A 115,343-nucleotide genomic window follows, 5' to 3' on the forward strand; every position below is an offset into this window, starting at 1 on the left:
GATCTCAAGAGCGGTCTGGGTCGGGCCGGGTTTCTTCAGCATACCCGAATGAATCAAAAACCCCCGGCTCGCGCCAGGGGTTTGTCAGCGGTCTGAGGCGCCGGATTCGTTCCGGCGCCTTTTTTCGACGTTCCATGCGGTGAAGTCTGGCCGGGGGCCGGTGCGAAGCGTAGCATCCGCGCGGCGGCACGGGGCCGCAGCGCCGCATTTTTGTTTCCGCGCTGCGGCATTTGGTGCAGCCCGACCTAAAGGGTGCTTTGGAATCGTTGCGAACTGGCAACGATTGAGATACCTGATCGATCGATTTCCGGAGGAGCCCCATGGCCGACAGTCCGTCGCGTATCGAGCGCCCGCTCTCTCCCCATTTGTCGATCTACCGCCCGCTCTTCACGATGATGATGTCGATCGTGCATCGCATCACGGGAATGGCGCTGTATTTCGGCACCGTGCTCCTGGTCTGGTGGCTGCTCGCCGCCGCGACCTCGCCCGGCGCCTATGACCTGTTCGCGGCGGTCGCCGGCTCCTGGATCGGAAGGCTGGTGCTGCTGGGCTATACCTGGGCGCTGCTGCACCATGCGCTCGGCGGCGTGCGGCACTTCATCTGGGATTTCATCCATGGATTCGGCGCGAAGGAGCGCGTGCTGCTGGCGAAGGCGACGCTCGCCGGCTCGCTCGTGCTCACCGTCGTGGTCTGGATCATCGGCCTCGCGCTGAAGGGCTGAGGAGAGACATCATGAGCAGCCCGAAGACAAACGCGACCAAGGCCCACACGCCGATGCGCACGCCGCTCGGCCGCGTCCGCGGCCTCGGCGCAGCTCGGTCGGGGACCGAGCACTTTTTTCTTCAGCGGGTGACCGGCCTCGGCAACCTCATCCTCGCGGTCTGCTTCATCGTGATCGTCATCTCGCTCGCCGGATCGAGCTACGAGGTGGCGCGCGCGACATTGGGCAATCCTTTCGTCGCTGTGGTGATCCTGTTGATGCTGCTCTCCGTAACCCTGCACATGCGGATCGGCATGCAGGTGATCATCGAGGACTATGTCCATGGTGAGGGGGCGAAGGTGCTCTGCATCGTCGCGAACACCTTCTTCACGGTCGCAGTCGGACTCGCCGGCGCCTTTGCCGTGCTCAAGATCAGCCTGGGAGGCTGAGATGGCCGAAACCAACGGAACCAACGGCTCAGCCGCGCCCGGCTTCAACGGAGCGGCCTATCCGATCACCGACCACACCTATGACGTGCTCGTGGTCGGGGCCGGCGGCGCGGGTCTGCGCGCGGTCGTCGGCTGCTCGGAAGCGGGGTTGCGCACCGCCTGCATCACCAAGGTGTTTCCGACCCGCTCCCACACGGTGGCCGCCCAAGGGGGCGTCGCCGCCTCGCTCGCGAACATGGGCGAGGATAAGTGGGAATGGCACATGTACGACACCGTGAAGGGGTCGGACTGGCTGGGCGATCAGGACGCGATCGAATATCTCGTGCGCAACGCGCCGGCGGCGGTTTACGAACTGGAACATTGGGGCGTGCCCTTCTCGCGCACCGAGGACGGCAAGATCTATCAGCGCCCGTTCGGCGGCATGACCACGCATTTCGGCAAGGGGACGGCCCAGCGCACCTGCGCGGCGGCCGACCGCACCGGCCATGCCATGCTCCACACGCTCTATGGCGCGGCCCTGAAGCACAAGGCCGAATTCTTCATCGAGTTCTTCGCCATCGATCTGATCATGGACGAGGACGGACGGTGCCGGGGCGTGGTCGCCCTGAAGCTCGACGACGGCACCATCCACCGCTTCCGCTCGCACCTCACGATCCTGGCGACCGGCGGCTACGGGCGTGCCTATTTCTCGGCGACGTCCGCCCATACCTGCACCGGCGACGGCAATGCCATGGTGCTGCGCGCCGGCCTGCCGCTCCAGGACATGGAGTTCGTGCAGTTCCACCCGACCGGCATTTACGGGTCGGGCTGCCTGATCACCGAGGGCTCGCGCGGCGAAGGCGGCTATCTCACCAATTCCGAGGGCGAGCGCTTCATGGAGCGCTATGCCCCCTCTGCGAAGGATCTCGCCTCGCGCGACGTCGTCTCCCGCTCCATGACCATGGAGATCCGCGAGGGCCGGGGCGTCGGCAAGAGCAAGGATCACATCTTCCTGCATCTCGACCATCTCGACCCGGCGATCCTGCACGAACGGCTGCCCGGCATCTCGGAAAGCGCCCGCATCTTCGCAGGCGTCGACGTGACGCGCGAGCCGATCCCGGTGATCCCGACCGTGCATTACAATATGGGCGGCATCCCCACGAACTATCACGGCGAGGTGCTGACCAAGGCGCACGGCGATCCCGACAAGGTGGTGCCGGGCCTGATGGCGATCGGCGAGGCCGCCTGCGTGTCGGTGCACGGGGCGAACCGCCTCGGTTCAAATTCGCTGATCGACCTGGTCGTGTTCGGCCGCGCCGCGGCGCTGCGCGCCGCCGAGGTGGTGCATCCGGGTGAGAAGCACCGCGAACTGCCCGCCGACAGCGCGGACAAGTCGCTGTCCCGTCTCGACCATTTCCGCCATGCGACGGGATCCACCCCGACCGCCGAACTGCGCGGCCGCATGCAACGGGTGATGCAGAACAATTGCGCTGTTTTCCGGACCGGGGAAGTTCTGGAAGAAGGCCGCAAGCTGATCCACGACGTGTTCAACGGCACCACGGACGTCCATGTGTCCGACCGGTCCTTGGTCTGGAATTCGGACCTCGTCGAGACGCTGGAATACGACAACCTCATCTCGCAGGCGGTCGTGACCATGGAGAGCGCGGCGAACCGGAAGGAAAGCCGGGGCGCGCATGCGCGCGAGGATTATCCCGACCGCGACGACCACAATTGGATGAAGCACACGCTCGCCTGGATCGACTCCGGGACCGGGATGGTGCGGCTCGACGACCGGCCGGTGCACACCTACACGCTCTCGAACGACATCCAATATATCGAGCCGAAGAAGCGGGTGTATTGAGCACGCCGGCAGGGCGATTTGCGGTTGGGCCGGAGGGCGCGTGGCGAAGAAGACGGGTGGCAAGAAGAAGGTCGGGGTGCTGATCCTCGATCGGCTGCGGCATCTGGAGGACAAGGTGGATGCCTTGTCCGACTTGGTGGGCTCCCTCGAAGAGCGGATCGTCACCATGTCCACCGAAAAGACGCGGCGCGACGATCGCGCCGTGCGCATGGACGAGAGACGGCTCCGGTCGGAGCGGCGTTTCGATCTGAACGAAGACTGAGTTTCTGCGGCCGGCATGTCCGGCGATGAGGACGGACCATGGTTGAACTGGCGCTTCCGAAGAACTCCCAGATCACCGGCGGCAAGATTTGGCCGAAGCCCCAGGGCGCGACCAAGCTGACCGAGTTCCGGATCTATCGCTGGAACCCGGACGACGGGAAGAACCCCTCCATCGACACCTATTTCGTGAACCGCGAGGATTGCGGTCCGATGGTTCTGGACGGGCTGATCTACATCAAGAACAAGATCGATCCGACGCTCACCTTCCGCCGCTCCTGCCGCGAGGGGGTCTGCGGCTCCTGCGCGATGAATATCGGCGGCACCAACACGCTCGCCTGCACCCGCGGCATGGACGAAGTGCTGGTGAAGGGCATCGTGAACGTCTATCCGCTGCCGCACATGCAGGTGGTGAAGGACCTCGTGCCCGACCTCACCCGCTTCTACGCCCAGCACGCCTCCATCGAGCCCTGGCTGCAGACCGACACGGCGTCGCCCGAAAAGGAGTGGCGCCAGTCCAAGGAAGACCGCGAGCGGCTGGATGGGCTGTACGAGTGCATTCTGTGCGCCTGCTGCTCGACATCCTGCCCGAGCTATTGGTGGAACGGCGACCGTTATCTCGGCCCGGCCGCCTTGCTCCAGGCGCATCGCTGGCTTTCCGACAGCCGCGACGAGCGCACCGGCGCGCGGCTCGACAATCTCGAAGATCCCTTCCGGCTCTATCGCTGCCACACCATCATGAATTGCGCGCAAGCCTGCCCGAAGGGGCTGAACCCGGCCAAGGCGATCGCCGAAATCAAGAAGATGATGGTCGAGCGCCAGATCTGAAGACGGGGGCCCTCCAGCCCCCGCGCAAAGGCCCTCCGAAGTTTCCAGAGCGGCGCCCCTGTGGGCGCCGTTTTCATTTGGCGCCGGGCATCTCACCGGCGGGCCGTCCCGAACACGCGCTCACGGTTCAGTCGGCGCGAGCAGCGGGTCGGTTGCATATCGCCGCATCCGGCCGCTTCTTCCGCTGGATGCCGGCCGGGTGCGGTGCGCGCGCTCCCGGGATCGGTGGTCGAAAAAAGAAGGCCGGGTCCGGTCCCGCCTGCCACATCGTCCGATACGGCAGGTCGGTCCGAACCCGGCCTTCGGGACCGGGATCAAAGACGGGGCCGAAGCCCCGCCGATCAGTCTTCCTCGGAATCCTTGGCGCGCTGCTTGAGCGCGGCGCCTAGGATGTCACCCAGCGAGGCGCCGGAATCCTGCGACCCGTATTGGGCCACGGCTTCCTTCTCCTCGGCGATCTCGAGCGCCTTGACCGACACCTGCACCTTGCGCGCCTTGCGGTCGAACAAAGTGATGCGGGCATCCAGCTTCTCGCCGACCGAGAAACGCTCGGGGCGCTGGTCGTTGCGCTCGCGGGCCAGTTCCGACCGCTTGATGAAAGCGGACAGATCGGTGCCGGTGAGCTTCACCTCGATGCCGCCGTCCTTCACGTCGGTGACTTCGCAGGTGACGATCGCGCCCTTCTTCACATCGCCCGCATCGGCGAAGGGATCGCCGGCAAGCTGCTTGATGCCGAGCGAGATGCGCTCCTTCTCGACGTCCACGTCGAGAACGATCGCCTTGATGACGTCGCCCTTGCGGAACTCGTCGATCACCTGCTCGCCGGGACGGTTCCAGTCGAGGTCGGAGAGATGGACCATGCCGTCCACGTCGCCGTCGAGGCCGAGGAACAGGCCGAACTCGGTCTTGTTCTTGACCTCGCCTTCGACCACCGCGCCGGGGGCATACTTCTCGGCGAAGGCTTCCCACGGATTCTGCAGTGTCTGCTTGAGACCGAGCGAGATGCGGCGCTTGGCGGGATCCACCTCGAGCACCTGCACCTCGACCTCCTGGGAGGTGGAGACGATCTTGCCGGGATGGACGTTCTTCTTGGTCCACGACATTTCGGAGACGTGGATGAGGCCTTCGATGCCCGGCTCCAGTTCCACGAACGCGCCGTAGTCGGTGATGTTGGTGACGCGACCCTTGAAGCGGGCCTCCACCGGATACTTGGCCTCGATGCCTTCCCAGGGATCGCCCAGGAGCTGCTTCATGCCGAGCGAGATGCGGTGGGTCTCGTGATTGATCTTGATGATCTTCACCTTCACCGTCTGGCCGATATTCAGCACTTCGGTGGGGTGATTCACGCGGCGCCAAGCGATGTCGGTGACGTGCAGCAGGCCGTCAATGCCGCCGAGGTCCACGAACGCGCCGTAATCGGTGATGTTCTTCACCACGCCCTCGATGGCCTGACCCTCTTCGAGGTTCTGGACCAGCTCGTGGCGCTGTTCGGCGCGGGTCTCTTCCAGGACGGTGCGGCGCGACACGACGATATTGCCGCGGCGGCGATCCATCTTGAGGATCTGGAAAGGCTGCTGGTTGTGCATCAGCGGGCCGACGTCGCGGATCGGGCGGATGTCCACCTGCGAGCGCGGCAGGAAGGCCACGGCGCCGTCGAGATCGACGGTGAAGCCGCCCTTCACCTGATTGAAGATGACGCCCGTCACCTTCTCATTGGCGGTGAAGGCCTTTTCGAGCTTGACCCAGCTTTCCTCGCGGCGCGCCTTGTCGCGCGAGAGGACGGCTTCGCCCATCGCGTTCTCGACGCGCTCGAGATAGACCTCGACTTCGTCGCCGATCTGGATGGCGCTCTCCCGGCCGGGGCCGGCAAATTCGCGGAGCGCCACGCGCCCTTCGGTCTTCAGACCGATGTCGATGATCGCCAGATCCTTCTCGATGGCGACCACAATTCCCTTGACGACGGCGCCTTCCTGGACGTCGGCGCGGCCGAAGCTCTCGTCGAGCAACGAGGCAAAATCTTCACGCGTTGTTTCTGCGAGGGACATCTAGTCTCCGAACTGTCGGCGCCGGCTTCTGGTTGATAGGGCCCGTCTCGTGCGGATGGTCCGGATGACACCCGGACCGCCGCCGGTACGAACCGGCGGGTCGGCGCAAGGCCGCGCGAAACGAAGCGATGTGGGCTGTCGGATCGGTGCCGACGAAAACCTCGGGCGGGCTGCCTCCGCAACATCGAGACCGCGTATCCCGCAATCCCGGCCCGCCGGGACGGTTTCCGCCTTGAAAGGCGCTGTCTCGGACGCCGCTCACATAGGCCAGAAACGGCCGGGCCGCAAGGGGCCGCGCGCCTGAGCCTTGCCGCGCTAGCGCGCGGCTGAGACGAGGATACCCTTTCCCTGTCCGCGGTGCGCTTGGCGGCCGGGCTCCGGCACCGCGCAAGGCCCGGGCGAGGAGAGCCGAAGCGGATCACGGGGCTCAAACGAAAACGGCGCGGAAGGCCGCGCCGTTCTCAGGCTTCCCTAATGTGGGAGGTGGCGGACGGTCACGCCCGCATTGCCACCCGACCTCACGCCGCAGCGGAGGCGCTGCTGCTGGTCGGGACTTCGGAGATGGTCTTCAGGATCTGCGACGCGATCTTGTAGGGGTCGCCCTGGGAGTTCGGGCGGCGATCTTCCAGATAGCCCTTGTAGTCGTTCTTGACGAAGCTGTGCGGCACGCGAATCGACGCGCCGCGGTCGGCCACGCCATAGCTGAACGTGTCGATCGAAGCGGTCTCGTGCTTGCCGGTCAGGCGCATGTGGTTGTCGGGGCCATAGACGGCGATGTGATCGGCGCGGTTCTTTTCGAAGGCGGCCATCAGGGCCTCGAAATAGTCCTTGCCGCCGACTTCACGCATGAACTTGGTCGAGAAGTTCGCGTGCATGCCGGATCCGTTCCAGTCCGTGTCGCCGAGCGGCTTGCAGTGGAACTCGATGTCGATGCCGTATTTTTCGGTGAGACGCAGCATCAGATAGCGCGCCATCCAGATTTCGTCGGCGGCCTTCTTGGATCCCTTGCCGAAAATCTGGAATTCCCACTGGCCCTTCGCGACTTCCGCGTTGATGCCTTCGTGGTTGATACCGGCAGCGAGGCAGAGGTCGAGATGGTCCTCGACGATCTGGCGGGCGACGTCGCCGACATTGCGGTAGCCGACGCCGGTATAATAGGGCCCCTGGGGCGCGGGATAGCCGGCCTCCGGGAAGCCGAGCGGGCGACCGTTCTTGTAGAAGAAGTATTCCTGCTCGAAACCGAACCAGGTGTCGGCATCGTCGAGGATGGTCGCGCGGCTATTGGTCGGGTGTGGAGTGACGCCGTCCGGCATCATGACTTCGCACATGACCAAGGCCCCGTTGGTCCGGGCCGGATCGGGATAGACAGCGACGGGCTTCAGGACGCAATCGGAGCTGCGGCCTTCCGCCTGCATGGTGGACGAGCCGTCGAAACCCCACAGCGGCAGCTGCTCGAGCGTCGGGAACGCGTCGTAATCCTTGATCTGGGTCTTGCCGCGCAGGTTGGGCGTCGGCGTGTAGCCGTCGAGCCAAATGTACTCGAGTTTGTACTTTGTCATTGCGCTCTCTCATAAGCTGATGACGCGAAGCGCCAGGAGATCCTGATGCGTGCCGACAGCCAAAGGCGTCCTCGGTCGCGAACGACCGGGGATTTTTAAGCACGGACCGTGCCAAGCGCCGCCCCTGTGTGCAGCCGGGGCGGTATGTCGCGGCGGCGACGATTTGCAGCCGCAGATTGTGGGGCTGTGCGCGCCCTCATGCGCGACGAGCGTGGTTCCTCCGGCCCGCGCCTGCTCGGAAAACGACTTGTTTTTCAATGGCCTCGTTGCGGCCTTTAGAAGTGTCGCAGGCGCCGCTCCGGCGGATGGGCGCTTCGGGGATCTGATCGCGCCTTCGGCGGACGAGCGGAAGACGGGCCCGCGCAAGCCTCATCGTGTCTCATAACCGCCAAGCGTTGGGTGATCGCAATGGAACAAAAAAGCGCCACTGGATATTTCTTCAGCAGGCTCTGTTGCAGCGCGATAAATAGGAAGAAAACAATATTCGCGGATATAAAGAATGCATGGAGATGCATCAAAATATAGTTAGCCTAAATTTTAATCAGAAGCCTTTTTTTGTTTCAGACGCGTGTGTAAATAATGTGTAGCGTCTGCTATAAGGACTGTCACATCGGCGCGCTCAGGCGCGTCCAAACGAAGAGACCTGAAATGACAACGAGCATTCAGACCGGGTCTGCGAAGATCTACAAGTTTCCCGCAGGCGGGCGCCAAGGCGCTGCGCGTCAGCAGGAGGCCGAGAAGGCAGACCGCCTCGCCGCCGCACACGTCCCGGTGACGTTCGGCAGTTGGTACCATGAAGCGGCGATCCAGGAATCGGATCAGGGTCGCAAGCAGTGAGGCGTACGCTCGGCCGAGACGCCGCGCGCGCTTAGGAGACCGCCCCGGCCTTGGTTGCAACGCAGCCGGCAGGATGGCGGTCTCCGTATGCGCTCGTGCCGGTTCACGGCGCCGCGCACGCACCAGAGCGTGCGAAAAGCGGCCCTCGCGCTCCAAAACGCTGCCGCTGCGGGCGCCAAAACGCCCCTATTGCTTAGGTGCGAGCCAGGACAGCAGGGGCGAGAGGGGCGGCGTCTCGAGCGCGGCGACCACCACCATCTGAGTAACCTCCCCGCGTTTGAAGGCGCTCAGGAACCGCGGATAGTCGCGGAACGAGACGCAGCCGTTCGAATCGCCCCGCGGTCCGAGCATGTAGGAATGCGCGAGGATGCCGTCCCGCCCATACATGCGGCTGCGATCGGTCGGGAGCATGCGCACCGCCTCCACCCCATGAAACAGGGCTTCGCGCATCACCAGCTTGTAGGTGTTCGGCGGGGTCGGGCCGCGCATGCGCTTGGCGACGGCGCGCGGATCGTCGAAGCTGGCGCCATAGCCGGAATGTGCCTCCAGGCGTTCGCCGCTCGGCATGTAGACGGTCTTTCCGGTGATGTCGTAGAGGGCATAGCGATCGCCGGGGCCCGGTAAAGCCACCTGACTGCGCGGAAGACGCGGTGCGGCTTCGAGCGGCCGATCGGCAGGCGGCAGGCTCGCCATGCGCCGTCCGGCCCGGAGCAGCGGATTGCGTGTCGGGAGAGGCGGCGCCACGGCCTCCTCCATGATCTCGGCGCTCTCCTCCGGATCGTCGATGGCCGCAGCGACGCGCGGGGCCGGGCGCGGGCCCGGGGCCTCGACGGAAACGCTCTCCCCGCCGTCTGGGGCGGCGGCAGCCGCGCGACGCGAGAAGGGGGCGAACATCCAGCCCTCCACCGCGACGAGAGCGCCAGACGGCCGAAAATGGCCCATTTCGTCCAAGTCGAGGCCGGCTGCGCGCGGCCGCGGCGCGGCTTGCCCGGCGCCAGCTTCCGCGTCGCCCTTGGGCCGCGGCGGCGGCGTGGCTTCGGTTTCCGCAGTGGCATGACCCGGCGCTGGGAGCGCGGCGGCTTCCCTCTCGCGCGGCGCGTTCAGCACGACCAGTGCGACGGCCATGACGCCGAGGCCGAGAGCGGCGCCCAGAATGCGCAGCCGCATGGCGGGCGGACGGGGAGACACCGGGATGGCGCCGAAGGCGCGGGACGTGATCGTGTCCGTCATGGTCCCCACTACGCGAGACAATCGGGGCTGGCCGCCGCGCTGGGCGGTGGCGGTGCGCATCTCAGGCGGAGGCACGAGAGCCGTCCGCATGTGCGTGACTGTCCGAAGGCTATGCGCGCTTGGTAACCATTTTCTTAGCGCGGGGTCGTGGGCCGAAGGGTCGGCCGGCAAGCGGGGCTATTCCGCGACGATCTTCACCTTCTCGCCGTACTTCAGTTTGGATTCGCGATCGAGGCCATTGAGGATCAGAAAACGTTCCAGCGGCCGGTCCGGCACCTGCATCCGGGCGGCGAACTTCTCCACCGTGTCGCCGATTCCGACGGAGACCACGCGCAGCCGCAGCGGTCGCACCGTTTCGGCTTCATCATTTGCCACCCGACGGAAGGTCTCCGCCGCGGCGCGGAATTTCTTGTCGAGGTCCGGGGTGAGGTCGCGGGCGGCGAAGATCAGGCGGTAGACGTCGGAGCCGAAGCGGATGGCGAACATGCGGAACGACCATTGTTCGCCCCGCGCCACCGCGGTCGCGGCCATGAAGCCGTTGACCGAAAGGCTCTCGACCGAATTCACCTCGACCCCTTCGATCCAGCCCGAGGCGAGATATTGGCCGAGCGATTGGTCGGCCCCCACGCGGACCGCGTCGAGCCGCAGTGCCTCGGCGCCCGAGGCGGTCGCGCCCAGCACCGCCTGCGAGGTGTTCTCCAAGGTGAACCCCTCGGGCGCGACGAAGGTGAAGCCAAGCTTGGGGTGGAAGAATTTCCGCCCCCGCACGAAGCCTTCCTTGGGATCGTCGCCATAGACCATGCCGTCGATGGCGGTGAGGTAGGCGGTCCGGTCCCGTTCGCCCCCGGTCGTGCCGGCTCCCGAGGCGACGGAATATTGCCGGGCATTGGCGATGGCGATGGAGATGCGCTCGGGGGTCGCCGGATGGCTCGACAGGAAGTCCATGTCGGGCGAGGTCGAGGCGGTCGAGCCGGCACCGACGCCGCTGGCCTTGAGCGCAGCCTGGCGTCCCATGTCGGTCAGGAAGCGGGACGCCCCATAGGGGTCGAAGCCGGCGCGGGCGGCGATGCCCACGCCGATCGCATCGGCTTCGAGTTCCTGGCCGCGCGAGAAGCTCGCGAGCGACATGCGCGATTTCTGCATCGCGAGCGCGCCCAGATTCGGATCGTTCACCACATTGGAGATGACTCGGCTCACCAATACCGCCTGCCGCACCTGATCCTCTCGGATCGAGGCGTGGCGGGCGATCACGTGCGCCATTTCGTGTGACAGGACCGAAGACAATTCGGACGTGTCGTTTGCCAGCGAGAGGAGGCCCCGCGTGACGTAAAGCGAGCCGTCGGGCAGAGCGAAGGCGTTGATCGCCGGGGAATTCAGCACCGTCACGCGATACTTCAGATCGGGCCGCTCGGAGGCCGCGACCAAGCGCTCCACCACTTGCTGGATCAGGGCCTTGAGTTCGGGATCGTCATAGGCCCCGCCATAGCTCGCCACCAGCCGCTCATGCTCGCGTCTTTGCGCCGGCGTCATCAGATCGGCGGGCGCGGCACGCATGGCGGCCGGCTCGATTTCGGCCGTCGTCCGATCGCCGCCCTCCAAGCTGGCACAGGCGGAGAGGATCAGCAGGCAGGCGAGTGCGGACGCCACGCGGCGCCCCCCCCCTTTCCGCCCGATGCGTTCCGCCTCCCTCACCGCGACCTCTCCCCTCGGCCGGCACCGATCCGTTCCACCGCGCGCGCGCTCACGGCGAGAACCGGACGGTCCCCGCCTTCCACAAATCCGCGAATGCGGATGAGAGTGCCTGTCAAAATGGCGGTATCGAGGCCTTCGATCGCGTTTGCGGGGAGCGCTGCGGAAACGCCGCGTCCCGCCATTCCGGCCAGGTTCAAATACAGCGTCTGTCCGGCCTTCCGAACGCTGCGCACCCGGCCCTCGATCACCCGGAACAGGCCTTGGCTCTGCACTGCGTCGCCCGTGCGGGTGAGCAGGCCATCTGTGACCGACCAGAGCCCCCGCTTTTCGCTGCGGGCGCGCGCCTCGGCGGTGAGGAGCGCGGCGGCGCAGGTCGGGCGGCGGTCGGGATCGGCATAAGCGGCGCCCGCTGCGACCAGAGCAAGGCCGAGGTCGGTGCCTTCAGCCGAGGTCCGCTCTCCGGATATCGCCGCGGGACGCGTCGGCGGGGTCCGGGCCCGTGGCGACGCGCCGGCGGGCGCCTGGTTCGGCGCATCGGCCACGGGGCCGTCGATGTCGGGCACCGGCGGCCGGAGCAGAGCGGGTCCCGCGAGCCGGCCATGGCGATCCGGGACTCCCTCCACCGGATAAATGATCGTGCGTCGCGCGAAAACGGCCTGCGCCGCCGTCTCGGCCGCCTCCGCGAGACCTTCGACCGGCGTCAGACGGGTTGGAATTGCCGCGCCCTGCGGAATCAGGCGCACCCCGTCGGGAAGGTGCACGGCGCCCCGCTCCAGGCGGGCGAGATGGCCCGAAACGGTCCGGTGCTCCGCCGCCTCGATCGCTCGCGGTCCGCCCGCCACCGCCGTCGGGCAGGCATGCGCCATCGGAGCCGAAAGGCCCGCCCCAGCGAGGACAAGGAGACCGCACGCGGATTGCCGCATTCAAGGCCCGGTTCAGAAAGCGATGCGCCAGTCTACCTTTGCCGCGCTCCGCTTCCAAGGCGCCGCGCCATCACCCTTCGTTGCCATGCCTTTCGTCCATGGCGTCGGCCCTTTCGCGCCCGCGCGCCATGGGCTAGAACGGCCCCCGGGTCCCGGTAGCTCAGCAGGATAGAGCACAGGTTTCCTAAACCTGGGGTCAGGGGTTCGAATCCCTTCCGGGACACCACCGCCGTCTTCGTCAAATGATCTTTGGCATACCTGACTTGAGTCTCTCACCGGCTCAGGTGGGCTCGGCTGTCAACCCGACCCAGCGGTCACGCACGCTGGCACCAGGGCTCGATCTCGACCCCCAGCGGCAGGATCATGCGCACGACACCATTGTACCAGGCGGTGGCCATCACGATGTCCATCGCCTCTCGCACGTCGAAATGTGCTCGCAGTTCGTTCCAGACCGTGTCCGGCACACGCGGATCCAAAGTGGCGGCGCGCGCATAGCGCACCACGGCGCGCTCCGCGGCGTCGAATTCGGCGGACGTCTCGAAGTCTTCGAGCTGTTCGAGTTGGGCGCGGCGCGCGCCGGCCTTGAGCGCCGAGTTCCAGTGATGAGCGACCTCATAGTCCGTCCCGCTGGCCAGGCCGACGGTGACGATGGCGAGTTCGCGCAGATACGGCGCGATCTTGGCTCCGTGCTTCATCTCTCCGGTGAATGCCAGAAGCACGTCGAGCAGGTTCGGGATGTTGGCGAGCGCGAGGAAAATGTGGGGCGGGGGGTCGCCACGGTCGCTCAGCATGCGGTCATAGGCAGCGCGATGAGCTTCGGGGAACTCGTCACGGGTCGGGTAAGGGACACGGGCCATCACAAGTCCTCGGGGGCAAGAGCACGTCCGGCCAATCGCGTTGCGGTCGAACGGGAAAGGTGGGCGACCGGCTCGGCCGATCGAACCGGGTCAAGCAGATCTCGCGCGCACCCGCCGGGTGCGCGCTCCAGGCACATCGAGACGCGGCGGGTCAGCCGGCCATCTGGAGGAAGTCCTCCAAGGAGACCGGGGAGCCGCCGGGCGCCGGATGCGTCACCTCGACGTCCGGGAAGGGCGAGCGGTTTGAGAACCAGGAGCGGCGCGGCGGCAGCCCCCAGGCTTCTGTGGCGCGGGGCACCTGCGTCACGTCCCACACATGGGGCGCATCGTCACCGTCCATATAGACGATCGGGGGAAGGAGAAGTTCGACGCGATGGCCGTCCGGATCCAGCAGATAGACATAATAGGAATGGCCGACGGAATGCTTTCCCGGCCCGTATTCCACACAGTCGCCCCAGCCGAGTTCGCCGAGCGTGTCGCAAGCGCGGAGCATCGACTGCACGTCGGGGATGACATAGCCGCAATGATGATAGGCCGGCCCGTCCCGCTCTAGGAAGACAAGGTCATAGGGCGTGTCCTTCATCTGGAGAAAGACGCCCACGGGATGGTCGCCGGCCATCAGATAGTCCGCGATCCGGCAGCCGAGGCCCGTGTAGAAGTCCGCGAGCTTGCGAATGTCCGGCGCCGTGATCTGGTAATGATCGAAGCGCCGGGCGGCGCCGCCCTTATGTTCCTGCACCTGCATGTCGCGCCGGGGCCGGTGTTCCATGCTGGCGACGATTTCGAGAGGCACCCCCATCACATCGCGGGTATGCAGGGTGCGGCCCTGAAAGGGCAGGTCCACGACCTCGCAGGCCAATTGCAGCTTCTCGAAGGTGTGGCGGGCGCGGTCCAGATCCTCCTCGTCGAACACGCGAAGACCGATCCGTTCGCACATCGGCCGCCCAACGGTCCTTTTGATGACGAGGCTGTGGTGCGCGCGCTCCTCGAGGCCGCGGAGATAGAGGGTGTCGGCGTCCTCGTCGCTCACCACGAGGCCGAGCACCTCGGTGTAGAATTCGCGGGATTTTGGCAGATCGCGCGAGGTGAGAACCGCATGGCTCGCCCGCCGGAAGCGGAAGGGCGATTTGAAATTCGTCTGCGGCACAGACATGGCGTTTCCTCCTCAAGGCTATACTTGTGTTTTTGTTTGCTCTGTTTGCTTCAGGGTCTTGAAGCCCTTCACATCAGCTCGGCGCGCACGCGCGCGGCGCCCTCGGCGAGAGCCTTCAATTTGCCATAGGCGGTTTCGCGCGGCAGATATTTCATCCCGCAATCGGGCGCCGGGATGAGGCGGTCCGGCGTGATGAAGCGAAGCGCGGCGCGAATACGCTCGGCGACGATTTCCGGGCTCTCGACGCCGGGATCGCCAAGATCGAGCACGCCGACGATCATGGTCTTGGGCGCAAGCTCGCGGAGCACCCCGAGATCGATCTTCGGCTGCGCGGCCTCGATGGAGATCTGATCGGCGACCGTATCGGCAAGCTGGGGCAGGAATGTATAGCCGCTCGGCTTGCCCTTCACGATATGGGCATAGCCGAAGCAAAGATGCAGTGCCGTCGTGGCCTCGATCCCTTCCAGGGCGCGGTTGAGCACGGGCACGGCATAGCGTTCCGCGGCTTCGACGTCGTGGCGCAGCCAGGGCTCGTCGAGCTGGATCACGTCGGCGCCGGCCGCCGCCAGGTCGCGCGCCTCGGCATTCACCGCGGCGGCGAAATCCATCAGCATTTCTTCCTGGTCGGTATAATATGCGTTGTGTGCCTGCTTCGACATGGTGAAGGGGCCGGGCAGAGTGATCTTGATCTTGCGGTCGGTGTTCGCCCGGAGAAATTCGAGATCGCGCACCTCTACCGGACCGGTCCGCCGGATTTTGCCGACGATGCGCGGCAGATAGCTCACCAGACCGTCCTTCTGGCGCAGCTCGAAGGGCGCATCAATGTCGATGCCCTCCAGCACCGTTGCGAAGCGGTTGGAATAGCTTTCGCGCCGGATCTCGCCATCGGAGATGATGTCGATGCCCGCCTGCTCCATGTCGCGGATGGCGAGGATGGTGGCGTCGTCCTGCGCCTGTTCGAGGAATGGCTCCGGCACACGCCAGACGTCGCGCATGCGGACGCGCGGCACGGTATGCGACTTCAGCATGTCGCGATCCACCAGCCAGTCCGGCTGGGGATAAGAGCCGACGACGGTGGTGTTCAGGATCTGTGCCATGGCGAACCTGCTGGTGAAACCGGGATGGCCCCGGCCGGCGCGGCCGGGGCCGAGGATCAAAGCTTCGGAGTCTTGCCCTCATAGGCGATCACGCCCGTCTCGGGCACGTAGCCTTCGCCCTTGAAGACGAAGAGCTGCATCGCCTCGATGGGGAAGGGGTCGGCCGTGCCGTTGGAGGTGAGTTTGATGCCGGGCAGCAGCAGACTGAGCTCGATGCCGGCCATATGACGCGCGGTATCGAGGAAGGCTTCGCGCGTGGGCTCCTTCATGTTCTGGAGCACCATCACCACACCCTCCGCGATCGTGTACCCCATCTGGCCGAGCGTATCGCCTTTGTTGAAGCGCGGCTTGAATCGCTCGTAGTCGGCGAGATAGCTCTTCACGCCAGCATCGTTGGCGTAGGCGTCGCTCTCGATCGGCTTCATGAACTGTCCGGTGATGACGCCTTGCAGATTCTCCACGCCCGCCGGACGAAGCGCGATCGGCGAGGAGGCGGCATAGGTGATCATGGTCAGCGGCTTCCATCCGCTCTCGGCGGCGAAGCGCACCGCCTGCGCGGCGGGCTTGGGCACCGTGGCGATGAGCAGCGTATCGGCGCCGCTCGCTTTCAGATTGGTGAGCTGGGTGTCGACGGTGGGATCGCTGTAATTGTGCGGCTGAGCATCGACGAGGGTGATGTTGCTGCCGTTGATCGCCGCCTTGAAGCCCGCCACGAAGTTCTGGCCGAAGTCCGTGTTGAGATAGAGGATCGCGACCTTGGCGTTCGGCTTCTTCTGCTTCAGATATTCCGCGTAGATCGCCGATTCGGTGGTGAAGGACGGCACCAGCGAGGTGCTCATCGGATTTTGCGTCTCCATGCCGAATTCGTAGACGCCGGAATAGACGAACAGGCTCGGCACCTTTCGCTGCGTGATGTAGGAGCGGATAGCCTGATTCTGAAGCGTCCCGACCACGCCGACGAGGGCGAAGATCTGGTTCTGCTCCACCATTCGACGCGTATTGGTGAGCGCGCGCGGCGGCTCATTGGCGTCATCGGTGACGATGAACTCGATGGTGCGGGTCTTGCCGTCCCCCATCTTTACGCCGCCCGCTGCATTCACAGCCTTGAACTTCAGGTCCATCCCATCGCCCAGCATGCCGACGGCGGGCGTGTTGCCGGTGATCGGGGCGATGGTCCCGAGCTTGATGCTCGTATCCGTGACCCCCGGCGATTGCGCGAGGGCCGGCTGCGCGGCGAGCATTGCGGCCGCGACGAGGGCGGCGCGCGGCAGGCGGAAGCGTGAAACGTGCGGCATTCTATTCTCCTCCCTATTCTTTTTCTGCGAGGACCATGGTTCTCGTTTCCGGCTTTGGGTGCGGCTTGGTCTGCGAAGCCATGGACAAGCTGGCGGCGCCGGCGCGCGACAGCGTCTTACCGATCAGGCCCGCAACGCCTTCGCGGGCGACCAGCATCATCACGACCAGCGTTCCGCCATAGATCAATCCGGCCATTGCGAGACTGATGTGAGACGACCATTCGGGCAGGAAAACCACGATGACGGCGCCGATGAAGGCGCCGGTCATGCTGGTGATGCCGCCGATAATGGCGCCGGCCAGGAATTCGAACGATTTGAAGAGCTGGAAGGAGTCCGGGCTGACGAAGGCGTTCACCAAAGCGAACAGACCGCCTGCGAATCCGCCGAAGGCGGCGCTCGTCGCGAAGGTGGCGATCCGGGTGCGGGCGACATGGACCCCGAAGGATTCGGCGATGACCGGATTGTCGCGGACAGCGCGCAGCATGCGCCCGGTCTCGCCATGGATGAGCTGCGACATGACCAGGACGCAGAGACCGGCCCCGGCGAGGCAGAGGAAATAGACGAAGCTGTCCTGGTCGAGCGGCAGCCAGGCCGGCGGCTCGGGCTTGTCGATGGAGATGCCCGAGGTGCCCTTCGTGATCTTGTCGAACCGCATCACCAGAGGCGGCACGAGTGCGGCCAGGACAAGAGTCAGGATGGCGAGCTGAAGGCCTTGCAGCCGCAAGGCGGGAATGCCGACGAGAGCGCCGAGAATGGCATTCCCCGCCACAGCCGCGGCAAGCGCGAGCCAGACGGGCACGGCGTAATCCACCATCAGGATCGCGACCACATACCCGCCGATCGCGAAAAAGACCCCCTGTGCGAGCGAGACTTGTCCGTTGAACCCCATGAGCAGGTTCAGACCGAGGATCGCGATGGCATAGGTAAGCGCGATGGACGCCTGGAAAACCATGAAGCCCGGCAGCACAGCGGGCACGCATGCGAGCGCGGCGAAGGCCGCGAGGCCGAGAAGCGCGGGGCGGAGGGTCGGGCGACGCATAATGGCCTTCACACGCGTGTCGTGCCGGAGCGGCCGAACAGGCCCTGCGGTCGGACGAAGAGGATCAAGGTGATGAGGAGGAAGGGAATGGCGAGCCGAAGCTCTGCACCGATGGCCTTCACGAGTGTGGTCCCGAGCGTCTCCGCGACGCCGACCACGAGGCCGCCGACGATGGCCCCCGCGGGGCTGTCCCATCCGCCCAGGGTGGCGGCGGCGAGCGCATAGATGATCACGGACAGCATCATCGTCGGGCTCAGGAAGAGCGAGGGCGCGGCCAGCACCGCCGCGATGAAGCCGAACACCGCCGCGAGCCCCCAGCCGAGCGTGAGCATGGTCTCGACTTCGATGCCGACATAAGGGCTCTTCTCCCGTTCGGCCGCGGCCGCCCGCATGGCGAGCCCGATGCGGGTGAAACGGAACATTGCGGCGAGCAGGCCGGCGAGGAGTGCGAGCGTGACGAGCATGCCGGCCGTGTTCGCACTGATGCGCACGTCGGCGATCGTCCAGATCGTGTTGGAGAACAGGCGCGGGAATTGCAGGTTGTCCGAGCCCCACAGCCAGAGGCTCATCGCCTGAAAGCCAATGAACAGGCCGATGCAGGAGACTACGATGGCCTCGGGTGGGGCCGAGAGGATGGGCCGGATCGCAAGCCGGAACACCGCAGCGCCCAGGATAAAGGACAGCACCGCCGCGATCGCGAGGGCGACATAAAGCGGCAAACCCCAAACTGTCATCTGCCAGGCGAGATAGACGCAGAAGGTTGCCATCTCGCCTTGGGCGAAGTTCACGATCCGGGTGGCACGGTGGATCATCACCAACGCGACCGCGAGCGCCGCATAGATCGTGCCGGAAGCGAGCCCTTCGACGAGTTGCTGAAGGATCAGGGTCATGCCTCGATCCCCAGATAGGCGCGCTGGATCTCGGAATTCCGGCTGAGCGTTGCGGCGCTGCCCTCGATCGCGATCTCGCCATGCTCCAGCACATAAGCGCGCGCGGCGATTTCCAGGGTGAGATGTGCGTTCTGCTCCACGATCAGGATCCCCGTGCCGCGATCGGCTGCCAGATCCCGCAGCAGAACGAACAAATCGGCCGTCACCGCCGGGGCGAGGCCGAGCGATGGCTCGTCGCACATCAGCACCTTCGGCCGGGTCATCATCGCCCGTGCGATCGCCAGCATCTGCTGCTCGCCGCCGCTGAGGCTGCCGGCAAGTTGCGCCCGCCGCTCCTTGAGCCGCGGGAAGACGCCGAACCAATAGGCGGTGTCGTCCTGGATGCGTTGGGCCGAGGTTACGCTGTAGGCGCCGAGACGGAGATTTTCTTCGACCGAGAAGTCGACGAATGTGCCGCGCCCCTGCGGGACGTGGGCGAGCCCGAGCGCCACGCGCCGCGCCGCGCTCACCCCGCTGATGTCCTGTCCGTCGAGATGTAGTTTCCCGCTGTGGCGCAGCACGCCCGATGCCGCCCGCAAGGTCGTCGTCTTCCCCGCGCCGTTCGCGCCGAGCAAAGCGACGATCTCGCCAGTTCCGACCGTCAGGCGGATGTCGCGGACGATCGGCTGCCCGCCATAGCCCGCGGAGAGACCATGAATCTCGAGCGCGTTCATGCCGACCCGCCGAGATAGGCCGCGATGACCCGGGGATCACTCTGGATCTGCGCCGGCGTGCCCTCGGCGAGCTTGGAGCCGAGATGCAGCACGACGATGCGGCTGCACAAGCGCATGACGAGGCGCATATTGTGCTCGACGAGCAGGACTGTGAGCGCGAAACGCTCCTTGGCGCGCTGAAGCATGTCCCCAAAGGCCATCACTTCGCGTTGGGTCAGACCTGCGGCGGGTTCGTCGAGCAAGAGCAGGCGCGGGCGTGCGGCCAAGGCGCGGGCGACTTCCAGGCGTTTCAGCGTTCCATAGGGCAAATCGCTGGCTTTGTGTCCGGCGAGCTCCCCGAGTTCGAGTTCGGCGAGGATCTCGCGGCACCAGTCCGCCGCCCGCCGCTCTTCCGCGCGGGCGCCCGCCGGGTTGTAGAGCGGGGTGAAATAGCCGCCCGTCCGGGTGTGGTGCATGCCAAGCAGCATGTTGTCGAGCACGCTCATCTGCCCGTAAATTCCGAGATTCTGGAAGGTGCGTGCGATGCCGAGGCTGATCACCTCCCGCCTGCGCACCCGTGTGATGTCCCGCCCCAGGAAACGGATCTCGCCCTGCGACACGTTGTAGAGGCGGGTGATGCAATTGAAGAGGGTCGTCTTGCCGGCGCCGTTCGGACCGACGAGGCCACACAATTCACCGCCCGCAACCGCACAGCTGACTTGGTCGAGGGCGCGCACGCCGCCGAAGGCGACGCCGACATCGACGATTTCCAGAACCGGCTGGGAAGGATCCGGTGACCGCATCACGCGCTCGCATCGGTGACGTAGGATTCCATCGGCGAGACCAGTTCGCCGCGTTCCAGGGGCACGCAATCGCGTGGGAAATCCTGCTCGAAGCGGGCGCCCCGATCCCGCGCGGTGCGCACGAAACGGTCGAGCGACGTCATCGCGCCGGTCGGCAGGTCGTGCAGCACGATGAGAGCATGCGGGCGTTGAAAGCAGAGCGTGAGCGCCCGCTCCACCCAGCCCTGCGGATAGATCCAATCCTCGGGTATCACGTTCCACAGCACGCAGGTGAAGCCGCCCTCCATGAGATAGCGCAGCGCCTCGCGGTTCAGCAGGTTATCATTCAGGATCCCGCCGCCGCCGAACGGGCGAAAAAAGCGTCGGGGATGGGCAAGGTCGCCGATCAGGTCCTGCGTGCGGGCTATCTCGGAGGTCGAGATGCCCTCGATCGAGCTCATGCCGAGCGGAACAATGTGATTGAAGGTATGGTTGCCGACCCAATGGCCCTCTTCATGCGCCCGTTCGGCGATCGCGCGTCGATCGCGCAACTTGTCGCCGAGGACGAAGAAGGTGGAGCGGATATCGTGACGCGCCAGCGTGTCCAGGACGGCGGGTGTCGTATCGGGGTCAGGGCCGTTGTCGAAGGACAGGGTGATCGTCGTCATGGCACGTGCGCGCCGTCGACGAAGCCTTGGGGTCGAAAAAATGCGCAGACGGGCGCGCCGCAGGGCGGCGCGGACAAGGCTGTATCCATGAGCGTTTCAGTCCCTTGGCGGTCAAGGCCCGAGAGGGCTGCCTGCCACCTTGGGACCGATCATGGTGCAGCCAACAGGTGTTGATAATCTGGAATAAACCGAAAATACTATTTCCAGATCGTCGACAATGGACCTCCCCCCTCTATGGGCAATCTCCCGCACGGAATGCTCGACGGTGCGAGCGTGCTGTCGCTGCGCTGCTTCGTGGCGGTGGTGGAGACGCAGAACTTTTCCTCTGCCGCCCGGCAATTGCGCCTCGCGCCTTCCACGGTGACGAAGCAGGTTCAATTGCTGGAAGCGGCCCTCAATGTGGCCCTCATGCACCGCACGACGCGGCGCGTCAGCGTCACCGACGGCGGCGCGCGCTTTTACGAGCACTGCCTCGCCATTCTCGCCCAGATCGAGAGCGCGGCCGAGGTGATGATCGCCGAGAAGACGTTGAGCGGCCATTTGCGTGTTACCGCCCCGCCCTCATTCTCGAATGCGATCCTCGGACCCAACATCCATCACTTCCTGTGCGAGCACCCGGGAATCGCGGTCGACATCCTGGTGTCGAGCGCAACGCCTGATCTCATTCGCAACCGGATAGATGTCGCGATCGTGCTCGACGCGGAACCGACCTCCAAGCTCAGCCATGCGGTGCTCGGCCAATGCCGCCTCGTCCTGTGCGCCTCGCCCGATTATTGCGCGCGGCGCGGCGTACCGGAGCGGATGCAGGATCTGGTGCGGCACGATTGCTTGTCCGGGCGCTTCTCCGAACTTGCGGAAGGCTGGACGCTGCAGGATGGCACAGGCAACCGAACGGTGAATGTGCCATTCCGCCTGCTGTCCGACAGCGGGGAATTGCTCCGCCAGGCCTGCCTCGGCGGCGCCGGCATCGGCGGCTTCTATCATTTCCACGTCGCGGAGGACCTCGCGGCGGGCCGATTGAGGCGCGTCCTGCCGGACCTCGAATTGAGGCCGAAGGTAATTCACGCGGTGATCCCCCATCGTCAGATCGCCCGGCCCCACGCCCGCGCCTTCATCGCCTTCATCCGCGCTCTGATCGAGGCCCGCGGACCCGCCGTGTGAGGCGGTGCCCGTGCATGGGTGGAGCATCGGAAAGCTCGATTTGGCCCACCGCGCCAACCGGCGTCCGAGGTCGGTGCCGAGACTGAGCGAACCTTCAAACAAGGCAGAGGCGGCTTGCCTCAGGCCTCGCCGGGTGGCGGGGCGGTCAGGCGGCGGGTGAGGTCGGACATCGGTGCGGCGAGGGCGGCCTCGGTCATGTCGACGAGATTGGCGATGAAGCCGTCGCGGTCGAGGCGGATGTTCTGCCGTCCGGCCGCGCAGTCGCGTTCCCAGTCCGCCAGCGCATAGATCGCTTGCCTGAGCGCGATCGAGACCCGGTCGCGCACCAGCGCGCGCGGCAAATGCGGAAGGATCGCGCGCAGCAGCGTGACGATACGCGACAGGCTCTTGTCGTTCCGGTCCTTGGCGATGGCCCAGATGTCGAACTGGTTGCTGGCGTAGAATTGCGCGAGGAAGCGGATGTAATTGTTGGATCCCTCGCCGGCGTTCAGCTGGCTTGCCAGCGGCAGGATGAAGGCCTCGGTGACGCGGCGCAGGTCGCGCGCCGCGCCTTCCGCCTCCAAGGCGTCGATCACGCTGAGCCGGGCCGCATTCACGACCGACATGCGGCGATCCAGGATGGCCGTGACGAGCGCCTCCTTCGAGCCGAAATAATAATGGATCGCCGAGGCATTCTGCTGATCCGCGGCGCGGTTGATCTCCCGCATCGAGGTGCCGTCGATGCCGTTGCACGCGAACAGCCGCTCGGCGACCTCGAGCAGATGTTCGCGCGTGTTGCGATCGGGTTCGGTGCCGAGGGCTTCCGTCGCCCGCGCAGGGGCCCGCTTGGATCCGGGGGGACGGCCGCGACGGGCGGGTGCTGAAGGCTTCTCCATCCTTATTCCCGCAGGCTCGCCCCTCGGCGCGTCGGATCCGGCTGCGCAGGAGAGGGTTGTGTAATTAAATCACATGAATTAATTTTGTCGCAGGCGGCCCGGACCAGCCGTGCGCCGGCCCAATAAACGTACCGTCGGGAGGAAGCGATCATGTGGGGACGCAGAGAATTGGTTCGATGGGGAGTGCGCGGCACCGGCCTGGCGGCGGCTTTGGCCTTGGGTGTCGCCTCCATGAGTATCGCACTGCCGCAGGCGGCGAAAGCGGCCGAAGCCTGCACCTCCGACACCGTTACCCTGGTCGTGCCCTATGCGCCGGGCGGTGTGGTCGACCTGATCGCCCGCGTGGTGGCGGACGATCTGCGGGGCAGCATCGGCCAGAACGTCATCGTCGAGAACAAGCCCGGCGCAGGCAGCAATATCGGTACGGGCGCCGTGGCGCGGGCCGCTCCCGACGGCCGGACGCTGATCATGGCGAGCGCCGCGCACACCATCAATCCGAGCCTCTATGCCAAGCTGCCCTTCGACGCGCTGACCAGTTTCGCGCCCGTCGGGATGGTGGGCATCGTGCCCAATCTCATCGTCGTCCCGGCGGATTTTCCGGCCAATACGATGCAGGACCTGATCGCCTATGCGAAAGCCAATCCCGGCAAGATCGCGTTCGGGTCGGCCGGCGCCGGGTCCTCGCCCCATCTCGCGGTCGAGATGCTGAAGGCGAAGATCGGCGTCGACATGCTGCACGTCCCCTATCAGGGACAGCCGCAGGCGGTGCAGGATCTGCTCGCCAACCGGGTGCAGATGATGGCGCTGACCATGACCTTGGCGCTGCCCCTGGTGAAGGAGGGACGCCTGAAGGCCCTCGCCATTACCGGGACCAGCCGGGCCGATGCGCTGCCCAACGTTCCGACCGTCGCCGAGACGGTGAGCCCCGGCTTCGACGTGGTCAATTATCTCGCGGTGCTCGCACCCGCCGGGACCCCGGACAAGACCCTCGCCTGCCTGAGCGCGGCGCTTCAGGCCGGCCTCGCCAAGCCGGAGACCGTGGCCCGGCTCAAGCCCATGGGCGTCATCATGATGCCCGGCTCGCGGGCGGACCTGGCGGCGTTCCTGAAGAAGGATCGCGACGCCTGGGCCGAGGTGATCAAACAGGCCAACATCAAGGTTCAGTGACATGCACGGTGCAGCGCCGCAGCGGCAGATCGAGTTTCCTGCCTATCTTGCCAAGGTCCGGGCCTTCTCCCGAGAGGTGCTGCGCCCCGCCGAGGATCGCGTCGAGGACGAGGACGCGATCCCGGCCGAGATCGTCTCCGCGATGCGGGACCTCGGACTGTTCGGCATTTCTCTGCCCGCCGCTTATGGCGGGCTGGGATGGAATATGGAGCAGCAGGTGCTGCTGACCCTGGAATTCACCCAGGCGTCGGCGGTCTATCGCTCGCGCTTCTCCACCACGATCGGCCTGACCTCGCAGGTGATCCTCGATTACGGGACGCCCGACCAGCGGCGGCGCTGTCTTCCCGCCATGGCCGCCGGGATCGTCACGGGGGCGTTCTGCCTCACCGAGGAGGCAGCGGGCAGCGACGCCGGCGCGGTCGCCACCCGCGCGGTCCGCGACGGGTCGGACTACGTCATTACCGGCGTCAAGCGCTACATCACCAATGCGCCCGACGCCGACCTGTTTCTGGTGATCGCCCGCACCGGGCCGGAGGAGAGCGGGGGAGAGGGGCTGTCCTGCTTCCTGGTGGAGCGCGGCACGCCCGGTCTCGTTACGCCCCGCCACAGCCGGATGATGGGGCAGCGCGGTTCCCATGTCGGCGAGGTCCATCTCGACCAGTGCCGCGTGCCGGCGGAGGCCCTGCTCGGTGGCAGGGAAGGAAACGGCCTGAAAATGGCGCTGCGCGGCATCAACCATGCCCGCACCCATGTCGCCGCCACCTGTGTGGGACAGGCGATGCGCCTCATGGAGGAGGCGGTCGGCTATCTCAACCAGCGTCAGCAGTTCGGCAGCTTCATCGGGGAGTTCCAGGCGCTCCAGGTGCTGCTCGGCGAGAGCCAGGCGGAGGTGAGCGCCGCCCGCGCCCTGGTGCTCGACTGCGCCCGCCAGTTCGATCAGGGACCGATCCCCCACGGCGAAATCGCCTGCGCCAAGCTGTTCGCCAGCGAGATGGTGTGCCGGGTGGCGGACCGCGTGGTGCAGATGTTCGGCGGCCAGGGCTATCTGGAGGAGCGCGCGGTGGCGCGGCTCTATCGCGACGTCCGCCTGTTCCGCATCTTCGAGGGCACCTCGCAGATCCAGCAGATCAACATCGCGAAGCGACTTCTGCGCGCGGCGGCGAAAGAGGGCTGATCGCGCGCGAGGCGGTCCGGTTACCTGCCTTTGAAGACGGGAGTGCGCTTTTCGAGGAAGGCCGTGCGGCCTTCGGCGAAATCCTCGCTCGCGAATAGCAGCCCCTGGCCGTCTGCCTCCGAGGGCAAAAAGGCGTCGAGCGCCACGGGGTGGCGCGCCAGCATCGTCTTCGCCAGGGCGAAGGCTGCGGACGGCCCGGCTGCGATGGCGCGCGCGCGGTCCAAGGCGGTCTCCAGCGCGGCGCCCGGATCGCAGGTGAAATCCGCAAGGCCGATGCGCGCAGCTTCGGTGCCGTCCAGCGTCTCGCCGCAGAACACCAGCCGGCGGGTCGCCCCGAGGCCGATGCGCCAGGGGAGGGTCCAGAGTGCGCCCATGTCCGGCATCAGGCCGATACGTCCGAACGCGCTGGTAAATCGCGCGGAATGCGCCGCGACCACCACGTCGCACGCGGCCGCGAGCCCGAGGCCGGCACCCGCCGCATGGCCTTCGACGGCGGCGATCACCACTTTCGGGCCCCCCACCAGGAGCCGGACGATGCGCTGGAGCCGCTCGACGCGGGCACGTCCCTGCAAAGCGGCGCCGGGTTCCATGGCGGCGACGTCGCCCCCGGCGCAGAACGTGCCGGCGGCCCCGGTCATGACGATGGCGCGGACCGTCTCGTCCGCCATGGCCGAGGCGAGGCGATCGTGCAGGGCCTCGCGGAGCGGCCCGGTCAGCGCGTTGCGCCGGTCGGGCGCATTGAGGGTGAGAACCGCGACCGCATCGCGCCGGGCGAGGAGAACGGGTTCGGCCGCCGCGTTCACAGCGCCACCACGGCCTTGCCGAGCATCCGCCGGTCGGCGATGCGCGCCAGTTCCGCCGGGACGGCGCCGAGGCCCTCGACCACCGTGATGGGGCCGGAAAGCGCCCCCTCGGCGATCGCGCGCAGCACGCGGTCGGCCGCCCCGCGCAGAATATCCGGACGGCGCCAGCGATAATGGCCGAGCACCATGCCGAGAACCGCGCGGTTCTTCACCAGGAGGCGATTGGCTGCAAAGGTCGGAACCGTGCCGCCCGCGAAGCCGACGATGACATAGCGTCCGTCCCAGTCCAAAAGATTGGCGGCCGCTTCGGCGAACGCCCCGCCCACCGGGTCGATGACGATATCGGCGGCCTCGCGGCCGGCAGCCTGGAAGCGCTCGCGGAAATCGGGGCCGTAGGTCAAAGCCGCGTCCGCCCCGGCATCGCACGCGAGGGCACACCGCGCCGCATCGCTGGCCGCCGCGACGACGTGCGCGCCGTGCCATTTGGCGAGCTGGACCGCGCACATCCCGACGCCGCCGGCCGCGCCGCCGACCAGGACCGTCTCTCCGGCTTGAACGCCACCGCGCTCCACCAGCGAAATCTCCGCCGTCAGCGCGACCGAGAGCAAGGCCGCGGTGCGCAGCGTGTCGCACGCATCGGGCAGGACGAATGTCTCCGCCGCGTTCGCCACCGCGAAGGCGGCGTGGCCGCCGTCATAGACCAGGGCCGCCACCCGCGTGCCGATCGGCAGATGCGTCGCGCCCGGACCGCATTCCGCGACGTGGCCGACCACCTCCATGCCCGGAGAAAAGGGCAGGGGATGCTTGTTCTGATGGAGGTTGCGCACCATCAGCACGTCGACATAGGAAATTCCCGCGGCCGCCACCGCGATCAGCACCTGTCCCTCGCCCGGCCGCGGCTTCTGCATGTCGGCGAGCGCGAGCGCCGGCGGATCGCCATAGGCGCGGCAGATCAGAGCGGACATGAGGCTCGCTTGCGCGGTCATGACGGGTCCCCCGCGCGCAGGGTGAGCACGGCGTCGAGGGCGATGGCGCCCGCGCCGCGCGGGCGCACCAGGAACGGATTGATGTCGAGGCTTTCGATCCGGTCGGCATGGGCGGCGGCGAAGCGGGACAGGTCGCTCAGCGCCTGGGCGAGGGCCTCCAGATCGGCCGGCGGCCGGCCGCGCACGCCGTCGAGCAACGCGGCGCCGCGGATCTGCCGGATCATGTCGATGGCCTCCGCCGGGCCGAATGGCGCGCGCCGCAGCGCGACGTCCTGGAGCAGCTCGACCAGGATGCCGCCGAGGCCGAACATCACGATCGGACCGAAGATCGGGTCGACCTGCACCCCGAGAATGGTCTCCACCCCGTCGCGGGTATCGATCATCGGCGCCACGAGGCAGCCCTCGATCCGCGCGTCCGGCGCATGGGCGCGGCCGGCGGCGAGGATGCGCGCGGCGGCGTCCCGCACGGCCTGTTCGGAGTGCAGATCGAGCGCCACGCCGCCCATGTCGGTCTTGTGGAGGATGTCGGGAGACAGGATCTTCACGACAACGGGAAAGCCGATCTCCCGCGCCGCCTGGACGGCGGCTTCCGGATCGGCGGCCGCGCGGGCCTCGGGCACCGGCAGGCCGGCCATGCCGAGCAGCCGCAAGGCGCCGCGTTCGTCGAGGACAGTGTCGGGGAGGGGGAGCTGTGCCATGGCGGGCGGTGGCGCCCTCAAATCAGGCGACGTGGAGAGCCGCGCCATGATCGCGGCGGTCCGCACGGCGCTGTCCGGCTCGGTGAAGACTAGGCATCCGCAGGCCTCGTAGGCGCGGCGGACCGCTGGCGTAACGGCGCCCGAAATCGCGATATAAACGTCGGGGTGACGGTCGCGAACCTGCTGCCAGACCTTCTGGATGCGAAGGCCGCTTTCGTCGGTATGCCCGGCGCCGGCATTGAAGCAGACGATGCTGCCATAATCGTGCTCGGCGAGCACCACCTCGACCATCTCGGCGAACCGGCCGAGATCGCCAATCATCTGGCCCGTCACGTCGACCGGATTTCGGGTGCCGGCGAAGGGGACGATCGCGCGGATTCGGTCCTGGGCCTCCGGGCCGAGCGGCGCGGGATCGAGACCTCCGGACACCGCCTCGTCTGCCATCATCACCCCGACTCCCCCCGAGACGGTGATGAGGCCGATCGTCTTGTTCTTGGGGCTGCGCCCGACGGCATAGGCGTAGCCCAGCTCGAACCATTCGGCGACGCTGCGTGCCCGGTAGGCGCCGTATTGGGCGAGCACCGCGTCATAGACCGCGTCCGAACCGGCGAGCGAGGCGGTATGCGAGGCGGCCGCCTCGGCGCCGATCGCGGTGCGGCCCACCTTCAGGGCGATGACGGGCTTGCCTGCGGCGCGGGCCTGCTCCAGCGCCGCGATCAGCCGCGGGCCGCTCCGCGCGCCCTCCATGTAAACCAGGATCACCCGGGTCCGCGGATCCTCCGCGAGATAGGCGATGCCGTCCGCCACATCGACATCCACCTCGTTGCCGGTCGTGATCCAGCAACTGAAGGACAGGCCGCGATCCTGGGCGAGGTTCGCGACATAGCCGCCGAACGCGCCCGACTGGCTGACGAGGCCGATCGCCCCGCCCGTGGGAAAGCGCGGCCGGAAGAAGGGGCAGAAGCTCGCCACCAGTCCGGCATCGATATTGGCGATGCCGAGGGTGTTGGGGCCGAGGATGCGCATGCCGGTGCGGCGCGCGAGATCGGCCATGGCCGCTTGGGCGGCCAAGCCATCGGCGCCGATTTCGGCAAAGCCCGAGCTGAACACCACGGCGGCACGGGTGCCGCGGGCGGCACAGGCCTCGAGCGCGTGAAGCACGCCGGCGGCCGGGATCGCGACGATGGCGAGATCCACCGGTTCGGGGATCGCCGCGATATCGGGGACCGCGCGATAGCCGGAAATCTCCTCCGCCTTCGGGTTGACCGGGAAGACCGCGCCGGGAAACCCATATTCGCGCAGCATCGCGACCGGGATCGCGCCGATCTTTCCGGGCGTTCCGGATGCCCCCACGATCGCGACCGAGCGCGGGGTCAGCAATGGCGCGAGCGATGTCGTCTCGATGTTCGCCGCCGGGCCGATGCCGGGCGCCGATGCGGCGAATTCGGGAGCGAACGCGCCGGGGCGGGCAGGGGAGGCGCCGAAAAGCGACATGCGGAACACCGATCACAACGAGGCGGGCACGCGGGCGTGCACAGGAGAATTTAATACAGTCGAATTAAATTCTCCTGTCAACGGTGCCGCCCCCGGCCTGTCCGCACCCCCCGGCCGTGGCCGCGCTCAGTCCGCGAACTGGGTGCTGTAGAGGCGGGAATAGACGCCGCCCCGCTGCAGCAGATCGAGATGGCCGCCTTGTTCGACGATTCCGGCCTTCGTCACCACCACGATGCGGTGCGCGTTGCGGATCGTCGACAGGCGATGGGCGATGACGAGGCTGGTGCGTCCTTCGGACAAGGCGGCGAGCGACCGCTGGATCTCGCGCTCCGTCTCGCTGTCGAGCGCGGAGGTCGCCTCGTCGAGGATCAGGATCGGCGGGTCCTTCAAGAACATGCGGGCGATGGCGAGCCGCTGCTTCTGGCCGCCCGAAAGCTTGACCCCCCGCTCGCCGATCCGGGTGTCGAGGCCCGCCGGAAGGCCGGCGATCATCTCCTCCAGATGCGCCCGGCCGGCGGCGGCGCCGATCTCCGCGTCGCTGGCGCCCAGTCGGCCATAGGCGATGTTCTCGCGGATCGTGCCGCTGAACAGGAAGACGTCCTGCTGCACGATGCCGATCCGGCGGCGCAGCGAAGACAGGCTCACGTCGCGGATGTCGTGGCCGTCGATTGTGATGCGGCCGGCGGTCGGCTCGTAAAAGCGCGGGAGAAGGGAACAGATCGTGGTCTTGCCGGCCCCGGATGGTCCGACGAAGGCGACCGTCTCGCCGGCGCGGATGGTCAGGTCGATGTCGCGCAGGACGGGCTGGCCCCTGCCATAGGCGAAGCTCACCTTCTCATAGCGGATTTCGCCGGCCACCGCGTCCAGCGCCTGGGCGCCGGGCCGGTCGGCGATGTCGGGGGCGACGGCGAGGAAATCGAGATAGGAGCGGAAGCCGGCGATCCCCTTGGGGTAAATCTCCACCACCGCGGTGATCTTCTCGATGGGGCGGAAGAACACGCCCACCAGAAGAAGAAAGCTGACGAAGCCGCCATTGCTCAACTCGCCCCGGATCACGAACCAGGTCCCGGCCACCATGACGATCACCTGGGTCAGCCGCATGCCGAGATAGTTGAGCGAAGCATTCGCGGCCATGATCCGGTAGGCCGCGAGCTTCGTCGTTCTGTAGAGCGCATTGTCGCGCGCGAACAATTCCCGCTCGTGGTCTTCATTGGCAAAGGCTTGAACAACGCGAATACCGCCGACATTCTCCTCGATACGGGCATTGAAGGCCCCGACCCGGCCGAACAAGGCGCGGAAATTCTCCGTCATATGCCGCCCGTAATGGCTGGTCGCCCATCCGACCAGGGGGACGATCGCCCCGGTGATGAGCGCCAGCGGCACATTGACCGTCAGCATCAGCAGAAAGGCGCCGATAAAGGTCATGATGGCCAGGAAGACGTCCTCGGGCCCGTGATGGGCGACCTCGCCGACCTCCTCCAGATTCTTGGTCAGCCGGGCCACGAGGTGGCCGGTTTTCTCGTTGTCGAAGAAGGAGAAAGACAGTTTCTGGACATGGTCGAAGGCGCGCCGCCGCATCTCGGTTTCGATGTTGATGCCGAGCATGTGGCCCCAATAGGTGACCACCGCCATCAGTCCGGTATTGAGGAGATAGATGACGAGAAGCCCGGCGGCGGCGAGGACGATGAGGTCCCAATCCTGGGCCGGCAGCAAGTGGTCGACGAACAGCTTCACCGCCATCGGGAAGCCGAGCTCCAGCAGCCCCGACACGATGGCGCAGGAAAAATCCAGGATAAACAGCCATTTATACGGGGCGTAATAGGCGAAGAAACGGCGGAGCAGGGGCATCTAAAACACTTATTAGCTCAAGCGGCGAGATCGACGCCTTGATGGCCCAGCCGCCAATAGGCCGCAACCGTCTGGCGGGTTCGGAGCAGTCCTTCCTGCGCGAGGCGGGCGCGCAGGGCGCGGGCGGCGGCCTGCTCGCAGCCGATCCAGGCCGAGGCGGCGGCGCGGTCGGCGGGCCAGTCCAGCGCGGCGACGGCTCGGAGGAGGAGATCGGTGGTGCCGGCGGGCGCGCCGCCGCGGTGCAGCCAGCGCAGATCGAGCCGGGCGGGCGAGGCGAGGGGCTGCTCTTCCGCCGCATCGGCGACCTCGATGCGCACGACGGCCTGCGCCGTCGCGGGCAGCAGTGGCAGCATGCGGGCGATGGCGGGAAGGGCGGTCTCGTCGCCGGCGAAGAGAACCCAATCGGCCGCCTCCGGCAGCGCGCCGCCCGGGCCGAGCAGGCCGACGCGGGCACCGGGGCGGACCGTGCGCGCCCAATCCGAACCCGGTGCCGTTCCGGCGTGCAGCACCACGTCGATGGCGAGTTCGCCGCGGTCCGGATCGACCGCCCGCACGGTATAGACGCGCGGCGTCAGCCCATCCGCGCCGCTCGGCCAGACGGTCCGGCCGTCGGAGGCGCAATGCGGCCAGACCGGCGGGCGCCCTGCAGGCGGGATGAGGACGCGGACATGCAGGCCGCCGGTGGCGAAATGCGCCGCATCGCCCGCCAGCACCACGCGGCGCATGCGCGGCGTGATGGTCGCGGCGTCGACCACCGTCATCTCGCGAAAATAAGGAATGTCGCGCCGGCCGGCATCGTGGCCCTGCCAGGCGAAGGACGGGAGGTCGGTCCCGGCGCAGCCCGCCACGTGCTCGGCGACCGCCATCTTCAGCACCGAAAGCTGCGCCTCCGACCCGCCCGCGACACGAACCAGCAGGCTCCCGGGTTCGGGACGCAGCTCCACGCGGCCGAGTCGGCCTTCCAGAACGGCGCCCCCGCCGTCCAGCGCCGTCAGGCGGGCGTGCGGGGCGAAACGGGCGCGCAGCGTGTCCAGCATGCCGGCGGGATCGGCGAGGGGAATGCGGGCAGAAGCCCGGAGGGGAGCATTCATCGCGTCATCCTCGGTGCGCGGGGCCGCGCTGCAGGAGCCAGATGAGATAGGGGCCGCCCACCAAAGCGGCGAACAGCCCGACGGGGATCTGATAGGGAAAGGCGAGCGTGCGGCCGAGCCAGTCGGCCAGGATCAGCACGTTCGCGCCGATGAGCGCGGCGGCGGCGAGAAACACCGTGCCGCCGGCAAAACCCAGGAGCCGGGCGAGGTGCGGCCCGAGGAGGCCGACGAGGCTCAGCGGCCCGACGAAGAAGGTGGCGACCGCCGTCATGAGCGCCGCGAGGACGCAGAGCGCCAGACGGGCCGCGGTGAGGGGCAGTCCCACGCCGCGGCTCACCGCGGAGCCGAGTGGCAGAATGTCGATCCAGCGGGCGAGCAGCGGCAAAGGCGCGAGCAGAACGAGCGCGGCCAGCGCCATCGCCACCGCTTCCGGCGGACCGACCTTGTCGGTGGAGCCCGACATCCAGACCAGCAGGCGAAAGGTGGTCCAGCCGCCCGCCGCGAACACGGCCGAGAGCACGGCGAGGCCCATGCAGCCGAGCGCAATGCCGGCCATCAGCAGGCGATCGGCGCCGAAGCCGGTCCACAGGCCGATCAGGAGGATCGCGAGGAGGGCGGCGAGCGCCCCCGCCGCGCTGCCGGCCATCAGGGTGGCGGTGCCGGGCGCGTCCGCCAGGAGCAGGACGGCGGCGAGGCCGACGCCGGCCCCCGCGCCGACGCCGAGGACTTCCGGCCCCGCCAGCGGATTGCCGGTCAGACGCTGCATCAGGCCGCCCGCCGCGCCGAGCAGCGCCCCCGCGCTCGCGGCGGCGACGATGCGCGGCAGACGGAACGGCAGGAGGTCGGCGAGCAGCGGGCTGCCGGCGATCGCCCACCCGTCCAGGTCGCGCCCGACCAGGAGGACCACGGCGCCGACAAAGACGCCTCCCGCCAGCAGAAACGCCAAGGTGCGCCATGGCGCATGAAGTCTTTGGATCGGTGCCGCCGCCGCCAGGACCGGCGTCGTCGGCTTCAGTTTCGGCAACATCCAGAGCAGAAGCGGGCCGCCGAGAAGGCCGATGGCGGCGCCGGTCGGAACGAGGTCCCCGCCGGCGACCTGGATCAGTCCGTCCGCCAGCCACACGAGCAGGCTGCCGATCAGCGGCGCGGCCAGCAGGATCTGGCCCTGGGTGCGGGCGCCGCTCGCCCGGGCGAGCGCGGGCGCGGCGAGACCGACGAAGCCGATGATCCCGACCTGCGCGATGACACTCGCGGCCAGTCCTACCGCGACACCGATCACGATGGCCCGGATGGCATGAAGCCGGACGCCGAGGCCGTGCGCACCGGCATCGTCCAGGGACAAAACGGCGAGCGGGCGAAGCAGCGCGGCGGCGGCGGCCGCGCCGAGGGCGAGCTGCACGGCGAGGGCCTGGGCGGCGTGCCAGCTCTGCTGGTGCAGCGATCCCGCGCCCCAGATGAAGACGGAGAGCACATATTCCCCCCGCGCCAGGATCAGCGCCGAACTCGCCGCCGCCGCCATCAGCGAGAGGGTCATGCCCGCGATCACCACCGTGATCGGGTCGAGCCCGCGCCGCCAGCTCATGGCGAGGACGAGCGCCACGGCCGCCACCCCGCCGGCAAAGGCGACGCCTTCGCGGGAGACGGCGAGAAGCCCCGGCGCGAAGGCGAGCGCGAGCGTCAAAGCGAGCTGCGCGCCCGAGGCGATGCCCAAGGTCGAGGGATCGGCGATCGGATTGCGCAACACCCTCTGCAGCAGCGCCCCGGCGAGGCCGAGCGCCGCCCCGGCGAGGAGCGCGGTGGCCGCCCGCGGCAGAAGGCTGTGCCAGAGGATGGCGGCGTGCAGACGCCGCACCGTGGCGGGGTCGCCGTCGATCGGGGGCAGGCGGACGAGGCCGGCCAGAAGCAGCGCGCACCCCAGCGCGAACAGTCCCGCCCAGGCCGGCAGCGAGCGGCGGAACGCGGACGCGACCGGGACGGGATCAGTCAAAACGCGCCCCTGCGGGGTCGAGCAGGGCGGCGGACAACAGGCGCGCGAAGCGCTGCGCCGTCGGCAGCCCGCCGAACGGATTCATCGCGCCGAGCTGGAGGACGCGCCCCGCTTGCACGCTCGGAAACGCGGCCCACATCGCGCTCTCCGGCAGGAGACGCCGGGCATCCGGCGGCACCGGCGGCAGCACCACGATCCAGGCCTCGGGAAAGCGCGCCAGCGCCTCGATGCCGATCGGCGCGGAGGCGGAATAGAAGGTGCGCGCGCGCCAGGCATTGGTGCGGCCGAGCCGGGCCAGAACTTCGCCGAACATGCTGTCCGGGCCGAACACGCGGAAATGCCGGGCATCGCCGAGATTGACGACGATGAGCGGCCGGTCCTCCACCCGTTTCAGGTCGTCGCGGGCGCGCTCGATCCCGGCATGGGTCGCCGCGATGAGATCGCGCGCGGCGCCTTCGCGTCCCGTGGCGGTGCCGAGGCGCCGCGCCGCGTCCTCGGCGCGGGCGAACGGCGGATCGCCGCGCGCATAGACCGAGATCGTCTCGACCGGCGCGATGCGGCGCAGCTTCGGCTCCATCTCGGCATAATAATTCGAGCTGAAGATGAGGCTCGGCCGGGCGAGGCGCAGGGCCTCGAAGCTCGGCGTGCCGCGCAGGCCGATATCCACCACGCGCGGCGGCACCGGCGGCTCCACCGCGACGGCGCGGAACAGAACGAGTTCGGCGGCCGCGACCGGCGTGACGCCCATGGCGAGCAGGGTTTCCAGCAGCGCCCAATCGAGCGTGGCGAAGCGCGGCGCCTCGGACCCGGCGCCGCGCACCCCGAGCCCGAGCGCCGCGGCGGCGAGAAGGCCGCGCCGCGTGAGACGGGTCATCGCCGCCCCGCCGCCAGGCTCACCATTTGTAGGTGACCGTCGCGACCACGGTCCGTCCGTCGCCGTAATAGCAGCCGAAGAAGCCGCAGCTCGCCACATAGGTCTCGTCGAAAATGTTGTTGACGTTGAGCTGGGCCTTGAACGGGCCGCGCTCGTAATGGATCGCGGCATCGAACAGCGTGTCGGCGGCGAGCAGGATGCTGTTGTCGTCGAGGGCATAGCGGTCGCCGACATAGCGCACGCCGCCGCCGCCGCCGAAACCGGCAAACTGGCCGCTCGGCACGGTATAATCGAACCAGAGATTGGCCATGTTCTGCGGCACGTTGGCCGGCCGGTTGCCGGCATTGAGGCCCTGCGTGATCTCGGCATTCATATAGGTGTAATTGGCGATGAGGTTGAGCCCGTCGGCAAGGCTCGTGGTGGCCGACAGCTCGACGCCCTTCACCTGGACCTCGCCGGTCTGGGTCTGATAGCTGATGCCGCCGATCAGCTCCGAGGACAGGACGTTGGTCTGCTTGAGGTCGTAGAGCGCGGCGGTGAAGAAGCCGTTCCAGCCCACCGGCTGGTATTTGACGCCGAGTTCGTATTGCTCGCCCTTGGACGGCTGGAACGGGGCGCCGCCGAGCGCGGTCGGCATATTGCCGATCACCGGCTCGAACGAGGTGGAATAGCTGACATAAGGCGCGACGCCATTGTCGAACAGATAGGTGAGGCCGACCCGGCCGGTCAGCGCCTCGTCGTCCTGGTTCTGCACCGTATTGCCGAAGCTCGTCAGCGTGGTCGAATCGGTCGTGGCCCAGTCCTGCCGGAGGCCGACGGTGAGCATCCAATTGCCCAGCTTCATCTGGTCCTGGGCATAAAGGCCGGCTTGGCTGAGCACCCCGTCGACCAGCGAGACATAGGTCGGCGTGTTGAGGATGGACATGTTGTAGACGGGGAAGAAGATGTTGATCGGCGGCGCGCTGCCGAATTCGGTCGTGTTGCTCTGGCTGAAGTGGCGATAATCGAAGCCGAGCAGGAGGGTGTGGCTGATCGGGCCGGTCGAGACGTCGCCCTGGATCTGGGTGTCGATGGTGATGGTGTTCTGATCCTCGCCATTCACCGAGGTGCCGCGCTGCCCGATGGCGGGGTCGGTGGTGCTCAGGCCGCTGAAATAGAGGCTGCGATAATCCCAGTCGAGCTTCAGATAGCGCGCATTCTGGCGGACCTGCCAGGCGTCGTTGAACCGGTGCTCGAATTCATAGCCGATGCTGGCCAGCGTGCGGTCCGAGGAATCGAACGACGGGTCGCCGAGGAACAGGTTGCGCGACAGCAGATTCTCCGCCGGCGGGCCGACCGTATAGGCCGCCGGCAGTCCGACGGGCGTGCCGGACTGGTCGTACTGGACATTGGCGAGAATGGTGAAGCTGGTATCGTCGCTCGGCTTCCAGGTGATGGCCGGGGCGAAGAAATAGCGGTCGTCGTCGACCTGATCGGTCTGGGTTCCGCCCTGGCGCACCAGTCCGGTGAAGCGATAGGCGACGTCCGCCCCCGGGGCGAAGGCGCCGCCGAGATCGAAGGCGCCGCTATAGCGGCCGAACGTTCCCGCCTGGGCCTGGACTTCGCCCAGCGGATCCCAGACGGGACGCTTGCTGATCATGTTGATGAGGCCGCCAGGATTGCCCTGTCCGTACAGCACCGAGGCCGGGCCGCGCAGCACGTCGACGCGCTCGAGGCCGTACGGCTCGATCGACACCGCGCCGGCGTCGCGCATCAGCTTCAGCCCGTTGAGATACTGGCTGTTGGCGGCGGAGAATCCGCGGATGATCGGCGCATCGAAGCGCGGATCGGTGCCGAAAGGCTGGCCGAGCACGCCGGCGCTGTAGTCGAGCGCCTGGCCGACATTCTGCACGGCGCGGGCGTCCATCTGGTCGCGGGTCACCACCGAGATGGATTGCGGCACTTCGAGGATCGGGGTGTCGGTCTTCGAGCCGGTGAGGGTCTGGCGGGCGACATAGCCGTCGATCGGGCCGGTCGGCGATTGCCGGGTCGCGGTCGCCTCGACATTCACCTGTTCGAGCGCGATGGCCGTCGCGGCCTGCTGCGCCCGGGCCGACCCGGACACCAGGATCGCCCCGATGCCGGCGCCCGCCAGCACCACTGATCGTCCTAGACGGCGCGCCAATCCAGTCATTCTGTCATCCATCCGCCGCTTGCATTAGTTAAGAACAATTCAAATCTAATAGCCATTTCCGAAGACGTGGCGTTGTTCGTTCATACCAATGGCCTTTGCGAGGGGATTGTCCGTTCCTCTTGCGCTTTGATATTTTTTGGCTTGTTATTGCGCTGCATGACAGAAGCTTTGACGCTTGGCCACCGGGCGCGGCGCTCTTCATAGGAGTTCAAACTCATCTTCGGATCTGCTTCGGCCGGAAATGTGCGCGCGATGACGTTCAAGCCCCGCATGACGTCGCGGCTGGAAGGCATCACCGTCCTCGACGAATTGAGCTGGCGGCGCTGGAACGGCGTGGTCGCCGATGTCTGGCACGTGCGCTGCGCGGCCGGCGCGCGCGGGCACTATGTCTCGAACGATGCGCGGCTGTTCGTCGTGCTGGAGCGGCATGGCGGGTCGACCAATGTGCAATTGTCCGCCCATGGCACGGATGTGTCGCCCCACCCCACGCCGCATCATATGAGCTTCGTGCCGGCCCATATGCCGCTCTGGTCGCGCATCGACGAGCCGCTGCGTCTGCGCCATCTCGATCTGCATTTCGACGTCGCGACCTTGAGCGAGCGGCTGGGCGAGGACCTTGCGCCCGACCGTCTGGCGACGCCGCGTCTGGGCTTTGCCGACGACCGGCTGCTGGCCCTCGCCCGGCTGATCGCCGCCGAATGCAGCGAGCCGGGACGCCACGATCTTTATGGCGACAGCCTGGTCATGGCGCTGTTCATCGACGTGCTGCAGCTCGGCCGGGCGACGCCGGCCCGGCGCACGCCGCTGACCGAGCGCCAGCTGCGCCGGGTGACGGCCTTCATCGAGGAGAATTGCCTGCGCAACATCCGCCTCGGCGAACTGGCGGAGCTGACCGATCTGTCGCAATCCTATTTCAGCCACGCCTTCAAGGCGGCGACCGGCCTTCCCCCGCACCAGTGGCACATGAAGGCGCGCATGCGCCGGGTCGAGGCGATGCTGGCCCGGCCGGACCTGCCTTTGACCGAGATCGCGGCGGCGGCGGGCTTCGCCGATCAGGCGCATTTCACGCGGACGTTCCGCCGCCTCGCCGGGGTGACGCCGGCCGCCTGGCGGCGGGCGCAGCGCACGTGACGCCTCCGGAGCAAAGCATGACGCCTGGTGCCCCGATGTTCGCGCTCGACGGCGCGACCTATGCCATTCCCGGACGCGTCCTGCTGGAGCCGGTCACCCTGGAGATCCCGGCGCGGCGGGTGGTCGGCCTGATCGGGCACAACGGGTCCGGCAAATCGACCCTGCTCAAGCTTCTCGCGCGGCAGCAGCCGCTGACGGGCGGCACCATCCGCTTCGCCGGCACGCCCCTCGCGGCGTGGGGGCACCGGTCCTTCGCGCGCAAGGTCGCCTATCTCCCGCAGCAGACGCCCGCCGCCGCCGGCCTGCTGGTCAGGGAACTCGTCGCCCTCGGCCGCTATCCCTGGCATGGCGCACTCGGCCGGGTCACGGCGCAGGACCGCGCTAAGGTCGAGGAGGCATTGGTGCTGACCGGCCTCCTCCCATTCCGGGACCGGCTCGTGGACACGCTGTCGGGCGGCGAGCGGCAGCGGGTGTGGATCGCCATGCTGGTGGCGCAGGACCCCGCCTGCCTGCTGCTCGACGAGCCGATCTCGGCGCTCGACGTCGCCCATCAGATGGAGGTGCTGTCGCTGATCCAGCGCCTCGCCGACGAGCGCGGGATCGGCGTGGTGGTCGTCCTGCACGACGTGAACATGGCGGCGCGCTTCTGCGACGACATCGTGGCGCTGCGGGCCGGGCGGCTGCTGATGCGCGGCGGGCCGGACGACATCATGGATCCGGACGCGCTCGAGACGATCTACGACGTGCCGATGGGGATCATCCCGCACCCGGTGTCCGGCCGGCCGATGAGCTTCGTGCGATAGGGCGCCCGGCCTATTTCGGGCGCACGCGGTCGATCAGCGGGATGAAGCCCTGGAGGCTGGTCGCGACCCGCCGCGCCGCGATGGCGACCCAGGATCCGTCGGCGTCCGCGGCCAGGGCATTGAGGCGGCTGGCCTGGGCGCGGGCCTGCTCGTGGCTCGGATAGGTGCGGGCCTCGTCGAGGAAGAAGGCGCCGCCGGGCATCAGCCGCGCGGGGCCGGCATCGTAGCGGATCTCGGTCTCGATGCCGTCGAAGAACACCCAGGCCGATGGCGCCGACCGGACCCAGCGGGCCACGACATAGCCGCCGCCGACATCGCCCTGCACCGGACCCATCGCCGCGGCACGCCGCCGGTCGCCGCCGAGGAACGAGAAATCGAAAACCATGTCGCACACCTCAGGGCCGCTCCCGATCGGAGCGGCAGAACTCTTTCCCGGAACGCTTTCCCAGAACGTGGAGACGAGGGGCGCCCGGAGGGCGTCTCACCGTCTCCCTACGGAAGGTCGCTTCGCCCCCCCGACCGGACCAGCGTCCCCGAGGGGAGAGGCTGGCGAGGGATCAAGCCTGAGCCGGCTCGTTTGTTCCTGTGCCCGCATGTCGCAGGGTGACGTCAATAAGAGACGGCACTCAAATAGAGGCCGGCGGCGGGGGCCATGGGGCCGCAGCGCGCCCGGTCGCAGGCGTGGAGCGCGGCTTCGAGATCGTCGGCACTCCACCGGCCTTCGCCGACCCGCATCAGGGAGCCGACCATGGAGCGGACCTGATGATGCAGGAAGGAGCGGGCCGAGGCGGTGACGCGGATTTCCGTGCCGTGCCGTTCGACGTCGAGCTGGTCCAGGGTCTTCACCGGCGACGCGGCCTGGCATTCGGCGGCGCGGAAGGTCGTGAAATCGTGCCGGCCGAGCAGGCGCTGCGCGGCGTCGTGCATCGCCGCCGCATCGAGCGGCTGGGGCACCCGCCACGCCCGGTCGCGGTCGAGGGTGAGATCGGCGCGGCGATTGACCAGCCGGTAGAGATAATGCCGCTTCACCGCCGAGAAGCGCGCGTCGAACTCCGCCGCCGCCCGTTCGGCCGCGACCACCGCGACGGGGTGGGGGCGCAGATGCGCGGTGAGGCCGTCGCGTACCGTATCCGGCCGCCAGTCGCGGGTGAGATCGATATGGGCCACCTGGCCGATCGCGTGCACGCCGGCATCCGTCCGGCCGGCGCCGGCGACCACGACGCGTTCCCCCGAGAGGCGCTCGATCGCGTCGGTCAGCACACTCTGAACGGTCGCGTGACCGGCCTGCATCTGCCAGCCGGCGAAGGGCGTGCCGTCATATTCGATGACGAGCTTGTAGCGGGGCATCGGCCGCCTCAGCCGAGGCGGGACCCGGCGGGCAGCGCCGCGCCGTTCCGGAACGCGTCCGCCGCCATGGGCTGCTTGCCCGCGCGCTGCACCTGGACGAGCCGGACGGCGCCGTCGCCGCAGGCGATCAGGAGCCCGTCATCCAGAATTTCGCCGGGCGCGCCGGCGCCCGTTCCGAGGGTCGCGCGCAGCACCTTGACGCGCGTGCCGTCCGCCAAAGCGAACCAGGCGCCGGGAAACGGCGCGAGGCCGCGGATCCGATTGTGCACCTCGGCGGCGGGCCGGGCCCAGTCGATCCGCGCCTCGTCCTTGCCGATCTTGTGGGCATAGAGGATGCCGGTCTCCGGCTGCGGCTTGAAGTCGAGACCGCCGCGTTCCAGCGCCGCGAGCGCCCGGCCCATCAGATCGGCGCCGATCACCATCAGGGCGTCGTGCACGTCGCCGGCGCTCTGGTCCGGACCGATCGCGATCCGCTCCATCAGCCCGACCGGGCCGGTATCGAGTCCGGCTTCCATCCGCATCACCGCGACGCCGGTCTCCGGATCGCCGGCCATCACCGCGCGCTGGATCGGCGCGGCGCCGCGCCAGCGCGGCAGCAGCGAGGCATGAAGATTGAGGCAGCCGAGCGCGGGCGCGTCCAGCACCGCCTGCGGCAGGATCAGGCCATAGGCCACGACCACCGCGACATCGGCGCCGAAATCGCGCATCTGCGCCGCGGCCGCATCGCCGCGCAAACTGGCCGGGGTGAAGACCGGAATGCCGAACCGCTCCGCCACCGCATGGACCGGGGAGGGGACGAGGTCGAGGCCGCGCCGGCCGCCGGGCGCCGGAGGCCGGGTGAAGACCGCCGCGACGTCGTGGCCGCGCCCGACCAGTTCGGTGAGGGTCGGCACGGCGAAATCGGGCGTCCCCATGAAGATGATGCGCATTCGGTCCCGTCTGGCTTTTGCGTCCGGCTCCGGCGTCGCGCGCGGCGTCGGCTCGGCGTCTGGCTTGCTTGCGGCTCAGCCGGCGGTCTCGCGCTTTGCCGCCTTGACGAATTTCTTGGTGACGCGGTCGCGCTTCAGCTTGGACAAATGATCGATGAAGAGCACGCCGTTGAGATGGTCGATCTCGTGCTGAATGCAGGTCGCGAGAAGGCCGCTCGCCGCCCGCTCGACGCTTTTGCCGTCGAGCGTGGTGTAGCGCACCGTCACCTCCGCCGGCCGCTCCACCTCCTCGTAATAATCGGGGATCGACAGGCAGCCTTCATTGTAGATCGACAGCGCTTCCGAAACCGAGACGATTTCCGGGTTGATCAGGGCGAGCGGTTGCTTGGGCTCGTCGTCCCGCGCGATGTCGATCGTCACCACGCGCTTCAGCACGCCGACCTGGGGGGCTGCCAGGCCGATGCCCGGCGCGTCGTACATGGTCTCGAACATGTCGGCGACCAACGCCCGCGTCTGCGCATCGACGGTCTCGACCGGAGCGCAGATCTGCCGGAGCTTCGGCTCCGGTATAATGAGGATTGGACGTAGGGCCATGCTTGGCAGATAGGCGAAGCCGCAGCACCCGTCAACATGTTCGCCCTTTGTTCGGTGGACGGAATCGTCTAAGAGGGCAGGATGCGCGACACTCTCTTCCAGATCGGGGATCTCCCCGTTTCCTTCGGCCTGTTTCTGGCTGTGTGCGGCGGGTTTGCTCTGCTGCTGCTCTCGGTCCAACTGGTCGCCGCGCGCCGGGCTTCGGCGTCGCGGGCGGCGGAGGCGGAAGAGATGGCCGCCCATGCGCGGGAACTCGAAGCGCGCCTGCGGGATCTGGCGCGGATCCAGGCCGAGACCACCGGACGGGTGCAGAGCATGGCGGAGGTGCTGGCGCAGCGCCAGAGCGACCTCGCGCGGGCGGTCTCGGAGCGTCTCGATTCGACGTCGCACCGGCTGGGGGAGAGCTTTTCCACCGCCGCGCGCGCCACCCATGAGAGCCTGACGAAGCTCGCGGAGCGGCTCGTCATGGTGGAAAAGGCGGAGAAGAGCCTCGCCGACCTCTCGACCCAGGTGGTGTCGCTGCGCGACACGCTGTCGAACAAGCAGGCGCGCGGCGCCTTCGGCCAGGCGCGGATGGAGGCCATTGTCGCCGACGGCCTGCCCAAGGGCAGCTTCGCCTTCCAATATACCCTTTCCAATGGAAAGCGTCCCGATTGCGCGGTGTTTCTGCCGGGTGATTCGCGCCCGCTGCTGCTCGACGCGAAGTTTCCGCTGGAAAGCGTGACCGCGTTTCGCGAGGCGCCCTCGCCCGAGGCGCGCAAGGCGGCGGCGGCGCGCCTGACGACGGACATGATGAAGCACGTGACCGACGTCGCCGAACGCTACCTCGTGCCGGGCGAGACCCAAGATATCGCCTTGATCTTCGTGCCGTCCGAATCGGTCTATGCCGAGCTGCACGAGAGCTTCGACGCGGTGATCCAGCGCGCCTTCCGCGCCCGCGTGGTGATCGTCTCGCCATCGCTTCTGATGCTGGCGATCCAGGTGGTTCAGGCCATCTCCAAGGATGCCCGGATGCGCGCCCAGGCCGACCGCATCCGCACCGAAGTCGGCGCGCTGGTGGCGGACGTCACCCGCCTGCGCGACCGGGTCGGCGACCTCTCCAAGCATTTCGGGCAGGTCGGCGACGATGTCGCGAAGGTGATGGTGTCCGCCGACAAGATCGCCAAGCGCGGGATGCGCCTCGAACTGCTCGAGTTCGAAGACCCGCCGGCGCCCGTTGCCGCGGCGGCGGTCGATGACCTCGCATTGGGCCTCGGCGCCCGCGGGGCGGCGGAATAGCGGTTTGCCGGCTTATTTGTTTTTCGGAGTCGCAGGGCGTTTTTGCTCCTTTTACCCTGCGTCAGACGCGTGCGCGATCCGGCTTGCACCGGCGCACAGGGCCGCTAGCTTCATCTGAACGTCATGAATCGGTGGCGGACCGCGAAGGCGCGGGCGCCGCGGGGTTGAAGGATCAGATGCCCGAATTGCCCGAGGTGGAAACGGTCCGCCGCGGCCTCCTGCCCGTTCTCCAAGGTGCGGTCATCGAGCAGGCGGAGGCGCGGCGCCCCGATCTGCGCTGGCCGCTTCCCGAGAATTTCGCCGATCGCCTCGCCGGCCGCCGCATCGAGGCGGTGGGACGGCGCGCGAAATATCTCCTCGCGGACCTCGACGGGGGCGAAGTCCTGATCCTGCATCTCGGCATGTCCGGCTCGATCCGGATCGAGGGCTGGGAGGGATCGCGCGCCAGCCGGCCCGGGGCCTTCCATCACCCGCGCGGCGCGCCCGGCCCCCACGACCATGTCGTCCTCCATCTGGCCGGCGGCGCGACGCTCACCTTCAACGATCCGCGCCGGTTCGGTGCGATCCTCCTCGTCCCCTATGACCGGCTCGACAGCCATCCGCTGCTGCGCAATCTGGGGCCGGAGCCGCTCGGGAATACCTTCCACGCCGCCTATCTCGCCGAGGTCTGTGCCGGGCGGCGCACCAGCCTGAAGGCGGCCCTGCTCGACCAGAAGGTCGTGGCGGGCCTCGGCAACATCTATGTCTGCGAGGCGCTGAACCGCGCCCGCCTGTCGCCGCGCCGGCTGGCCTCCACCCTCGCCACGCGCAGCGGCGCGCCGACGCTGCGGGCGGAGCGCCTGGTCGTCGCGATCCGCGACGTGCTGCGGGAGGCGATCCTGGCGGGGGGCTCGAGCCTGCGGGACCACCGGCGGGTCGACGGGGAACTCGGCTATTTCCAGCATGCGTTCCGCGTCTATGACCGCGAAGGGAAGGCCTGCCCGACCTATCGCTGTCCGGGCACGGTCGCGCGCATCGTCCAGAGTGCCCGCTCCACCTTCTTCTGCCCGAAGTGCCAGCGCTGAGGTGGAGCCTTTCCTTCGCCGCGCATCGTGCTTTAGAGGAGACGGGACGCACGCGCCGCGATCCGGGAGGAAGCCATGACCTATGAGACGGTGAAGGTTGAGACGCACGGCCGGGTCGGGCTGATCCGGTTCGACCGCCCGCAGGCGATGAATGCGATCAATATCCAGCTGATCCGCGATCTTTCCGCCGCGCTCGACGCGCTGGAGGGCGATCGCGGGATCGGCTGCCTCGTCCTGACCGGCTCGGAGCGCGCCTTCGCCGCCGGGGCGGACATCAAGGAGATGCAGAACTTCACCTATCCCGACACCTATCTCGACGATTTCATCACCTCCTGGGAGCGGCTGTCGCGCACCCGCAAGCCGATAATCGCCGCGGTGGCCGGCTTCGCGCTCGGCGGCGGGTGCGAACTCGCGATGATGTGCGACTTCATCCTGGCGGCGGACACCGCCAAATTCGGCCAGCCGGAAATCCGCCTCGGCGTGATGCCGGGATCGGGCGGCACGCAGCGGCTCGCGCGCTTCGTGGGCAAGTCCAAGGCGATGGAAATGTGCCTGACGGGGCGGATGATGGACGCCGTCGAGGCCGAGCGGTGCGGGCTGGTGTCGCGCATCGTGCCCGCGGCCGATCTGGTCGCCGAGGCGCTGAAGGTCGCCGGCGCGATCGCCGACATGTCGCTGCCGGTCGCCATGATGACCAAAGAGAGCGTCAACCGCGCCTTCGAAACCAGCCTCGCGGAAGGGGTGCGATTCGAGCGGCGGCTGTTCCAGTCGCAATTCGCGCTCGCCGACCAGAAGGAAGGCATGGCCGCCTTCATCGCCAAGCGCCCGCCGAACTTCAACGCCGGCTGAGCCGCCGGCCGGGGCGCCGGGGTGCCGGTGGGGGAACGGGGCGGAATTTCGCGCCCTCCCGCGCGCGCCCGTTGACAAGCCCCGACCCTCTCCCTTATGTGACGCCTCCCGCCGGTCCTCGGACCGGCGCGGCCCAGGTGGCGGAATTGGTAGACGCGCTGGTTTCAGGTACCAGTGGGTAACACCGTGGAGGTTCGAGTCCTCTCCTGGGCACCATCGGCTTGTTCGGCCATTGATTTCATTGGTGTTTTTTCGGTTTTTCCCTCTCCTGGGCACCATCGGCTTGTTCGGCCATTGATTTCATTGGTGTTTTTTCGGTTTTTCCCTCTCCTGGGCACCAATCGACCTTGTCTCTGAAGGTCAGGCACTCCCGAAAATCGCTGAAAATGCTGGATGTCCCGAACCGACAGGTCCGGGACGGTCCGGCTTTTTCCATTGTCCGCGGACGGGGCGCCCCCGGCGGAATAGGCCAACGCCCTTGTAAAGCCACTCTTGCCTTCCATATACCATCCACACGGATGGCGTGGGGAGGGAAGGTCAGAATGGCTTTGGTAAAAATGCCGGCCGGCGGGAAGGTGGCGGAGAGCGAGAAGATCACCATCAATCTCGGCCATGTCGATCTCGGGCAGGTCGACCTCCTGGTCGCGGAGCGGTTCTATTCCAACCGCACGGACTTCATCCGCACCGCGATCCGCAACCAGCTCGACCGCCACGCCGATGCGGTCAGGAAGGCGGTCGATGTCCATCGCCTCGAACTCGGGCTGCGCCATTATGGCCGCACCGACCTTGAAGCGGCGCAAGCGGCGGGGCAGAAGCTGCACATCCAGGTTCTTGGACTCGCGGTGATCGATGCCGACGTGTCCCCCGACCTCGCCCGCGACACCATCGCCTCCATCCGCGTGCTCGGGGCGCTCCAAGCGAGCCATGCGGTCAAGGCCGCCTTGAGCGGACGCATTCTTTGACGTTTCCGTCCGCGGCGACGCCTTTCCTCCTGTGGAAGCTGATTTCATGACCAAGCCCTTGCCGACCGTCGACATGTTCGAAGTCACCCGCCTCACCCGCGCGGGGCGGCTCACCGAAGCCATGGCCATGCTGCGCGGGACCGACCCCGCCGCCGCGCCTGCCGGGGCGGAGGCGCCCGCGGACGGTCCGCGCACCCTCGATCTCACGCCTCCGGACGGCGACGATGCGGTCTGGACCCTGTCCGGGGCGACGGCGCGGCGCGCCGCCGGCCTCGCCGAAAAATCGCTGCCGGAGGGCATGAAAGCGTGGCGGGACCGGCTTCCGCCGGCGCTCGGCGACGGCGATGCCGACCGGTACGGGCCCGCGGTTGCACCCGGCGCGCGCTTCGAGACGCGCACCTTCACCAATGAAGCGGGAAGCCGCGCCTACCGGCTCTATGTCCCGAGCCGCTTCCGCGGGGCGCCCCTGCCCTTGATCGTCATGCTGCACGGCTGCACGCAATCGCCCGACGATTTTGCCGCCGGCACGCGCATGAACGAGGTCGCCGAGGAGCACGGCATCCTGGTGGCCTATCCCGCGCAGTCCAAGTCGGCGAACGCCTCGAAATGCTGGAACTGGTTCAACGGCGCCGACCAGCAGCGCGATCGCGGCGAACCCTCGCTGATCGCCGGGATCACGCGCGAGATCCTCGCGGCCTTCCCGGTGCCGGCCGGCCGGGTCTATGTCGCCGGGCTGTCGGCGGGCGGCGCCGCCGCAGCGGTGATGGGAGAGACCTATCCCGATCTGTTCGCCGCCGTCGGCGTGCATTCCGGGCTGGCCTGCGGCGCGGCGAGCGATGTCGCCTCCGCGTTCGGCGCCATGCGGGGCGGCGCGTCGGGGGGATCGCCGCGCCGGGCGTCCGGCAAAGGCCTGCCGACCATCGTCTTCCACGGCGACCGCGACTCGACGGTGAACCCGGTCAATGCCGATCAGGTGATCGCCCAGGCCCAGGCCGAGGCGGCGCTTCCCACCACCGTCAGCCAGGGCACGACGCCCGCCGGCATGCGGTTCACCCGCAAGGTCGCGACCGACGCGGCCGGCCGCGCGGTGCTGGAGCAATGGACGCTGCACGGGGCGGGGCATGCCTGGTCCGGCGGCAGCCCGGCCGGCTCCTATACCGATCCGAACGGGCCCGACGCGAGCCGGGAAATGGCCCGGTTCTTCCTGCAGGCCGCGCCTGGGGCGTGACGGGTCCGCGACAGGGCCGTGCCGGACCGCGGCGGCATCGCCCTCCTGCACGCCGCGCCCGGCGCGGTGTCGAAGTATAGATAGCCGGGTCAAGGCTACGCCTTAGTCTATTCTTACAAAAACTTTCATCTCCGCTTTGAAAAGAGCCTATGGAAATTCTCGGCGCGGAAACTATTATGCGGCCCGATTGCTCATAGGTTCCGATTTCGAGAGGGCTGCGGGATGTCGACCCCCTATATTCCTTTGGACCCGTTGTTCGCGCAACAATGGCATCTTTACAATTGGGGGCAGGACATTCTCGGTCTGCCCCAGGTGCCGGGCGCCTATCGCAACGACATCAATGTGACGCGGGTCTGGACCGATTATACCGGCGCGGGCGTGCTGGTCGGCATCGAAGACGGCGGATTCCAGGTCGAGCACCCCGACCTCGCGCCGAATTATGTCGCCGACAAATCCTACAATCTCGACACCAACGCGCTCGGTCCGGCGGTGGACGCCCACGGCACTTCGACCATGGGCCTGATCGCCGCCGCCGAGAACGGCATCGGCGGCGTCGGCGTCGCCTTCGGCGCGCAGGCGATCGGCTACAGTTCGAGCGATGCGCGGCTCCCCTCGAACTTCATCACGGCCGTCGCCCACATGTTGTTGGACGGCGTCGACGTCAGCTCCAACAGCTGGGGGGGTCCGGATATCCACCATTTCCGGGACGAGCGGCTGGCTTATGCCAATGCCGTCCTCAGCCTCGCCCAGATGGGGCGGGATGGCCTCGGAACGGTGACGCTGTTCGCCGGCGGCAACGACCGGGCGGAGGGCGAGAACACCAATTATTCGGTCTTCACCTCCTCGCCTTACGCCATCACCATCGCGGCGGCCAATGTCGACGGCACCGTGACCAGCTATTCGACGCCGGGGGCGAGCATCCTCGTCGCGGCACCGGGAAGCGGGAGCAATCCGAACTCCGGCAATTCCAACACCATTCCGAGCATCGTCACCACCGATCTCCTCGGCACGGCCGGCTATAACAAGCTGCCGGACGGCGACTATTCCAACGTCCTCGACACCACCCCCGTCGGCGAGGACGAGGTGCGCGCCGCCGGCTTCAACGGCACCTCCGCGGCGACGCCGATCGCCGCCGGCGTCGTGGCGTTGATGCTGGAGGCCAATCCCCTCCTCGGCTATCGCGACGTGCAGGAAATCCTGGCCTATAGCGCCAAGGCCGCGGAGGGCGTCGCCACCTGGACGGCCAACGGCGCCACCGACTGGAACGGCGGCGGCCATCTCTACAGCAACGATCTGGGCTTCGGAAACATCGACGCCCTGGGGGCGGTGCGCCTCGCCGAAACCTGGCAGAAGCAGAGCACCTTCGACAATCTCGTGAAGGCCAAGGCCGAATTCACCACCCCGACCACCTTCATCACGCCCGGCGCCCCGCAGACCTTCACCGTGCGCTTCACCGAGGCGCTGCGGGTTCAGCATGCGACCATCGATTTCAGCTTCATCGCGCAGCCGGGGGTGACCAGCTTCGACGGGCTCAGCTTCACGCTCACCGGCCCGAACGGTCACGCCGTCAGCCTGTTCCCGACCCCGGCGACCCCCGTCGCGGTGGAGGAGAACCAGCTCTTCCTCACCGTCGACACAGTGCACGACTGGGGCGAGCTCAGCACGTCGGGCGACTGGACCCTGACGATCACCCAGACCGGCACCAGCTACGGCTTCCTCGTTCCGAAAGCCGAGCTGACGCTGTACGGCGACGCGGCCGGGGCCGGCGAGACCTTCATCTATACCGACGATTATGCCCGTCTGGGCGCGGCGGAAGCCGACCGGGCGATCCTCGGCGCGACCACCGTGGGCCCGCACACCCTCAACGCGGCGGCGGTGACGTCCGACACGACGATCGACCTGTCGCAGCACATGGCGACGATCGCCGGGGTGGCGACGACGATCGGCAGCAGCATGGTGTTTGCGAGCCTGGTCACGGGCGACGGCAACGACACTCTGGTCGGCGATGCGGGGGACACGACGGTCTTCTCCGGGCGCGGCATCAACACCGTGGATGGCGGGGCGGGCGTCGATACGCTGTGGCTGCTGAAGGGCGTCGGCGAGTATGTTCAGGCCGGCTACGGCACCGAAATCGTGCTCTACGGGGCGGCCAGCCAGGACATTCTCACCGGCATCGAGGCGCTCAAATTCGCCGACGGCACGCTCACCTTCGGCACCGATCCGATGGTGAACGAGGTGTTCTATGCCTTCCGCAATCCCGATCTGTTCGCGGCCGGGGTGGTGGCGGACGTGCATTATGCCGATGTCGGCTGGCGCGAGGGGCTCGACCCGAATGCCTGGTTCGACACGACGGCCTATCTCGCCAAGAATGCCGATGTCGCGGCGGCGGGGATCAATCCGCTGGTGCATTTCGAGCAGAACGGCTGGTGGGAGGGGCGCGATCCCTCGGTCAATTTCGACGTCTCGCTCTATCTGGCGTTCAATCCGGACGTCGCGGCGGCGGGCATGGATCCGCTGCTGCATTATCTGCAATACGGCATCGTCGAGGGGCGCCAGACCAGCGTCGTGGTCGACGGCGCCCATCTCCAGGGCGATTTCGACGCCACTTATTATCTGCTGGCGAATTCCGACGTCGCCTTGGCGGGAGCGGACGCGTTCACGCATTACCAGCAATATGGCTGGAAGGAAGGGCGCCGGGCGGACGCCTATTTCGACACCTCCTTCTATCTCGCGCAATATGCCGACGTGGCGGCGGCGGGGATCAACCCGCTGACGCATTTCGAGACCTATGGCTGGCACGAGGGCCGCAACCCCTCGCAGGATTTCGACACCAGCGCCTATCTCGCGGCCTATGCCGACGTCGCGGCGGCGGGCATCGACCCGCTGGAACATTATCTGCGCTACGGGCTCGAAGAAGGCCGCTCCTCCTTCGCCTGGGACCTCGTCTGATCTTTTCGGATCGATACATTCCGGCGCAGGAGACATTCCGGTGCCGCAATCGGAAGGCATGGGCCGATCGGCTTGCAGAGCACGCTGATCGGCCGATGCCGGGGGCGCAATCGCGGTCACATGCGTTGCGGCGTGGCCGGTCTCGGGTCATGCGGTGACGGATAGGTCCGGGGGACGATTTCAATGACGACGCGTTATATTCCGTCCGATCCGTTATTTGCCCAGCAATGGCATCTCTACAATTGGGGCCAGGATATTTACGGGCTTCCGCAGGCGCCGGGGGCCTATCGATACGACATCAACGTCACGGGCGTCTGGCCCGACTATACCGGGACCGGCGTTGTGGTCGGCGTTCTGGACGGCGGGTTCCAGCCGAAGCATCCGGACCTCGAGGCCAATTATCTTCTCGCGCCGTCGGAAGCCTATTTCAGCAGCGACAAACGGGCGATCGATCGGTCGCACGGTGTCGCCGCCATCGGCCTCGTCATCGCCGCGGAGAATGACGTCGGCGGCGTCGGCGTCGCCTATGGGGCGGACGGCATCGGCTACACCCACTTCAGCGAAGTGACGTCCTTCATTCGCGCCTCAACCTATATGTTGCTCGACGGCGTCGATGTGAACAGCAACAGTTGGGGCCTGCCGGGTCCCCATACCCTGCTTCAGCGCCAGGCGTTTGAAACGGCGCTGGTCAATCTGGTGGAACTCGGGCGGTCCGGTCTCGGCACCGTAAGTCTGTTCGCGGCCGGAAACGAGCGGACGAGCCATTCCGACACCAACGGCAATCCCTCCAGCAGCTCGCCCTACGGCATCACGATCGCGGCGGCGAGCATCGACGGAACGGTCACCAGCTATTCGACGCCCGGTGCCAGCATTCTCGTCGCAGCCCCAGGCAGCGGATTCGACACGGCTTTGAACGCGAAGGAAGTTCAAAGCATCGTCACGACCGATCTGATCGGCGCGGACGGGTACAACAAGACCGCCGGAGAGGCCGGAAACTACACCAACATCTTGGGGTCCGGTTTCAGCGGGACTTCGGCGGCCACGCCGATCGTGTCCGGCGTGGTCGCCTTGATGCTGGAGGCCAACCCCAATCTCGGCTATCGCGACGTCCAGGAGATCCTCGCCTACAGTGCCAGATCACCCGACGCCGTCGGAAGCTGGAGCACAAATGGCGCCACCGACTGGAATGGCGGTGGACATCGCTACAACCATGATCTGGGCTTCGGGCTGGTCGACGCGCTCGCCGCCGTCCGCCTCGCCGAAACCTGGCAGAAGCAGAGCACCTACGGCAATCTCGTCACCCAGACGGCAAGTTTTCCGGCCGATGATCCGTTCGCGGGAATGTCCCGGGTCGAAGCCGGCGCGACGGCCACATTCCGCGTTCAAATCGAGGCGTCCATTCGGGTCCAGCATGCCGTGGTCCGGCTCTCGCACGAGCCGGTCGGCCCCACGCTTCAAGGCGTTACGGTGACGTTGACCGGTCCCGACGGCCGGACCACCAGCACCCTTCTGAATGCGGCCACCGCGATCGATGCGTCCGCGGGGGTCTTCGTCTTCGACACGGTGCATGATTGGGGGCAGTCGAGCGTCGGGGAATGGACCCTGACGATCGCCAACAATTCCAGCCAGGCGTTGGAAATCGCGTCCACTCTGAACCTATTGGGGGACACGCCCACGGCGGGCGAGACCTTCATCTATACGGATGCGTACGGCGATCTTGCCGGCGCCGAATCCGCCCGCGCCGTCCTCGACGCCGCGAGCCCCGGCCCGCACACCCTCAATGCGGCGGCGGTGACGTTCGACACGACGATCGACCTGTCGCAGCACATGGCGACGATCGCCGGGGTGGCGACGACGATCGGCAGCAGCATGGTGTTTGCGAGCCTGATCACCGGCGACGGCAACGACACTCTGGTCGGCGATGCCGGGGACACGACGGTCTTCTCCGGGCGCGGCATCAACACCGTGGATGGCGGGGCGGGCGCCGATACGCTGTGGCTGCTGAAGGGCGTCGGCGAGTATGTTCAGGCCGGCTACGGCACCGAAATCGTGCTCTACGGGGCGGCCAGCCAGGACATTCTCACCGGCATCGAGGCGCTCAAATTCGCCGACGGCACGCTCACCTTCGGCACCGATCCGATGGTGAACGAGGTGTTCTACGCCTTCCGCAATCCCGATCTGTTCGCGGCCGGGGTGGTGGCGGACGTGCATTATGCCGATGTCGGCTGGCGCGAGGGGCTCGACCCCAATGCCTGGTTCGACACCTCGGCCTATCTCGCCAAGAATCCCGACGTCGCGGCGGCGGGGATCAATCCGCTGGTGCATTTCGAGCAGAACGGCTGGTGGGAGGGCCGCGATCCCTCGGTCAATTTCGACGTCTCGCTCTATCTGGCGTTCAATCCGGACGTCGCGGCGGCCGGCATGGATCCGCTGCTGCATTATCTGCAATACGGCATCGTCGAGGGGCGCCAGACCAGCATGGTGGTGGACGGCGCCCATCTCCAGGGGGATTTCGACGCCACTTATTATCTGCTGGCGAATTCGGACGTCGCTCTGGCCGGGGTCGACGCGTTCACGCATTACCAGCAATATGGCTGGAAGGAGGGGCGCCGGGCGGACGCCTATTTCGACACCTCCTTCTATCTCGCGCAGAATGCCGACGTGGCGGCGGCGGGGATCAACCCGCTGACGCATTTCGAGACCTATGGCTGGCACGAGGGCCGCAACCCGTCGCAGGATTTCGACACCAGCGCCTATCTCGCGGCCTATGCCGACGTCGCGGCCGCGGGCATCGACCCGCTGGAGCACTATCTGCGCTACGGCCTCGAAGAAGGCCGCTCCTCCTTCGCCTGGGACCTCGTCTGAGGGGGTGATGGCTGATGCGGGCTTGCCTGAAGTGGGACTTGCCCATGTCGATGTCGGCGTGACCGGGTCCCGCCGACATCGACGACGGTCGGCCGCGCGTGCCGAACCCAATGGACGGGGAGCCTGACCGATCAGACTGAAACAACCTGATCGGTTAGGCCTTGAATTTTTTGGACACCGCTTTCTCTAGCCCCACGCGCGGTTGTTCAATTTGGCGATGCGACGCGGAGTCCCAAGTCAGCCCTCCTCGTGTCTTCTCATTTCAGCGTATCCGAATTTTTCTTTCAAAAATTTCAACGTTCTTCCGTGCGTCTTTGGGTGGAGTTTTGCGCCGGAATACCTATGATCCCGGTCGATTTGAATGATTGGGCGGATTTCGGAGATAAATTCAATGGCTACGCGCTATCTGCCTTTGGATCCGCTGTTTGCGCAGCAGTGGCACCTTTACAATTGGGGACAAGATATACTGGGCCTGCCGCAAGATCCCGGTGCGTATCGCAATGACATAAACGTCACCGGGGTCTGGACCGATTACACCGGAAAAGGCGTCACGGTCGGCGTCGAGGACGACGGGTTTCAGGGGTCGCATCCCGACCTTGCGGCGAACTATTTGGCCGATCTGTCCTATAATCTTATGACGGATTTGCCCGGAGCGGCCGTGGCGTCGCACGGTACGGCCACCATGGGCCTCATCGTGGCGGCGCAGAATGGGCAGGGCGGCGTCGGCGTGGCCTATGACGCGCAAGCTATCGGCTACAGCAGCGCCGGCTTCGCAGAGCTCCCCTACAATTTCATCAAGGCTGCCGCGCACATGCTGGCGGACGGGGTGGACGTCAGCAGCAACAGCTGGGGCATGGAGTCCAGAACGCTGTTCGCCTCGGCGCCTTTGCAGACGATGTTCAACAATACGGCGCAGACCCTGGTCCAGATCGGCCGTGACGGGCTCGGCACGGTGACGGTGTTCTCGGCGGGAAATGGACGCGCCGCGTTCGAGAATACCATCTTCACGCCCACCGGCTCGTCGCCCTACGTCATCTCCGTCGCCGCAGCGAATATCGACGGCACGGTGACGAGCTATTCGACACCCGGACCCGGCATTCTCGTCGCGGCGCCCGGAAGCGGCGGCGCAGCCACCGGCACGGCCAAGGACATTGCAAGCATCGTCACCACCGATTTGCTGGGCACGCCCGGCTTCAACAGGGAGGAGGACGGGGACTATACCAATGTCAGCGGCGGGTCGGCCGGAAGCGTGGGATTCAACGGGACCTCGGCGTCCGCACCGATCGTGGCCGGCGTCGTCGCGTTGATGCTGGAGGCCAATCCCCTCCTCGGCTATCGCGACGTGCAGGAGATTCTCGCCTACAGCGCCAAGACGCCGGCCGAGGTCGCGACCTGGAGCGCCAACAGCGCGACCGATTGGAACGGTGGCGGCCGTCTCTACAACAACGATCTCGGCTTCGGCCTGGTCGATGCCCTCGCCGCTGTCCGCCTCGCCGAGACGTGGCAGAAGCAGAGCACCTTCGCCAATATCACCAAGCAGACCGGGAGCTTCACCAGCGGTCCGCTCGTCTTGGACTCCAATACGACCCGCAGCTTGACCCTGGGCTTCCAGGAGGCGGTGCGGGTTCAGCACGCGACATTGGCCATTGACATCATAATGGGCGCGGGCGCGGACTTGGCCGATGTGTCCTTGACGCTGTCCGGTCCAGGTGGCCACACCAGCACGGTGTTTTTGGATGCGTCGCTCTACCCGCCGTTTACATCGAGTGCTCTGACGCAGCTGACCTATACGTTCGACACCCTGCACAATTGGGGCGAGATCAGCAATTCCGGCCAGTGGACGTTGACCGTCAACAATGCCAATGCCGCGGAAGTCCGGCTCGATGCCTCTCTGGTGTTGCTCGGCGACGCGGCCGGGGCCGGCGAGACCTTCATCTATACCGACGATTATGCCCGTCTGGGCGCGGCGGAAGCCGACCGGGCGATCCTCGGCGCGACCACCGTGGGCCCGCACACCCTCAATGCGGCGGCGGTGACGTCCGACACGACGATCGACCTGTCGCAGCACATGGCGACGATCGCCGGGGTGGCGACGACGATCGGCAGCAGCATGGTGTTTGCGAGCCTGGTCACCGGCGACGGCAACGACACTCTGGTCGGCGATGCGGGGGACACGACGGTCTTCTCCGGGCGCGGCATCAACACCGTGGACGGCGGGGCGGGCGCCGATACGCTGTGGCTGCTGAAGGGCGTCGGCGAGTATCTGCAGGCCGGCTACGGCACCGAAATCGTGCTGTACGGCGCGGCCAGCCAGGACATTCTCACCGGCATCGAGGCGCTCAAATTCGCCGACGGCACGCTCACTTTCGGCACCGATCCGATGGTGAACGAGGTGTTTTACGCCTTCCGCAATCCCGATCTGTTCGCGGCCGGGGTGGTGGCGGACGTGCATTATGCCGATGTCGGCTGGCGCGAGGGGCTCGACCCGAATGCCTGGTTCGACACCTCGGCCTATCTCGCCAAGAATCCCGACGTCGCGGCGGCGGGGATCAATCCGCTGGTGCATTACGAGCAGAACGGCTGGTGGGAGGGCCGCGATCCCTCGGTCAATTTCGACGTCTCGCTCTATCTGGCGTTCAATCCGGACGTCGCGGCGGCGGGCATGGATCCGCTGCTGCATTATCTGCAATACGGCATCGTCGAGGGGCGCCAGACCAGCATGGTGGTGGACGGCGCCCATCTCCAGGGCGATTTTGACGCCACTTATTATCTGCTGGCGAATTCGGACGTCGCTCTGGCCGGGGTCGACGCGTTCACGCATTACCAGCAATATGGCTGGATGGAGGGGCGCCGGGCGGACGCCTATTTCGACACCTCCTTCTATCTCGCGCAGAATGCCGACGTGGCGGCGGCGGGGATCAACCCGCTGACGCATTTCGAGACCTATGGCTGGCACGAGGGCCGCAACCCGTCGCAGGATTTCGACACCAGCGCCTATCTCGCGGCCTATGCCGACGTCGCGGCCGCGGGCATCGACCCGCTGGAGCACTATCTGCGCTACGGCCTCGAAGAAGGCCGCTCCTCCTTCGCCTGGGACCTCGTCTGAGGGGCGACGTTTGACGCGGCCCCTTGCGCGATCCGATCGGCGCGATCGGATCGCGCCCGCCATCAGTCCGGTGCCGAAATCTCCCGCGCGACCGCGCCGATCAGCGCCCGCAGCCAGCGATGCGCGGGATCGTGGCGGTAGCGGACGTGCCAGGCCATCTCGACCGGGAAGGTGCCGAGATCGACCGGAGTGGGCAGCACCTTCAGCCGGGTGTCGTGGGCGAGCCGGCGGCAGATGAGGCGCGGCAGCGTCGCGCAATATTCGGTGACGGCGACCATTTCGGGCACCGCCAGGAAGTGCGTCACCGAGACGGCGACCTCCCGCCGCAGCTTCTGCTGCGCCAGCGCCTGGAACAGGCCGGCCCGCAGCCGCCCCGGCGGCACGACATTGACGTGCTTCAGCCGCTCGAACTGGGCGCGTGAGATCCGATCGCCGATCTGCGGATGGTCGGCCCGCACCACGCAGGCCAGTCCCTCGTCCATCAGATGCTGCACCACCAGATTGTCCGGCGGGTCGACAATGCGCCCGAGCACCATCGCGGTGGTGCCGGACACCACGCCGGTTTCCGCCAGATCGTTGCCGTAGGGCGTCAGCGTGATCTTGATGCCGGGCGCGACCGTCTGGAGCCGGGCGACGATGGCGGGGACGAGGATGAATTCGACATAGCCGTTCGGGGCGATCACGAAGGTGCGCGCGGCGACGGCCGGGTCGAAATCCTGCTGGCCGAGCACCGCATCGTCGAGCTTCGCCAGCGCCTCGGTGATGACGGGCGCGAGTTCCAGCGCGATCGGCGTGGGCTGAATGCCATAGCGCTCCCGGATGAAGAGCGGGTCCTGCAACGTGGTCCGCAGCCGCGCCAGGGCGTTGGAGAGCGCCGGCTGGGTCATACCGAGGCGGGCCGCGGCGCGGGTGACGCTGCGCTCCTCCATCAGAGCGACGAAGATCGGCAGGAGATTGAGATCGTACCGCATGAGATATATCTCTATCGCAATATCTGAAATCCAAGAAATAAATTTCTTAAATGTCCAGTCCCGGCGCACTTTGCCGTCGTCCAGCGCGACATCACCCCAGCGCATCGGAGACGAAAATGGCCAAGGGAAAAGTTCTCGTGATCGGTTCCAACGCCACCCGGATCGAGGTCCAGGGCGGCTGGGGGGCAACCGGCCAGTATCTCAACGAAACCGTGGTGCCCGTCTGGGCGCTGCTCGAAGCCGGCTACGAAATCGTGCTGGCGACCCCCGACGGCACCAAGCCGCACATCGACCCGGCGTCGGATTCGGCGGATCATTTCGGCGGCGACACGGCGGCCTATGAACGCGCCAAGGCGTTCTATGCCGAGCATCCCGCGATGAACGAAGTCCGCACGCTGCGCAGCGTGATCGCGGAGGGCCTCGACGCTTATGCCGGCGTCTTCGTGCCGGGCGGGCAGGCGCCGGTCGTCGACCTGATGCAGGACCCCGACATGGGCACGATCCTGCGCCACTTCCACGCCGCGGAAAAGCCCACCGCGCTGCTCTGCCATGGCCCGATGGCCGTGGTCTCGGCGATGCCGCACGCCCGCGAATTCCGCGCCGCTTTGATCGCCGGCGACGTCGAGACGGCGCAGGACTTGGCGCAGGGCTGGCAATATGCCGGCTATCGCATGACCGTGTTCTCGGCCACCGAAGAAAAGGTCGTCGAGGACTATATCCTGAAGGCGAAGATGCACTTCACCATGCCGGATGCCCTGCGGGCGGCGGGCGGCGCGGTCATCACCACGCCGGTGGATTTCGCGCCGAACGTGATCGTCGATCGCGAGTTGATCACCGGGCAGAACCCGCGCTCGGATCACCCGATCGCCGCCGCCCTCGTCGCCGCGCTCGACCGGGCCCGGGCGGCGTGAGGTCGCGCAGGACAGGCGGGGCGCTGCGTTCGCGCCCCGCCACGGCCCCCGCGCCAGGGAGGAACACAGCCATGCAGAACCAAGCCACGCCGCAGCCCGTCAAGATCCTCGCGATCCTCGTCGCCCGGCCGGACAAGGCCGACGACCTCGCGGCGCTGCTCGGCACGATGGTCGGCGCGAGCCGGGCGGAGCCGGGCAATCTGCGCTACGATCTGTGGCGCGACCGCGCCGATCCCGGGCGCTTCGTGCTCGACGAATTGTATGTCGACGAGACGTCTGTCGCCGCGCACCGGGCGACGGCGCACTTCCAACACTATCTCTCCAGGATCGGCGACCTCGCGGACCGCAGCGTCATGACGCTCGACCCGCGCGAGGTGGCGTGAGGCGAGGGATTTCAAAAAGGGATTTCGACATGGCACTCAAGGACATTCTTCGCAGCCGGCTCGGCTTCGGCGCCGCCCCGCTCGGCAATATGTTTCGCGACATTCCCGAGGCGGAGGCTTCGGCCACCGTCGCGGCGGCCTGGGCCGAGGGCATCCGCTATTTCGACACCGCGCCCTTCTATGGTGCGGGCCTGGCCGAAATCCGCCTGGGCGCGGCGCTGGCCGACAAGAATCGCGACGACTACGTCATCAGCACCAAGGTCGGCCGGATCGTCCATGAGGAGGTCGAGGATGTCGCGGCCCGCGACCTCGGCGAGAAGGGGGACGTCTTCAAGCACGGCCGCCCGAACCGGGTCGAGAACGACTATTCCTATGACGGGACGCTGCGCTCGATCGAGGACAGCCTGAAGCGGTTGAAGACCGACCGGATCGAGGTCGCGTTCGTCCATGACGTGGCCCAGGATTTCTACGGCGACGAATGGCTGGCCATGTTCGAGCGCGCGCGCACCGGCGCCTTCAAGGCGCTCGACCGGCTCCGCGACGAGGGCGTGATCAAGGCCTGGGGCCTGGGCGTCAACCGCGTCGAGCCGATCGAGCTGCTCCTGGAACTCGAAGAGCCGCGTCCGGACGGCTTTCTCCTGGCGGGGCGCTATACCCTTCTGGATCACGACCGCGCGCTCCAGCGCGTCATGCCGATGGTGGCGGATCGCGGGCTCGGCATCGTGGTCGGGGGCCCCTACAGTTCGGGCGCCCTGGTCGGGGGACCGAACTTCGAATATGCCCCCGCGCCGCCGGCCATCCTCGACAAGGTGGCGCGGATCAAGGCGATCGCGGACCGCTACGGCGTCAGCATGAAGGCGGCGGGGCTGCAATTCTCCCTCGCCAATCCGGCGGTCGCGGCGGTGATCCCGGGCGCCAGCCGGCCGAGCCGGATCGCGGAAGACAGCGCGGCGCTCGACGCGCGCGTTCCCGCCGATTTCTGGCGTGATCTCAGGCAGGCCGGGCTCGTCAATCCCGCGGCGCCGCTCCCGGACGGGGTCTGACCGGCGCGTCCCGATCATACGGAATGCGGGAGTGGCCGGCGCGATCCGGCCGCTCCCGCCTCCGTCAGACGCCGCGGACCGCCGCGCCGAGGCGCTCGGCGACCCAGTCGGTCATATAGTCGACCACCATCGTGCTGTTGTCGGCGCCGCAATGCTCGGCGCCGCCGTCGAAGAGGCTGAACACCTTGAGTTCGCGGTCGGTGCTGTTGACCGCCGCTTCGATGGTCTTCTCGGCATGCCAGAGCGGGATCTGGCGGTCGTTCTCGCCATGCACCACCAGAAGCGGGCAGGTGATGCGCGCGGCGACATGTTCGAGGCTCATCTGCTTGACCACCTCGAGGGTCTCGCCGAACGTGTCCTTGCCGAACACCCAGTTGAGATGTTCGCCATAGCCGGGCACCGAAGGTTCGCCATTGCCGTCCATGCGGCTCTGCACGGCCTCGCCATAGTCGAAGATGGCGCCCCAGGCGACGCAGCAGGCGAAGCGCTTCTCGAACGCGGCGGCGCGCGGGGCGTAATAGCCACCGAGACTGAGCGCGATGATGCCGATCCTTTTGGGATCGATCTCGCCGCGCGTCTCCAGATAATCGACGCAGGCCCCGGCCGGCTTCTCGGTATCGGGGCCGCTCGCGAGGCCCTGCAGGCGCAGCGCGGCGCCGACGCCGGGATGGTCGACGATCAGCAGCGACACGCCGCGGCGGCGGAACTCGTCGGCGATGGCGGAATAGACGATCTCCTTGGTGAGGTCGAGACCGTTGAAATGGACCATGCAGGGGGTCGGGCCGTCGCCGGGGGCCTTCATGAAGATCGCCGGCAGAGTGGTGTCGCCATAAGGCACGGCGACATATTCGATCGGCTCCTTGCGCAGCTTCAATCCCTTTTCATAAGCGGCGATGCCCTTCTTGTAGGCGACCAGCCGGCGCGGGTCCTTGTGGCTCGGCATGCGTTCGGCGAGCTGAAAATAGAGGCCGACGCGCAGATATTTCCGACCTGCCGACAAAGGATGCCCTGCGGCCTCGTCGGCTTCGGCCAGACGCTGCACGCGCTCGGCCATTCTGCACCAGCTTTCGAACCAGGCATTCTGCGCCACCGGGTCGCCGCCGAGCGCCTTCTTCGTCGCGGCCTCTTGGAGGCCGCGGCAGGCCTCGTCGATCTCCGCGATCTGCCCGCCGCGGTTGAGCGCCGACATCACCGCCAGGCTCCATGTATAATTCTGCGGGAAATACTGATACATCGTCGTATCCACGAAGTCCGAGAGAAAGCAGGGCGCCCCAGGTTTCGAGGCGTTCCGGAATCGCCCTGCCAAGGGCGGCGGATTTATTGCTGCTTGACGTTGGCGATCTTGACCAGTTCGGATTGGTTCGCCAGATCCTCTTGCAAGAATTTGCTGAACTCGGCCGGCGTGGTGCCCATGGGAATCAGGCCCAGATCTTCAAACTGCGCCTTGACCGCGGGCTTCGCCATGAAGCCGGCGACCGCGGCCTGGACACGATCGATGATCGGCTGCGGCGTCTCCGCGGGATACCAGAGGCCGTACCAGCCATTGATCATGTTCATCCCGGGAAGGCCGGCTTCGTCGAAGGTCGGCACGTCGGGAAGGACCGGCGCGCGGGTCGGGCTGCTGATCGCCAGCGCCCGGACCTTTCCGGCCTTGATGGTGCCGAGGCCGCCCGAGGTCGACACGAACGTCATGTCGATCTGGTTGGCGGCGACGTCCTGGAGCGCCGGGCCGCTGCCCTTGTAGGGGACGTGCTGGATCGAGGTGCCGGCCAGATGATTGAACAGCGCGCCGGCGAGATGGGTGATGTTGCCTTCGCCGGCGGATCCGTAATCCATCGAATCCGGGTTCTTCTTGGCGAGCGCGATGAAGTCCTTCAGGTCGCGCGCCGGCACCTCCGTATTGATGGCCAGAACCAGGCCGTAGGAGCGGGCGATCTGGGTGATCGGCGCGAAGTCCTTGACCGGATCGTAGGGCAGTTTCTTGTAGAGGACCGCGCTGCCGGTGAATTGACCGGTGGTCATCAGCATTGTGTAGCCGTCCGGCGCGGCCTTTGCGACGAGATTGGTGCCGATCGTGCCATTGGCGCCGCCGCGATTTTCGACCACGACGGTCGTCCCCAAGGCTTCGCCGAGATTCTGGGCGACGATGCGGGCCACGACGTCGAGCGAGCCGCCCGCGGCGGAGGGTGCGAGGATGCGGATCGGCCGGCTGGGCCAGGCATCCTCTGCGACGGCGGTCATGGGGGCGAGGGCGGTGCAGGCCGCGGCGACCAAGAGCGCACAGCCCAGCTGTCTGCGGGAATAAGGCATCGAACGGTCTCCCTATCGCCGGTCGGCAACATCGACGTGTTTCACCGCGGCTTGGGTCCCATCCTGCATTGCCGGCTGAGGCCGAAAAAGCATATATTCTCGACCCTCTCCATCTCAGAAAAGCATGGCCTCATGGATCTGCGGCAACTGCGCTATTTCGTGACGGTCGCCGAGACCGGCAGCATCAGCGCCGCCGCATCGATGCTGCACGTGGCGCAGTCCGCGGTGAGCCGGCAGATGCGTCGCCTGGAAGAGGATGTCGGCGGGGCGCTGTTCAAGCGCAGCATTGCCGGAACGGCGCTGACCGACAGCGGCACGATGTTGCTGGAGCGGGCGCGCTTCATCCTCGGCGAAGTGGAAAGCGCGGCCAACGACGTCTCCGTCTTCAACCGCGGCATGCGGGGCACCGTGCGCATGGCGGCGCCGGGCAGCGTGGGGCGGGCGCTGTATGTGCCCACGGTGCAGCTCTTCCGCGCCCAATATTCGCACGTTCACCTGGAACTGACCGAGACCAACACGGCCGATGTGCTTCAGCGCCTGTCGGCCGGGATGCTGGACCTCGGCATCGTGTCCGATCCCGGCGCGCACGAGCACCTGTCCTTCATGCCGCTGCTGCGGGAGGAAACGGTGCTGCTGTGTCCGCCCGGCGGCCCGCTCACGGCTGGCGGGCCGGTGCCGGTGGCGGCGCTGCGGGATCTGCCCATCATCATCCCCGCCGGTCTGCGCCGCATCTTTCAGGAGCGCTTCGGCGATCTGCGCCCCGCGCTGCAGATCGACGGTGTCGGCGCGACCGTGCAATTGACCTTGGCCGGTCTGGGCTATGCCGTGCTGCCGCGCTCGATCGTGTCGACGTCGGGGGCTCTGGAGCCGCTGGTCGCGGTGCCGATCGAAGGCTTCGCCATTTCCCGCATGCTCGCAACGGTCAAGGGACGGCCCGCGAGCCTCGCGGTCCGCGCCTTCCGGGCGGCCATCGAGGCCGAAGTTGCACGCGGCATCGAAGCCGGCCTGTTCTTGGCCGTGTGAGACGCGCGCGCCCAGGCGCCACGGGCAAAAGGGTGCCGCCGCCGGGGCGGCGGCACGATCACTGCACGCCGGGGATCGGCAGGCGCGGGTTCGCCGGCGGATTTGCCGGGGAACTTGGCGTCGGCTTGGCCGGTCCTTGCGTCCCCACAGCGCCGCCTTTGGTGTCGGTTTGCGGCACGTCGGGCCGACGGACGTCAGTGGGCGGGCGGGCCACCGGGCGGCAGGCATCGCCCTGCATCTGGGTGCCGCTCGGACAGACGCACTGCGTCCCGGCCGCGTTCGGCACCGCCGGCGGACGGCAGGCCAGCGTCGGCCCCTGGTTCGGCTTCACGCATTCCCGTCCGCGCTGGATGGTTCCCGGCGGACACTCGCAGGTGCCCTTCGGGGTCATCATGCGGGGCGGGGCGCAGGCGGGCGCCTTCACGCATTCCCGTCCGCGCTGGATGGTTCCCGGGGGACACTCGCAGGTGCCCTTGGGCGTCATCAGAAGCGGCGGGGCGCAGGCGGGGGCCTTCACGCATTCCCGTCCGCGCTGGATGGAGCCCGGCGGACACTCGCAGGTGCCCTTGGGCGTCATCAGCAAAGGCGGGGCGCAGGCCGGCGCCTTCACGCATTCGCGTCCGCGCTGGATGGTGCCCGGTGGGCATTCGCAGGCGCCGGTCGGGGTCATCATGCGGGGCGGGGCGCAGGCGGGGGCCTTCACGCATTCCCGTCCGCGCTGGACGGAGCCCGGCGGACACTCGCAGGTGCCCTTGGGCGTCATCAGCAAAGGCGGGGCGCAGGCCGGGGGCCGCACGCATTCCCGTCCGCGCTGGATCGAGCCCGGCGGGCACTCGCAGGTGCCCTTCGGGGTCATCAGCAAAGGCGGCGAGCAGGCCGGGGGCCGCACGCATTCGCGTCCGCGCTGGATCGAGCCGGGCGGGCATTCGCAGGTGCCCATGGGGGTCATGACGAGGGGGGCGGCGCAGGCCGGGGGCCGCACGCATTCGCGTCCGCGCGGGGTCGAGCCCGGCGGGCATTCGCAGGTGCCGCGGGGGCTCAGGACGAGCGGCGCGGCGCAGGTGGGAACCTTTACGCATTCCCGTCCGCGCTGGACGCTGCCCGGCGGGCATTCGCAGGTGCCCTTCGGGGTGAGGACGAGCGGGGCCGCGCAGGTCTTGGGCGGCGGCGCGACACAGCCGCGGCCTGCGATGAAGGCCTGTCCGGCCGGGCAGCCGGCGACCATCGGCGCGGCGGCCGCGGCGAGGAACGGGGCGCAATGGCCCCAGTTTCCGCCGTTCGACGAACTGTTCGGGTTGATCTGGCCGTGGGCGGTCGGGAAGTCGGTCGCCACCGGGGCGAGGCCGTCGGCGACGAAGCAGTTGGAATAGGTCCCCGGCGGCACCGGCGATCCCAGCGTCACCGTGAAGGTCACGCTCTGATTGAGCGCGAGCTGGAAGTTCGGCACCGCGCAGGTCGCCGGGGTCGTGCCGCCCCAGGTGCAGGCCACCGGCGGCGCGGCGGTGATCGAGGCGATCGGCAGGGGGGTCGCCGTGCCGCTCGCAAAGACGCCGTCTCCGAACAGGACCGGGCCGTCGAAGGCCATGCAGCGGGCGGTCACGGTCACCTTGAAGCTGCACGGGATGCCGCCTTCGCCGCCGGGCCGGCAGACCTCGTTCAAGGTCGTCTTCTTGACCCAGAGATAGGGCGCGGAGCAGGGCTCCGGCGGGGTCGCCACATAATCCTGCAGGCAGACCTGTCCGCTGGCCTCGTCGGGTTCGTGCACCGGCCCGGTTTCGGCATTGGCCATATTGTTCGGGACATGTCCGACCGTGCCGGTGCCGACGGCGGTGACCTGCGCATAATTCTTCATGCACAGCCACGTGCCGTTGGTGGGGATCGGCGCGGTCGGGGCGAGCGTGACCTTGAAGCTCAAGGTCGCGGTGCCGCCGGCGGCCAGCGTCGGGATGGTCCACACCACGGGATCGCCGACCACCGCGCTGGTCGGCGGCACGGAGGCCGGGTTCGAGGTCGCGACCGGGTTGCTGGGGGTGGTGAGCTGAGGCGGCAGGTCGTCCTGCACCACGACATTGGTCAGCGCGCCCGCGGTGTTGGTCAAGGACAGGGTGACCGTCACCTCGGTCACCGGATTGGTGTGCATGTTGATGTAGGTCGGCGAGATGCTCTTGGTGAGATAGAGGCCGGGGCACATTTCGCGGGCGAGGCCGGTGAGGGTGCTGTTCAAGGTCCCGAAGCTGCTGGAGAGGACATTGCCCCCGAGCAGCGCGTTGAGATGGGTGGACAGGCTGCCGATGCCGATGCCGATCACCGGGACGCCGGCCGCATAGAGCTGGTTGACCACCGGGATGGCTTCGTTGGTCGCGGTGACCGAGTCGGTGTACTGGGTCGTGCCGGCGGCATCGAGATAGGCGTTCGGCACGCCGTCTGTGATGAAGACCACGACGGTTCCCGGCGGCGGGCCGGGCAGCAAGGTCAAGGCGGCGGCGAGGCCGGCCTCCCAATTGGTGCCGCCGAACGGCGCATAGCCGGTCGCGATGCTGGAATAGGTCGTCGCCGCCATCGGCAGGACGGTCTGGGCGGAATCCGAGAAATGGATCAAAGCCGCCTGCGAGCCGTTGGCCCGGAAGAGGTTGGCGGCATTGTTCAGGGCGCCTTGCACGGTGCCCGCGGACGTGCCGACGCTGCCGGATTCGTCGACGACGAAGATCACGTTCATGCCGCAGACCTTGGGCACTTCCGGGGGATCCTCGACCACGTCGAAGCCGTCGTCCTTGAGCGTGACGCAGGACGTGTTGTCGGCGAGATTGGAATCGACGCCCGAAGCCGGCGCGATCGCCGCCGTCGCGCAATTCTCCCACGGGCCGGGTCCGGCCGCGGTGGCGGTGATGGTGATCGCGCCGAGCGCGTCGCCCGCCGCCGCCGGGCCCGCGCCGACATAAGTGCAGGTCAGGGTTGCGCCCGCGGCGATGGGCGCCGCGCCGCAGGTCCAGTCGGCGCCGCCCGCGACGGCGGTGAAGGTGAGGCCGGCGGGCACCGTGTCGGTGATGGTGATGGCGTTCGCGCCGGTGAAGCCCGGCCCGACATTGGTCGGGGTGAGGGTATAAGTGAGGGTCGCGGCGCCGGCGGCCGGCGCGGGGCCGGCAGGTGCCGCCGCCTCGATCTTCCCGGTCTTGACGAGCTTGACGTCGACTTTGGGATCGGTCTTCACCTCGATGCCGGCGCAGCTGCGATTGTTGTCCAGCGTCGTTTCCCGCAGCCCGGCCGCGGGCGCGACGCCCACCAGGCCGCAATTCTCGTACTTCCCGGGATCCTTCACGGTGGCCGTGATGGTGAGCGGATCGGCGATCTGGCCGGTGCCGAAGGTGCCGGGGCCGAAGGCGTGGGTGCAGCTCAGGCTGCCGGTCGAAATCGGCAGCGCGGGCGCGCAGGACCAATTGGTGCCGGCGGCGGCGGCGAAAACCATGCCCGCCGGCACGGCATCGGTCAGGGTGATGCTGCCGCCGGGGGCGAAGGGGGCGCCGGCATTGGTGACGGCGAGCGTGAAGTCGATTGTCCACAGGCCGGTCGTGGGATCGCGCACCGACTTGCCGGCGACCTTGTCGAGCTTGAGGTCGATCTCGGTCGCGCCGCACAGACGGGGGTCGGGATTGGTCAGGCAGTCGGGCAAAACCGGCCAGCACAGGCCGTCGCGGGCGAAGCCCCAGGGGCAGCCGATCTCGACGAAGAAGCCGCAGGTGCCGTTCGGAAGCAGCGGCCAGGGGCAGGCGCTGATCACCACGACCGGCGGCCAGACGACGGTTTCGACATAGACATAAGGCGGTTCGGCCGGATAGCCCGGGCCGCCATACCAGGCGACGGGCGGCACGCACGGCACCTTGACGACGCGCACGCCGCCGAGATGGCCGGCAATGCGCGGATCGTCTTCGCGGCGGTCGAAATCGATGAAATAGCTGGCCTCGGGCGGCGCGTTGAAGCCGCGCACCGGGCCGGCCGGGCTGCCCTGGAGGCCGGAGATCGCCAGCGGTCCGCCGGGCTCCATCCATTCGCGCAGGCTCGGATCGTTGCGCAGCTGCTGGCCGGTGGCCCACAGCGCATATTCGCAGGCGCCGCCGGTCATGACGCCGTATTCGTCATAGCCATAGCCGAGATCGACGCCGCCATTGGCGTTGCGGTAGGGGCCGGCGAAGCCGACGGCATATTCCTCCGGCAGCTTGATCCAGCGGCTCGGCGTCGCCGGATCGTTGGGGTCTTCGAGCCAATAGCGCAGCACGCGCGGCTCGCCCGGCTGGGTCAAAGCGAGATAATCGTAGCTGCCGGTCGGGGCGGTGCGCTGGGCGAGGATCATCGCCCCCTTGTGGGAGAACACGATGTCGGAGACCGCATAGGCCCCGAACTCGACCGAGACGTCGAGTTCCCAGCGCGGATCGCCGGCGAAGCCGCCGTCGCGCGTCAGACCCACCGACCAGATCTGCGGCGGGGTGCCGTCCGCGCCGTCGCCGACCGAATAGAACAGCCGGCCCTCGTGAAGCGCGAGGCCCCATACGCGGCGCGGGGCCGGCGCATAGCCCCAGCTCGCGGGATCCTCGGACTTGAAGCGCGGATCGGTGATCTCGACCCGGAACGCGGGATCGTACGGCACCGGCGGAAGGCCGGCGGCGGTCCGTCCGGCGGTGCCGTGGTCGAAGGCCGGCCCGGCCTCCCGGCCGTCGCGGATCGCAAGGCGGTGCACCATCCCGGTATGCAGATCGGAGACGAACAATTGCTGGTGCGCGGCGTCGAAGGCGAGATTGCCGAGCGCCGCCCCCGGATTGGCGCGCCCGTTCAAGGCCACCTGCGCGAACAGGCTGACCGCGCCGGTGACGCCGTCCACCTTGTAGATGCTGCCCGGCCCGCCGCGCAGGTCGGTGCCGAACTGGCCCGGCATCCAGAGCGTGCCGGGACCGCCGGTCTTGCGGCGCTCCAGCGTCCGGTCGGGCAGGGGCGCGGCGAGGTTCAGGCCGAAGGCCGAGGTCGCGGCGAGATAGGCGTTCGGCGCGATGGCGTCGTCGATCGCGACGCCGAACACCTGGCCGACCGTCTTCGCCGGTACGGCCAGCTTTTCCGGCGCGTCATAGACCCGCCCGTCCCACACATAGCCGGGCCGCGACGGATCGAAGAGCCGCGCCGAGATGCCGTCGGGATCGATGAAGGTCAGATCGTCGATCGTCTTGCCCGGCGGGAGAGGCCGGGCTGGATCGGGCGGCTGCACGCCGGCAAAGCCGGTGACCACCAGGTCGCCGGCCGCAAGCAGCGGCGGCGGGGTCTGGGCGTCTGCGAAACCGGAAAAGAGGGCCAGGAACCAAGCTGTCAGGGCGACGCGGACCAGAGGCCTGCACACTTTCCGTCTCCTAATGTTCACCCGATTGTGTTCTCGGGCGCAAACATTACACAGGATCGTGAATGTGGCTAGGACCGCACTTGCGTCACATGAGTCTTTATATTTTCAGTTTTCTGAGTATTTGTTTTGAATTCCGCTCTCGGCGAAAGCGTGAATTTCGTTAAAATTGTGAAAGGTGTATTTTTATGATGTCTTTTATGTAGCTTTATTACATAAAACTTTACTCATATTTAAAGAAATATTTTTTATTGACGATTTTCTGGAGATAAATTGAACGGTGTAAATATTTATTCGTAATTTTATTGATTTTGGCGCGCAGGCGCCGCTCAAGGTTGGTCGCAGGCCGGATCCAGGACCAGGGACGTGTCCGGTCGACGGCCGGGCTGGTGCGCAGGCGCGATGCGGCGGCGTCGGGGATCCCTGCGCGGTGACGGGCCCGCCGGAGCGTCGGCTGTTTCGGTCCGGCGCGCCGCGCGATCTCCTCGCCCGTGTACGAACCCGCCCGTTGCCGGGGATCCGTCGAACGCCGCGGGGTGTTCGGGTCGCCCGGGGCATTCGACGAGGACGCCTGGCCTGGGGCCGACGGGTCAGCCCGTCACTTCGGATGCGGCCGCGCCGTGTGCGCCCTGGGCCGGGATGAAGCCGGTGTCGGACAGGCCGAAGGCCGACGCGGCGCGGGGGATGAGGCTGGCGACGTCGGGCGCCTGGATGGCCTTGCGCTCCAGATCGGGCGTCGTGACGACGAAGTCGCAGCCGGATTTGGCGAGGGCGAGGCTCAGCCTCTCTCCCCCGGCGGCCCGGCCGGTGAGGGTCCCCAGCGGATGCCGCCGCCGCGCCGGGGCGACGTGCGGGTCGGTGTCGGATCGCGCCCCGCTCGTGCGTCCTCGGGGGCAGGGATAGGCGGAAGGGATCGGCGAACAGGTGTCCTCGGACATCCCGCCGGTTCCAGCGCCCCCCGGCGCCGGCATCGTCGGCGCCCGTCTCCCCGTCACGAGGACCAACGCCCATGCCCAGCACCATCCGCCTGCACCGCGTTCTGGCGACCCGCCCGGAGAAGGTCTACCGCGCCTTCCTCGAGGCGGATGCGCTCGCCCAATGGCTGCCGCCCAACGGCTTCCTCTGCACCGTCCATCATCTCGACGCGACGGTCGGCGGGACCTTCAGAATGTCGTTCCGCAACTTCACGACCGGCGACAGCCATGCGTTCGGCGGCGCCTATGTCGAACTCGTCCGCGATGCGCGGGTGCGCTACACCGACACGTTCGACGATCCCAACCTGCCGGGCGAGATGCAGGTGACCGTGACGCTGAAGGCGGTGTCGGTGGGCACCGAGCTGGAGGTCGAGCAGGCCGGCATTCCCGATCTGATCCCCCCGGAGGCGTGCTATCTCGGCTGGCAGCAATCGCTGCGCAACCTCGCCCGGCTGGTCGAGCCGGAGATCACCCAATAGCGCGTCGAGACTGCCGGGCGCGGCGCAGATCCTGCGCCGACGGTGGCCGGGGCGCGGCCGCCCCGGCGCGCCGTCAGCGCACGCCGATCAGGTCGATCTCGATCAGGGTGTCCTTGATCAGGAGGCCCGAGGTTCCGATCGTCGTGCGGGGCGGGGGCACCGCGAAATATTCTCGCCACACCTCGTCGAAGCCGGCGAAGTCATTGAGGTCGGTCAGGAACACCTGGGCCTTGACGACCTGGTCGAGCGAGGAGCCCGCCGCCTCGAAGGTGCGCTTCAGGTTTTCCATGATGTAGCGGGTCTGCAGCTTGATGTCGGACCCGTAATAGGGAAAGGCGGGATGCTTGCGCGCTTCCGCCGGAACGCCGGTCTTGAAGTCGCTGGCGAGCTGGCCGGCGGCGAAGACGAAGGGGCCGACCGCGACGGCCTCGGAATAATTGGCGATGGGCTTGGCATTCGCCGAGGTGATGACCTCGTGCGTCAGCCCGTCCTTGGGCACATAGGCGATGAGGTCGATCTCGATCAGCGTGTCCTTTATGAGGAGGCCCGACGTGCCCACGGTCGTGCGCGGCGGGGGCACCTTGAAATAATCCCGCCAGACCTCGTCGAAGGCGGCGAAATCCTTCAGATCGGTGAGGAAGACCTGCGCCTTGACCACCTGCTCCAGCGAGGATCCGGCGGCGGCGAGGGTGCGCTTCAGGTTTTCCAGGATGTAGCGGGTCTGCAGCTTGATGTCGGAGCCGTAGAAGGGGAAGGCCGGGTCGCGGCGCGCTTCGGGCGCGACGCCGGTCTTGAAGTCGCTGGCGAGCTGGCCGGCGAGGAAGAGCAGGCCACCGATCTCCACGGCCTCGGAATAATTGGCGAGGGGCTTCGGGTTTTCCGACGTGACGACGCGATGGACGCCGAGATCCGGCGCATAGCCGACGAGGTCGATCTCGATCAGCGTGTCCCGGATCAGGAGGCCCGTCGTCCCCACGGTGGTGCGCGGCGGCGGCACCTCGAAATACTCCTTCCACACCTCGTCGAAGCCGGAAAAGTCGTTGAGGTCGGTGAGGAAGACCTGGGCCTTCACGACATTTTTCAGCGACGATCCCGCCGCCTCGAAGGTGCGCTTCAGGTTTTCCATGATGTAGCGGGTCTGCAGCTTGATGTCGGACCCGTAATAGGGGAAGGCGGGGTGCTTGCGCGCTTCCGCCGGAACGCCGGTCTTGAAGTCGCTGGCGAGCTGCCCGGCGGGGAACAGGAGGCCGCCGGCCAGGCTCGCCTCGGAATAATTCGCCAGCGGCTTGGGATTGCTGGACGTGACGCGCTTGATCTCGACCACGGCATTGCCCCTTCTTTCGGCCGGAAAAGCGCCCCGGCCGAAGCCAGCCGGGGCGGGTCCGGCTCAGTTCTGGACCGGGATGTTGCGGGCGTTGGTTTCCTTGCCCGCATCGATCTTCACGACATGGGTCACGAGCAGCGGATCGCCTTTTTCGTCGAACTTGAAGGCGCCGCGGGTGGAGCCGAATTCGACTTTGGCGAGCGCGTCGCGCACCGCCGCGCGGTCGGCCTTTCCGGCCTTCTCGATGCCGAGCATGGCGATGGTGATGGCGTCATAGGCTTCCGCCGCATACGCGTCGGGGGTGCGCCCGTAGGCGGCCTTGTACTTGTCGATGAAGCTCTTGGCGGCGGGGATGTCGGCCACCGTCGCCGGGCTGAAATGGGTGGTGAACATCACGCCGTCGACCGCATTGCCGCCGAGTTCGATGAATTTCGGGGTCGCGACGCCGTCTGAGGCGAAGCGCGGCAGGGTGAGCCCGATCTGGGCGAACTGCTTGGCGACCAGCGCGCCCTCGGTATAGCGCGACCATTCGATCATGGCGTCCGCGCCGCTCGCCTTGATGCGGTTGAGCTGGGCCGTGAAGTCGAGATCGCCGCGCGCATAGCGCTCCTCGGCGACGATCTCGTAGCCGTATTTCGCGCCGGCCTTCTTGAAGGCCTCGAAGCCGCCGCGACCGAAATCGTCATTCACGTAGAGGAACGCGAACTTCTTGTAGTTGGGGAATTTCTCGTGGATGAAGTCGACCAGATCCGCGACCAGCTTGGTGTCGGGAACCGGCGAACGGAACACCCATTTGTTGCCCGCGGTGGTGATCTTCTGGGCGGTGCCCGCGACCACGATCTGCGGCACTTCCATCTGCCGCGCCACCTGGGAGGCGGCGAGGCTGGCGGGGCTCGAAATCGAGCCGATCATCATCAGCACCTCATCCTTGGAAATGAGGCGCTTGGCCGAATTCACGGCTTCTTCCGGCTTGCCGGCATCGTCCGCATAGATGATTTCGATCTGCTTGCCGAGAAGGCCGCCGGCGGCGTTCTTCTCCTTGACCGCGAGATCGACGGCTTCCTTCTCGCTCTGCCCCATGGCGGCGGCATCGCCGGTCATCGGGCCGAACACGCCGATCTTGACCGTGTCGGCCAGAGCTGCCGTCGCGGCCCCTGACGCCAGGAGCCCCGCGAGAAGAAGCGATCGTAATTTTCTGTTCAATTTCGCCATGACCACACTCCGGAAGGTTTGAGTGGTGAATATCCCCGTTGACGGGTGCTTTTCTTATGTGTCTTCGAGCTCTTTCTCGCCGAGATAGCTGGCCCAGACTTTCGGGTGGGTGATCAGCGTCTGGCTTTCGTCCGTCAAGACGACCTGGCCGGTCTCGAGGACGTAGCCGCGCGCCGACAGGGTCAGGGCGAGTTCGGCATTCTGCTCCACCAGCAGGATCGTCACCCCCTCGGCGCGAAAATGCGCGATGGCGCGGATCACCTCTTCGACGATGATCGGGGCGAGGCCCAGCGAGGGTTCGTCCAGCAGAAGCAGCGTCGGCTGCGCCATCATCGCCCGGCCGAAGGCGAGCATCTGCTGCTCGCCGCCCGACAGCGAGCCGCCCATCTGCTGGCGCCGCTCGCGCAGGCGTGGGAACAGCGCATAGACCTCCTCGCGGATCCGCCGCCGGCGCATCGCGGCGCGCGCGGAATAGGCGCCCACTTCCAAATTCTGCTCGACGCTGAGGCGCGGGAAGATGCGCCGGCCCTCCGGCACGTGGACGATGCCGCGCTCGACGATGGCCTCCGGCTTCAGCCCGTTGAGGGTCTCGCCGAGGAATTCGATGGTCCCGCCAGACGGCGGCACGAGGCCCGATATGGCCTTCAGCGTGGTGGATTTTCCCGCGCCGTTGGACCCCACCAGCGCGACGGTCTCCCCGGCCTCGACCGTGAGGTCGATGCCGCGCAGGGCCGCGACCGGGCCATAGCTGACCGAGAGATTGTTAATGCGCAGCATGCGCGGCCTCCGCCTTGCGCACGGCGGCCGCCGCGGCGACCGCGCCCTTGCCGAGATAGGCGCCGATCACGGCCCCGTCCGCGCGGATCTCCTTGGGCGTGCCGCGTGCGAGCAGCTTGCCGTAATTGAGGACGGTGATGCGGTCGCAGGTCGGCATCACGACGTCCATGTGATGCTCGATGAGGATGATGGTGGTGCCGGCCGAGCGGATCCGGAAGATGAAGTCGACGAGATGGCGGCTCTCGCTGGCATTCAGGCCCGCGGCCGGCTCGTCCAGCAGCAGCAGGCGCGGCTCGGCGACGAAGGCCCGGGCGATCTCCAATAGGCGCTGATGGCCGTAGGGCAGGCTGCCGGCGGGCTGGTCGGCGAGCGCGGTGAGCCCGACGAACGCCAAGGCGGCGCGCGCTTTCTCCGCGATGTCGGCTTCCTCCCGCTTCTGGAAGCGGGTGCGCAGCAGAGCGTGGAAGATCTCCGCGCGGGTGGAGGCGTGAAGCCCCACCATCACATTTTCCAGCGCCGTCATCTCGCGAAACAGCTTGAGGTTCTGGAAGGTGCGGCGGATGCCGGCCGCGGCGCGGCGCTCGGAGGGCAGGCGGGTGATGTCGGCGCCGGCGAACAGGATCGTGCCGGTGGACACCGGCAGATGGCCCGAAAGAAGGTTCAGCATGGTGGTCTTGCCGGCGCCGTTCGGGCCGATGAGGCCGTGCACCTCGCCCTCCGTCACGTCGAGATCGACGCTGTCGACCGCCAGGAGGCCGCCGAAGCGGCGGGAGACGCCGCGGGTTTCGAGCAAGGCGGCCATCAGTTCGCCTCCCGCGGCTTGGAGACCCACGCCCGGGCAGAGGAGAACAGGCCGAAGAGCTTGGCCGCAGCCAGAGAGGCGAGACCGACAATGCCGAGATTGCCGGCGGCCATGAGCAGGATGACGGCGAGGCCGAACAGGATCATGCGCAGTTCGCCGGAGGAGCGCAGCACTTCCGGCATCAGCACCACGACGAAGGCGCCGACCACCGCGCCGGACAGGCTGCCGAGCCCGCCGATCACCGCCATGATCATGATCTCGATGGATTCGTTGAAGGTGAAGTCGCTCGGGCTGAGATAGCGCGAGTGGTAGGCAAACAGCCCCCCGGCGACGCCCGCGGTGAAGGCCGCGACGAGGAAGCATTTGCTCTTGGACCAAGCGAGCCGGATGCCGCTGGCGCGGGCGGCCTCCTCGTCCTGGCAGATCGCCGAGAGCGCCCGCCCGAAACGGGATTTGGAAATCCGGTCCATGGCGACGAAGACGAGGACCAGGATGACGAGGCACACCCAATAGAAGACGTCGTCATCGGCCACCGACACGCCGAACAGGGTGGGCTTGGGGATGTCCATGAGGCCGAGGCTGCCGCCCGTGAGCCATTCCTCGTTCAGGATGACGAGGTGGACGATGATGCTGAAGCCGAGGGTGGCCACCGCGAGGCTGGTGCCCTTCAGCCGGACGATCGGGACGAGCAGCAGGCTCGCGGCGGCGGCGGCGAGGCCGCCCGCCAGCAGCGTGAGGAGGAAGGGCACGCCGTAATTCGCCGCGAGCGCCCCCGCCACATAGGCGCCGATGCCGTAGAAGGCGCCCTGGCCGAGCGACAGCAGGCCCGCCATGCCGAGAAGAAGCTGCATGCCGAGGGCGAGGATCGCGGCGATGAGCGCGAGGCTGAAGACGTGCAGCCAATAGGCATTGTGCTCGACCAGCGGCACCGCCACGAGGATCAGGAGCGCGATGAGGCGGGGCAGAGCGGGGGGCATCTTCATCGATCGCGCCTCAGACCTGCCGGCCGGCGCGGCCGAACAGGCCCATCGGCGCCACCAGCAGGATGAGGATGAGCACGACCATGCCCACGGCATCCTTGTAGGAGGTCGAGATGAACATGGCGGAGAAGGTCTCGATCACGCCGAACAGGAGCCCGCCCACCATGGCGCCCGGCACGCTGCCGAGCCCGCCCAGAACCGCCGCGACGAAGGCCTTGATCCCGGTGATGAAGCCCATGTTGAAGGAGGCGAAGAAGAGCGAGCCGAGCAGCACCCCGGCCGCCCCCGCCATCATGCCGGAGACGGCGAAGGTGTTCACGGTCGCCCGTTCCACGCTGATCCCCATCAGGCGCGCGGCATCCGGATCCTGCGCCGCCGCCTGCATGGCGATGCCGGCGCGGCTGTAGCGGAAGAACACCGCGAGCGCGGCCATGATGAGCACGCTGAGCACGACGATGGTCGCGAGCTGCGGGGAGACGGTGAAGCCGGAAATGACGAGGCCCCGCGTCTCGAAAAGCGCGGGATAAGCGAGCGGTTCCGAGCCCCAGACGAGACGCGCCACGTTCTGCAGGACGATGGACACGCCGATCGTCGCGATGACCACGTTGATCAGGGGAACGCGCCGGGCGCGCAGCGGGCGATAGACGCCGAGCTCCACCGCGACCGCCATGAGGCCGCCGCCGAACGTGCCGCCGATCAGCGCCAGGAGCGGCGCGTTTCCGGCCCACACGCCGGACGAGAAGCCGGTCATCGCCCCGACCATCATGACTTCGCCCTGGGCGAAATGAAGGATGTCGGTCGCCCGCACGATCATCGAAATGCCAAGTGCAATAAGGCTATAAATACAACCTATTGCGAGGCCGCCGAGTAGAGTCTGGAGGAATTGATCATAAATCATCCGGACCTGAATCTTTCTTTTCGAAAGTGGCGCAGTTGGAAAGCGTAGCCCCCTTTGACCGAGCGGCAAGATCAAATTGCATGCGCATGCATTCTAAAAAATGAGCACGGCGCCGCGGATTCCGGAGTCTGCCGCGACGCGACGATCCCGCGGATCGCTGCACCGATCCCGCACGACGCGGCCGCAACGCCCCGCCCGCCTTTGGCGCGGGCGGAGCGCATCGCCTGACGGGCCGGCCCGTCAGGCGTATGGGGCAGGAATGGGTCGGCGCGATCAGATTGGATGCGTATGCATAGGCGATCTGGCACCGTCATTGCACATCATGTCGAGTATCTACCCGCGCCGCGGCGCGAGTTGCCCAGTTTTAAGTCATGAGAGACCTGGATCATGAAGAAAATCCACCTGGCCTTCGACATGTCCTGGACCAATGTGGAGACCCAGTGGCGTCAGCCGGGCTCCTGGGTCGGGCCCGACTACCCGTCCGTGGGCCTGTTCGAGGATATGGCGCGGCTCGCCGAGCGCGGCGGGCTGGACATGATCTTCTTCGGCGACGGCACCGGCATTCCCGACACCTGGGAGGGCGGCATCGAGGATGCCGTGCGCTACGGCGTGGCCTGGCCCCGGCTCGATATGAGCCCCTGGATCACCCTGATGTCGCGGGTCACCAGCCATGTCGGCTTCGGGCTGACCTATGCCTCCACCTTCATGCATCCCTTTTATACCGCGCGCCTGCTCAATTCCCTCGACCACGTCACCAATGGGCGGATGGCGTTCAACGTGGTCACGTCCCAGCGCCGCTCGGATTATGCCAATTACGGCTATGACGAACTCGTCGACCACAATTCCCGCTACGACCGGCTGGAGGAGTTCGTCGATGTCTGCCGGGCGCTGTGGGACAGCCTCGATCCCGACGCCTTCGTCTGGGACCGCGCGACCGGCCAGGTGGCTGACCCCGCCAAGGTCCGGCCGATCAATCATCACGGCCAGTTCTTCAAGGTGAAGGGGCCGCTCAGCGTTCTGCCCTCGCCGCAGCGCCACCCGGTGGTGATCCAGGCGGGCGGCTCGCCGCGCGGCACCCGCGCCGCCGCCCACGTCGCCGATCACGTGTTCGGCCTGACCAAGTCCGTGCCGCTCATGCAGCAGCAGCGCAGCGACCTCGACGCCGCCTTGCGCGCCGAGGGCCGCGATCCGGAGGACGTGGGAATCCTTTGGTCGATGCGCGCAATCGTGGCCGACACCGAGGCCGAGGCGCAGGCGCTGCGCGAGCGGCTGATCGACGGCGTGTCGCGCGAGGCGGTCGGCGTGTGGCTGTCGCACAATACCGGCTTCGACATGTCGACCCTGCCGCAGCGCTTCACGCTGTCCGAGCTCCAGGCGCGGATCACCGCCGCGAACGCCTCGCCCGTGGGCTTCGTCGCTTTGCTGGCCAAGGAATATGGCCAGGACACCGAAATGAGCCTCGACGACTTCTTCGAGCACGGCCTGCGCCACGCCACCGGCTACGCGATCACCATGGCGGGAACGGCCAAGCAGGTGGCGGATCGGATGGAGGAAATGTTCGAGGGCACGGGCAGCCGCGGCGGCTTCATGATTTCGATCTCGCAGGCGAGCCCGCGCGCCGTACCCTACAACATCGTCACCCAGCTCGTCCCCGAACTGCAGCGCCGCGGCCGGTACCGCACCGCCTATGAGGGCCGCACGCTGAAGGAGAATCTCGCGAGCTGACCGCCGCCGCGCGGCTGCCGGAACCTATCCGGCGGCCGGAAGGGCCTCGAAGCGGCCGTTGAAATAGAGCAGCGGCGGCGTCTTGATGTCCCGCATCGACAGGTGCTGGACCTCGCCGATGAACACCGTGTGGGAATGCACTTCCATGGCGGCGATCACCGTGCAGTCGAAGCTCGCGAGCGCGCTCGGCAGTGCCGGCGCGCCGGTGGCGAGACGGTCCCAGGCCTGATCCGCGAACCGCGCCTCGCGCAGATGCGATGCGGAGAAGCGGCGGGCCGTCTCCATGTCTTCGTGGCTCAGCACGTTGACGCAGAAGATGCCGGTGCGGTGGATCACGCCGTGGCTGTGGGCGCTGCGGTTGACGCAGACCAGAAGCGTGGCATTGGGCTCGGCGGCCACCGAACTGACAGCGGTCGCGACGAAGCCGTGGGGGCGGCCATCCTCGATCGTGGTGATGATGGTGACGCCCGCCGCCAGTCGGCGCATGCCCTGCTTGTATGCCTCGCTGTCGACCATGGCACGCACCTTTCCGCAGACCGATTCCGCGCTTTACCGCCGCTTTGGCGCGCAGGACGGTGCAGAACACTAAAGTCACCTTTGAATTTTGCACAAGCTCATTATGCATGCGTATGCAAAGCCGGATGAAGCTATTTTGTGCACACGGCTTTCCTTCGCCAGCTTTGTATGGCACCAACCCTGGGGGTCATGCACCGATGGGTGGTCCGGCATGAAGGGGACGAAGGCGGGGCGGCGCGGTCTGGGTCGCGTCACGGCCGAGGAAGTTGCGCGGCGGCTCGGCGTTTCGCAATCCACCATTTCCCGCGCCTTTTCGCCGAGCGCGAGCATTTCCGACGAGATGCGCACCCGCGTCGCCAATGCGGCGATGGAACTCGGCTACCAGCCCAACATCATCGCCCGCAGCCTCATCACCCGGCGGACCGGGATCGTCGCCATCGTCATCGGCAATCTGGTCGACCCGTTCTACACGACCCTTCTGGATATCCTCACCGACCGGCTGCAGGCCGGCGGCAAGCAGACCCTCCTGTTTTCCTCGTCGCGGGCCGGCGGCCTCGATGCGATCATGCCGACGCTGCTTCAGTATCAGGTGGACGGAATCGTCATCACCTCCGCCGCGGTGACCTCCGACATGGCGCGGATCTGCGCCAAGCGCGAGACCCCCGTGGTGCTGCTGAACCGCAACGTGCCGGGCCTCGATATCAGCGCCGTGTGCTGCGACAACGTCCAGGGCGGACGCCAGATGGCCCGGCATCTCGTCGGGCTCGGGCATAAGCGCTTCGCCTTCGTCGTCGGCCAGCCGGACGCCAGCACCAGCCTGGAGCGCCAGCAGGGCTTCGTCTCGGAACTGGCGCAGGCAGGCATCTCGTCCTGCGTCATCGAGCAGGCGGGGGAATATAGCTACGAGGCCGGATACGAGGCGGCGCTGCGTCTCGCCGCCGGCGCCAGCCGCCCCGAAGCGGTGTTCTTCGCCAGCGACATCATGGCGATCGGCGGCATGGATGCCTTCCGCAGCCGCGGCCTCTCGGTCCCCGGCGATATCTCCGTGGTGGGCTTCAACGACGTCCCCCTGGCCGCCTGGCCGACCTATGCCCTGACCACCGTCCGCCACCCCTGGGAGCAGATGGCGGCGCGGGTGGTGGACCTGCTGGGCGTCGACGCCGCCGCGGCGCCCGTCCGCAAAGCGGTGACGGAACTCATTCCCGGCGATCTGATCCTGCGTGGCTCCACCGGCCCGCGCCGGGACCAATAAAGCGCGCTCAGACCTGAGGGCCTCGCACTGAGACCGGTGGATGCGAGAGGCGCGGCCCTCAGGCTGTGCCGCGCTCCCAGTCCAGCACGGCGATCCGCGCATCCGCCGCGAACGCGTCGCGCGGGAATTCCAGGGCCTGCCGCGGAAATTCGCACAACGCCTGGACGCCGGACCGGCTCAGTCGCAGGCGCCAGGTCTGGCGGTCGACCGGCGCCGGCCGGGCGAAGGCCCGGCACAGGAGGAGTGCGAGATTGGCGCCGCCTGCCGGATCGCGCACGGAGCGGTAGCGGATCGCATCGGCTTCGATTGCGCGCGCCGCGTCGGCGAAGGCCTGGCAGCCGCCATAATCGGTGCGGTCGGTCCAGATTTCCGCGTCGGCGGAAAGCGGGGGCTCGGTCAGATCGAGGAGGCGCTCGGTCGCGAGCGCGGCGGAAAAGGCGGTGAATTCCGCCGCATTGGCCGGCCAGGGCGTCCGCGGTGAGTCGGCGAAGAACAGGAGCCGGTAGAACGCCATTTCCGCAACCGCCGTCGCACAGGTCTCGGAGGCGTAATAGACGCCCGGGGTGCGCCCCGCGCGCCGGAAGCGCGAGCCGTGCGGGTAGGGCGCGCCATAGCGGAAGGGGGTCGCGAGCAGGAAGTCGAGATGCCGGCATGCCGGAGGGATCGCCGGCTTGGTGTCCTCGATCAGGTCTTCCAGCAGCGCCTGTTCCGCGAGCGTGTCGGTGAGCTTCAACGTCGACACACGGTGCTGCGCTTCGACGAGCCGCCAGCACGCGCCGTCGAACGGCCGGACCTCAGACGAGAGCGCGGCGGGCGTCCAGATAGGTGACGACATCGACCAGTCCGCTGACGGTTTGCAGTTTCTCGATCGGCCGGGCATCGAGCGCGATGTTCGCATTGACCAGCCAGTCCGCGGCCACGCTTTCGTCCCCGCCGACGATCGCGTCGAGCGACCGGAAGACGCGCAGGAACAGCACGCCGAGTTCGAACGGCTTGGTGCCGGGCTCGAGCCCGAACGTGCCGCGCTTCATGCGGGACACCGTGGCCTCGCTGACGCCGATGATCGTGGCGAGGACCCGCGCGGAGACCCGCAGCCGGTCGGCGGCCCGCAGAACGGCCTTGGTGACGACGGGGCCGGGGTCGGGACGGGCGGCGGTGGCGAGCGGATGGGTCACGGCAATCTTCCTGTCCAAAGAAAGATTATACCATGAAATTTTCTATGGAAAGCGCCATTCCCGGGTCATTGGCCGGCGCGGGCAATCTTTGGCCCGTTCCGCGCCATCCCGGAGGGTGCGGCGCCCGTATCGGGGCGCCGCGGCCGGCCCATCTCAGAATGCCCAGGTGACGGTGCCCTTCACCGCATTCTCCTGCGCGCTGCTGGCGAATTCGCCGACATAGGAGACGCCGAGCTTCAAGGCCGCGCTGATGCGCAGGTCGGCGCCGATGTCGAGGAGCGCCGAATTTGTCGCGAGCGGCACACCGCTGATCGCGAAGGCCGAGCCGGCAAGGCCGGTGAAGCCCAAAGTGGCGGTCGGGGTGAGGTCGCCGAAGGCATATTGCCAGGCGACCGAGGCGCGCGGGGTGAATACCGCGCCGTTCGCCAGCGAGATGTCGGTGGTCACCCGCACGCCCAACGTGCCGTAGCCGACATCGGAGGCGGAGCTTCCGGCGGTCAGGCCCACGGCTGCGGCCTGCTCGGTGAAGCCATCGGTGTGGAGGTGCGCCCAGGCGAGCCCCGCAAAGGGTTCGACGGCGACCGACTGGAACGTCATGCCGTAGCCGATTTCGCCAAACACCTGCGTCAGGCCGGCATTGTATTGGCCCTGCGCGCTCTCAGTGAGGCCGGGGATCAGAATTGTGCGTGAGGTATCGACCTGGCTGAGCGTGTAGCTGACGCCGCCGCGCAGGTTCCAGGCGCCGAAACTGGTTCCTGCATACGCCGCGATCAGGCCGCTATCCGCCTGCGCCGAACTGGCGACCCCGCCGATGGTGCTGTTGGACTGCGAATAACCGAGCGCCACGCCGAGATAGGAGTGGGTGCCGATCCGCGCGTCGAAGCCGGTCACGACGCCGCCGAGCGTGGTGTCGACGGCCGAGGCATTGCTGTTGCCGTCGAAGCTGCCCCAGCTGCCATAGGCCGTCGCCCACATGGCGAGGCCGGGAGTGGAAGGCGCGGAGGGGGCATTCGCCGCGCGGGCGAGGGCGGCGGTGCCGGGGGCCGCCGCGGCCTTGGGCTCGGCGCTGTAGGCCAGCACGTCGCCGGCATAGCCGAGCGCGGCCACCGGCCCCGCCGCATTGCCGTAAGCGAGCTGGCGCAGGCGCCCGAGCACGGCCTGGCGGGTGAACAGGCCGTCATTGAGGAGCACCGAGCGCTCGCTGGCATAGGCTTCGCCGGACAGGCCGGCGAGCGCCGGACCCAATTGCGCCCCGCTCAGGCTGTAAAGCCCGTTCAGCGCGGCGGCGGTCGCGGTGCCGGAATTGGTCAGAACCCCGCTGTTGAAGGCGGCGTCCACCGTGCCGCCGACGGCGGACTGATTGGCGGTGAGGCCGATCTGCTGCGCCATGTGCGAGGTGAGGGTGAGGGCGACGCTCCGGCTCTCATACTCCAGCGCCGCGCTGACATAGCTCGGCAGGCCCGAGGTCGCCAGAGTGGTGAAGGTGCCGGTCATGCCGTCGGTGGCGACGAGCAAGGTGTAGCTGTTCGCCAGCGTCGAGGTCTGGAACGGGACTTCCAGCGTGCCGGCGAGCCGGGCGACGCCGGTGATGCCAAGGGCGTCATTGCCGTCCGCCCCGACGCGCAGCGACAGCGTGCCGGCCGCGGTCTGGGCATAGATTCCGCTGAGGAGATGGGTGATCGGAATGCCGGTGCCGGTGACGCCGATCCAGCCGGAATTCTCGAACCGCTTCGCCGGCCCCGCGGTCGCGGCGATGCGGCCGTCGATGATGCCGGCATTCACGATGACGGTGCCGTAGCTGTCGGGTCCGGTGCGCAGCGCGTCGGCGACCGCCGGGGCCTGGATCGTGCCGTAATTCAGGAAGGTGCCGTACAGGCCGTGCATTTCCACTGCCGCGCCGACGAGGCCGGTCGCGACCACGGTGCCGGTATTTGTCAGCACGCCGAAGGTCTCGCCGCGCATGCCGACGCCGCCTTTGCCGGTCATCTGGACGGTGCCGCTATTGACGATGTCGTCGCCCTTGCGGCCGGACAAAGCGGCGGTATCGGTGGCGGCGGAGGTCAGCGTCTCGGTGTTGCGGATGGGATTGTAGATGCCGGGAATGGTGGCGACATAGCCGTTCGGCGTGGTCGAGCCCGGCAGCAGATAGATGCCGACCACGGTGTCGCCATAGGCCGAGTTCGAGGACACCAGCGTGGCGCCGGGAATGTTGATTTCGTACCAGGTCGGAATGCCGAGGGCGTCGACATGGAGAACCCCGGCATGGACCACGCCGTCCGGCGTCACCCAGTCGGCGACCATATTGTACTCACCCGACCGCCCGGCGCCGGTGATGCCTTCCAGATGGGTGATGATGGCTTCCGGGTGGTCGTAGGTGGTCCATTTCCCGGTGACCTGGTCGTAGAGATACCCGTGCTCGAAGCCGATCCCGCCGCCCGGTCCGACATTGGCGTAGCCGCCTGCGATCATGTCGCCATAGACGCCATAGGCGGTGGTGCTGACCGCGTCGGGCTTGTTGTTGGTGACATAGGTGCCGGTGGAGATCGTGTAGATCATCGCATTGCCGGTCGCGAAGCGGGTATCGTAATTGCCGACGACGGTATTGCCGAACGTGCTGTGGGCGATCGTGTAGAGGGTTGGGTTGCCGGGCGCGCTGGGATAGGCCAGTTCCGTCAATTGCTGCCCGGGCGCCGATGCGGCGTCGTAGAGATAGCTGAGGTCGTAGGGCGAGGATGCCGCGGTGATGTAGCTGCCCACGGTGCGCAGCACGCCGCCTTGGTTGCCGAAGCTCGGCCCATAGGGCGAAGAGCCGATGGCGCCGGGATAGTTCACGCCATTGGCCGTGGCCACCGGCATCGCCGACCATTGGCCGGTGCTCGTATTGTACAGAAGCCCGCCGGTGGCGGTGGTGCCGGGGACGACATAATTGCCGACGATCGTGTTGCCGCGAATGCCGGTCAGAAAGGTGCCGGTGGTGCCGTAATTCAGCGTCGTATAGGGCGTGGCGGATGCGGCCTGGGCTCCCGCGCCGAGGCCGGCGTCCGCAAGGCAGGCCAACAGCCCGCCCGAAAGCACGCCCATGATGCCGAGCATCGGCAGATGCGCGCAAGATGCGAGCAGACGCCCGCGAAACCCAGCTGTCATGACAAGCCCGCCCCACACTGCTTCAAAGCCAAAAGAATTAGCAGGTTCGTAGGTCAGCGCCACTTAATTGCTCAACATCGGCCGCTTGTGGCGGATGCGATTATAAAACATGCCTCTCTGTGATCTTTTCAGCACATTCGGCCAAAACTTTTCTGCACCGGGGGCAGACATTTTCATTGCTTCGGATCTTAAAGTGCGAGCGGGGTAAGCAGCGATTCTGTGTGTGCGGTAACATGGGAGAGCCTTGGGGGCGGAACCCCGGGACGCCGAGGATCATTCTCCCGACAAGGCATCGGATGCCGTCGTCGGCCCGCCGCAGGCGATGCCGCCTTGGGACAGGGTGAGCGCAGCGAAGGAGGCACGTCTTGGGGCAGCTCGTCGAGGGACAGTGGATCGCCGGGGACGCGTTCGCCGACAAGGCGGACGGCCGCTTCAAGCGCCAGGACAGCCGGTTTCGCAACTGGATCACGCCGGACGGCAGGCCCGGACCGACAGGGGAGGGCGGCTTTCCGGGGGAGCCGGGCCGATATCATCTTTATGTCAGCCTCGCCTGTCCCTGGGCGCACCGCACCCTGATCATGCGCCGCTTCAAGGGGCTCGAGGCGATGATCGGGCTCTCCGTGGTGCACTTCCTGATGCGCGAGGACGGCTGGACATTCGCGCCGGACCCGTGCGTCACGGGCGACCCCATTCTCGGCGCCGCCTACCTGCACCAGATCTATACCGCGGCCGACCCGGCCTATACCGGCAAGGTGACCGTCCCGGTGCTCTGGGACAAGACGCGCGGCACCATCGTCTCCAACGAATCCGCCGACATCCTCCGCATGTTCAACAGCGCCTTCGATGCGGTGGGCGCGGCGGAGGGCGATTACTATCCGGTTCCGCTGCGGGACGAGATCGATGCCGTGAACGACCGGATCTATCGCACCCTCAATAACGGCGTCTACCGCGCCGGCTTCGCGGCGAACCAGACCGCCTATGAGGAAGCGGTCGTCCCCCTGTTCGAGACCCTGGACTGGCTGGAGGCGCGGCTGGCGCAATCGCGCTGGCTGCTCGGCGACGCGCTGACGGAAGCGGACATCCGCCTCTTCACGACGCTGATACGGTTCGATCCGGTGTATCACGGGCACTTCAAATGCAACCTGCGTCGCATCGTGGACTACCCTGCCGTGTGGCGCTATGTCCGGGCTTTCCTGGCTCTGCCCGGCGTCGACGAGACGGTGAATTTCGCGCACATCAAGCGCCACTATTACGAAAGCCATCGCCAGATCAATCCCTTCGGCGTGGTTCCGATCGGCCCCGACATCGACTTCTCCGCCTGACGCCGGGAGAGCGTTAAAATCTTCATCTCATCCATGGTTTAGGGCGCCGTCGGCGAGCGGCGGCGGTGTCGGAGGCGCGCCCGGGGTATGCGTGCAAGGGGTCGTGCGTTTTTTCGTTCTTCCGCCGCGCTGCCGTGTCGGCAACATGGGATCGGAGGCTGTCCTGCCCCGTCTCACCGGCAACGAGCCCAATGACCGTCAGCTATCCCCGCTTCAAGGCCGCCGCCTGCCACACCTCGTCCGTCTTCCTGGACGCTGAGAAGACGGCCGAAAAGGCCTGCGATCTCATCGCCGAAGCGGCCGCGGCCGGAGCCGCCCTGGTCGTCTTCCCGGAATCCTTCCTGCCCGGCTTTCCGGTCTGGGCGGCGCTGCAGGCGCCGATCTACAATCACGCTTTCTTCCGCGCCCTGGTCGCGGAAGCCCAGAAGCCCTCGGACGGCGCGATCCGCACCATCCGCATGGCCGCGCGGCGGCACGGCCTCTATGTGTCGCTCGGATTTACCGAGGGAACGGACGCCAGCGTCGGCTGCATCTGGAATTCGAACCTGCTGATCGGCCCCGACGGCGCCATCCTCAACCATCATCGCAAGCTGGTCCCGACCTTTTACGAAAAGCTGGTCTGGGCCAATGGCGACGCGCGCGGATTGCGGGTCACCGCCACCGATCTCGGCCGGATCGGCATGCTGATCTGCGGGGAAAACACCAATCCCCTCGCACGTTACGCGCTGATGGCGCAGGGCGAGCAGGTCCATATCTCGACCTACCCGCCGATCTGGCCGACCCGCCCGCCGGACGAAGACGGCGCCTACGATCTGCGGCGCGCCATCGAGATCCGCGCCGGCGCCCATGCCTTCGAGGCCAAGGTCTTCAACATCGTCGCCTCCGGCTTCGTCGACGCGGCCATGCGCGAGGCCATGGGCTCGGTCGGCGCAGCCAGCCTGGAGGTCATGGACAAGTCTCCCCGCGGCATTTCCATGGTGCTCGGGCCGGCGTCCCAAGTGGTCGGCGAGGTCCTGTCCGAACACGAGGGCATCCTCTATGCCGACATCGACACCGCGCTATGCGTCGAGCCGAAACAGTTTCACGACGTGGTCGGCTATTACAACCGGTTCGACGTCTTCCGCCTCGACGTCGACCGTACCGCCCGCGAACCGGCTTATTTCTCGGAGGACGTCGCCATCGCCGAAGGCGCGGAGGACGGCGTGTTCGACGCGGTCGGCGACCTGGTGTTTGCAGGGAATGGGGCGCGCTGACGCCCCTGCGCGTACCGGCGCCGCCTAAGGCGCCGGAAAATCACCAAAAACACATAATCCAGAGGGTTTAGACATGATGCGAAATCGAAACATCCTGCGTCTTTGTAGTGCCGTGCTCGCCGCGGTGTCGCTTGCCGGGGCGCCCGCCTTCGCCCGCGACACCGTGAAGATCGCCTTCATCGGCCCCCTGACCGGCGGCAATTCCGCCACCGGCCTCGGCGGACGCAATTCCGCGTCCCTCGCGGTGGATCTCCACAACGCCAATCCCGCCTCCAAATATACTTATGAACTCGTGCCGTTCGACGATGAGTGCAAGCCGAACGTGGGCGTGCAGGTGGCGACCAAGGCGGCTTCCGACAAGTCGATCATCGCCGGCATCACGCATTACTGCTCGGCCGTGGCGATCGCGACCGTCGACACCTACAACCGGTTCGGCCTGCCGGTGGTGGTGTGGGGCGCGGTGTTGCCCGAGATCACCTATGGCAACGATTATCCCGAGATCCACCGGGTCAACGGGACCATGATCAACGAAGGCAAGATGGCGGCGGAGTTCCTGACCAAGCAGGGCTTCAAGACCTTCGTGGTGATCCACGACACCACCGATTACGGCAAGGGCCAGAACAAATATTTCGCCGAGAATCTGAAGCCCCAGGGCGGCGATATTCTCGCGACCTTCGCGGTGCCGCCGGACCAGCAGGACTTCACCGCGGAACTGACCAAGGTGAAGGAGTTGAAGCCGGACGTGGTGTTCATCGGGGGCCTGACGCCGCTCGGCGTGCGGGTGCGCTCGCAGATGGACCGGCTCGGCATTCCCGCGCAACTCGCCGGCGTCTCGGGCATCATGAGCGCGGGCTTCCTCGACGGCGCCGGCGCCGCGGCGGAAGGCACGATCTCGTTCCATAACGGCGCGCCGCTCACGCGCTATGCCGGCGGCAAGGCGTTCATGGACGCCTATGCCAAGGCCGGCTACCGCGAGGATCCCGACGCCTACGGGCCGTTCGCCTTTTCCGCCGCCAATCTCATCATGGACGCCATCGACAAGGTCGGGCCGGACCGCAAGAAGGTCCGTGCCCAGCTCAACGGCACCAAGGGCTATCAGGCGCTCGTCGGCGAGATCAATTTCGACGATCACCGGCAGAATATCGTCTCCGCCAACGTCTACGTGGCGCAGGACGGCAAGTGGGTCTACTGGCCCGACAGCGCCTACGCCGCAGGCGCCAAGAAGCTGCCTGGGAAATAGCGCCGGCTTGCGCGCGGGAAAGGCGCCGCTCGTGCGGCGGCGCCTTTCTTGCACCGCGTCCACCACTGCCCTCTCCCGGTGGAGACCGTCATGGATCCCGGACTGCTCGCTCAATATCTTTTCAACGGGCTCATGCTCGGCACCATCTATGCCATCGTCGCGGTTGGATTTTCCCTGTTTTTCGGGGTCCTCGACGTCATCAAGTTCTCGCATGGCGACGTCGTCGCGGTCGGAGCGTTCTCGGCCTTCGGTGCGGCCGGTCTGACCGCCGCGCTGGTTGCCCTGCCCGGGCCGCTGGCCCTCGCCGTCGGCCTCGTCGCGGCGCTCGGCGCCGGGGCGGTCTCGGGGGTGGTGATCGGGCGCGTGCTGGTGCTGCCTCTGAAGAACGCCCCCGCGGTCAACGTCCTGCTCGCCACCCTGATGGCGGGGACGGTTCTGCGCGAGGCGATCCGGCTCGCCGTGCCGAACGGCGGCAATCCCAAGCCGTTTCCCGCCTTGCTGCCGGACGGGGTGCTGGCCGCCGGATCCTTCAGCGTCGGCATCGACAGCGTGATCATCCTCGTGGGCGGGCTCGCCGTGGTGCTCGCGACCCATCTCGTCATCACCCGAACCCGCCTGGGCCTCGCCATCCGGGCGGTGGCGCAGGACGACGAGGTGGCGCAGCTCGCCGGCGTGAACTTCACGAAGACCGTGCTCGGCACGTTCGCGCTCGGCTCGATGCTGGCGGGGCTCGCGGGCCTGATGCTGGGGCTCTATTATCGCGAGATCAATTTCAACATGGGCATTCTCCTGGGGATCATCGGCTTTGCCTGCGCCGTCGTAGGCGGGCTGGGCAGCCTGATCGGCCCGATCCTCGGCGGCTTCCTCTTCGCCGGGATCCAGACCCTCGCGACGGTCGTGCTGCCTTTCACCAGTGCCTACAAGGATGTCGTGGCGTTCGCCGTCATCATCGCGCTGATCGGCCTGTTCCCCACCGGCCTCATCGCCGAGAAATCCAGCGAGCGGGTCTGAGATGGAAACCGCACAGCTCACCGGCACCCGGCCCGCCGAGGTCGTCAGGACGCAGGGCCTGCACCGCCTTCTCGTCGCGGCCATCGTGGCCCTTCTGTTCGCAGGCGGCGGCTTTCTGCTGCATTCCGAGGCGCAGGGCGAAGTCATCGCCTTGCTCGCCGCCTTCGTCGCGATCTTCGTCTTCGCGGAGCGGCTTTCGGCGGGACGCCGCGCGATCGCCCTCTGCCGCGCCCATCCGGGCACCGTGAACCTCGCCGCGGCGGTCTCGGTGCTCGCCATCGCGGCCGTCTTGCGGGAGGAACATTACACGCTGCTGATGATGGCCACGGTGGCGCTGTTCGCGACCGCCGCGGCCGGGCTGACCCTCCAGATGGCCTTCGCCGGCGTGCCCAATTTCGCCGGCGCGGGTTTCTTCGCCATCGGCGCCTATGTCCCCGCCGTGCTCGGCGGAACCGGCATCCCCCATCTCGTGGTCCTGCTGATCGCGGGCTGCGCCGCCGCTCTGCTGGGGCTCGCGATCCTGCTCCCGGTGCTGCGCACACGCGGGCATTACGCGGCCCTGGTGACCATCGCCTTCGGCCTGCTGCTGCGATCCTTCCTGGAAGTGAACGACGTTCTCGGCGGCCCGCAGGGGATGAAGGTTCCCGCCTTCTCGCTCTTCGGCCTGTCCTTCGCCCGCATCACCGAGATCGGCCCGTACGACGTTTCGTTCTATCTGCCCTATGCCCTCGCCGGCTGCGCCTTGTTCGCGCTCGCTTTCTTCGTTGTGCGGCGGCTCGAGACGTCGTTCGTCGGTCTCGCCTTCGACGCCGTGCGCTCCGACGAGGTGGCGGCGAGCGTGTTCGGTCTGTCGATCGCCCGATGGAAGGCCACGGCCTTCCTGATCGGCAACGCCATGATCGGGGTGGCCGGCGCGCTCTATGGAATGATGAACGGCTTCGTGAATCCCAACAGCGCCAATTTCGGCGACAGCCTCATCATGCTGTCCATCCTCGTTCTCGGCGGGTTCGGCAATCTCTGGGGAGCGGTGGTCGCATCGGTCGTGATCCTGGTGATCCCCGAGAAGCTCCAGGCGATCCAGGAATATCGCCTCGTCATCTTCGCGCTGCTCGTCATCGCCATCCTGCGTTTTCGGCCCTCGGGTCTGATGCCGCGGGCGACGCGGGACCTCTCCGCCCTCGCCATGGGAGGCCAGCGATGAGCCCGCTGCTCGCCTGTTCGGGCCTCACCATGCGGTTCGGGGGGCTTACCGCCCTCGACAGCCTCGACATCGCCGTCGGCACCGGCGAAACGGTCGGTCTCGTCGGACCCAACGGCTCGGGCAAGACGACATTCTTCAACGTCCTCACCGGGCTTTATCGGCCGTCCGAGGGCGCCGTCCGGTTCGAGGCCTCCGACCTGTTCGGCCGGTCGCCGCAGGAGATCAGCCGGGCCGGGGTGGCGCGCACGTTCCAGCGCTCGCGGCTCATGCTCGACCAGACGGTGTTCGACAATATCGCCCTGGGCGCGCTCGGGCGCGTCGATCTCGGCCTGCTGCCCGCTCTGGTGTTCCGCAGCCGGTTCCGCAGGGACCTGTCGGCCCTGGTCGAGAAGGCGACGGCTCTGACCCGCCGCTTCAATCCGCACATCGCGGCGAGCCTGTTCAAGCCCGCGGGCAGCTTCACGATGATCGACCGCCGGCGGATCGAGATCTGCCGCGCCTTGATCGGAGGGCCTCGCCTCCTGCTCCTCGACGAGCCGTCCGCCGGCATGACCCACGAGGAAACGCGCCACCTGATGGACGATCTCCTCGCCTTCCGGGAGGAGATGCCCGATCTCGCCATCGTGCTGGTGGAGCACGAGATGGACGTGATCCGGCGGATCTCCGACCGGTGCGTCGTCCTCAATTTCGGCCGGAAGATCTTCGAGGGCGCGTTCGACGCGCTCCTCGCCGATCCCGACGTCCAGACCGCCTATCTCGGAGGCAGCCAATGAGCGCGCCCGACGGTTCTCCCAAAGGCGCCCGCCGCCTGTCGGTGATCGGCGTGACCACCGGCTACGACCGGGCCGACGTTCTCCACGACGTCTCGATCGAGGCGAAGCCCGGCCGCATCACCTGCATTCTCGGCGCCAACGGGGCCGGAAAATCGACCCTGATCCGCGCCATTCTCGGATTGACGCCGGTGCGGCAGGGGGAAGTCGCGTTCGGCGGCGAGACGATCACCAATCTCGCCACCCACCGCATCGCGGCTCTGGGGATCGCGACGGTCCCCGAGGGAAATCGCGTTTTCCCGCGCATGACGGTGCTTGAAAATTTGAAGGTCGGCGGTCTGCTCGAGCGGGATCGCACGCGTCTCGCGGCGCGGATGGAGGCGATGTTCGAAAGTTTTCCCCGTCTCAAGGAGCGGCGCAACCAACTCGCCGGCACGCTGTCCGGGGGCGAGCGCTCCATGCTCTCGATCGCCCGCGGACTGATGACGGATCCGGAACTCGTCGTGTTCGACGAGCCGTCTCTGGGCCTCTCGCCTTTGTTCGTGGCCGAGGTCTTCCGCATCGTGCGGCGGCTCAAGGACGAGGGCTATACGATCCTCCTCGTCGAGCAGAATGTGCGGCAGACCCTCGATGTCGCCGATGACGGCTATGTCCTCGCCCAGGGCCGCGTCGTGGCGGCGGGCACGAGCCGGAGCCTCGCCGAGGACCGGGAATTGCACAAAGCCTATTTCGGCGTTCACTGAACGCCCCAACGAGGTCCGCGCCACCATGGGAATGCCCGTCTACGACCGTGTCCATCCGCTGCGCAAGCCGAAGGGGTTCGAACCCGTCGTGCAGCGCTGGTCCACCGCTTTTCCGAACCGGTGCCGGGTCCTCTGCGTCGCCTTTCACGGCATCCAGGGCGCGAGCGCAGACGAGGTCTACGCCTCCCCCTTCTTCTCCTGGCTCGCCGCCGCCTTCGCCGCGCCCGACGGACCCACGGTCCGCGACGATGCCGCATTCGTCGACCGGACCGGGCTCTATACCCACATCGTCGCCGCTTATTGGGTGGACGAGGAGAGGCGCGACCGCTTCTTCGCGGATCCCGCGGTGACCGAATGGTGGGAGGACCGCGCCCGCCTCGCCGAGCCCACAGGCTATTTCCGCGAAAGCCTCACCGTGCCGGTCGAGCGGCAGGAGAGCATTTATTGGCTGGATTATCCCGGCGGGCTCTCGGCCTCGGCCGACGTGGCGCTCTATCCGACGCCCTGGTGCGGCTATTACGGGGCGATGCGCGACCGCATCCCGCTCGCGGCCGTCGATACGCTCGACAGTCCGATGACGGGCCTTGTGCCGATCCCGCGGGAGACGAGGGGGGCGCGCTGGCAGCTGACCGCACCCCACAACCTCGCCGTGATCCGGTCCGCGGCCTCCTGGGGCCGCTGCGACCCCGAGCAGGCCGAGAATTATATGCGCGAGCTGCGCGCCCCTTTGATGCGCGGCATGGACTTTCTGAAGGAGAATTCCCAAGCCACGGGCTGCGCCTCCCTGCGCTTCCAGCAAACCTGCGGCGCGGCCGGCGCGCCGGTGCTCGAAACCCATGCGCTCGGCTATTTTCTCTCGCTCGGACATCTCGAAGCCTGGGCGGAGCATCACCCCACGCACGACGCCATCTTCACGGCGGCGATCGCGCGCTACCGCAAATACGGCAAGGCGAACCAACTTCGGACGTGGCATGAGGTCTTCATCCTGCCGGACACCGAGAAGCAGGTCTTCGACTATCTCAATTGCGCGCCCGGAACCGGTCTCCTCGACTTCCTGCCCGGCACGGTCACGGCGGTCGCGGCAGGGTCATAGCTCGGTCAGGAGCGCCGTGTCGCGCTCGACGACTTCGGCCAAGTGCCGAAGGACCGCCTTGAACCGCCCCATGAATTCCAGATCGGCGTGCACGCTCGCATAGATGTCGCGCATCACGATCACCTCGTCCGGCAGAACCGGCAGAAGGCGGGGATTGGTCTTGGCCGAGAACAGCGGCAGGAGCCCGATGCCGGCGCCGCGGGCGACCGCATTCTGCTGGGCGTGCATCGAGGTGGAGCGGAACGAGACTTTCGTTGGCTCCAGCACGTCGAGCAGCCAATGGACCGGCTGGATGGCGACGAGGTCTTCGACATAGTCGACGAAGGTGTGCGACGGCAGCTCGGCGGCCGACCGTGGTATGCCGAACCGCCGCGCATAGTCCGGCGAGGCATAGAGCGCGAGGCGGAAGCGGCCGATCTTGCGCACCGACAGCCGCTGGCCCTGGGGCGGAACGAAGGAGATGAAGATGTCCGCTTCGCGCTTGGTCAGGTTGATCAGGTGGCGCTCGGTCACGAGTTCCACCACGAGGCCCGGCTCCTTCTGCGCGAGTTCGGCGAAGCGCTCGGCGAGATAAAAGGCGCCGATGCCTTCCATGGAGGCTACGCGCACATGTCCCTTCGGCGCGCTCGGGGCGGCCTGGATGGTCTCCTCGACCCCGACCGCCTCCTGTTCGATGCGCTCGGCGATGGCGAACAGGCGATGACCGGGCTCCGTCAGCACGAAGCCGTCCGGCTTGCGATCGAACAGTTTGAGCGAGAGGTCCTTCTCCAATTCGCTGATGCGGCGCGAGACGGTGGTGTGGTCCACCTTCAGGCGGCGGGCGGCGGGCAGCAGGCGCCCCTGACGCGCGAGTTCGAGAAAGAAGATCAGATCGTTCCAATTGAACATGAGGCAGGGTCCGCATCTGCCCGGCAATGTTCAAGCAAAATATGGAACGCACGCTGACGCATGGCGCGCGGGGAGGAGGGGATCGTGTCGGCAGGCATTCCCGCGCCCGGCAGCGTCAACGGGTGAAGGTTCGCCGCCCTTCACCCTTCGCGTTGGATACTCAGCGGCTGCGGGACCGGCGGCGCCTTTTTGCGCGGCGCCCGGCGCTGTGGGACCGGCGGGTCGTAAACGTGGAGCACGGTGGCGGCGCGGGTCAGGACGGCGAAGATGAGCGCCGTCGACCAACCGAACAGAAGCATCCCGTTCGCGGCGGTGATGGGGCCGAGGACCCGCCATCGCGGCTCGGGAACGATGTCGCCATAGCCCAGGGTCGTGAAGTTCACGAAGGCAAGGTAATAGCCGTCGCCCGGCTTCACCGCGCCGACCAGATTGTACGCGATGGCCCAGATTTCCACCTGGATCGTGTGCGAGAAGGTCAGCGCGGCGCCGGTCAGCATCATAGTCGCGGCGAAGGCGAGGATGCGGTGTCGCTCCACTTTGCGGGTGCGCAGGCTCCGCATGAAGCGGATCAGAAAGACGCTCATGACGGAATGGATGGCGATATTCACCATGCTCACGAGAATTCCGTACAGCAGTTCAAAGGGGACCACGCTGCTCTCCCCGCTTGTCGAACCCCGGTCCGCCGGCACAGAGGCACGGCCGCCCACCCCCATGTGCCAATGAACCCCCGGCCCTCGGGGCGCAAGCCCGGCGGAACCCGGCGCGGCGTGCGGGGTTGATTTTTTGGCGGCTGGGCACCGAAAAGGGAGACGACGCGATGAAGAGCGACACCGATCCGCGCAACTCCGGAGCCGTAAAGCTGCAATATTGGTCGCCGTCGCATTCGGTCAACGCACCGGATGCGTGGCCCGATCCGCTCGCCTTCGACACCGTGGAGGACGCGGTCGCCTTCGCCATGACGCAAGCGCCATTCGGGCGCGAAGTCGCTTGGCTCCGCACGCCGGAGGGCGCCGTTCTGAAGCCGGACCAGATCCGCCGGGCCTATGAGATGAAGCGGAGCTGAGCCGCGCGCCACCGCCGGGAATCGGCAGCAGGCGCGACCGCGCATTGATTCAGCGGCGCGCTCGTGTATTTTGCGCCGCAAAATGAAGCCAGCGGGCCCGAGTGTTCGGACCCGCCTTTTGCCGCTGGAATCCCATGAAGCTGCGCAACATCGCCATCATCGCCCACGTCGACCACGGCAAGACAACGCTGGTGGACGAATTGCTCAAGCAATCCGGCTCCTATCGCGAGAATCAGCGCGTCGCGGAGCGGGTGATGGATTCGAACGAGCTCGAAAAGGAGCGCGGCATCACGATCCTCGCCAAGGCCACGTCGGTGGTCTGGAAGGACACCCGGATCAACATCGTCGACACGCCGGGCCACGCCGATTTCGGTGGCGAGGTGGAGCGCATCCTCAACATGGTGGACGGCGCGATCGTGCTCGTGGACGCGGCCGAAGGGCCGATGCCGCAGACCAAGTTCGTGGTCGGCAAGGCGCTGAAGGTCGGCCTGCGCCCGATCGTGGCGATCAACAAGGTCGACCGCGCCGATGCCCGCCCGCAGGAGGTCATCAACGAGGTGTTCGACCTGTTCGCGGCGCTCGACGCCAATGACGATCAGCTCGACTTCCCGATCCTCTATGGCTCCGGCCGCAACGGCTGGATGGCGAACTCGCCGGAAGGGCCGAGCGACGAGGGCATGGCGCCGCTGTTCGACCTGGTGCTGAAGCACGTGCCGGAGCCGATGGTCGACGACGGTCCGTTCTCGATGATCGGCACGCTGCTCGAGGCCAATCCCTTCCTCGGCCGCATGATCACCGGGCGCATCACCTCGGGGACGATCCGGCCGAACCAGTCGATCAAAGTTCTCGCGCAGGACGGATCTCTGGTCGAGCAGGGCCGGGTGTCCAAGATCCTCGCCTTCCGCGGCATCGAGCGTCAGCCGATCGACGAGGGCGTGCAGGGCGACATCGTCGCCATTGCCGGCCTGTCGAAGGGCACGGTGGCGGACACCTTCTGCGACCTCGCCGTCGAGACCCCGCTGAAGGCACAGCCGATCGATCCGCCGACCGTGACCATGACCTTCATCGTCAACGATTCGCCGCTCGCCGGCACCGAGGGCGACAAGGTGACGAGCCGCGTCATCCGCGACCGCCTGTTCCGCGAAGCGGAAGGCAATGTCGCGCTGAAGATCGAGGAATCGAGCGAGAAGGATTCGTTCTACGTCTCCGGCCGCGGCGAACTTCAGCTCGCCGTGCTGATCGAGACCATGCGCCGGGAAGGCTTCGAACTGGCCGTTTCGCGCCCCCGCGTCGTGTTCGCCAAGGACGAAGCCACCGGCGAGACGCTGGAGCCGATCGAAGAAGTCCTGATCGACGTCGATGAGGAATATTCCGGCACCGTCGTGCAGAAGATGAGCGAGCGCCGTGCCGAGATGGTCGAGATGCGGCCCTCCGGCGGCAACCGCCAGCGCCTGGTCTTCTACGCCCCGACCCGCGGCCTCATCGGCTACCAGTCGGAGCTGCTGACCGATACGCGCGGCACCGCCATCATGAACCGGCTGTTCCACGAATATGCCCCGTATCGCGGCGAGATCGCCGGCCGCAACAATGGCGTGCTGATCGCCAACGAGGCGGGCGAGGCGGTGGCCTATGCGCTGTGGAACCTCGAGGATCGCGGCCCGATGATGATCGAGCCCGGCTGGAAGGTGTACCAGGGCATGCTGGTGGGCATCCACACCCGCGACAACGACCTGGAAGTGAACGTCCTGAAGGGCAAGAAGCTCACCAATATCCGGACCACCTCCAAGGACGAGGCCGTGCGTCTCACGCCGCCGATCCGTATGACGCTGGAGCGTGCGCTCGCCTGGATCCAGGACGACGAGCTGGTGGAAGTGACGCCGAAGTCGATCCGCCTGCGCAAGCGCCTGCTCGATCCCAACGACCGCAAGCGCGAAGAGCGCAAACGCGAGAGCGAACTCGCCTGAGCGCGGAACGGTGACGGCCGGGCTTCGCCCGGCCGATGCCCGCCGCGACGCGCGTGACGTCCCCCGCCGCCTCAGCTTTTGGGGCGCTTGTCGATCACCCGCTTCGCCTTGCCCATCGACCGTTCGAGCGCGCCCGGTCCCTGGACCACCACGCGCGTGGTGATGCCGATCGTATCCTTGATCCGCGACACCAGCCGCTCGGCATGGACGAAGAGGCCGTGCCCGTCCCAATGCTCGGCGCGGGCCTCGGCGATCACGGTCATCTCGTCCATCCGTCCCTCGCGGGTCAGCTCGATGAGGAAATGGCCGGCGCACCAATCGGTGGCGAGCAGCGCCTCCTCGATCTGGGTCGGGAAGACGTTGACGCCGCGCAGGATCATCATGTCGTCCGAACGGCCCGTGACCTTCTCCATCCGCCGCATGCCGGGCCGCGCGGTGCCGGGCAGAAGCCGGGTGAGGTCGCGGGTGCGGTAGCGAATGATCGGGAACGCCTCCTTGGTGAGGGAGGTGAAGACCAGTTCGCCCTTCTCCCCGTCGGGAAGCACCTCGCCCGTCTCGGGATCGATGATCTCGGGATAGAAATGGTCTTCCCAGACGTGCAGGCCGTCTTTGGTCTCGACGCATTCCTGGGCGACGCCGGGGCCGATCACTTCGGACAGGCCGTAAATGTCGGTGGCGTCCATCGCGAAGGCGCGCTCGATCTCCTCGCGCATCGCGTTGGTCCAGGGCTCGGCGCCGAAGATGCCGTATTTCAGCGAGCTTTCGCGGGGGTCGAGACCGGCTTTGGCGAAGCCGTCGAGGATCGCCAGCATATAGCTCGGCGTCACCATGATGACTTCCGGCCTGAAATCCGTGATGAGCTGCACCTGGCGTTCGGTCATGCCGCCCGACATGGGAATGACGGTGCAGCCGAGCCGCTCGGCACCGTAATGCGCGCCGAGGCCGCCGGTGAACAGGCCGTAGCCATAGGCGACGTGCACCATCATGCCCGGACGTGCACCGGCGGCGCGGATCGAGCGCGCCATGACGTCCGCCCACATGTCGATGTCGGCTTTCGTGTAGCCGACGACGATGGGCTTTCCGGTGGTGCCGGACGAGCCGTGAATCCGCGCCAGCTTCTCGCGCGGCACGGCGAACAGGCCGAACGGATAATTGTCCCGCAGGTCGGTCTTCACCGTGAACGGGAATTTCGCGAGGTCGGACAGGGTCTTGAGGTCCGAGGGGTGGACCCCTGCGGCGTCGAACTGCTGCCGGTAGAACGGCACGTTCTCGTAGGCATGGGCGAGCGACCAGGCGAGCCGCTGGCGCTGGAGCGCCATGACCTCGTCCCGCGAGGCGCGCTCGATGGCGTCGAGGCCATCCTTGAGGCTGCGGTCGAAGCGATCGGCCGGTGCCGCCATATTCATTGTCTCCTCCGCTCCTTGTGTAAATTCAGGCCTGCGGGTGCAGGATTGTGCCGCCGATGGTGCGGGAATGCCCGCGGAATTCGGCGATCAGCACCCCGTCCTGGGTGACGCTCACGTCATAGATGCCGGACCGACCGGCGCGCGTGACCTCGCGGGCCGCGGCGATCAGAATGTGGCCGCGCCGGCCGGGGCGCAGAAAGCTGATCGAGCAGTGCGCCGCAACGGTCCGCTCGTCATAGGTGTTGCAGGCGAAGGCGAAGGCGCTGTCGGCCAAAGTGAAGATGAAGCCGCCATGGGCGGTGCCGTGGCCGTTCACCATGTGCTCGGCAAGGGTCATGGCCAGAACGGCCCGGCCGGGGCCGACCTCGCGCAATTCCATGCCGAGGCCGCGGCTGGCGCCGTCGCTCTCCCACATCGCCGCGGCGCACAGGCGGGCGATCTCCTCGGGCGTGCGCAATGCGGCGGCCTCGCTCATGAGCCGCGTCCCGTGAAGGTGGGGGCCCGCTTTTCCATGAAGGCCGCGACGCCCTCCGCATAATCGGGCGAGCGCCCGGCTTCCCGCTGCAGGTCGCGCTCGAGATCGAGCTGCGCGTCCAAAGTGTTGGCGGCGGAGGCGTTGAGCGCCTGCTTGATCAGGCCGAGACCGAAGGTCGGCTGGGTCGCCAGATGGGTGCACAGCGCCTCGGCCTCACCCATCAGCGAGCCATCGTCGACCGCTTTCCAGATCATGCCCCAGGCGGCGGCCTGCTCGGCGGGCACCGGTTCGGCGAGCAAGGCCAAGGCGCGCGCCCGCGCATCGCCGATGAGACGCGGCAGGAAATAGGTGCCGCCGGAATCGGGCACCAGGCCGATCTTGGAGAAGGCCTGGATGAATTTGGCGGATCTGGCGGCCAAAACGATGTCGCAGGCGAGCGCGATGTTCGCCCCGGCACCCGCGGCCACCCCGTTCACCGCGCAGACCACCGGCTTGCCGAGCGCGCGGATCGAGCGGACGAGCGGGTTGTAGAAGGTATCGATCGTGGTGCCGAGATCGGGGGCCTCGGCGAGCCCGACCCGCGCGGAGAGATCCTGTCCCGCGCAGAAGCCGCGCCCCGCGCCGGTCAGCAGAACCGCCCGGCAATCGGCATCCGCGGCGGCCGCGTCGAGCGCGGCGCGCAGGGCGCGATGCAGGTCCTCGTTGAAGGAGTTGAGCCGGTCCGGCCGGTTCAGGGTCAGCAGGGTCCAGCCGTCGCGGCGGTCCACGAGAAGCACGCTCTCCACCCGTTTTCTCCCAGTCGGGGCCCTCAGGAGCCTCTTGAATTAACCGATCGATCGGTTAATCTTTAGCCCAAGGGGCAAGCTTGTCAACAGACGCACAATGCCCCGCGCGCAGGGAGGATGCCATGGCCGACGATTTCCGGGCGCGCGCCGGACTGCGCCCCCGCGGGCCGCACTTCGTCCTTCCAATGCCCGGCGGGATCGGGCCATCTGCGCGCCGTCTTTCGTTCGAGCCCGTTTGCGGAGAGTTTTCATGAGCCACGCTTTCATCTGCGACTTCGCGCGCACCCCGATCGGCCGCTATGCCGGCGCTCTCAAGGACGTGCGGACCGACGATCTCGCCGCGCACCCGATCCGGGTTCTGAAGGCGCGCCATCCCGGCATCGACTGGGAGGCCGTGGACGATGTGGTGATGGGCTGCGCCAACCAGGCGGGCGAGGACAATCGCGACGTCGCGCGCATGGCGGCGCTGCTCGCCGGCCTGCCGGTCAGCGCGCCGGGCACGACCGTAAACCGGCTGTGCGGTTCGGGGCTCGACGCGGTCGGGATCGGCGCCCGCGCCATCCTCACCGGCGATGCCGACCTCATCATCGCCGGCGGTGTCGAGAGCATGACGCGCGCGCCCTTCGTGATGGGCAAAGCGAGCGAGGCGTTTTCCCGTCAGGCCGAGATCTTCGACACGACCATCGGATGGCGTTTCGTCAACCCGCTGATGAAGGCGCAATACGGCGTCGATTCGATGCCGGAGACCGGCGAGAACGTGGCGGCCGACTTCCAGATCGGCCGCGCCGATCAGGATCTCTTCGCCTATCGCTCGCAGCAGCGCGCCAAGGCGGCGCAGGAGGCCGGGTTCTTCGCCCGCGAGATCGCGCCGATCGAAATCAGGGGCAAGAAGGGCGCCGTCACGGTCGTCGATACGGATGAGCATCCGCGCGGCGACACGACCCTGGAGCAGCTCGCCGCCCTGAAGACCCCCTTCCGTAAGGAGGGCGGGTCGGTGACGGCGGGCAATGCGTCCGGGGTCAATGACGGTGCCGGCGCGCTGATCCTCGCCTCCGAGGCGGCGATCGAGCGGTATGGCCTGACGCCGCGGGCGCGCGTCGTCTCGATGGTCCAGGCCGGGGTGCCGCCGCGCATCATGGGGATCGGCCCCGCGCCGGCGACCCTTAAGCTCCTGGAAAAAAACAAGCTGTCTTTGGACGATATCGACCTCGTCGAGCTCAACGAGGCATTCGCCTCGCAGGCCCTCGCGGTGCTCCGCCAGCTCGGTCTGCCGGACGATGCGGAGCATGTGAACCCGCACGGCGGGGCGATCGCGCTCGGCCATCCGCTCGGCATGTCCGGCGCGCGGCTCGCCATGACGGCGGTGAGCGCGCTCGAAGTGCGGGGCGGCCGGCGTGCGGTCGCGACCATGTGCATCGGCGTCGGCCAGGGCATCGCCGCCTTGATCGAGCGGGTGTGAGATGAGCGCCGCGCCCGTCACGATCACGCGCCACGGCGGCGTCGCCGTGGTGGAAATCGCCGCCCCGCCGGTCAATGCGCTGTCCCGCGCGGTACGCACCGGCCTTCTCGCGGCGATAGAGGCGCTCGGCGCCGATCCGGACGTCGCCGCGATCGTCCTCAGCGGCGGGCCGGGGCGCTTCATCGCCGGGGCCGACATCCGTGAGATGAGCCTGCCGCCCGACGCCCCTGTCCTGCCGGACGTCGTGGCTGCCATCGACGCCCTCGACAAGCCGGTGATCGCCGCGATCGACGGCGCCGCGCTCGGCGGAGGGCTGGAGATCGCGCTGGCCTGCGATGCGCGCATCGGCTCCGCGAAAGCGCTCCTCGGTCTGACCGAAACGCGCCTCGGCATCATTCCCGGGGCCGGCGGCACGCAGCGTCTGCCGCGCCTCGTCGGCGTGGCGGCGGCGATCGGTCTGATCTGCGCCGGGCGGGTGCTGAAGGCGCGCGAGGCGCTGGACCTGGGCGTGCTCGACGCCATCGTGGCGGGCGACCCCATCGCTGCCGCTCTGGAGCGGGCGGCGGGGCAGGTGAAGCGACGCGTCTCGGCCCTGTCGGTGCCCGACAGCGAGGACGGCGCCGAGGACGCGGCGGCGGAGTCCGCTCTCAAGGGCGCGAAGGGCGTTCCGGCGATCGCGGAGGCGATCCGGGTGATCCGTGCCGCGCGGGCCGACAGTTTCGCGGAGGGGCTCGCCCGGGAGCGCGCCGCCTTCCTCGCTTTGCGCGAGAGCCCGGAGGCGGCGGCGCTGCGCCATCTTTTCTTCGCCGAGCGCGAGGCGGCCAAGGTGCCTGGCCTCGAGGGCGCCGCGGCGCGCCCGCTGGCGACAATCGGCGTGATCGGTGCCGGCACGATGGGCGCCGGCATCGCGGTCGCGCTGCTCGATGCCGGGCTTCATGTGATCCTGGTGGAGCGCGACGCCGCGGCGGCCGAGGCCGGGGGGGCGCGCGTGCGCGGCCTCTACGATCGGCCGGTCAAGAGCGGGCGTCTGGGTAGCGAAGAAGCGGAGGCCCGGCTCGCGCGCCTCGCCCCCACCGACGATTGGGACCGCCTCGCAACGGCCGACCTCGTGATCGAGGCGGCGTTCGAGGACATGGCGGTGAAGGTCGACATCTTCCGCCGCCTCGATGCCGTCGCCCGGCCCGGCGCGGTGCTGGCCTCGAACACCTCCTATCTCGATCTCGACGCCATCGCCGCGACCACCGGCCGGCCGCAGGACGTGGTCGGCCTGCATTTCTTCGCCCCGGCCAATCTGATGCGTCTTCTCGAAGTGGTGCGGGGGGCGGCCACGGCGCCGGACGTGCTCGCGACCGCGCTGGCGCTGGCGAAGAGGATCGGCAAGCAGCCGGTGGTCGCCGGCAATTGCGACGGCTTCATCGGCAACCGGATCTATGCCGTCTATCGCCGCCATGCGGAATATCTGGTCGAGGACGGCGCGACCCCCGAGGCGGTGGACGCGGCGCTCGAGGCCTACGGCTTCGCCATGGGCATTTTCGCCGTCTCCGACATGTCCGGCCTCGACATCGCCTTCGCCATGCGCCAGCGCCGGGCGGCGACCCGCGATCCGGCCGAGCGCTATGTCGCGATTCCCGACCGGCTGTGCGCGGCCGGCCGGCTCGGCCGCAAGACCGGCGCCGGCTGGTATGCCTATGACGCGGCCGGCAAGAAATCGGTGGACCCGACGACCGGAGACATCATCGCCGCCGCACGCGCCGAAAAGGCCATCGCGCCGCGCGCCGTCTCTGCGCCGGAGATCCAGCGCCGCCTGGTCTGCGTGATGGCGAACGAGGGGGCGAAGGAATTGGAGGAGGGGATCGCGCTGCGCGCCTCCGACATCGATCTCGCCTTCGTCAACGGCTACGGCTTTCCCCGCTTGAAGGGCGGCCCGATGTTCGCCGCCGACCAGATGGGCCTTGCCGCCGTGCTCGACGAAATCGAAGCGGCCCACGCCGCCGGCGGGGCGGGTTCCGAGCCGGCCCCGCTTCTTCGCGACCTCGCCCGAACCGGCGGCAGCTTTTCCAGTTGGCGCCGCGCCTGATGCGACAGGGACAGATCATGACACGCCTCCTCGAAAGCTATGCCCGCGATGCCTGGGTCGCGCCGACCGACGGGCTGGTCGACATCCCGAGCGCGATCGACGGGCGCATCGTCGCCCGGACCTCCACCCGCGGGCTCGATTTCGGCGCCATGGTGCGCCATGCCCGCGACGTGGGCGGCCCGGCGCTGCGGGCGATGACTTTTCACGAGCGCGCCGACCGGTTGCGCGCGATCGCCAAGCATCTCGGCGAGAACAAGGAGCCGCTCTACGTCCTCTCGGCCGAGACCGGCGCCACCAAGCGGGACAATTTCTTCGATATCGACGGCGGCATCGGCACGCTGTTCGCCTATGCCTCGCGCGGGCGCCGCGAATTGCCCAGCGAGCGCTTCTTTGTGGAGGGCGCGCCCGAGGGCCTGTCCAAAGGCGGCAGCTTCGTCGGTACCCATATCCTCACGCCGCTGAACGGCGTCGCGGTTCATATCAATGCCTTCAACTTTCCCTGCTGGGGCATGCTGGAAAAGCTCGCCCCGGCCATCCTGGCGGGGGTGCCGGTCCTCACCAAGCCGGCGACTGCGACCGCTTATGTCGCCGAGGCGGTGGTGCGGCTGATCGTTGAAACCGGCCTCCTCCCGGAGGGCGCGCTGCAATTCGTCTGCGGGGCGCCGGGCGATCTGCTCGATCATCTCGGCGGCCAGGACGTGCTGTCCTTCACCGGCTCGGCCGCGACCTCGCAGGCGCTGCGCGACCATCCGGCCGTGTCGCGCAACGCGGTGCGCTTCATCGCCGAGCGGGATTCCCTGAACGCCGCCGTGCTCGGCCCCGACGCGGTCGCCGGCACGCCGGAATTCGATCTGTTCGTCAAGGAGGTGGTGCGCGAGATGACGGTCAAGGCGGGCCAGAAATGCACCGCCATCCGCCGCGTCTTCGTGCCCCGGCCGCTCGCCGATGCGGTCGGCGACGCGCTCGCTACGCAGCTCGCCGCCGTGACGGTCGGCGATCCGCGCCGCGAGGAGGTACGGATGGGGCCGCTCGCCAGCCTATCGCAGCGCGACAGCGTGCGCGCGGCGGTCGCGGAGATCGCGGGAGAGGCCGAGATCCGCTTCGGCGATCCCGAGGCCGTCTCCCCCGTCGGCGGGGACGCGGCGGCGGGCGCCTTCATGGCCCCGGTCCTTCTGACCTGCGCCGCGCCGCGGGCTGCCCGGGCGCCGCATGTGGTGGAAGCGTTCGGTCCGGTCGCGACCCTGATGCCCTATGACGGGCTCGAAGATGCGGTGGCTCTGGTGGCGATGGGGGAGGGAAGTCTCGTCGCTTCGGTTTTCACCTATGACGCGCAGGTCGCCGAGGCCCTGGTGTTCGGCATCGCCGCCTATCACGGGCGCGTTCTGGTGATCGACCGCGACTGCGCGAAGGAATCCACCGGCCACGGTTCGCCTTTGCCGGGTCTGGTCCATGGCGGCCCGGGGCGGGCCGGCGGCGGGGAGGAGATGGGCGGGCTCCGCGGCGTGTTCCATTACATGCAGCGCACCGCGCTCCAGGGCTCGCCGGCGCGCCTTGCGGCACTCACGAAAAGCTGGATCAAGGGGGCGCCCGCCCCCGCCCCGACCCAGCATCCGTTCCGGCTGACCTATGACGAGATCCGCGTCGGCGACACGGTGGAGACGCCGGCACGCACCATTTCGCTGGCGGACATCGAACATTTCGCCGAATTCACCGGCGACACCTTCTATGCCCACATGGATGAGGAGGCGGCCAAGGCCAATCCCTTCTTCCCAGGGCGGGTGGCGCACGGCTATCTCATCCTGTCATTTGCCGCCGGCCTGTTCGTCGATCCCGCACCGGGTCCGCTGCTGGCCAATTACGGGCTCGACACGCTGCGCTTCCTGAAGCCGGTCTCACCGGGCGACACGATCCGCGTGCGCCTGACGGTCAAGCAGAAGCAGTCGGCGCGCAAACCCGAATATGGCGAGGTGCGGTGGGACGCCGAGGTGTTCAACCAGGACGGTGACACCGTCGCGCGCTATGATCTCCTGACGATGAGCGCGCGCGCGGCGGCGCCGACCGCGGCCTGAGGCCTGAGGCCGCGCAGGTCTTACTCCGGCTTCTCGTGCTTGCGCACGATGGTCGGGGTGTCGCTGGCCGGGAAGGTCTGCTTCAGTTCCTCGTCAAGCCGGTCGGACTCGCGTCGCGTTTCCTCTGTGCCGTCCTTCTCCCGCGCGACTTCCGCGCCGGTGAAGCTCGACGGATTGGTTGCGGCGGGCGGATCGCTGGCCGGAAAGGTGTCCTCCAGCGCTTCATCCAAATCGCGGTCCTGTTCGGCCGCCGTACGGCCCTTCGGTGCGTTCGGTGTCATGTCTGCCTCCAGTGCGCAGCGGCTCGATGGAGCCGCGCGACGGTTCTTTTCGGAGCATGCCGGCGTCAGCCGGATGCTCCCCTTATAACGCCGGCACTGCCGCTCCGGTTTCGGCCGACGCGGCGGTGCTTCGCCCCAGAAGGGCGGCGACCGGAAGCCGCCCAAACAGCCGCGCGAGGGGAATGCGCCCCGCCGCGGGCGCGAGCCTCTCGTCGCCGAGCAGATCGTCCAGACACGCCGGCAGCCCGTTCGGCAGCACCAGCGCGGTCTCGCCCCACGCTTCGGCGGAAATCAGCGGCAGCGCCGCTCCCGGACCCAGCATGGCGGCGGCGCGCCGCGTCACCGTCACCAGCAGCACCGTCCCCGCGTGCCGACGCAGGAAAGCGAGCGCCTGCCCGGCGCCCGGACCTTCGATCGCCAAGGGTTCGTAGCTGCCATCGGCGAACAGAGCCGGGTTTGCAGCGCGCGCCTGGAGCAGCCGGGCAATCACAGCCTGCTTGATCCGCCCGTCGCGCCACGCCTCCAGAAGCGCCGCAGGCGCCGCGCCGGCCTCGAAAGCTGCGATCCGCGCGGGATAATCGACGGGCCGCCGGTTGTCGGGGTCGACCAGGCTGAAATCCCAGAACTCCGTGCCCTGATAGAGATCCGGCATGCCGGGAACGGTAAATTTGAGCACCGTCTGGGCAAGGCTGTTCACCGCGCCGGCCGGGGCGAGGCGCGTCGCGCATTCGGCGATCGCGGCGCGTGCGCTCTCGCCTTCCGGTGCGGTCATGAGGTCGGAGAGGAAGCCGGCGCACGCGCCCTCGTAGACCGTGTCGGGGAAGATCCAGTTGGTGTGCACCTTGGCTTCCCGCATCGCCTTGAGCTGCCAGCCAGCCACCCGCTCGGCATAGGCGGCGAGCCCGGCGGCGTCGTCGGGGGAAAGCGTGGGCGGCCAGGCGCCGATCAGTGTCTGGAGCAGCATCACCGCGTCCGCCGGGGCGGGCGCCGATCCGCTGGGCAGCGCGCGCCGGAGCGGTTCCACGAGGGTCCGGAGCTCTTCGAGCATCCCAGACCATTCGTTCGGGATTTCGCTCAGCACGGCCAGCCGCATGCGGGCATCCTCGCCGCGCTTGTGGTCGTGGGTCGCGGTGGCGAGCATCGCCCCCGGGAAGCGGGTGGCGCGGGCGGTGGCGGCGGCGTGGAAGCCGCTGGGCGAAAGCCCCATCTGCGCCGGGTCCGAACCGACTTCGTTGCGCGAGAGCAGGCGCCCATAGCGATAAAACAGCGTGTCCTCGACCGATTTCGCGGCGATCGGGGCGGTGAGCTGCTGGAATTTGGCGATGGCATAGCCCCGTGTGCCGGCCTCAAGAACGTCGCCGAGCCCGCGCTGGGCCTCGCCGCCGAGCCACCCGTCGATCAGATCGAGCACCGGATGGTCGATCGGTGGCAGACGGCGGCGCGCCTGGGCGAGGGCGGCGGAGAGATAGGTCCAGTCCTGGTCAGAACGGCCCGATGCGTCGACATAGGTCCGGTAGACCGGGAAGGCGACGACAAGCTCGTTCAGCGCGCGGCGGATTGCGGCGAGAGTGATGTCGCGGGTGTCGAGATCCTCGCGGGCGACCCGATGAAACGCGCGGGTGGCGGTCTGCATCTCGGCGCCGAATCCGTCGCGCAGGACCTGCCGCCGCGCGGCTTCGAGCTGCGCGCCATAGGGCGTCGCATCGCCGGTGGCCCGGCTCCACACCAGATCGAGGGCTTCGTCGGCGTCCGGATCGTGCAGCACCGCGCCGACCTCGTCCATGAAATCGTAGCCGGTGGTGCCGTCGACCTGCCAGCCGTCCGGGAGGGGTTCGCCCTGATGCAGGATCTTCTCCACCACGAGATAACCGCCGGGGGGCGCATCGTGCGGCCGTTTCGCGTCGAGCTGGTCGAGCCGGCGCCGAAGCCGGCGGCAATAGGCGGCGGGATCGGAGATGCCATCCACATGATCCACGCGGAAGCCGTCGACGAGCCCGTCGGCATAGAGCCGGAACACCAGCGCATGCGCCTGCTCGAACACCTCCTGACGCTCCACCTGGACGCCGGCGAGCTCAGTGATGTCGAAGAAGCGCCGCCAATTGAGATCGTCGTTCGCCGTGCGCCACCAGGCGAGGCGGAAATTCTGCTTTTCCAGCAGCAGATGCAGCCGTCTGCACCCGTCCGGCGCCGTGGCGTCGTGGGCTGCGATCACCGGCGCGAGCCAGTCGACGCCGGCATCGGCGACCCGCATCGCCAGCCGTTCCTTCAGTTGCAGCGCTTCCGCCTTGCCGGCGCGCTCGGCCGGCACCGCCGCGAAGGCGTCGCGCAGCGGCACGAGGTCGGGCATGTCGGCGGCCGCGAGCACCTCGCCGTAGAGGCGCGGGCAGATCGGGAAGACGTGGTCGTAATGGCGCGCCTGGAACTCGCCGCGCTCGGCGTCGTAGGCGAGCGTAATGGTGCCGTCGCGCAGCGCGTTGCCATAGGGCGCACCGAGGACGGGGACCAGAACTTTGCCTACGAGGGCGGCGTCGGCGGGTGTCCAATTGATGTCGAACACATCCGCATAGGCGCTCTCGCGCCCCCATTCGAGAACGTCGAGCCAGACCCGATTGTCGGGGCCGCCGACACCCATATGGTTCGGCACGATGTCGAGGATCAGCCCCATGCCCCGGCCGCGCAGCTTCGCCACCAGCCGGCCGAGCGCCGCTTCCCCGCCGAGTTCGGGATCCAACGTGCCGTGATCCACGGTGTCGTAGCCGTGATTCGAGCCCGGCCGCGAGGTCAGGAGCGGCGAGGAATAGATGTGGCTGATCCCGAGGTCGGCGAAATAATCCACCAGCGGGATCGCCGCATCGAGCGGAAAGTCGCGATGGAATTGCAGGCGCACGGTGGCGCGCGGCGTCCTCATGGCTGTTTCCGGACTGCGTCGAGACGGGCGAGGCGTTGCTGCACGGACGGATCCTCGAGCAGATCGGCCGCCTGGGGGCCAAGCCGCCGGCGCCAATTGGGATGTTCGTCGATGGTGCCCGGAAGATTCGGCTGCTCCTCCAGCGCCAGTGCGTCTTCGATCGGGATCACGACGAGGGGCGCCGGTGTCCGGCCGATGAAAGACAAGGCGGCGTCCACGACCCGTTCCGGATCTTCGGGCGGCGCATCCGGGTCGGCATCGTCCGGAGCGATCGCCTGCCAGATCGCCCGCCGGTCGCGCCCGCGCGCCTCGCGCTCGGTGCGCTCGGTCTGCCCCTCGCCGACAATGCCGAGGGGGACACGCCAGTCGATGTCGCGGCCCTTCCACCAGCCGGCGACCGTCGGCAGATCATGGGTGCCGGTGACGGCGATGGCGTCGCGGTCGTAATCGGCGGCGCGCGCGAACCGGTCCTCGTGCCGCTCGAACCACAGGACCCGCATGCCCAGAATGCCGCGTGCCGCCAGCCGTGCGCGGAAGCCCTCCGGCACCGTGCCCAGATCTTCGCCGATGAGGATCGCCCGGTGGCGATGGGATTCGAGCGCGACCAGCCGGGCGAGATCCTCGAACGGATAGGCGAGATAGGCGCCCTGCGTCGGCGGAAACCCCTCGGGTACCAGCCAGAGCCGCATCAGGCCCATAATGTGGTCGATGCGAACCCCGCCGGCATGGCCCATCACCGCCCGCAGCATGTCGCGGAAGGCGGCGAAGCCGGTTTGCGCGAGGGCGCGCGGCGAGAAGGCGGCGAGGCCCCAGCTCTGGCCGAGCGCGTTCAGCAGATCGGGGGGCGCACCGACCGAGAGCCCGATCAGCATGTCGGCCTGCCGGCTCCAGGCCTGGCTGCCGCCGCCGTCGGTGCCGACCGCGAGATCGCTGATCAGGCCGATCGGCATGCCGGCCGCCCGCGCCGCATCCTGGGCCTGGCCGAGGCTGCGGTCGGCGACCCATTGCAGGAAGGCGTGAAAGCCGACCGCCTCGGGATTCTGGCGCGCGAAGCCGGCGACCGCGTCGCTGCGCGGGTCGGAAAGACCGCCGCCCCAGGTCCGCCAGTTCCATTGCGTCGGGTCGGCCGAAAATTGCGCGGCGTGGATCGCCTCGAACCGGGCGTGATCTTCCAGCGCCGGCCCGTTGCGTGTTCGGAAGGCGGCGAAGTCGTCCGCGAGACCCGCCATGCGCGGCAGCGCATCCTGGTAGAGGCGCCGCAGGATCGCATATTTCAGCGGGGCAGCGGCCGGCCAATCCACCATATGAGCACGTTCCAGGCTCGCCACCTCGGCGCCGCAGCCGAGGGCGGCGATCGCCGCGTCGACGGGCGGGCCGCCGAACACGACGTGCGGATCGGCATGGAGGGGGTTGAGGAACTGGCGGCTGGAGGGCGCATAGGGGCTGAAATGATGCGGATCGGCGGGGAAGCCGGCATGGACCGGGCTCATGACCAAGCCCGCCGCGCCGGCATTTGCCGCCTTCACGGCGAGTTGGGACAAAGCGGAGAAGTCGCCGATGCCGCAATCGCCGCTGCGGCGCAGGGCGTAGATCTGCACCGCCAGCGCCCAAAGCCGGCCCGCATCGCTGCCGGCGGCATCCGCGATCGAGAAACAGCGTGCAGGCGCGACGGCGAGCACCGTCCCTTGTCCGGCCATTTCGATCGTGTGATAGCCGGGGACGTCGAGGGCGGGCAAATGCAGATGGCCGGACTCGACCTCCGCCTCGCCGTCGATCACGCCCCCGCCCTCGAGCGCGATGCGATAGCGCAGGCGCCCGGTTGCACCGGACACTGGCAGGAGGACCGGTGCGCCGGCGTCGGCGGTGACGAGCGGCGGCAGGGCGCCCGCGTGCTCACCTGCCGCGCGCTCGATGCTGTCGGCAAGGTCCGAGGGACTGGCGGCGGGCAGGCCCAAAGCGGCCAGAATCGCCCTCAGTGCATCCGGCGGCACCGTCTGCGGCCGCCCGAAGGCGTCGTGCCAGTGGGGGGAAATGCCGGCGCGACCGGCCAAGTGCATCAGCGCGTCGTCCATGCGCAGCCTCTCACGAACCAGAAGGAAAGGGACCCGGGCCCCTCATAGGCGGGGGTCCACCGGGCGCGGGTCCACAAAGGCGGCGAGCAGGCGGACGCTCGACGCTTCGAGATAGGTTTCGGTGCTGATCGCCCGCTCCTCCGAGACCAGCCCCGAGGCGCTGTCGACCAGCAGCCGCCAGGTGAGCGCAGGCCCCGGCAGCTTGAAGGTGACGGGGTTCGCGGAGGCATTGAGCAGGAGCAGCAGCACCTCGACGCCTCCCGTGCGCGTGCGGCCGGCGCGCCGCAGGGCCAAGGTGTGCGCGCCGTCGAGATGCCAGCCCTCGGGCGGCATTTCGGCACCGTGCTCGTCGAACCATCCGATATCCCGCAGGCCGGGAACGAACTCTTCCTTCGCATGCAGGAAACGCGGTGCGCGGAGCGTTGCGAACCGCTTTCGGATTTCGGCGAGCCGGGCGACGAAGGCGGTCAAGGCCCGTCCGTCCGGGCTGCGCGCCAACTCCCAATCGATCCAGGAAATCTCGTTGTCCTGGCAATAGGCGTTGTTGTTGCCGTTCTGCGTGCGGCCGAATTCGTCACCGGCGAGCAGCATCGGCGTGCCCTGGGCGAACATCACCGTCGCCAACATCGCGCGGGTGACGCGGGACCGGACCGCGCGGATATTGGGATCGTCGGTCGGCCCCTCGGCGCCCCAATTGAAGCTGTAATTGGCGTCGTGGCCGTCGCGGCCGTCTTCGCCGTTGGCGGCGTTGTGCTTCTCGTTGTAGGCGACGACATCGGCCAAGGTGAAGCCGTCGTGCGAGGCCACGTAATTGATCGAGGCCCACGGCTTGCGGTGGCGCCGGTCGAAGGCGTCGCTCGATCCCGAGAGGCGTCCGGCGATCTCGCCGCGCATGCCCGGATCGCGCTTCCAGAAGCGCCGGACGCTGTCGCGGAAGCGGTCGTTCCATTCGACGAAGCCGGGCGGCAGGCGGCCGAGCTGGTAGCCGTCCGGGCCGATGTCCCACGGCTCGGCGATCAGCTTGCAGCGGGCAAGAACGGGGTCCTGCCGGACCGCGTCGAAGAAGCCGGAACCAGGATCGAAGCCGGTCCCTTCGCGGCCGAGGGTCACGCCGAGGTCGAAGCGAAACCCGTCGACATGGAACGCCTCAACCCAATAGCGCAGCGAATCCATCACCATCTGCAAGACCCGCGGGTGTGACAGGTTCACCGTGTTCCCGCAGCCGGTATCGTTGATGTAGTAGCGCTCGTTCCCCGGCACGAGCCGGTAATAGCTGGCATTGTCCAGCCCTTTGAAAGAAAAGGTCGGGCCGAGTTCGTTGCCCTCGCAGGTATGGTTATAGACGACGTCGAGGATCACCTCGATGCCGGCCGCGTGCAGCCGCCGCACGGCGGCGCGCAGTTCCTGCAGCGAGCCGGTCGAAAGGAAGGCGGGCTCCGGCGCGAAGAAAGAGAGGGTGGAATAGCCCCAATAATTGCGCAGTCCGCGCTCCACCAGGAAATGGTCCTGGAGGAAAGCGTGGATCGGCATCAGCTCGACCGCGGTGACGCCGATGCGCAGCAGATGGTCGATGAAGCGCGGATGGGCGAGGGCGGCGAACGTCCCACGCTCGTGCGGCCGCACGTCCTGGCGGCGCATCGAGACGCCGCGCACATGGGTCTCGTAAATCACGGTGTCGGACCACGGCACGTCGGGCGGCCGGTCGTCACCCCAATCGGCCCAGTTCGACACGACGACGCCCTTCGGCACAGCGGGCGCGCTGTCGCGCCGGTCGATCGAAAGATCGCCGCGCCCGCCGCCCATGCGATACGCGAACAGCGTGTCGGACCAGCGCAGCGCGCCCGAGAGCTGGCGCGCATAAGGATCGATCAGCAGCTTTGCCGGATTGAAGCGGTGGCCGCGGGCGGGATCATAGGGTCCGTGTGCGCGATAGCCGTAGATCAGACCGTCGAAGGCGCCCGGAAGATAGCCGTGCCACACCTCTTCGGTGCATTCCGGCAAAGCGAGCCGCGCCACCTCGCGCCGGCCACGCGGATCGAACAGGCACAGCTCGATCTTTTCCGCATTGGCCGAAAACACCGCGAAATTGGTGCCGAGCCCGTCCGGCGTCGCCCCGAGAGGATACGGGCGTCCCGTATCCAACCGGTCGGGCAGCGGAGGCAGGGTCATTCGGGAGGCCTCGGGCGCAGGAACAGCGTTGCCAGGGGGGGAAGCGTGAGTCTGAGGGAATGTTCCATCCCGTGGAAGCTTTCGGCGCGGGCCACGACCCGCCCCGAATTGCCGAGTCCCGAGCCGCCATAGGCGCCGGCATCGGTGTTGACGATTTCATCCCAGGAACCGCCCTCCGGCACCCCGATGCTGTAATCGTGGCGCGGCACCGGCGTCATGTTGCAGACCACCAGAACCGGCGGCCCGCCGCCGAGCCGCAGAAAGGCGAAGACCGAATTCGCCCGGTCGTCGCCGATGATCCAGCGGAAGCCCTCGGGACGCGCATCGCCGCTGTGCAGCGCCGGCTCGCGCCGATAGGCGGCATTGAGATCCCCGACGAGGGCCTTGACGCCCTCATGGGCGGGATCGGCGAGCAGGCCCCACGGCAGCTCGCCGTCATGGTCCCATTCGGCGGGCTGGCCGATTTCGCAGCCCTGGAACAGCAGCTTCTTGCCGGGATGGCCCCACATGAAGCCGAGATAGGCGCGCAGATTGGCCATGCGTTGCCAGGAATCGCCCGGCATGCGGCCGAGCAGCGAGCCCTTTCCGTGCACCACTTCGTCATGGGAGATCGGCAGGACGTAGTGCTCGGAGAAGGCGTAGACCAGGCCGAACGTCATGTCGTCGTGGTGGTGCGCGCGGTGGATCGGATCGGTCCCGATATAGCGCAGGGTGTCGTGCATCCACCCCATGTTCCATTTGAAGGCGAAGCCGAGCCCGCCGACATCGATCGGCTGTGTCACGCCGGGCCAGGCGGTGGATTCCTCGGCGATGACGATCGCGCCCGGTGCTTCGTGGGTGATGGTGGCGTTGAGCCGCCGCAGGAAAGCGACGGCCTCCAAATTCTCCCGCCCGCCATAGATGTTGGGCACCCATTCTCCGGATTTCCGGGAATAATCGCGGTACAGCATCGAGGCGACGGCATCGACCCGCAGGCCGTCGATATGGTAGCGCCGCAGCCATTCGAGCGCGCTCGCGACCAGGAATTGCGAAACTTCGGTCCGGCCGAAATTGTAGATCAGCGTGTTCCAGTCGTGATGGAAGCCCTCGCGCGGATCGGCATGTTCGTAGAGCGCCGTGCCGTCGAACTGGGCGAGGCCATGGGCGTCCCCGGGAAAGTGCGCGGGAACCCAGTCGAGCAGCACGCCGAGCCCGGCTTGATGGCAGCGGTCGATGAAGCGCGCGAAGTCCCGCGGCGCGCCATAGCGCGCCGTCGGAGCGAACAGGCCGAGCGGCTGATAGCCCCAGGAGCCGCCGAACGGGTGCTCCATGATCGGCAGCAATTCGATGTGCGTGAAGCCGAGGCCGGTCGCATAGGGAATCAGGCGATCGCCCAACTCGTCCCAGCTTGGATCCCGCCACCCGTCCATATGCACCCACGAACCGGCATGCACCTCGTAGATCGAAAGCGGGGCCTCGGCGGTTTGCCGCGCGGCGCGCTGGGCCATCCAAGCATCGTCGGTCCAGGCGAAGGGCGCGGGATCGGGGACGACCGAGGCGGTCGCGGGCGGCATCTCGGCGGCACGCGCGACCGGATCGGCCTTCTGCGTCAGCACATTCCCCTGACGGGTGAGGATCTCGTATTTGTAGCGGGTTCCCGGACCGAGGCGCGGGAGGAAGATCTCCCACACTCCGACGCCGGGATGCAGGCGCATCGGGGCGCGCCGTCCGTCCCAGCCGTTGAAGTCGCCGACGACCGAAACCCGGGCGGCATTGGGGGCCCACACCGCGAAGCGCACGCCCGCCACCCCGTCGACGCTGACCGCGTGCGACCCGAGGGCGTCCGCGAGCCCGAGATGGGTGCCCTCGCCGAGCAGATGCAGATCGAGCCCGCCGAGCAGCGGCGGGAAGGCGTAGGGGTCCTCGGTCTCCTGGACCATGCCGCCGGGCCAGGTGATGCGCAACCGGTAGACGGGCGTAGCATTGCTGCCGATCCGGCTGGCGAACAGGCCGGCGGGATCGATCCGGTCGAGCCGCGCGAGGACCGCGCCCTCCGCGTTCAGCGCCTCGACCGCGGCCGCACCCGGCTGGAAGGTACGCAAAATGGTCCCCTCCGGTCCGGCATGCGGGCCGAGCACCGCGAACGGGTCGCTCTCGCGGCCCTCGACGATGCGCCGGACCGCGTCCCGGTCAAGGCTGGGGCGGGCGGTCGTGCGGTCAGCCGCGCCCATGCGCGCCTCCTCGCCCGGGCGTTACGCCGGGGCCGCCGCCGTGCCGCGCGGCGCAGGTGGCGCCGTCCGTCGGGTGTGTCATGCGGGGGCTCCTTCGAGTTCCGGGGCGACGGGCAGTTCCGCCGCGCCCGCGTGTTTGATGGCCATGGTGTAGAGGCTGCGCACGGCATAGGCGAAAGCGGCGGGGCGACCCGCGGCCTCCGCGCCGATGGTCTCGGCGGCGCGTTCGAGGAGGAACAGATCGAGCAGTTGGCGGTCGGAGGGGGACGTCGCGGTGACGGCCTCCTGATAGCCTGACAGGAAGGCCCGCACGGCCCGGCCGGAAAAATGCTCGAACACGGCGTGGCGCTGCCACGCCTCTGCCAGGCCGTGGACCTCGCTGCCGGTATAGTCGACATGTGCCGCGGCCGCATCTATCGAGCGGATCAGGCCGGCGACATCACGCCATGGGCTGTCCTTGGTGCGGCGGGCTTCGATCGGGGTGTGCGCGTATCCGTCGAAATTGACGATATAGGCATCGCCGCCCGACACCAGGACTTGGCCGAAATGGAACGCGCCATGGATGCGCGAGAGCGGTGCGCCCTCGCCGGCCGCTGCGAGGCGCGCGGCGGCGGCTTCGAGGGCGTCGCCGGCGGAAAGTATGGCTTCGGCTTCCCGGCGCACCTGGTCGGACGACCATGCGCGGGTTGCGGAGAGGACCGCGCATGCATCGCGCACCGCGGCGCGGGCCGCGTTCGCCCAAGCCTGGACCTGATCGGCATCGGCGGCTGCCGGGCCGAAGGCGGGGTTCGCACTTGGCCGGGCCATTACCGTGTGAAACTCGGCCAGCCGGCGGCCGAGCGCGCGGAGGAAGGGGGGCACGCCCGAAAGCTGCTCCTCGAAGCTCCGCTCGATGTCGGTGCCGCCTTGGGTGCTGGCAGTGAGCGCGCGGCGAAGCTGGTCCACCAGCCAGTTCCAGGCATCGCCTTGATTGCGGACATAGCCGAGCAGCAAGGCCAGCACGGCGGGACGCCCCTCCGGATCAAACCGCACCACCTCGCCGAGAAGCGGAGCGGTGTTGGCATAGTCCTGCTCGGTAAGGTAGCGGACCATTTCGGATTCGGGGTGAAGGCCGAACAGGGTGCGGCGGATCACCTTGAAGCTCGCGCAGTCCTCGATGACGATCGAGGAGGTGGCTTCCTCGGCGGCGACGCGGTGGATTGGCGCGTCGGGTGAAATCTCCACGTCCGCGAGGCGCGGGGTCGCCACGAAGCGTAGTTCGCCGCCGTCGGGCAGGGGCAAAGCGGTGCCCGACCGCATGGCGCGCACGACGGCGTGTGGCATGGAATCGAGCGTGAGCG

At 67.6% G+C, this 115,343-nt stretch carries 92 protein-coding genes and 2 tRNA genes (1 of these 94 running past the window's edge); 41 read left to right on the forward strand and 53 right to left on the reverse strand.

The window, feature by feature from the left end:
• Nucleotides 1-320: 320 nt before the first annotated feature.
• From sdhC to EDC64_RS08200, 5 genes are read left to right on the forward strand one after another with little or no spacing between them, the layout of a single operon-like run.
• Nucleotides 321-722 (forward strand): succinate dehydrogenase, cytochrome b556 subunit, encoded by a 402-nt coding sequence (sdhC, locus tag EDC64_RS08180; protein ID WP_132030801.1) that lies wholly within the window; start codon nucleotides 321-323, stop codon nucleotides 720-722.
• A gap of 11 nt (nucleotides 723-733) precedes the next feature.
• Nucleotides 734-1,150 carry a succinate dehydrogenase, hydrophobic membrane anchor protein gene (sdhD, locus tag EDC64_RS08185; protein ID WP_132030802.1) on the forward strand — a complete coding sequence of 139 codons (417 nt, stop codon included), beginning with the start codon at nucleotides 734-736 and terminating at the stop codon, nucleotides 1,148-1,150.
• Nucleotide 1,151: 1 nt separating this feature from the next.
• On the forward strand, nucleotides 1,152-2,990 hold the full coding sequence (gene sdhA / locus EDC64_RS08190) for a succinate dehydrogenase flavoprotein subunit (RefSeq protein ID WP_132030803.1): 1,839 nt from the start codon (nucleotides 1,152-1,154) through the stop codon (nucleotides 2,988-2,990).
• A 40-nt stretch (nucleotides 2,991-3,030) separates the two neighbouring features.
• Nucleotides 3,031-3,252, forward strand: a complete 222-nt coding sequence (locus tag EDC64_RS08195) for a hypothetical protein (RefSeq protein ID WP_132030804.1) — start codon at nucleotides 3,031-3,033, stop codon at nucleotides 3,250-3,252.
• Nucleotides 3,253-3,290: 38 nt separating this feature from the next.
• A complete protein-coding gene (locus tag EDC64_RS08200) occupies nucleotides 3,291-4,076 on the forward strand; it encodes a succinate dehydrogenase iron-sulfur subunit (RefSeq protein ID WP_132030805.1) in 786 nt (261 codons plus the stop codon).
• A 341-nt stretch (nucleotides 4,077-4,417) separates the two neighbouring features.
• Here the strand turns inward: EDC64_RS08200 and rpsA are convergent, their stop codons facing one another.
• Together rpsA and EDC64_RS08210 are read right to left on the reverse strand one after the other, a co-directional pair.
• Nucleotides 4,418-6,121: a 30S ribosomal protein S1 gene (gene rpsA / locus EDC64_RS08205; RefSeq protein ID WP_132030806.1), complete on the reverse strand. Its 1,704-nt coding sequence runs from the start codon at nucleotides 6,119-6,121 to the stop codon at nucleotides 4,418-4,420.
• A 518-nt stretch (nucleotides 6,122-6,639) separates the two neighbouring features.
• A complete protein-coding gene (locus tag EDC64_RS08210; RefSeq protein ID WP_132030807.1) occupies nucleotides 6,640-7,680 on the reverse strand; it encodes a glutamine synthetase beta-grasp domain-containing protein in 1,041 nt (346 codons plus the stop codon).
• A 648-nt stretch (nucleotides 7,681-8,328) separates the two neighbouring features.
• Here EDC64_RS08210 and EDC64_RS08215 point away from each other — a divergent pair.
• Entirely contained in the window at nucleotides 8,329-8,517 is a 189-nt protein-coding gene (locus EDC64_RS08215; protein WP_132030808.1) for a DUF2735 domain-containing protein, read from the forward strand.
• 186 nt (nucleotides 8,518-8,703) lie between these two features.
• Here EDC64_RS08215 and EDC64_RS23690 read toward each other — a convergent pair whose 3' ends face one another.
• The 3 genes from EDC64_RS23690 to EDC64_RS08230 form a co-directional block, all read right to left on the reverse strand.
• Nucleotides 8,704-9,747 (reverse strand): DUF2778 domain-containing protein, encoded by a 1,044-nt coding sequence (locus tag EDC64_RS23690; protein ID WP_245504598.1) that lies wholly within the window; start codon nucleotides 9,745-9,747, stop codon nucleotides 8,704-8,706.
• Nucleotides 9,748-9,924: 177 nt separating this feature from the next.
• Nucleotides 9,925-11,394, reverse strand: a complete 1,470-nt coding sequence (locus EDC64_RS08225; RefSeq protein WP_245504599.1) for a M48 family metalloprotease — start codon at nucleotides 11,392-11,394, stop codon at nucleotides 9,925-9,927.
• 41 nt (nucleotides 11,395-11,435) lie between these two features.
• Nucleotides 11,436-12,305, reverse strand: a complete 870-nt coding sequence (locus tag EDC64_RS08230) for a hypothetical protein (RefSeq protein WP_132030810.1) — start codon at nucleotides 12,303-12,305, stop codon at nucleotides 11,436-11,438.
• Nucleotides 12,306-12,511: 206 nt separating this feature from the next.
• Between EDC64_RS08230 and EDC64_RS08235 the strand changes: the two genes are divergently transcribed.
• Nucleotides 12,512-12,588 (forward strand) — tRNA-Arg (locus EDC64_RS08235).
• Between the two features lie 88 nt (nucleotides 12,589-12,676).
• Here the strand turns inward: EDC64_RS08235 and EDC64_RS08240 are convergent.
• The 9 genes from EDC64_RS08240 to EDC64_RS08280 form a co-directional block, all read right to left on the reverse strand.
• The gene (locus tag EDC64_RS08240; RefSeq protein WP_132030811.1) at nucleotides 12,677-13,219 is read right to left on the reverse strand and encodes a carboxymuconolactone decarboxylase family protein; all 543 of its coding nucleotides are present in this window, start codon (nucleotides 13,217-13,219) and stop codon (nucleotides 12,677-12,679) included.
• A 151-nt stretch (nucleotides 13,220-13,370) separates the two neighbouring features.
• Nucleotides 13,371-14,372: a VOC family protein gene (locus EDC64_RS08245; RefSeq protein ID WP_132030812.1), complete on the reverse strand. Its 1,002-nt coding sequence runs from the start codon at nucleotides 14,370-14,372 to the stop codon at nucleotides 13,371-13,373.
• Nucleotides 14,373-14,440: 68 nt separating this feature from the next.
• Complete coding sequence (locus EDC64_RS08250; protein ID WP_132030813.1) at nucleotides 14,441-15,469, reverse strand: uroporphyrinogen decarboxylase family protein; 1,029 nt, start codon at nucleotides 15,467-15,469, stop codon at nucleotides 14,441-14,443.
• A 56-nt stretch (nucleotides 15,470-15,525) separates the two neighbouring features.
• Nucleotides 15,526-16,764, reverse strand: coding sequence for an ABC transporter substrate-binding protein (locus EDC64_RS08255; RefSeq protein ID WP_132030814.1), 1,239 nt, complete (start codon nucleotides 16,762-16,764; stop codon nucleotides 15,526-15,528).
• Nucleotides 16,765-16,777: 13 nt separating this feature from the next.
• On the reverse strand, nucleotides 16,778-17,803 hold the full coding sequence (locus EDC64_RS08260) for a branched-chain amino acid ABC transporter permease (RefSeq protein WP_132030815.1): 1,026 nt from the start codon (nucleotides 17,801-17,803) through the stop codon (nucleotides 16,778-16,780).
• An 8-nt stretch (nucleotides 17,804-17,811) separates the two neighbouring features.
• Nucleotides 17,812-18,693, reverse strand: coding sequence for a branched-chain amino acid ABC transporter permease (locus EDC64_RS08265; RefSeq protein WP_132030816.1), 882 nt, complete (start codon nucleotides 18,691-18,693; stop codon nucleotides 17,812-17,814).
• Nucleotides 18,690-19,406: an ABC transporter ATP-binding protein gene (locus EDC64_RS08270; protein ID WP_132030817.1), complete on the reverse strand. Its 717-nt coding sequence runs from the start codon at nucleotides 19,404-19,406 to the stop codon at nucleotides 18,690-18,692. Before EDC64_RS08270 ends, EDC64_RS08265 begins: the two co-directional genes overlap by 4 nt.
• A complete protein-coding gene (locus tag EDC64_RS08275; protein ID WP_132030818.1) occupies nucleotides 19,403-20,188 on the reverse strand; it encodes an ABC transporter ATP-binding protein in 786 nt (261 codons plus the stop codon). The genes EDC64_RS08270 and EDC64_RS08275 overlap by 4 nt, the downstream gene beginning before the upstream one ends.
• Entirely contained in the window at nucleotides 20,188-20,835 is a 648-nt protein-coding gene (locus EDC64_RS08280; RefSeq protein WP_132030819.1) for a polysaccharide deacetylase family protein, read from the reverse strand. Before EDC64_RS08280 ends, EDC64_RS08275 begins: the two co-directional genes overlap by 1 nt.
• 234 nt (nucleotides 20,836-21,069) lie before the next feature.
• Between EDC64_RS08280 and EDC64_RS08285 the strand changes: the two genes are divergently transcribed.
• Complete coding sequence (locus EDC64_RS08285) at nucleotides 21,070-21,996, forward strand: LysR family transcriptional regulator (RefSeq protein WP_132030820.1); 927 nt, start codon at nucleotides 21,070-21,072, stop codon at nucleotides 21,994-21,996.
• Nucleotides 21,997-22,115: 119 nt separating this feature from the next.
• Here the strand turns inward: EDC64_RS08285 and EDC64_RS08290 are convergent, their stop codons facing one another.
• The gene (locus tag EDC64_RS08290; protein WP_132030821.1) at nucleotides 22,116-22,871 is read right to left on the reverse strand and encodes a TetR/AcrR family transcriptional regulator; all 756 of its coding nucleotides are present in this window, start codon (nucleotides 22,869-22,871) and stop codon (nucleotides 22,116-22,118) included.
• A gap of 231 nt (nucleotides 22,872-23,102) precedes the next feature.
• On the opposite strand from EDC64_RS08290, the gene EDC64_RS08295 reads away from it, so the two are divergent.
• Nucleotides 23,103-24,038, forward strand: a complete 936-nt coding sequence (locus EDC64_RS08295; RefSeq protein WP_165933692.1) for a tripartite tricarboxylate transporter substrate binding protein — start codon at nucleotides 23,103-23,105, stop codon at nucleotides 24,036-24,038.
• Between the two features lies 1 nt (nucleotide 24,039).
• Entirely contained in the window at nucleotides 24,040-25,212 is a 1,173-nt protein-coding gene (locus EDC64_RS08300; protein ID WP_132030823.1) for an acyl-CoA dehydrogenase family protein, read from the forward strand.
• 20 nt (nucleotides 25,213-25,232) lie between these two features.
• On the opposite strand, the gene EDC64_RS08305 is transcribed toward EDC64_RS08300, so the two are convergent.
• The 8 genes from EDC64_RS08305 to EDC64_RS08340 form a co-directional block, all read right to left on the reverse strand.
• Complete coding sequence (locus EDC64_RS08305; protein WP_132030824.1) at nucleotides 25,233-26,015, reverse strand: enoyl-CoA hydratase/isomerase family protein; 783 nt, start codon at nucleotides 26,013-26,015, stop codon at nucleotides 25,233-25,235.
• Entirely contained in the window at nucleotides 26,012-27,001 is a 990-nt protein-coding gene (locus EDC64_RS08310) for a zinc-binding dehydrogenase (protein WP_132030825.1), read from the reverse strand. The genes EDC64_RS08305 and EDC64_RS08310 overlap by 4 nt, the downstream gene beginning before the upstream one ends.
• The gene (locus EDC64_RS08315) at nucleotides 26,998-29,193 is read right to left on the reverse strand and encodes an acetate--CoA ligase family protein (protein ID WP_132030826.1); all 2,196 of its coding nucleotides are present in this window, start codon (nucleotides 29,191-29,193) and stop codon (nucleotides 26,998-27,000) included. Before EDC64_RS08315 ends, EDC64_RS08310 begins: the two co-directional genes overlap by 4 nt.
• A gap of 126 nt (nucleotides 29,194-29,319) precedes the next feature.
• Complete coding sequence (locus EDC64_RS08320) at nucleotides 29,320-31,035, reverse strand: ABC transporter ATP-binding protein (RefSeq protein WP_207915988.1); 1,716 nt, start codon at nucleotides 31,033-31,035, stop codon at nucleotides 29,320-29,322.
• A gap of 23 nt (nucleotides 31,036-31,058) precedes the next feature.
• Nucleotides 31,059-32,132 carry a siderophore-interacting protein gene (locus EDC64_RS08325; protein ID WP_132030828.1) on the reverse strand — a complete coding sequence of 358 codons (1,074 nt, stop codon included), beginning with the start codon at nucleotides 32,130-32,132 and terminating at the stop codon, nucleotides 31,059-31,061.
• Between the two features lie 4 nt (nucleotides 32,133-32,136).
• Nucleotides 32,137-34,119, reverse strand: coding sequence for a Fe(3+)-hydroxamate ABC transporter permease FhuB (gene fhuB / locus EDC64_RS08330; RefSeq protein WP_245504600.1), 1,983 nt, complete (start codon nucleotides 34,117-34,119; stop codon nucleotides 32,137-32,139).
• Nucleotides 34,112-34,993 (reverse strand): ABC transporter substrate-binding protein, encoded by an 882-nt coding sequence (locus tag EDC64_RS08335; protein ID WP_132030829.1) that lies wholly within the window; start codon nucleotides 34,991-34,993, stop codon nucleotides 34,112-34,114. The genes fhuB and EDC64_RS08335 overlap by 8 nt, the downstream gene beginning before the upstream one ends.
• Nucleotides 34,994-35,012: 19 nt before the next feature.
• On the reverse strand, nucleotides 35,013-37,166 hold the full coding sequence (locus EDC64_RS08340; RefSeq protein ID WP_132030830.1) for a TonB-dependent siderophore receptor: 2,154 nt from the start codon (nucleotides 37,164-37,166) through the stop codon (nucleotides 35,013-35,015).
• Between the two features lie 252 nt (nucleotides 37,167-37,418).
• Between EDC64_RS08340 and EDC64_RS08345 the strand changes: the two genes are divergently transcribed.
• Entirely contained in the window at nucleotides 37,419-38,297 is an 879-nt protein-coding gene (locus EDC64_RS08345; protein ID WP_207915970.1) for a helix-turn-helix transcriptional regulator, read from the forward strand.
• 17 nt (nucleotides 38,298-38,314) lie between these two features.
• Nucleotides 38,315-39,100: an ATP-binding cassette domain-containing protein gene (locus EDC64_RS08350; protein WP_132030831.1), complete on the forward strand. Its 786-nt coding sequence runs from the start codon at nucleotides 38,315-38,317 to the stop codon at nucleotides 39,098-39,100.
• A gap of 10 nt (nucleotides 39,101-39,110) precedes the next feature.
• Here the strand turns inward: EDC64_RS08350 and EDC64_RS08355 are convergent, their stop codons facing one another.
• The 4 genes from EDC64_RS08355 to def form a co-directional block, all read right to left on the reverse strand.
• A complete protein-coding gene (locus EDC64_RS08355; protein ID WP_132030832.1) occupies nucleotides 39,111-39,485 on the reverse strand; it encodes a hypothetical protein in 375 nt (124 codons plus the stop codon).
• A gap of 224 nt (nucleotides 39,486-39,709) precedes the next feature.
• Nucleotides 39,710-40,447 carry a tRNA pseudouridine(38-40) synthase TruA gene (gene truA / locus EDC64_RS08360; RefSeq protein WP_132030833.1) on the reverse strand — a complete coding sequence of 246 codons (738 nt, stop codon included), beginning with the start codon at nucleotides 40,445-40,447 and terminating at the stop codon, nucleotides 39,710-39,712.
• An 8-nt stretch (nucleotides 40,448-40,455) separates the two neighbouring features.
• Complete coding sequence (gene fmt, locus EDC64_RS08365) at nucleotides 40,456-41,376, reverse strand: methionyl-tRNA formyltransferase (protein ID WP_132030834.1); 921 nt, start codon at nucleotides 41,374-41,376, stop codon at nucleotides 40,456-40,458.
• A gap of 75 nt (nucleotides 41,377-41,451) precedes the next feature.
• Nucleotides 41,452-41,970 (reverse strand): peptide deformylase, encoded by a 519-nt coding sequence (gene def / locus EDC64_RS08370; protein ID WP_132030835.1) that lies wholly within the window; start codon nucleotides 41,968-41,970, stop codon nucleotides 41,452-41,454.
• Nucleotides 41,971-42,051: 81 nt separating this feature from the next.
• On the opposite strand from def, the gene EDC64_RS08375 reads away from it, so the two are divergent.
• From EDC64_RS08375 to EDC64_RS08415, 9 genes are all read left to right on the forward strand, one after another.
• A complete protein-coding gene (locus tag EDC64_RS08375; protein ID WP_132030836.1) occupies nucleotides 42,052-43,248 on the forward strand; it encodes a DNA recombination protein RmuC in 1,197 nt (398 codons plus the stop codon).
• Nucleotides 43,249-43,424: 176 nt separating this feature from the next.
• The gene (gene mutM / locus EDC64_RS08380) at nucleotides 43,425-44,312 is read left to right on the forward strand and encodes a bifunctional DNA-formamidopyrimidine glycosylase/DNA-(apurinic or apyrimidinic site) lyase (protein ID WP_132030837.1); all 888 of its coding nucleotides are present in this window, start codon (nucleotides 43,425-43,427) and stop codon (nucleotides 44,310-44,312) included.
• 75 nt (nucleotides 44,313-44,387) lie between these two features.
• Entirely contained in the window at nucleotides 44,388-45,161 is a 774-nt protein-coding gene (locus EDC64_RS08385) for an enoyl-CoA hydratase (RefSeq protein WP_132030838.1), read from the forward strand.
• 131 nt (nucleotides 45,162-45,292) lie between these two features.
• Nucleotides 45,293-45,377, forward strand: a tRNA-Leu gene (locus EDC64_RS08390).
• Between the two features lie 326 nt (nucleotides 45,378-45,703).
• Nucleotides 45,704-46,123, forward strand: coding sequence for a CopG family transcriptional regulator (locus EDC64_RS08395; RefSeq protein ID WP_132030839.1), 420 nt, complete (start codon nucleotides 45,704-45,706; stop codon nucleotides 46,121-46,123).
• 46 nt (nucleotides 46,124-46,169) lie between these two features.
• Nucleotides 46,170-47,351 (forward strand): extracellular catalytic domain type 1 short-chain-length polyhydroxyalkanoate depolymerase, encoded by a 1,182-nt coding sequence (locus tag EDC64_RS08400; RefSeq protein WP_132030840.1) that lies wholly within the window; start codon nucleotides 46,170-46,172, stop codon nucleotides 47,349-47,351.
• Nucleotides 47,352-47,573: 222 nt separating this feature from the next.
• A complete protein-coding gene (locus tag EDC64_RS08405) occupies nucleotides 47,574-50,300 on the forward strand; it encodes a S8 family serine peptidase (protein ID WP_132030841.1) in 2,727 nt (908 codons plus the stop codon).
• Between the two features lie 183 nt (nucleotides 50,301-50,483).
• On the forward strand, nucleotides 50,484-53,165 hold the full coding sequence (locus EDC64_RS08410; protein ID WP_132030842.1) for a S8 family serine peptidase: 2,682 nt from the start codon (nucleotides 50,484-50,486) through the stop codon (nucleotides 53,163-53,165).
• A 391-nt stretch (nucleotides 53,166-53,556) separates the two neighbouring features.
• Nucleotides 53,557-56,271, forward strand: a complete 2,715-nt coding sequence (locus tag EDC64_RS08415) for a S8 family serine peptidase (protein WP_165933693.1) — start codon at nucleotides 53,557-53,559, stop codon at nucleotides 56,269-56,271.
• Nucleotides 56,272-56,333: 62 nt separating this feature from the next.
• Here EDC64_RS08415 and EDC64_RS08420 read toward each other — a convergent pair whose 3' ends face one another.
• The gene (locus EDC64_RS08420) at nucleotides 56,334-57,242 is read right to left on the reverse strand and encodes a LysR family transcriptional regulator (protein WP_132030844.1); all 909 of its coding nucleotides are present in this window, start codon (nucleotides 57,240-57,242) and stop codon (nucleotides 56,334-56,336) included.
• A 116-nt stretch (nucleotides 57,243-57,358) separates the two neighbouring features.
• On the opposite strand from EDC64_RS08420, the gene EDC64_RS08425 reads away from it, so the two are divergent.
• The 3 genes from EDC64_RS08425 to EDC64_RS08435 all read left to right on the forward strand — a co-directional run bounded on the left by EDC64_RS08425 (nucleotide 57,359) and on the right by EDC64_RS08435 (nucleotide 59,579).
• A complete protein-coding gene (locus EDC64_RS08425) occupies nucleotides 57,359-58,153 on the forward strand; it encodes a type 1 glutamine amidotransferase domain-containing protein (RefSeq protein ID WP_132030845.1) in 795 nt (264 codons plus the stop codon).
• Nucleotides 58,154-58,224: 71 nt separating this feature from the next.
• Nucleotides 58,225-58,536, forward strand: coding sequence for a putative quinol monooxygenase (locus tag EDC64_RS08430; RefSeq protein ID WP_132030846.1), 312 nt, complete (start codon nucleotides 58,225-58,227; stop codon nucleotides 58,534-58,536).
• Between the two features lie 29 nt (nucleotides 58,537-58,565).
• A complete protein-coding gene (locus tag EDC64_RS08435; protein ID WP_132030847.1) occupies nucleotides 58,566-59,579 on the forward strand; it encodes an aldo/keto reductase in 1,014 nt (337 codons plus the stop codon).
• Between the two features lie 64 nt (nucleotides 59,580-59,643).
• Here the strand turns inward: EDC64_RS08435 and EDC64_RS08440 are convergent, their stop codons facing one another.
• The gene (locus tag EDC64_RS08440) at nucleotides 59,644-60,813 is read right to left on the reverse strand and encodes an alpha/beta hydrolase family protein (RefSeq protein WP_132030848.1); all 1,170 of its coding nucleotides are present in this window, start codon (nucleotides 60,811-60,813) and stop codon (nucleotides 59,644-59,646) included.
• An 83-nt stretch (nucleotides 60,814-60,896) separates the two neighbouring features.
• Entirely contained in the window at nucleotides 60,897-61,889 is a 993-nt protein-coding gene (locus tag EDC64_RS08445; RefSeq protein WP_132030849.1) for a Bug family tripartite tricarboxylate transporter substrate binding protein, read from the reverse strand.
• A 132-nt stretch (nucleotides 61,890-62,021) separates the two neighbouring features.
• Between EDC64_RS08445 and EDC64_RS08450 the strand changes: the two genes are divergently transcribed.
• Nucleotides 62,022-62,912 carry a LysR family transcriptional regulator gene (locus EDC64_RS08450; RefSeq protein ID WP_132030850.1) on the forward strand — a complete coding sequence of 297 codons (891 nt, stop codon included), beginning with the start codon at nucleotides 62,022-62,024 and terminating at the stop codon, nucleotides 62,910-62,912.
• Between the two features lie 58 nt (nucleotides 62,913-62,970).
• Here EDC64_RS08450 and EDC64_RS08455 read toward each other — a convergent pair whose 3' ends face one another.
• Both EDC64_RS08455 and EDC64_RS08460 read right to left on the reverse strand, forming a co-directional pair.
• Nucleotides 62,971-68,289, reverse strand: coding sequence for a VWA domain-containing protein (locus EDC64_RS08455; RefSeq protein WP_132030851.1), 5,319 nt, complete (start codon nucleotides 68,287-68,289; stop codon nucleotides 62,971-62,973).
• Between the two features lie 587 nt (nucleotides 68,290-68,876).
• Complete coding sequence (locus tag EDC64_RS08460; RefSeq protein ID WP_132030852.1) at nucleotides 68,877-69,224, reverse strand: hypothetical protein; 348 nt, start codon at nucleotides 69,222-69,224, stop codon at nucleotides 68,877-68,879.
• A gap of 71 nt (nucleotides 69,225-69,295) precedes the next feature.
• Between EDC64_RS08460 and EDC64_RS08465 the strand changes: the two genes are divergently transcribed.
• Complete coding sequence (locus EDC64_RS08465) at nucleotides 69,296-69,739, forward strand: SRPBCC family protein (protein WP_132030853.1); 444 nt, start codon at nucleotides 69,296-69,298, stop codon at nucleotides 69,737-69,739.
• A gap of 73 nt (nucleotides 69,740-69,812) precedes the next feature.
• Here the strand turns inward: EDC64_RS08465 and EDC64_RS08470 are convergent, their stop codons facing one another.
• The 6 genes from EDC64_RS08470 to EDC64_RS08495 all read right to left on the reverse strand — a co-directional run bounded on the left by EDC64_RS08470 (nucleotide 69,813) and on the right by EDC64_RS08495 (nucleotide 75,732).
• A complete protein-coding gene (locus tag EDC64_RS08470) occupies nucleotides 69,813-71,063 on the reverse strand; it encodes a RidA family protein (RefSeq protein ID WP_132030854.1) in 1,251 nt (416 codons plus the stop codon).
• A gap of 63 nt (nucleotides 71,064-71,126) precedes the next feature.
• Nucleotides 71,127-72,275, reverse strand: coding sequence for an ABC transporter substrate-binding protein (locus EDC64_RS08475; protein ID WP_132030855.1), 1,149 nt, complete (start codon nucleotides 72,273-72,275; stop codon nucleotides 71,127-71,129).
• Between the two features lie 54 nt (nucleotides 72,276-72,329).
• Nucleotides 72,330-73,052, reverse strand: a complete 723-nt coding sequence (locus EDC64_RS08480) for an ABC transporter ATP-binding protein (RefSeq protein ID WP_132030856.1) — start codon at nucleotides 73,050-73,052, stop codon at nucleotides 72,330-72,332.
• A complete protein-coding gene (locus EDC64_RS08485; protein ID WP_132030857.1) occupies nucleotides 73,039-73,854 on the reverse strand; it encodes an ABC transporter ATP-binding protein in 816 nt (271 codons plus the stop codon). Before EDC64_RS08485 ends, EDC64_RS08480 begins: the two co-directional genes overlap by 14 nt.
• Nucleotides 73,854-74,837: a branched-chain amino acid ABC transporter permease gene (locus EDC64_RS08490; protein ID WP_165933694.1), complete on the reverse strand. Its 984-nt coding sequence runs from the start codon at nucleotides 74,835-74,837 to the stop codon at nucleotides 73,854-73,856. The genes EDC64_RS08485 and EDC64_RS08490 overlap by 1 nt, the downstream gene beginning before the upstream one ends.
• 10 nt (nucleotides 74,838-74,847) lie before the next feature.
• Complete coding sequence (locus EDC64_RS08495) at nucleotides 74,848-75,732, reverse strand: branched-chain amino acid ABC transporter permease (RefSeq protein WP_132030859.1); 885 nt, start codon at nucleotides 75,730-75,732, stop codon at nucleotides 74,848-74,850.
• Nucleotides 75,733-76,119: 387 nt separating this feature from the next.
• On the opposite strand from EDC64_RS08495, the gene EDC64_RS08500 reads away from it, so the two are divergent.
• Entirely contained in the window at nucleotides 76,120-77,457 is a 1,338-nt protein-coding gene (locus tag EDC64_RS08500) for an NtaA/DmoA family FMN-dependent monooxygenase (RefSeq protein ID WP_132030860.1), read from the forward strand.
• Between the two features lie 24 nt (nucleotides 77,458-77,481).
• Here the strand turns inward: EDC64_RS08500 and EDC64_RS08505 are convergent, their stop codons facing one another.
• Nucleotides 77,482-77,973, reverse strand: a complete 492-nt coding sequence (locus EDC64_RS08505) for a flavin reductase family protein (RefSeq protein ID WP_132030861.1) — start codon at nucleotides 77,971-77,973, stop codon at nucleotides 77,482-77,484.
• A gap of 211 nt (nucleotides 77,974-78,184) precedes the next feature.
• On the opposite strand from EDC64_RS08505, the gene EDC64_RS08510 reads away from it, so the two are divergent.
• Complete coding sequence (locus EDC64_RS08510; protein WP_165933695.1) at nucleotides 78,185-79,225, forward strand: LacI family DNA-binding transcriptional regulator; 1,041 nt, start codon at nucleotides 78,185-78,187, stop codon at nucleotides 79,223-79,225.
• A 58-nt stretch (nucleotides 79,226-79,283) separates the two neighbouring features.
• Here the strand turns inward: EDC64_RS08510 and EDC64_RS08515 are convergent, their stop codons facing one another.
• From EDC64_RS08515 to EDC64_RS08525, 3 genes are all read right to left on the reverse strand, one after another.
• The gene (locus tag EDC64_RS08515) at nucleotides 79,284-80,060 is read right to left on the reverse strand and encodes an RES family NAD+ phosphorylase (protein ID WP_132030863.1); all 777 of its coding nucleotides are present in this window, start codon (nucleotides 80,058-80,060) and stop codon (nucleotides 79,284-79,286) included.
• On the reverse strand, nucleotides 80,020-80,406 hold the full coding sequence (locus EDC64_RS08520; RefSeq protein ID WP_207915990.1) for an antitoxin Xre/MbcA/ParS toxin-binding domain-containing protein: 387 nt from the start codon (nucleotides 80,404-80,406) through the stop codon (nucleotides 80,020-80,022). Before EDC64_RS08520 ends, EDC64_RS08515 begins: the two co-directional genes overlap by 41 nt.
• Before the next feature lie 147 nt (nucleotides 80,407-80,553).
• Nucleotides 80,554-83,544 carry an autotransporter outer membrane beta-barrel domain-containing protein gene (locus EDC64_RS08525; RefSeq protein ID WP_245504603.1) on the reverse strand — a complete coding sequence of 997 codons (2,991 nt, stop codon included), beginning with the start codon at nucleotides 83,542-83,544 and terminating at the stop codon, nucleotides 80,554-80,556.
• 365 nt (nucleotides 83,545-83,909) lie between these two features.
• Here EDC64_RS08525 and EDC64_RS08530 point away from each other — a divergent pair, with 365 nt between their 5' ends.
• The 8 genes from EDC64_RS08530 (at nucleotide 83,910) to EDC64_RS08565 (ending at nucleotide 92,177) form a co-directional block, all read left to right on the forward strand.
• Nucleotides 83,910-84,866: a glutathione S-transferase family protein gene (locus EDC64_RS08530; protein WP_132030864.1), complete on the forward strand. Its 957-nt coding sequence runs from the start codon at nucleotides 83,910-83,912 to the stop codon at nucleotides 84,864-84,866.
• Between the two features lie 191 nt (nucleotides 84,867-85,057).
• A complete protein-coding gene (locus tag EDC64_RS08535; protein WP_132030865.1) occupies nucleotides 85,058-86,119 on the forward strand; it encodes a carbon-nitrogen hydrolase family protein in 1,062 nt (353 codons plus the stop codon).
• 73 nt (nucleotides 86,120-86,192) lie between these two features.
• A complete protein-coding gene (locus tag EDC64_RS08540) occupies nucleotides 86,193-87,359 on the forward strand; it encodes a branched-chain amino acid ABC transporter substrate-binding protein (RefSeq protein WP_245504604.1) in 1,167 nt (388 codons plus the stop codon).
• 90 nt (nucleotides 87,360-87,449) lie between these two features.
• The gene (locus EDC64_RS08545) at nucleotides 87,450-88,370 is read left to right on the forward strand and encodes a branched-chain amino acid ABC transporter permease (RefSeq protein WP_132030866.1); all 921 of its coding nucleotides are present in this window, start codon (nucleotides 87,450-87,452) and stop codon (nucleotides 88,368-88,370) included.
• Nucleotide 88,371: 1 nt separating this feature from the next.
• Nucleotides 88,372-89,571: a branched-chain amino acid ABC transporter permease gene (locus tag EDC64_RS08550; RefSeq protein ID WP_132030867.1), complete on the forward strand. Its 1,200-nt coding sequence runs from the start codon at nucleotides 88,372-88,374 to the stop codon at nucleotides 89,569-89,571.
• The gene (locus tag EDC64_RS08555) at nucleotides 89,568-90,344 is read left to right on the forward strand and encodes an ABC transporter ATP-binding protein (RefSeq protein WP_132030868.1); all 777 of its coding nucleotides are present in this window, start codon (nucleotides 89,568-89,570) and stop codon (nucleotides 90,342-90,344) included. The genes EDC64_RS08550 and EDC64_RS08555 overlap by 4 nt, the downstream gene beginning before the upstream one ends.
• Nucleotides 90,341-91,084, forward strand: a complete 744-nt coding sequence (locus tag EDC64_RS08560; RefSeq protein ID WP_132030869.1) for an ABC transporter ATP-binding protein — start codon at nucleotides 90,341-90,343, stop codon at nucleotides 91,082-91,084. The genes EDC64_RS08555 and EDC64_RS08560 overlap by 4 nt, the downstream gene beginning before the upstream one ends.
• Before the next feature lie 25 nt (nucleotides 91,085-91,109).
• Nucleotides 91,110-92,177 carry a phenylacetaldoxime dehydratase family protein gene (locus EDC64_RS08565; RefSeq protein ID WP_132030870.1) on the forward strand — a complete coding sequence of 356 codons (1,068 nt, stop codon included), beginning with the start codon at nucleotides 91,110-91,112 and terminating at the stop codon, nucleotides 92,175-92,177.
• Here EDC64_RS08565 and EDC64_RS08570 read toward each other — a convergent pair.
• Nucleotides 92,172-93,065 (reverse strand): LysR family transcriptional regulator, encoded by an 894-nt coding sequence (locus tag EDC64_RS08570; RefSeq protein WP_132030871.1) that lies wholly within the window; start codon nucleotides 93,063-93,065, stop codon nucleotides 92,172-92,174. The genes EDC64_RS08565 and EDC64_RS08570 overlap by 6 nt on opposite strands.
• 140 nt (nucleotides 93,066-93,205) lie before the next feature.
• On the reverse strand, nucleotides 93,206-93,715 hold the full coding sequence (locus EDC64_RS08575) for a potassium channel family protein (RefSeq protein ID WP_245504605.1): 510 nt from the start codon (nucleotides 93,713-93,715) through the stop codon (nucleotides 93,206-93,208).
• Nucleotides 93,716-93,882: 167 nt separating this feature from the next.
• Here EDC64_RS08575 and EDC64_RS08580 point away from each other — a divergent pair, with 167 nt between their 5' ends.
• Together EDC64_RS08580 and typA are read left to right on the forward strand one after the other, a co-directional pair.
• Nucleotides 93,883-94,128 carry a hypothetical protein gene (locus tag EDC64_RS08580; RefSeq protein ID WP_132030873.1) on the forward strand — a complete coding sequence of 82 codons (246 nt, stop codon included), beginning with the start codon at nucleotides 93,883-93,885 and terminating at the stop codon, nucleotides 94,126-94,128.
• A 134-nt stretch (nucleotides 94,129-94,262) separates the two neighbouring features.
• Nucleotides 94,263-96,092 (forward strand): translational GTPase TypA, encoded by a 1,830-nt coding sequence (gene typA / locus EDC64_RS08585; RefSeq protein WP_132030874.1) that lies wholly within the window; start codon nucleotides 94,263-94,265, stop codon nucleotides 96,090-96,092.
• A 71-nt stretch (nucleotides 96,093-96,163) separates the two neighbouring features.
• Here the strand turns inward: typA and paaK are convergent, their stop codons facing one another.
• From paaK to paaG, 3 genes are read right to left on the reverse strand one after another with little or no spacing between them, the layout of a single operon-like run.
• The gene (gene paaK / locus EDC64_RS08590) at nucleotides 96,164-97,492 is read right to left on the reverse strand and encodes a phenylacetate--CoA ligase PaaK (protein ID WP_132030875.1); all 1,329 of its coding nucleotides are present in this window, start codon (nucleotides 97,490-97,492) and stop codon (nucleotides 96,164-96,166) included.
• Between the two features lie 31 nt (nucleotides 97,493-97,523).
• Nucleotides 97,524-97,973, reverse strand: a complete 450-nt coding sequence (gene paaI / locus EDC64_RS08595) for a hydroxyphenylacetyl-CoA thioesterase PaaI (protein WP_132030876.1) — start codon at nucleotides 97,971-97,973, stop codon at nucleotides 97,524-97,526.
• Nucleotides 97,970-98,758, reverse strand: coding sequence for a 2-(1,2-epoxy-1,2-dihydrophenyl)acetyl-CoA isomerase PaaG (gene paaG / locus EDC64_RS08600; protein ID WP_132030877.1), 789 nt, complete (start codon nucleotides 98,756-98,758; stop codon nucleotides 97,970-97,972). The genes paaI and paaG overlap by 4 nt, the downstream gene beginning before the upstream one ends.
• A 250-nt stretch (nucleotides 98,759-99,008) precedes the next feature.
• Between paaG and pcaF the strand changes: the two genes are divergently transcribed.
• Genes pcaF through paaZ form a run of 3 tightly spaced genes read left to right on the forward strand, consistent with a single transcriptional unit; the run spans nucleotide 99,009 to nucleotide 104,363 of the window.
• A complete protein-coding gene (pcaF, locus tag EDC64_RS08605) occupies nucleotides 99,009-100,217 on the forward strand; it encodes a 3-oxoadipyl-CoA thiolase (protein ID WP_132030878.1) in 1,209 nt (402 codons plus the stop codon).
• Between the two features lies 1 nt (nucleotide 100,218).
• Nucleotides 100,219-102,294 (forward strand): FAD-dependent oxidoreductase, encoded by a 2,076-nt coding sequence (locus EDC64_RS08610; RefSeq protein ID WP_132030879.1) that lies wholly within the window; start codon nucleotides 100,219-100,221, stop codon nucleotides 102,292-102,294.
• Between the two features lie 17 nt (nucleotides 102,295-102,311).
• A complete protein-coding gene (gene paaZ / locus EDC64_RS08615; RefSeq protein WP_132030880.1) occupies nucleotides 102,312-104,363 on the forward strand; it encodes a phenylacetic acid degradation bifunctional protein PaaZ in 2,052 nt (683 codons plus the stop codon).
• Between the two features lie 20 nt (nucleotides 104,364-104,383).
• Here paaZ and EDC64_RS08620 read toward each other — a convergent pair whose 3' ends face one another.
• From EDC64_RS08620 to treS, 6 genes are all read right to left on the reverse strand, one after another.
• A complete protein-coding gene (locus tag EDC64_RS08620) occupies nucleotides 104,384-104,644 on the reverse strand; it encodes a hypothetical protein (protein ID WP_132030881.1) in 261 nt (86 codons plus the stop codon).
• A gap of 82 nt (nucleotides 104,645-104,726) precedes the next feature.
• On the reverse strand, nucleotides 104,727-107,552 hold the full coding sequence (gene treY / locus EDC64_RS08625; RefSeq protein ID WP_132030882.1) for a malto-oligosyltrehalose synthase: 2,826 nt from the start codon (nucleotides 107,550-107,552) through the stop codon (nucleotides 104,727-104,729).
• A complete protein-coding gene (malQ, locus tag EDC64_RS08630) occupies nucleotides 107,549-109,624 on the reverse strand; it encodes a 4-alpha-glucanotransferase (RefSeq protein ID WP_245504606.1) in 2,076 nt (691 codons plus the stop codon). The genes treY and malQ overlap by 4 nt, the downstream gene beginning before the upstream one ends.
• Before the next feature lie 42 nt (nucleotides 109,625-109,666).
• On the reverse strand, nucleotides 109,667-111,793 hold the full coding sequence (gene glgX, locus EDC64_RS08635) for a glycogen debranching protein GlgX (protein ID WP_132030884.1): 2,127 nt from the start codon (nucleotides 111,791-111,793) through the stop codon (nucleotides 109,667-109,669).
• Nucleotides 111,790-114,003, reverse strand: coding sequence for a 1,4-alpha-glucan branching protein GlgB (gene glgB, locus EDC64_RS08640; RefSeq protein WP_132030885.1), 2,214 nt, complete (start codon nucleotides 114,001-114,003; stop codon nucleotides 111,790-111,792). Before glgB ends, glgX begins: the two co-directional genes overlap by 4 nt.
• A gap of 78 nt (nucleotides 114,004-114,081) precedes the next feature.
• Nucleotides 114,082-115,343, reverse strand: partial view of a maltose alpha-D-glucosyltransferase gene (gene treS / locus EDC64_RS08645; RefSeq protein WP_132030886.1) — the end only. It continues 2,047 nt past the right edge of the window; only the last 1,262 of its 3,309 coding nucleotides appear in the window; its start codon lies beyond the right edge, outside the window; it ends in the stop codon at nucleotides 114,082-114,084.

This window comes from Aquabacter spiritensis, from assembly GCF_004346185.1.
Lineage (GTDB): Bacteria > Pseudomonadota > Alphaproteobacteria > Rhizobiales > Xanthobacteraceae > Aquabacter > Aquabacter spiritensis.

Coding starts and splice junctions, on each gene's coding strand:
- sdhC (WP_132030801.1), top strand. CDS start 321: ATGGCCGACAGTCCGTCGCGTATCGAGCGCCCGCTCTCTCCCCATTTG.
- sdhD (WP_132030802.1), top strand. CDS start 734: ATGAGCAGCCCGAAGACAAACGCGACCAAGGCCCACACGCCGATGCGC.
- sdhA (WP_132030803.1), top strand. CDS start 1,152: ATGGCCGAAACCAACGGAACCAACGGCTCAGCCGCGCCCGGCTTCAAC.
- EDC64_RS08200 (WP_132030805.1), top strand. CDS start 3,291: ATGGTTGAACTGGCGCTTCCGAAGAACTCCCAGATCACCGGCGGCAAG.
- rpsA (WP_132030806.1), bottom strand. CDS start 6,121: ATGTCCCTCGCAGAAACAACGCGTGAAGATTTTGCCTCGTTGCTCGAC.
- EDC64_RS08210 (WP_132030807.1), bottom strand. CDS start 7,680: ATGACAAAGTACAAACTCGAGTACATTTGGCTCGACGGCTACACGCCG.
- EDC64_RS08215 (WP_132030808.1), top strand. CDS start 8,329: ATGACAACGAGCATTCAGACCGGGTCTGCGAAGATCTACAAGTTTCCC.
- EDC64_RS23690 (WP_245504598.1), bottom strand. CDS start 9,747: ATGACGGACACGATCACGTCCCGCGCCTTCGGCGCCATCCCGGTGTCT.
- EDC64_RS08230 (WP_132030810.1), bottom strand. CDS start 12,305: ATGGCGCATGCCTGCCCGACGGCGGTGGCGGGCGGACCGCGAGCGATC.
- EDC64_RS08240 (WP_132030811.1), bottom strand. CDS start 13,219: ATGGCCCGTGTCCCTTACCCGACCCGTGACGAGTTCCCCGAAGCTCAT.
- EDC64_RS08245 (WP_132030812.1), bottom strand. CDS start 14,372: ATGTCTGTGCCGCAGACGAATTTCAAATCGCCCTTCCGCTTCCGGCGG.
- EDC64_RS08250 (WP_132030813.1), bottom strand. CDS start 15,469: ATGGCACAGATCCTGAACACCACCGTCGTCGGCTCTTATCCCCAGCCG.
- EDC64_RS08255 (WP_132030814.1), bottom strand. CDS start 16,764: ATGCCGCACGTTTCACGCTTCCGCCTGCCGCGCGCCGCCCTCGTCGCG.
- EDC64_RS08260 (WP_132030815.1), bottom strand. CDS start 17,803: ATGCGTCGCCCGACCCTCCGCCCCGCGCTTCTCGGCCTCGCGGCCTTC.
- EDC64_RS08265 (WP_132030816.1), bottom strand. CDS start 18,693: ATGACCCTGATCCTTCAGCAACTCGTCGAAGGGCTCGCTTCCGGCACG.
- EDC64_RS08270 (WP_132030817.1), bottom strand. CDS start 19,406: ATGAACGCGCTCGAGATTCATGGTCTCTCCGCGGGCTATGGCGGGCAG.
- EDC64_RS08275 (WP_132030818.1), bottom strand. CDS start 20,188: ATGCGGTCACCGGATCCTTCCCAGCCGGTTCTGGAAATCGTCGATGTC.
- EDC64_RS08280 (WP_132030819.1), bottom strand. CDS start 20,835: ATGACGACGATCACCCTGTCCTTCGACAACGGCCCTGACCCCGATACG.
- EDC64_RS08285 (WP_132030820.1), top strand. CDS start 21,070: ATGGGCAATCTCCCGCACGGAATGCTCGACGGTGCGAGCGTGCTGTCG.
- EDC64_RS08290 (WP_132030821.1), bottom strand. CDS start 22,871: ATGGAGAAGCCTTCAGCACCCGCCCGTCGCGGCCGTCCCCCCGGATCC.
- EDC64_RS08295 (WP_165933692.1), top strand. CDS start 23,103: ATGAGTATCGCACTGCCGCAGGCGGCGAAAGCGGCCGAAGCCTGCACC.
- EDC64_RS08300 (WP_132030823.1), top strand. CDS start 24,040: ATGCACGGTGCAGCGCCGCAGCGGCAGATCGAGTTTCCTGCCTATCTT.
- EDC64_RS08310 (WP_132030825.1), bottom strand. CDS start 27,001: ATGACCGCGCAAGCGAGCCTCATGTCCGCTCTGATCTGCCGCGCCTAT.
- EDC64_RS08315 (WP_132030826.1), bottom strand. CDS start 29,193: ATGTCGCTTTTCGGCGCCTCCCCTGCCCGCCCCGGCGCGTTCGCTCCC.
- EDC64_RS08325 (WP_132030828.1), bottom strand. CDS start 32,132: ATGAATGCTCCCCTCCGGGCTTCTGCCCGCATTCCCCTCGCCGATCCC.
- EDC64_RS08335 (WP_132030829.1), bottom strand. CDS start 34,993: ATGACCCGTCTCACGCGGCGCGGCCTTCTCGCCGCCGCGGCGCTCGGG.
- EDC64_RS08340 (WP_132030830.1), bottom strand. CDS start 37,166: ATGACTGGATTGGCGCGCCGTCTAGGACGATCAGTGGTGCTGGCGGGC.
- EDC64_RS08345 (WP_207915970.1), top strand. CDS start 37,419: ATGACGTTCAAGCCCCGCATGACGTCGCGGCTGGAAGGCATCACCGTC.
- EDC64_RS08350 (WP_132030831.1), top strand. CDS start 38,315: ATGACGCCTGGTGCCCCGATGTTCGCGCTCGACGGCGCGACCTATGCC.
- EDC64_RS08355 (WP_132030832.1), bottom strand. CDS start 39,485: ATGGTTTTCGATTTCTCGTTCCTCGGCGGCGACCGGCGGCGTGCCGCG.
- truA (WP_132030833.1), bottom strand. CDS start 40,447: ATGCCCCGCTACAAGCTCGTCATCGAATATGACGGCACGCCCTTCGCC.
- fmt (WP_132030834.1), bottom strand. CDS start 41,376: ATGCGCATCATCTTCATGGGGACGCCCGATTTCGCCGTGCCGACCCTC.
- def (WP_132030835.1), bottom strand. CDS start 41,970: ATGGCCCTACGTCCAATCCTCATTATACCGGAGCCGAAGCTCCGGCAG.
- EDC64_RS08375 (WP_132030836.1), top strand. CDS start 42,052: ATGCGCGACACTCTCTTCCAGATCGGGGATCTCCCCGTTTCCTTCGGC.
- mutM (WP_132030837.1), top strand. CDS start 43,425: ATGCCCGAATTGCCCGAGGTGGAAACGGTCCGCCGCGGCCTCCTGCCC.
- EDC64_RS08385 (WP_132030838.1), top strand. CDS start 44,388: ATGACCTATGAGACGGTGAAGGTTGAGACGCACGGCCGGGTCGGGCTG.
- EDC64_RS08395 (WP_132030839.1), top strand. CDS start 45,704: ATGGCTTTGGTAAAAATGCCGGCCGGCGGGAAGGTGGCGGAGAGCGAG.
- EDC64_RS08400 (WP_132030840.1), top strand. CDS start 46,170: ATGACCAAGCCCTTGCCGACCGTCGACATGTTCGAAGTCACCCGCCTC.
- EDC64_RS08405 (WP_132030841.1), top strand. CDS start 47,574: ATGTCGACCCCCTATATTCCTTTGGACCCGTTGTTCGCGCAACAATGG.
- EDC64_RS08410 (WP_132030842.1), top strand. CDS start 50,484: ATGACGACGCGTTATATTCCGTCCGATCCGTTATTTGCCCAGCAATGG.
- EDC64_RS08415 (WP_165933693.1), top strand. CDS start 53,557: ATGGCTACGCGCTATCTGCCTTTGGATCCGCTGTTTGCGCAGCAGTGG.
- EDC64_RS08420 (WP_132030844.1), bottom strand. CDS start 57,242: ATGCGGTACGATCTCAATCTCCTGCCGATCTTCGTCGCTCTGATGGAG.
- EDC64_RS08425 (WP_132030845.1), top strand. CDS start 57,359: ATGGCCAAGGGAAAAGTTCTCGTGATCGGTTCCAACGCCACCCGGATC.
- EDC64_RS08430 (WP_132030846.1), top strand. CDS start 58,225: ATGCAGAACCAAGCCACGCCGCAGCCCGTCAAGATCCTCGCGATCCTC.
- EDC64_RS08435 (WP_132030847.1), top strand. CDS start 58,566: ATGGCACTCAAGGACATTCTTCGCAGCCGGCTCGGCTTCGGCGCCGCC.
- EDC64_RS08440 (WP_132030848.1), bottom strand. CDS start 60,813: ATGTATCAGTATTTCCCGCAGAATTATACATGGAGCCTGGCGGTGATG.
- EDC64_RS08445 (WP_132030849.1), bottom strand. CDS start 61,889: ATGCCTTATTCCCGCAGACAGCTGGGCTGTGCGCTCTTGGTCGCCGCG.
- EDC64_RS08450 (WP_132030850.1), top strand. CDS start 62,022: ATGGATCTGCGGCAACTGCGCTATTTCGTGACGGTCGCCGAGACCGGC.
- EDC64_RS08460 (WP_132030852.1), bottom strand. CDS start 69,224: ATGTCCGAGGACACCTGTTCGCCGATCCCTTCCGCCTATCCCTGCCCC.
- EDC64_RS08465 (WP_132030853.1), top strand. CDS start 69,296: ATGCCCAGCACCATCCGCCTGCACCGCGTTCTGGCGACCCGCCCGGAG.
- EDC64_RS08475 (WP_132030855.1), bottom strand. CDS start 72,275: ATGGCGAAATTGAACAGAAAATTACGATCGCTTCTTCTCGCGGGGCTC.
- EDC64_RS08480 (WP_132030856.1), bottom strand. CDS start 73,052: ATGCTGCGCATTAACAATCTCTCGGTCAGCTATGGCCCGGTCGCGGCC.
- EDC64_RS08485 (WP_132030857.1), bottom strand. CDS start 73,854: ATGGCCGCCTTGCTCGAAACCCGCGGCGTCTCCCGCCGCTTCGGCGGC.
- EDC64_RS08490 (WP_165933694.1), bottom strand. CDS start 74,837: ATGAAGATGCCCCCCGCTCTGCCCCGCCTCATCGCGCTCCTGATCCTC.
- EDC64_RS08495 (WP_132030859.1), bottom strand. CDS start 75,732: ATGATTTATGATCAATTCCTCCAGACTCTACTCGGCGGCCTCGCAATA.
- EDC64_RS08500 (WP_132030860.1), top strand. CDS start 76,120: ATGAAGAAAATCCACCTGGCCTTCGACATGTCCTGGACCAATGTGGAG.
- EDC64_RS08505 (WP_132030861.1), bottom strand. CDS start 77,973: ATGGTCGACAGCGAGGCATACAAGCAGGGCATGCGCCGACTGGCGGCG.
- EDC64_RS08510 (WP_165933695.1), top strand. CDS start 78,185: ATGAAGGGGACGAAGGCGGGGCGGCGCGGTCTGGGTCGCGTCACGGCC.
- EDC64_RS08515 (WP_132030863.1), bottom strand. CDS start 80,060: ATGTCGTCACCTATCTGGACGCCCGCCGCGCTCTCGTCTGAGGTCCGG.
- EDC64_RS08525 (WP_245504603.1), bottom strand. CDS start 83,544: ATGACAGCTGGGTTTCGCGGGCGTCTGCTCGCATCTTGCGCGCATCTG.
- EDC64_RS08535 (WP_132030865.1), top strand. CDS start 85,058: ATGACCGTCAGCTATCCCCGCTTCAAGGCCGCCGCCTGCCACACCTCG.
- EDC64_RS08540 (WP_245504604.1), top strand. CDS start 86,193: ATGATGCGAAATCGAAACATCCTGCGTCTTTGTAGTGCCGTGCTCGCC.
- EDC64_RS08545 (WP_132030866.1), top strand. CDS start 87,450: ATGGATCCCGGACTGCTCGCTCAATATCTTTTCAACGGGCTCATGCTC.
- EDC64_RS08550 (WP_132030867.1), top strand. CDS start 88,372: ATGGAAACCGCACAGCTCACCGGCACCCGGCCCGCCGAGGTCGTCAGG.
- EDC64_RS08555 (WP_132030868.1), top strand. CDS start 89,568: ATGAGCCCGCTGCTCGCCTGTTCGGGCCTCACCATGCGGTTCGGGGGG.
- EDC64_RS08560 (WP_132030869.1), top strand. CDS start 90,341: ATGAGCGCGCCCGACGGTTCTCCCAAAGGCGCCCGCCGCCTGTCGGTG.
- EDC64_RS08565 (WP_132030870.1), top strand. CDS start 91,110: ATGGGAATGCCCGTCTACGACCGTGTCCATCCGCTGCGCAAGCCGAAG.
- EDC64_RS08570 (WP_132030871.1), bottom strand. CDS start 93,065: ATGTTCAATTGGAACGATCTGATCTTCTTTCTCGAACTCGCGCGTCAG.
- EDC64_RS08580 (WP_132030873.1), top strand. CDS start 93,883: ATGAAGAGCGACACCGATCCGCGCAACTCCGGAGCCGTAAAGCTGCAA.
- typA (WP_132030874.1), top strand. CDS start 94,263: ATGAAGCTGCGCAACATCGCCATCATCGCCCACGTCGACCACGGCAAG.
- paaK (WP_132030875.1), bottom strand. CDS start 97,492: ATGGCGGCACCGGCCGATCGCTTCGACCGCAGCCTCAAGGATGGCCTC.
- paaI (WP_132030876.1), bottom strand. CDS start 97,973: ATGAGCGAGGCCGCCGCATTGCGCACGCCCGAGGAGATCGCCCGCCTG.
- pcaF (WP_132030878.1), top strand. CDS start 99,009: ATGAGCCACGCTTTCATCTGCGACTTCGCGCGCACCCCGATCGGCCGC.
- EDC64_RS08610 (WP_132030879.1), top strand. CDS start 100,219: ATGAGCGCCGCGCCCGTCACGATCACGCGCCACGGCGGCGTCGCCGTG.
- paaZ (WP_132030880.1), top strand. CDS start 102,312: ATGACACGCCTCCTCGAAAGCTATGCCCGCGATGCCTGGGTCGCGCCG.
- EDC64_RS08620 (WP_132030881.1), bottom strand. CDS start 104,644: ATGACACCGAACGCACCGAAGGGCCGTACGGCGGCCGAACAGGACCGC.
- treY (WP_132030882.1), bottom strand. CDS start 107,552: ATGAGGACGCCGCGCGCCACCGTGCGCCTGCAATTCCATCGCGACTTT.
- malQ (WP_245504606.1), bottom strand. CDS start 109,624: ATGGACGACGCGCTGATGCACTTGGCCGGTCGCGCCGGCATTTCCCCC.
- glgX (WP_132030884.1), bottom strand. CDS start 111,793: ATGACCCTGCCTCCGCTGCCCGACCGGTTGGATACGGGACGCCCGTAT.
- glgB (WP_132030885.1), bottom strand. CDS start 114,003: ATGGGCGCGGCTGACCGCACGACCGCCCGCCCCAGCCTTGACCGGGAC.